Origin of the sequence: Pseudomonas sp. SK, assembly GCF_012975065.1 — a bacterium.
In the GTDB taxonomy this organism is placed as follows: Bacteria; Pseudomonadota; Gammaproteobacteria; order Pseudomonadales; family Pseudomonadaceae; genus Aquipseudomonas; species Aquipseudomonas anuradhapurensis.
Genome location: NZ_CP051857.1, coordinates 970532 through 1084582, shown reverse-complemented (window position 1 = coordinate 1084582; position 114051 = coordinate 970532). Strand labels below are relative to the sequence as shown.

The 114051-nt window shown below is 63.7% G+C and carries 113 protein-coding genes and 1 tRNA gene (2 of these 114 only partly in view); 45 read left to right on the top strand and 69 right to left on the bottom strand.

Annotation, left to right across the window (positions count from 1 at the left end):
• Positions 1-29, top strand: the final stretch of a protein-coding gene (gene yejK, locus HG549_RS05015) for a nucleoid-associated protein YejK (protein WP_170028422.1). Its footprint begins 979 nt before the window's first position; 29 of the gene's 1008 nt are visible here — the last part of the coding sequence; the start codon falls outside the window, past its left edge; the stop codon is at positions 27-29.
• A gap of 183 nt (positions 30-212) precedes the next feature.
• On the opposite strand, the gene HG549_RS05010 is transcribed toward yejK, so the two are convergent.
• The gene (locus tag HG549_RS05010) at positions 213-506 is read right to left on the bottom strand and encodes a GIY-YIG nuclease family protein (protein WP_225931924.1); all 294 of its coding nucleotides are present in this window, start codon (positions 504-506) and stop codon (positions 213-215) included.
• Positions 507-657: 151 nt separating this feature from the next.
• Here HG549_RS05010 and HG549_RS05005 point away from each other — a divergent pair, with 151 nt between their 5' ends.
• Positions 658-1434: a hypothetical protein gene (locus tag HG549_RS05005; protein WP_218576024.1), complete on the top strand. Its 777-nt coding sequence runs from the start codon at positions 658-660 to the stop codon at positions 1432-1434.
• On the opposite strand, the gene HG549_RS05000 is transcribed toward HG549_RS05005, so the two are convergent.
• The 3 genes from HG549_RS05000 to HG549_RS04990 all read right to left on the bottom strand — a co-directional run bounded on the left by HG549_RS05000 (position 1413) and on the right by HG549_RS04990 (position 3940).
• A complete protein-coding gene (locus HG549_RS05000) occupies positions 1413-1898 on the bottom strand; it encodes a nuclear transport factor 2 family protein (RefSeq protein WP_170028420.1) in 486 nt (161 codons plus the stop codon). The genes HG549_RS05005 and HG549_RS05000 overlap by 22 nt on opposite strands.
• Positions 1899-1996: 98 nt before the next feature.
• Positions 1997-3277, bottom strand: coding sequence for an MFS transporter (locus HG549_RS04995; RefSeq protein WP_170028419.1), 1281 nt, complete (start codon positions 3275-3277; stop codon positions 1997-1999).
• 12 nt (positions 3278-3289) lie between these two features.
• Entirely contained in the window at positions 3290-3940 is a 651-nt protein-coding gene (locus HG549_RS04990; protein ID WP_170028418.1) for a FadR/GntR family transcriptional regulator, read from the bottom strand.
• 139 nt (positions 3941-4079) lie between these two features.
• On the opposite strand from HG549_RS04990, the gene HG549_RS04985 reads away from it, so the two are divergent.
• Positions 4080-5276 carry an alkaline phosphatase family protein gene (locus HG549_RS04985; RefSeq protein ID WP_170028417.1) on the top strand — a complete coding sequence of 399 codons (1197 nt, stop codon included), beginning with the start codon at positions 4080-4082 and terminating at the stop codon, positions 5274-5276.
• A gap of 50 nt (positions 5277-5326) precedes the next feature.
• On the opposite strand, the gene hisC is transcribed toward HG549_RS04985, so the two are convergent.
• From hisC to HG549_RS04935, 10 genes are all read right to left on the bottom strand, one after another.
• Positions 5327-6376, bottom strand: a complete 1050-nt coding sequence (gene hisC, locus HG549_RS04980; RefSeq protein WP_170028416.1) for a histidinol-phosphate transaminase — start codon at positions 6374-6376, stop codon at positions 5327-5329.
• 2 nt (positions 6377-6378) lie between these two features.
• Positions 6379-7704 carry a histidinol dehydrogenase gene (hisD, locus tag HG549_RS04975; protein WP_170028415.1) on the bottom strand — a complete coding sequence of 442 codons (1326 nt, stop codon included), beginning with the start codon at positions 7702-7704 and terminating at the stop codon, positions 6379-6381.
• Between the two features lie 126 nt (positions 7705-7830).
• Positions 7831-8466: an ATP phosphoribosyltransferase gene (gene hisG / locus HG549_RS04970; protein ID WP_051096610.1), complete on the bottom strand. Its 636-nt coding sequence runs from the start codon at positions 8464-8466 to the stop codon at positions 7831-7833.
• A gap of 179 nt (positions 8467-8645) precedes the next feature.
• On the bottom strand, positions 8646-9911 hold the full coding sequence (gene murA, locus HG549_RS04965; protein WP_170028414.1) for a UDP-N-acetylglucosamine 1-carboxyvinyltransferase: 1266 nt from the start codon (positions 9909-9911) through the stop codon (positions 8646-8648).
• 23 nt (positions 9912-9934) lie between these two features.
• A complete protein-coding gene (locus tag HG549_RS04960) occupies positions 9935-10174 on the bottom strand; it encodes a BolA family protein (RefSeq protein ID WP_003255121.1) in 240 nt (79 codons plus the stop codon).
• 117 nt (positions 10175-10291) lie between these two features.
• Positions 10292-10594, bottom strand: a complete 303-nt coding sequence (locus tag HG549_RS04955) for a lipid asymmetry maintenance protein MlaB (protein ID WP_170028413.1) — start codon at positions 10592-10594, stop codon at positions 10292-10294.
• Entirely contained in the window at positions 10591-11238 is a 648-nt protein-coding gene (locus tag HG549_RS04950; RefSeq protein ID WP_170028412.1) for a phospholipid-binding protein MlaC, read from the bottom strand. Before HG549_RS04950 ends, HG549_RS04955 begins: the two co-directional genes overlap by 4 nt.
• A 9-nt stretch (positions 11239-11247) precedes the next feature.
• Positions 11248-11733 (bottom strand): outer membrane lipid asymmetry maintenance protein MlaD, encoded by a 486-nt coding sequence (gene mlaD, locus HG549_RS04945; protein ID WP_170028411.1) that lies wholly within the window; start codon positions 11731-11733, stop codon positions 11248-11250.
• A complete protein-coding gene (mlaE, locus tag HG549_RS04940; RefSeq protein WP_170028410.1) occupies positions 11733-12530 on the bottom strand; it encodes a lipid asymmetry maintenance ABC transporter permease subunit MlaE in 798 nt (265 codons plus the stop codon). The genes mlaD and mlaE overlap by 1 nt, the downstream gene beginning before the upstream one ends.
• Positions 12530-13339 (bottom strand): ATP-binding cassette domain-containing protein, encoded by an 810-nt coding sequence (locus tag HG549_RS04935; RefSeq protein ID WP_012270662.1) that lies wholly within the window; start codon positions 13337-13339, stop codon positions 12530-12532. The genes mlaE and HG549_RS04935 overlap by 1 nt, the downstream gene beginning before the upstream one ends.
• A gap of 248 nt (positions 13340-13587) precedes the next feature.
• Between HG549_RS04935 and HG549_RS04930 the strand changes: the two genes are divergently transcribed.
• From HG549_RS04930 to HG549_RS04885, 10 genes are all read left to right on the top strand, one after another.
• Positions 13588-14562, top strand: coding sequence for an SIS domain-containing protein (locus tag HG549_RS04930; protein ID WP_170028409.1), 975 nt, complete (start codon positions 13588-13590; stop codon positions 14560-14562).
• 12 nt (positions 14563-14574) lie between these two features.
• Positions 14575-15099 carry an HAD family hydrolase gene (locus HG549_RS04925; RefSeq protein WP_085623989.1) on the top strand — a complete coding sequence of 175 codons (525 nt, stop codon included), beginning with the start codon at positions 14575-14577 and terminating at the stop codon, positions 15097-15099.
• A gap of 8 nt (positions 15100-15107) precedes the next feature.
• Complete coding sequence (gene lptC / locus HG549_RS04920) at positions 15108-15680, top strand: LPS export ABC transporter periplasmic protein LptC (RefSeq protein ID WP_170028408.1); 573 nt, start codon at positions 15108-15110, stop codon at positions 15678-15680.
• Positions 15667-16191: a lipopolysaccharide transport periplasmic protein LptA gene (lptA, locus tag HG549_RS04915; RefSeq protein WP_170028407.1), complete on the top strand. Its 525-nt coding sequence runs from the start codon at positions 15667-15669 to the stop codon at positions 16189-16191. Before lptC ends, lptA begins: the two co-directional genes overlap by 14 nt.
• Positions 16192-16917, top strand: a complete 726-nt coding sequence (lptB, locus tag HG549_RS04910) for an LPS export ABC transporter ATP-binding protein (RefSeq protein ID WP_012270657.1) — start codon at positions 16192-16194, stop codon at positions 16915-16917.
• 176 nt (positions 16918-17093) lie between these two features.
• Positions 17094-18587: an RNA polymerase factor sigma-54 gene (locus HG549_RS04905; protein ID WP_170028406.1), complete on the top strand. Its 1494-nt coding sequence runs from the start codon at positions 17094-17096 to the stop codon at positions 18585-18587.
• A 79-nt stretch (positions 18588-18666) separates the two neighbouring features.
• Positions 18667-18975 carry a ribosome hibernation-promoting factor, HPF/YfiA family gene (hpf, locus tag HG549_RS04900; RefSeq protein WP_003255135.1) on the top strand — a complete coding sequence of 103 codons (309 nt, stop codon included), beginning with the start codon at positions 18667-18669 and terminating at the stop codon, positions 18973-18975.
• Between the two features lie 12 nt (positions 18976-18987).
• Positions 18988-19452 carry a PTS IIA-like nitrogen regulatory protein PtsN gene (gene ptsN / locus HG549_RS04895; RefSeq protein ID WP_170028405.1) on the top strand — a complete coding sequence of 155 codons (465 nt, stop codon included), beginning with the start codon at positions 18988-18990 and terminating at the stop codon, positions 19450-19452.
• Between the two features lie 2 nt (positions 19453-19454).
• Positions 19455-20309 carry an RNase adapter RapZ gene (gene rapZ / locus HG549_RS04890; protein ID WP_170028404.1) on the top strand — a complete coding sequence of 285 codons (855 nt, stop codon included), beginning with the start codon at positions 19455-19457 and terminating at the stop codon, positions 20307-20309.
• Between the two features lie 19 nt (positions 20310-20328).
• A complete protein-coding gene (locus HG549_RS04885) occupies positions 20329-20601 on the top strand; it encodes an HPr family phosphocarrier protein (RefSeq protein WP_170028403.1) in 273 nt (90 codons plus the stop codon).
• A gap of 84 nt (positions 20602-20685) precedes the next feature.
• On the opposite strand, the gene HG549_RS04880 is transcribed toward HG549_RS04885, so the two are convergent.
• The 3 genes from HG549_RS04880 to pmbA form a co-directional block, all read right to left on the bottom strand.
• Positions 20686-22062 (bottom strand): lyase family protein, encoded by a 1377-nt coding sequence (locus HG549_RS04880; protein WP_170028402.1) that lies wholly within the window; start codon positions 22060-22062, stop codon positions 20686-20688.
• 2 nt (positions 22063-22064) lie between these two features.
• Positions 22065-22457, bottom strand: coding sequence for a FagA protein (locus HG549_RS04875; RefSeq protein WP_170034050.1), 393 nt, complete (start codon positions 22455-22457; stop codon positions 22065-22067).
• Positions 22458-22626: 169 nt separating this feature from the next.
• A complete protein-coding gene (gene pmbA, locus HG549_RS04870; RefSeq protein WP_170028401.1) occupies positions 22627-23973 on the bottom strand; it encodes a metalloprotease PmbA in 1347 nt (448 codons plus the stop codon).
• Between the two features lie 108 nt (positions 23974-24081).
• Between pmbA and yjgA the strand changes: the two genes are divergently transcribed.
• Positions 24082-24603 (top strand): ribosome biogenesis factor YjgA, encoded by a 522-nt coding sequence (gene yjgA / locus HG549_RS04865; RefSeq protein ID WP_003255152.1) that lies wholly within the window; start codon positions 24082-24084, stop codon positions 24601-24603.
• 114 nt (positions 24604-24717) lie between these two features.
• Here yjgA and tldD read toward each other — a convergent pair whose 3' ends face one another.
• From tldD to mreB, 8 genes are all read right to left on the bottom strand, one after another.
• Positions 24718-26157 carry a metalloprotease TldD gene (gene tldD / locus HG549_RS04860; RefSeq protein ID WP_170028400.1) on the bottom strand — a complete coding sequence of 480 codons (1440 nt, stop codon included), beginning with the start codon at positions 26155-26157 and terminating at the stop codon, positions 24718-24720.
• Positions 26158-26159: 2 nt separating this feature from the next.
• Positions 26160-27011: a carbon-nitrogen hydrolase family protein gene (locus HG549_RS04855; RefSeq protein ID WP_170028399.1), complete on the bottom strand. Its 852-nt coding sequence runs from the start codon at positions 27009-27011 to the stop codon at positions 26160-26162.
• 2 nt (positions 27012-27013) lie between these two features.
• A complete protein-coding gene (locus HG549_RS04850) occupies positions 27014-30841 on the bottom strand; it encodes a YhdP family protein (protein ID WP_170028398.1) in 3828 nt (1275 codons plus the stop codon).
• A gap of 82 nt (positions 30842-30923) precedes the next feature.
• A complete protein-coding gene (rng, locus tag HG549_RS04845) occupies positions 30924-32381 on the bottom strand; it encodes a ribonuclease G (protein WP_170028397.1) in 1458 nt (485 codons plus the stop codon).
• Positions 32382-32435: 54 nt separating this feature from the next.
• Entirely contained in the window at positions 32436-33047 is a 612-nt protein-coding gene (locus HG549_RS04840) for a nucleoside triphosphate pyrophosphatase (RefSeq protein ID WP_170028396.1), read from the bottom strand.
• 31 nt (positions 33048-33078) lie between these two features.
• Complete coding sequence (gene mreD / locus HG549_RS04835) at positions 33079-33567, bottom strand: rod shape-determining protein MreD (protein WP_170028395.1); 489 nt, start codon at positions 33565-33567, stop codon at positions 33079-33081.
• Positions 33567-34592, bottom strand: coding sequence for a rod shape-determining protein MreC (gene mreC, locus HG549_RS04830; RefSeq protein ID WP_372241561.1), 1026 nt, complete (start codon positions 34590-34592; stop codon positions 33567-33569). Before mreC ends, mreD begins: the two co-directional genes overlap by 1 nt.
• A gap of 196 nt (positions 34593-34788) precedes the next feature.
• On the bottom strand, positions 34789-35826 hold the full coding sequence (gene mreB, locus HG549_RS04825; RefSeq protein WP_003255163.1) for a rod shape-determining protein MreB: 1038 nt from the start codon (positions 35824-35826) through the stop codon (positions 34789-34791).
• A gap of 205 nt (positions 35827-36031) precedes the next feature.
• Between mreB and gatC the strand changes: the two genes are divergently transcribed.
• The 6 genes from gatC (at position 36032) to HG549_RS04795 (ending at position 41258) form a co-directional block, all read left to right on the top strand.
• The gene (gatC, locus tag HG549_RS04820; RefSeq protein WP_003255165.1) at positions 36032-36319 is read left to right on the top strand and encodes an Asp-tRNA(Asn)/Glu-tRNA(Gln) amidotransferase subunit GatC; all 288 of its coding nucleotides are present in this window, start codon (positions 36032-36034) and stop codon (positions 36317-36319) included.
• Positions 36320-36334: 15 nt separating this feature from the next.
• The gene (gatA, locus tag HG549_RS04815) at positions 36335-37786 is read left to right on the top strand and encodes an Asp-tRNA(Asn)/Glu-tRNA(Gln) amidotransferase subunit GatA (RefSeq protein ID WP_170028394.1); all 1452 of its coding nucleotides are present in this window, start codon (positions 36335-36337) and stop codon (positions 37784-37786) included.
• Positions 37787-37797: 11 nt separating this feature from the next.
• Positions 37798-39243: an Asp-tRNA(Asn)/Glu-tRNA(Gln) amidotransferase subunit GatB gene (gatB, locus tag HG549_RS04810; RefSeq protein ID WP_170028393.1), complete on the top strand. Its 1446-nt coding sequence runs from the start codon at positions 37798-37800 to the stop codon at positions 39241-39243.
• Positions 39244-39397: 154 nt separating this feature from the next.
• Positions 39398-39772, top strand: coding sequence for a septal ring lytic transglycosylase RlpA family protein (locus HG549_RS04805; protein ID WP_170028392.1), 375 nt, complete (start codon positions 39398-39400; stop codon positions 39770-39772).
• A gap of 60 nt (positions 39773-39832) precedes the next feature.
• Positions 39833-40876 (top strand): calcium/sodium antiporter, encoded by a 1044-nt coding sequence (locus tag HG549_RS04800; protein ID WP_170034046.1) that lies wholly within the window; start codon positions 39833-39835, stop codon positions 40874-40876.
• Positions 40877-40886: 10 nt separating this feature from the next.
• The gene (locus HG549_RS04795; RefSeq protein ID WP_170028391.1) at positions 40887-41258 is read left to right on the top strand and encodes a carboxymuconolactone decarboxylase family protein; all 372 of its coding nucleotides are present in this window, start codon (positions 40887-40889) and stop codon (positions 41256-41258) included.
• 118 nt (positions 41259-41376) lie between these two features.
• On the opposite strand, the gene HG549_RS04790 is transcribed toward HG549_RS04795, so the two are convergent.
• From HG549_RS04790 to HG549_RS04775, 4 genes are all read right to left on the bottom strand, one after another.
• Positions 41377-42735, bottom strand: a complete 1359-nt coding sequence (locus HG549_RS04790) for an amino acid permease (RefSeq protein WP_170028390.1) — start codon at positions 42733-42735, stop codon at positions 41377-41379.
• Between the two features lie 55 nt (positions 42736-42790).
• Positions 42791-43732 (bottom strand): AEC family transporter, encoded by a 942-nt coding sequence (locus tag HG549_RS04785; protein WP_170028389.1) that lies wholly within the window; start codon positions 43730-43732, stop codon positions 42791-42793.
• 216 nt (positions 43733-43948) lie between these two features.
• A complete protein-coding gene (locus HG549_RS04780; RefSeq protein WP_170028388.1) occupies positions 43949-44509 on the bottom strand; it encodes a response regulator transcription factor in 561 nt (186 codons plus the stop codon).
• Entirely contained in the window at positions 44509-45765 is a 1257-nt protein-coding gene (locus tag HG549_RS04775; protein WP_170028387.1) for an ATP-binding protein, read from the bottom strand. Before HG549_RS04775 ends, HG549_RS04780 begins: the two co-directional genes overlap by 1 nt.
• Before the next feature lie 203 nt (positions 45766-45968).
• Between HG549_RS04775 and HG549_RS04770 the strand changes: the two genes are divergently transcribed.
• The 13 genes from HG549_RS04770 (at position 45969) to HG549_RS04710 (ending at position 61871) form a co-directional block, all read left to right on the top strand.
• A complete protein-coding gene (locus HG549_RS04770) occupies positions 45969-46685 on the top strand; it encodes an SIMPL domain-containing protein (RefSeq protein WP_170028386.1) in 717 nt (238 codons plus the stop codon).
• Positions 46686-47005: 320 nt separating this feature from the next.
• Positions 47006-48631, top strand: a complete 1626-nt coding sequence (locus HG549_RS04765; RefSeq protein ID WP_170028385.1) for an ABC transporter substrate-binding protein — start codon at positions 47006-47008, stop codon at positions 48629-48631.
• Positions 48632-48779: 148 nt separating this feature from the next.
• On the top strand, positions 48780-50372 hold the full coding sequence (locus HG549_RS04760; protein ID WP_170028384.1) for an ABC transporter substrate-binding protein: 1593 nt from the start codon (positions 48780-48782) through the stop codon (positions 50370-50372).
• 229 nt (positions 50373-50601) lie between these two features.
• Positions 50602-51981 carry an OprD family porin gene (locus HG549_RS04755; protein ID WP_170028383.1) on the top strand — a complete coding sequence of 460 codons (1380 nt, stop codon included), beginning with the start codon at positions 50602-50604 and terminating at the stop codon, positions 51979-51981.
• A 77-nt stretch (positions 51982-52058) separates the two neighbouring features.
• A complete protein-coding gene (locus HG549_RS04750) occupies positions 52059-53669 on the top strand; it encodes an ABC transporter substrate-binding protein (protein WP_170028382.1) in 1611 nt (536 codons plus the stop codon).
• Between the two features lie 91 nt (positions 53670-53760).
• Complete coding sequence (locus HG549_RS04745; protein WP_170028381.1) at positions 53761-54771, top strand: ABC transporter permease subunit; 1011 nt, start codon at positions 53761-53763, stop codon at positions 54769-54771.
• Positions 54772-54781: 10 nt separating this feature from the next.
• Complete coding sequence (locus HG549_RS04740) at positions 54782-55708, top strand: ABC transporter permease subunit (protein WP_170028380.1); 927 nt, start codon at positions 54782-54784, stop codon at positions 55706-55708.
• A 10-nt stretch (positions 55709-55718) separates the two neighbouring features.
• Positions 55719-56687, top strand: coding sequence for an ABC transporter ATP-binding protein (locus tag HG549_RS04735; RefSeq protein ID WP_170028379.1), 969 nt, complete (start codon positions 55719-55721; stop codon positions 56685-56687).
• Positions 56687-57655 carry a peptide ABC transporter ATP-binding protein gene (locus tag HG549_RS04730; protein WP_170028378.1) on the top strand — a complete coding sequence of 323 codons (969 nt, stop codon included), beginning with the start codon at positions 56687-56689 and terminating at the stop codon, positions 57653-57655. The genes HG549_RS04735 and HG549_RS04730 overlap by 1 nt, the downstream gene beginning before the upstream one ends.
• Positions 57656-58084: 429 nt before the next feature.
• Positions 58085-58894 (top strand): nuclear transport factor 2 family protein, encoded by an 810-nt coding sequence (locus HG549_RS04725; RefSeq protein ID WP_170028377.1) that lies wholly within the window; start codon positions 58085-58087, stop codon positions 58892-58894.
• Positions 58895-58958: 64 nt separating this feature from the next.
• On the top strand, positions 58959-60365 hold the full coding sequence (locus HG549_RS04720) for an FAD-binding oxidoreductase (RefSeq protein ID WP_170028376.1): 1407 nt from the start codon (positions 58959-58961) through the stop codon (positions 60363-60365).
• Positions 60366-60397: 32 nt separating this feature from the next.
• Positions 60398-60739, top strand: coding sequence for a cupin domain-containing protein (locus HG549_RS04715; RefSeq protein ID WP_170028375.1), 342 nt, complete (start codon positions 60398-60400; stop codon positions 60737-60739).
• A gap of 52 nt (positions 60740-60791) precedes the next feature.
• Complete coding sequence (locus HG549_RS04710) at positions 60792-61871, top strand: polyamine ABC transporter substrate-binding protein (RefSeq protein ID WP_170028374.1); 1080 nt, start codon at positions 60792-60794, stop codon at positions 61869-61871.
• A 137-nt stretch (positions 61872-62008) separates the two neighbouring features.
• On the opposite strand, the gene HG549_RS04705 is transcribed toward HG549_RS04710, so the two are convergent.
• A complete protein-coding gene (locus tag HG549_RS04705; protein WP_170028373.1) occupies positions 62009-63592 on the bottom strand; it encodes a peptide chain release factor 3 in 1584 nt (527 codons plus the stop codon).
• A gap of 119 nt (positions 63593-63711) precedes the next feature.
• Entirely contained in the window at positions 63712-64284 is a 573-nt protein-coding gene (locus HG549_RS04700) for a hypothetical protein (protein ID WP_170028372.1), read from the bottom strand.
• 363 nt (positions 64285-64647) lie between these two features.
• Here HG549_RS04700 and HG549_RS04695 point away from each other — a divergent pair, with 363 nt between their 5' ends.
• From HG549_RS04695 to HG549_RS04680, 4 genes are read left to right on the top strand one after another with little or no spacing between them, the layout of a single operon-like run.
• Positions 64648-65361, top strand: a complete 714-nt coding sequence (locus HG549_RS04695) for an ABC transporter permease (RefSeq protein WP_170028371.1) — start codon at positions 64648-64650, stop codon at positions 65359-65361.
• Positions 65362-65374: 13 nt separating this feature from the next.
• Positions 65375-66289, top strand: coding sequence for a glycine betaine ABC transporter substrate-binding protein (locus HG549_RS04690; protein WP_170028370.1), 915 nt, complete (start codon positions 65375-65377; stop codon positions 66287-66289).
• Positions 66286-66939, top strand: coding sequence for an ABC transporter permease (locus HG549_RS04685; protein ID WP_170028369.1), 654 nt, complete (start codon positions 66286-66288; stop codon positions 66937-66939). Before HG549_RS04690 ends, HG549_RS04685 begins: the two co-directional genes overlap by 4 nt.
• Positions 66936-68093: a betaine/proline/choline family ABC transporter ATP-binding protein gene (locus HG549_RS04680; RefSeq protein ID WP_170028368.1), complete on the top strand. Its 1158-nt coding sequence runs from the start codon at positions 66936-66938 to the stop codon at positions 68091-68093. Before HG549_RS04685 ends, HG549_RS04680 begins: the two co-directional genes overlap by 4 nt.
• Before the next feature lie 118 nt (positions 68094-68211).
• Here the strand turns inward: HG549_RS04680 and HG549_RS04675 are convergent, their stop codons facing one another.
• From HG549_RS04675 to HG549_RS04665, 3 genes are all read right to left on the bottom strand, one after another.
• Complete coding sequence (locus HG549_RS04675) at positions 68212-70641, bottom strand: TonB-dependent siderophore receptor (RefSeq protein ID WP_170028367.1); 2430 nt, start codon at positions 70639-70641, stop codon at positions 68212-68214.
• A gap of 108 nt (positions 70642-70749) precedes the next feature.
• Positions 70750-71712, bottom strand: coding sequence for a FecR family protein (locus HG549_RS04670; RefSeq protein ID WP_170028366.1), 963 nt, complete (start codon positions 71710-71712; stop codon positions 70750-70752).
• A gap of 20 nt (positions 71713-71732) precedes the next feature.
• Positions 71733-72218: a sigma-70 family RNA polymerase sigma factor gene (locus tag HG549_RS04665; protein WP_170028365.1), complete on the bottom strand. Its 486-nt coding sequence runs from the start codon at positions 72216-72218 to the stop codon at positions 71733-71735.
• A gap of 506 nt (positions 72219-72724) precedes the next feature.
• Here HG549_RS04665 and HG549_RS04660 point away from each other — a divergent pair.
• Positions 72725-73888, top strand: a complete 1164-nt coding sequence (locus HG549_RS04660; protein ID WP_170028364.1) for a type III PLP-dependent enzyme — start codon at positions 72725-72727, stop codon at positions 73886-73888.
• 74 nt (positions 73889-73962) lie between these two features.
• Here the strand turns inward: HG549_RS04660 and HG549_RS04655 are convergent, their stop codons facing one another.
• Together HG549_RS04655 and HG549_RS04650 are read right to left on the bottom strand one after the other, a co-directional pair.
• Positions 73963-74712 carry a tetratricopeptide repeat protein gene (locus HG549_RS04655; RefSeq protein WP_170028363.1) on the bottom strand — a complete coding sequence of 250 codons (750 nt, stop codon included), beginning with the start codon at positions 74710-74712 and terminating at the stop codon, positions 73963-73965.
• Between the two features lie 3 nt (positions 74713-74715).
• Positions 74716-75396 (bottom strand): Fe2+-dependent dioxygenase, encoded by a 681-nt coding sequence (locus HG549_RS04650; protein ID WP_170028362.1) that lies wholly within the window; start codon positions 75394-75396, stop codon positions 74716-74718.
• A 223-nt stretch (positions 75397-75619) separates the two neighbouring features.
• On the opposite strand from HG549_RS04650, the gene HG549_RS04645 reads away from it, so the two are divergent.
• The gene (locus HG549_RS04645) at positions 75620-77902 is read left to right on the top strand and encodes a TonB-dependent siderophore receptor (RefSeq protein ID WP_170028361.1); all 2283 of its coding nucleotides are present in this window, start codon (positions 75620-75622) and stop codon (positions 77900-77902) included.
• Between the two features lie 46 nt (positions 77903-77948).
• Here HG549_RS04645 and HG549_RS04640 read toward each other — a convergent pair whose 3' ends face one another.
• On the bottom strand, positions 77949-78413 hold the full coding sequence (locus HG549_RS04640; protein ID WP_170028360.1) for a hypothetical protein: 465 nt from the start codon (positions 78411-78413) through the stop codon (positions 77949-77951).
• Between the two features lie 93 nt (positions 78414-78506).
• Between HG549_RS04640 and HG549_RS04635 the strand changes: the two genes are divergently transcribed.
• The gene (locus HG549_RS04635; RefSeq protein WP_170028359.1) at positions 78507-81056 is read left to right on the top strand and encodes a sulfite reductase flavoprotein subunit alpha; all 2550 of its coding nucleotides are present in this window, start codon (positions 78507-78509) and stop codon (positions 81054-81056) included.
• A gap of 142 nt (positions 81057-81198) precedes the next feature.
• Here HG549_RS04635 and HG549_RS04630 read toward each other — a convergent pair whose 3' ends face one another.
• The 21 genes from HG549_RS04630 to trmJ form a co-directional block, all read right to left on the bottom strand.
• Entirely contained in the window at positions 81199-81990 is a 792-nt protein-coding gene (locus tag HG549_RS04630; RefSeq protein WP_170028358.1) for an amidohydrolase, read from the bottom strand.
• A complete protein-coding gene (locus HG549_RS04625; protein WP_170028357.1) occupies positions 81978-83126 on the bottom strand; it encodes a pyridoxal phosphate-dependent aminotransferase in 1149 nt (382 codons plus the stop codon). The genes HG549_RS04630 and HG549_RS04625 overlap by 13 nt, the downstream gene beginning before the upstream one ends.
• A gap of 211 nt (positions 83127-83337) precedes the next feature.
• Entirely contained in the window at positions 83338-84804 is a 1467-nt protein-coding gene (gene der / locus HG549_RS04620; protein ID WP_170028356.1) for a ribosome biogenesis GTPase Der, read from the bottom strand.
• A gap of 117 nt (positions 84805-84921) precedes the next feature.
• Positions 84922-86064: an outer membrane protein assembly factor BamB gene (gene bamB / locus HG549_RS04615; RefSeq protein WP_170028355.1), complete on the bottom strand. Its 1143-nt coding sequence runs from the start codon at positions 86062-86064 to the stop codon at positions 84922-84924.
• Complete coding sequence (locus HG549_RS04610) at positions 86065-86703, bottom strand: tetratricopeptide repeat protein (RefSeq protein WP_170028354.1); 639 nt, start codon at positions 86701-86703, stop codon at positions 86065-86067.
• Between the two features lie 39 nt (positions 86704-86742).
• The gene (gene hisS / locus HG549_RS04605; protein ID WP_075043833.1) at positions 86743-88032 is read right to left on the bottom strand and encodes a histidine--tRNA ligase; all 1290 of its coding nucleotides are present in this window, start codon (positions 88030-88032) and stop codon (positions 86743-86745) included.
• 24 nt (positions 88033-88056) lie between these two features.
• Positions 88057-89166, bottom strand: coding sequence for a flavodoxin-dependent (E)-4-hydroxy-3-methylbut-2-enyl-diphosphate synthase (ispG, locus tag HG549_RS04600; RefSeq protein ID WP_038408727.1), 1110 nt, complete (start codon positions 89164-89166; stop codon positions 88057-88059).
• 3 nt (positions 89167-89169) lie between these two features.
• Positions 89170-90228: a RodZ family helix-turn-helix domain-containing protein gene (locus HG549_RS04595; RefSeq protein ID WP_170028353.1), complete on the bottom strand. Its 1059-nt coding sequence runs from the start codon at positions 90226-90228 to the stop codon at positions 89170-89172.
• Entirely contained in the window at positions 90225-90986 is a 762-nt protein-coding gene (pilW, locus tag HG549_RS04590) for a type IV pilus biogenesis/stability protein PilW (protein WP_170028352.1), read from the bottom strand. The genes HG549_RS04595 and pilW overlap by 4 nt, the downstream gene beginning before the upstream one ends.
• A gap of 14 nt (positions 90987-91000) precedes the next feature.
• Complete coding sequence (rlmN, locus tag HG549_RS04585) at positions 91001-92146, bottom strand: 23S rRNA (adenine(2503)-C(2))-methyltransferase RlmN (protein WP_170028351.1); 1146 nt, start codon at positions 92144-92146, stop codon at positions 91001-91003.
• A gap of 24 nt (positions 92147-92170) precedes the next feature.
• Positions 92171-92602 (bottom strand): nucleoside-diphosphate kinase, encoded by a 432-nt coding sequence (gene ndk / locus HG549_RS04580; protein WP_023382208.1) that lies wholly within the window; start codon positions 92600-92602, stop codon positions 92171-92173.
• An 89-nt stretch (positions 92603-92691) separates the two neighbouring features.
• Positions 92692-92892: a Fe-S cluster assembly protein IscX gene (iscX, locus tag HG549_RS04575; protein WP_110699949.1), complete on the bottom strand. Its 201-nt coding sequence runs from the start codon at positions 92890-92892 to the stop codon at positions 92692-92694.
• 10 nt (positions 92893-92902) lie between these two features.
• Entirely contained in the window at positions 92903-93244 is a 342-nt protein-coding gene (gene fdx, locus HG549_RS04570) for an ISC system 2Fe-2S type ferredoxin (protein ID WP_170028350.1), read from the bottom strand.
• Between the two features lie 3 nt (positions 93245-93247).
• Positions 93248-95110, bottom strand: coding sequence for a Fe-S protein assembly chaperone HscA (gene hscA, locus HG549_RS04565; protein ID WP_170028349.1), 1863 nt, complete (start codon positions 95108-95110; stop codon positions 93248-93250).
• Positions 95111-95152: 42 nt separating this feature from the next.
• Positions 95153-95674, bottom strand: a complete 522-nt coding sequence (gene hscB, locus HG549_RS04560) for a co-chaperone HscB (RefSeq protein ID WP_170028348.1) — start codon at positions 95672-95674, stop codon at positions 95153-95155.
• A gap of 8 nt (positions 95675-95682) precedes the next feature.
• Positions 95683-96006, bottom strand: coding sequence for an iron-sulfur cluster assembly protein IscA (gene iscA, locus HG549_RS04555; RefSeq protein ID WP_170028347.1), 324 nt, complete (start codon positions 96004-96006; stop codon positions 95683-95685).
• Between the two features lie 28 nt (positions 96007-96034).
• Entirely contained in the window at positions 96035-96421 is a 387-nt protein-coding gene (gene iscU, locus HG549_RS04550) for a Fe-S cluster assembly scaffold IscU (protein ID WP_003248539.1), read from the bottom strand.
• Between the two features lie 46 nt (positions 96422-96467).
• Entirely contained in the window at positions 96468-97682 is a 1215-nt protein-coding gene (locus HG549_RS04545) for an IscS subfamily cysteine desulfurase (RefSeq protein WP_170028346.1), read from the bottom strand.
• Positions 97683-97728: 46 nt separating this feature from the next.
• Positions 97729-98220: a Fe-S cluster assembly transcriptional regulator IscR gene (gene iscR / locus HG549_RS04540; RefSeq protein ID WP_051099959.1), complete on the bottom strand. Its 492-nt coding sequence runs from the start codon at positions 98218-98220 to the stop codon at positions 97729-97731.
• A 179-nt stretch (positions 98221-98399) separates the two neighbouring features.
• On the bottom strand, positions 98400-99185 hold the full coding sequence (gene cysE, locus HG549_RS04535; protein ID WP_170028345.1) for a serine O-acetyltransferase: 786 nt from the start codon (positions 99183-99185) through the stop codon (positions 98400-98402).
• Between the two features lie 3 nt (positions 99186-99188).
• On the bottom strand, positions 99189-99944 hold the full coding sequence (gene trmJ, locus HG549_RS04530) for a tRNA (cytosine(32)/uridine(32)-2'-O)-methyltransferase TrmJ (RefSeq protein WP_170028344.1): 756 nt from the start codon (positions 99942-99944) through the stop codon (positions 99189-99191).
• A 151-nt stretch (positions 99945-100095) separates the two neighbouring features.
• Here trmJ and suhB point away from each other — a divergent pair, with 151 nt between their 5' ends.
• Positions 100096-100914 carry an inositol-phosphate phosphatase gene (suhB, locus tag HG549_RS04525; protein ID WP_170028343.1) on the top strand — a complete coding sequence of 273 codons (819 nt, stop codon included), beginning with the start codon at positions 100096-100098 and terminating at the stop codon, positions 100912-100914.
• 218 nt (positions 100915-101132) lie between these two features.
• Here the strand turns inward: suhB and HG549_RS04520 are convergent, their stop codons facing one another.
• From HG549_RS04520 to queA, 6 genes are all read right to left on the bottom strand, one after another.
• Positions 101133-101675 (bottom strand): glycine zipper 2TM domain-containing protein, encoded by a 543-nt coding sequence (locus HG549_RS04520; protein WP_170028342.1) that lies wholly within the window; start codon positions 101673-101675, stop codon positions 101133-101135.
• Positions 101676-101793: 118 nt separating this feature from the next.
• Positions 101794-102702 carry a protein translocase subunit SecF gene (secF, locus tag HG549_RS04515; RefSeq protein WP_170028341.1) on the bottom strand — a complete coding sequence of 303 codons (909 nt, stop codon included), beginning with the start codon at positions 102700-102702 and terminating at the stop codon, positions 101794-101796.
• A gap of 11 nt (positions 102703-102713) precedes the next feature.
• Positions 102714-104576, bottom strand: coding sequence for a protein translocase subunit SecD (gene secD / locus HG549_RS04510; protein WP_170028340.1), 1863 nt, complete (start codon positions 104574-104576; stop codon positions 102714-102716).
• A gap of 64 nt (positions 104577-104640) precedes the next feature.
• A complete protein-coding gene (gene yajC, locus HG549_RS04505; protein WP_085623861.1) occupies positions 104641-104976 on the bottom strand; it encodes a preprotein translocase subunit YajC in 336 nt (111 codons plus the stop codon).
• A 42-nt stretch (positions 104977-105018) separates the two neighbouring features.
• Complete coding sequence (tgt, locus tag HG549_RS04500) at positions 105019-106134, bottom strand: tRNA guanosine(34) transglycosylase Tgt (RefSeq protein ID WP_161959640.1); 1116 nt, start codon at positions 106132-106134, stop codon at positions 105019-105021.
• Between the two features lie 14 nt (positions 106135-106148).
• On the bottom strand, positions 106149-107198 hold the full coding sequence (queA, locus tag HG549_RS04495; RefSeq protein ID WP_170028339.1) for a tRNA preQ1(34) S-adenosylmethionine ribosyltransferase-isomerase QueA: 1050 nt from the start codon (positions 107196-107198) through the stop codon (positions 106149-106151).
• A 107-nt stretch (positions 107199-107305) separates the two neighbouring features.
• On the opposite strand from queA, the gene HG549_RS04490 reads away from it, so the two are divergent.
• A tRNA-Leu gene (locus HG549_RS04490) sits at positions 107306-107390 on the top strand.
• Positions 107391-107493: 103 nt separating this feature from the next.
• On the opposite strand, the gene HG549_RS04485 is transcribed toward HG549_RS04490, so the two are convergent.
• Positions 107494-108399, bottom strand: coding sequence for a LysR family transcriptional regulator (locus tag HG549_RS04485; protein ID WP_170028338.1), 906 nt, complete (start codon positions 108397-108399; stop codon positions 107494-107496).
• Positions 108400-108506: 107 nt separating this feature from the next.
• On the opposite strand from HG549_RS04485, the gene HG549_RS04480 reads away from it, so the two are divergent.
• From HG549_RS04480 to HG549_RS04470, 3 genes are read left to right on the top strand one after another with little or no spacing between them, the layout of a single operon-like run.
• Entirely contained in the window at positions 108507-109748 is a 1242-nt protein-coding gene (locus HG549_RS04480) for a D-amino acid dehydrogenase (RefSeq protein WP_170028337.1), read from the top strand.
• A 27-nt stretch (positions 109749-109775) separates the two neighbouring features.
• Positions 109776-110126: a RidA family protein gene (locus HG549_RS04475; protein WP_170028336.1), complete on the top strand. Its 351-nt coding sequence runs from the start codon at positions 109776-109778 to the stop codon at positions 110124-110126.
• 29 nt (positions 110127-110155) lie between these two features.
• Positions 110156-111058: a transporter substrate-binding domain-containing protein gene (locus HG549_RS04470; RefSeq protein ID WP_170028335.1), complete on the top strand. Its 903-nt coding sequence runs from the start codon at positions 110156-110158 to the stop codon at positions 111056-111058.
• Positions 111059-111145: 87 nt separating this feature from the next.
• Here HG549_RS04470 and HG549_RS04465 read toward each other — a convergent pair whose 3' ends face one another.
• The 4 genes in view from HG549_RS04465 to HG549_RS04450 are tightly spaced (at most 4 nt apart) and all read right to left on the bottom strand, a layout consistent with a single transcriptional unit that may run on beyond the window.
• Positions 111146-112573, bottom strand: coding sequence for an amidase (locus HG549_RS04465; protein WP_170028334.1), 1428 nt, complete (start codon positions 112571-112573; stop codon positions 111146-111148).
• A gap of 4 nt (positions 112574-112577) precedes the next feature.
• Positions 112578-113261, bottom strand: coding sequence for an amino acid ABC transporter permease (locus HG549_RS04460; protein ID WP_170028333.1), 684 nt, complete (start codon positions 113259-113261; stop codon positions 112578-112580).
• Positions 113258-113914, bottom strand: a complete 657-nt coding sequence (locus tag HG549_RS04455) for an amino acid ABC transporter permease (protein ID WP_170028332.1) — start codon at positions 113912-113914, stop codon at positions 113258-113260. The genes HG549_RS04460 and HG549_RS04455 overlap by 4 nt, the downstream gene beginning before the upstream one ends.
• Positions 113914-114051 carry the 3' end of an amino acid ABC transporter ATP-binding protein gene (locus tag HG549_RS04450; RefSeq protein WP_170028331.1) on the bottom strand. 651 nt of this gene lie beyond the right edge of the window, so the window shows 138 of its 789 coding nt (coding positions 652-789); the start codon falls outside the window, past its right edge — the gene reads right to left on this strand; it ends in the stop codon at positions 113914-113916. Before HG549_RS04450 ends, HG549_RS04455 begins: the two co-directional genes overlap by 1 nt.

The following is a 114051-nucleotide window of genomic DNA, read 5'->3' as shown; positions in this document are numbered from 1 at the left end:
TGGACCAGCTGAAGCGGCGCAAGGACTGATGGCCCAAGGGGCTGCTGCGCAGCCCCATCGCGAAGCGACCCTAGGCTCTGTACGAAAAGTCTTGAGACGCAGGTCAGGCAAGGCGAAAACAGCCGAGGAAGCGGAGTGTACTGGAGTACATGAGCATTCCGAGGCTGTTTTCAACGCAGCATGAACAAGTATCAAGGCTTTTCGTACAGAGCCTAGGGCGACGAAGCGCTGTCATAGCCGGCCACCAACGCCTCCTTCGCCGACTTGCGCAGGCGCTTCACCAGCCGTTCCTGGCGCAACGCCTCGCCCTTGTCCGGCCATTGCTCCATATACACCAGCGCCTGGGCCGGGCTGGTCTTGAAATAACGTGCGCCCTGCCCTTTCTGATGGGCCAGAAAGCGCCGCTGCGGATCATCGCTGATGCCGCAATACAACGAACCATTGGCAGCCCGTACCAGGTAGACATACCAGGGTTTCACTGCCTGATCCGGCACTTGTTCACTCACGACGCCTGCTCTTTTCATCATTAGTTTGGTGAGCCCACTCATCGAGGGCTTCATCATGCTTGATTCGCTTCCCCACATCGGCTTGGGTGCAGCACTGCTTGTGGCTGCATTCGCCACACAGGCATCGACTGGCGTGGAAACCGCCAGACAGATGCAAGACAACTACGACGCCACCCCTGCCCAGTGCGAGGGCAGAGCCGTACCTGCCCACGCCTGCTCGGGTGTGCTGCTTCGCTCGACCAAGCCGTCACCGCATTACCATACCTGGCATCATAGCCAGAACAGCAAGGACAAGGGCGGCGTATCGTTCTCCTACCTGCGCAGCGATATCCCCACCACCCGGCTGGCTGCCGATGGCCGCAGTGGCTTCACCCTGTACCCGATACTGCAACGCCCGCAAGGCTCCCTACGCTACGAGATGCTGTGCGCCTGGCCCACCGACGGCGACACCTGGGAACGCGACAGTCGGGGTTGCGGCGATAACCGGCAAACGGCCGAAACCGAGGCAGCCTGCCATGAACAGGGGGTGTTCACTGCCGAGCAATGGATGGCGCGCTTCAGGCAGAGCGAGGATTATAAACGCCAATGCGCCTTCGACATCCGCCGCGCGCGGGTGCCGGAACGGGCCGAGGCCTTCCATCAAAGCCTGCGCGCCAAACAACTGTTCGGCCGCGAGCTGCCGTTCCCCTGGAACGAAGTGGTGATTGGCGCCTGGGACGAGGCGAGCGCCAGTCGCCTGCCGATCCAGTCGTTTTTCCACATCGAGGGCGAGTACGCTGCGCTGCAGCAGGCTCAGGCCGACCAAAAGGACTGGCACCCGACGTATGGCAGTTTCATCCCGGTGATTCGTATTCGGCTACCGGACACGGCCAACGGGCGTGCCATATTCAGCTACCACGACAGTGATCAGGCCGTGGCGCTGCCCTGAGCATGCTGATACGCCCGCAAGCCCTTGAACGCTTGCTGGCGTACCTTGTTCTGTACGAGCGGCGACCAGCCAAGCAGCAGCCCCGGAACACCCAGCGCCTGCCGCGACCAGCGCCACAGGTCGAAGGTGTCGTCATGCTGGCAGATCAGCCCATCGCGGATCACGAAACGTGCCTGGATATCGTTGACCACGGTGCGGCCAGTCTGGCTGAACAGGTAGGTGGCGACCCAGTGTGCGCCACCACTGCGCTCATCGGCGCGTACGCCGTCGAACGTCAGGGTGAAATCCTTCGCCCGGGTAGTGAGCATCCGCCACATGTCGCCCACGTCCTTGCCGCGCAAGGTACCGAATACCGGGTCGCTGAAGACGATATCGTCGCTGTAGCAGGCCACCATGGCCTCGGCGTCAAGGCGCTGGAAGGCCTGGTAGAAGCGGGTGATGAGTTCGCGGTTGGCGTCGCTCATGAGGGGTGGTCCGTCCTGGGGTGGAAAGCTGCACGATAATCTGCCCCACAGGCTTATACCAGTACCCGCGAAGAAGCCGGTACTGGCAAGGTTCACCGTCAAACCTTCTCGCTGGTCACCTGCACATGCAAAGCCCGCCCAGCCCCCAGCCCGAACACGATGGCGCCAACCCCCAGCACGGCAAAAATCCAGCCCACGGCGGCCCAGCCACCGCTCAGGTCATGCACCAAGCCCACCGCAAACGGCCCCATCGACGCCAAGGTGTAGCCCACGCCCTGGGCCATGCTCGACAGGTTGGCCGCGACATGGGCGTCTTTCGAACGCAGCACGATCAAGGTCAGCGCCAGGGCGAAGGTACCGCCCTGCCCCAGGCCCAGCAGTACCGCCCAGCCCCACAGCCCGGCAAGCGGCGCATACAGGCAACCGAACAAGCCGGCCAGGGTGGTCAGCATGACCAGCACGATCGCCAGCCGCTGGTCCTTGCCGCGCGTGGCCAGCCACGGCGCACTGAGCGAACTGACCAACTGCACGATCACCGACCCCGACAGCACCAACCCCGCCTCGGTCGGGCTCAGGCCACGACCAATCAGGATTGACGGCAACCAACCGAACACGATGTAGGCCAGCGACGATTGCAGGCCCATGTACAAGGTCACCTGCCAGGCCAAGGGATCACGCCACAGGCCACGCACGCGATAGGCCACCTTGTGCAAGCCATGCCCCTGGCGGGCCTGGGGCAGCCAGACCAGCATGGCCAGCAGCGCCGGTAGCGCCCAGAAGCCCAGCCCCAGCGCCCAGCTGCCGTCGAAGTGCTGCGCCAGAGGGACGGTGGCCCCCGCTGCCATGGCCGCGCCCAGGCATAGCGCCATGGTGTACACGCCGGTCAGCGTGCCGGCGTGCTGCGGGAAGTCGCGCTTGACGATACCCGGCAACAGCACGCCGATGATGCCGATGCTGGCCCCGGCCACCAGGCTGCCGAGGAACACTCCGATAGCACCGAAGCTACTGCGCACCACGATGCCCAGCGCCAGGCTGGCGAGGATGCCGAGGATCACCCGCTCACTGCCGAAGCGACGCGCCAGCACTGGCGCCAACGGGGCGAACAAACCCAGGCACAACACTGGCAAGGTGGTCAGCAAGCCAGCCAGCGAGGCGTTCAGCCCCAGGCCCGCGGACACCTGCCCAAGCACTGGCGCCATGCTCGACAACGCCGGGCGCAGGTTCAGCGCCACCAGCACCAGGCCGAGCAACAGCAGCCACGGCCGCCGCAGCAGCACGGGCTGCTGCTGGACCTGCTCGTCGTCAGCCTCGGCATCGATCAGCAGCTCATCGAGTTCCCGCTCAGGTGGCGGGGTGTTACGGGTGATGGATTCAGCCATGGCGTTCTCGGGTCAGGATTCGATGAGGGTACGGCTCAGGCGCTTGGCCCGCTCCGCGTCGCGTTGCTCGATGGCCTCGAGAATCTGCCCGTGCAGGTCGAACGTGGCCTGGCAGCGCGGAACGGTGGTCATGTTGTGCTGCAGCGCGGCAGCCACCACCCCGGAAAAGTAGCGGTACAACTCGCTGAGTGCCGGGTTGTGGGCGGCATCGACCAGCCGTTGGTGAAACACCAGGTCGCAGGCCACGTAGGCTGCAACATCGCCATGAAAATGCCCGGCACTGACCGCCAGGGCATCACGCAACGCCTGCAGGTCGGCATCGGTACGCCGCAGCGCGGCCAGGCCGATAGCCTCTGCTTCCAGAATGTGCCGGGTTTCACGGGCATGTTCAGGTGAGCAGCGTGACATCGCCTGCACGGCCTGCAGCGGATCCTGGGCGGTGCGCAGGTAACTGCCATCGCCCTGGCGAATTTCCACCAGGCCGCTGAATGCCAGCACGCGCATGGCCTCGCGCACGGTATTACGGCTGATGCCCAGCTCCACGGCCAACACCGGTTCGGTGGGCAGACGTTGGCCGATTTGCCAGTCGCCCTGGAGGATGCGTTCGCGCATGCGCTCGACGGCAAGTTCGACCAGTGAGCGCCTGGTCAATTCGCTGCTCATTTCACTCAACCAATCATCCGATGAATTCGTGGAGCTTAATGGAAAGACTTGCGCGCGGCAATTCAACTGGCATTTCTACCAGTTGTCAGCGCGCGGGGTTGTTGCAACGCTTGAGCCCGACCTCATCAAGGCATGACTTATGTCGATCATTAGAGCCCTACGCTGGACCGCCCTGCTGCTGGCTGCGCTGCTGGTCAATGGCTGCGACGTCAAACCGCTGCAAACGCAACCGAAGACGCTGATCATCGGCATGGACGGCGTCCAACTTCAGCACTACGAACAGCTGGGCGCCGATACCAACCTGCACAAGCGCCTGTTCTATGGCAAGGCCTATGCCGGCGGCATAACCGGGCGGGCCAGCGAGCAGGCCACGGTCAGCGGCCCGGGGTGGATCACCCTGTTGTCAGGTGTCTGGGCCAACAAGCACAAGGTGATTTCCAATTCCGAAACCTTGCGCATCGCTCCCGAGTTCCCCAGCCTGTTCAAGCGGCTACGCGATGCGCGGCCAAACGCCTACATTGCCAGCATCGTCAACTGGTCGCCGATCAACACTGCCTATCTGCTGGTGGACGCGCAGGGCAACAACCTGCGCGAAAGCGGCCTGAATGATGAACAGGTCACCGCGCGAACCCTGGAGATACTGGGCAATACCCCGGCCGACTTCACCTTCATTCAGCTCGACGAACCCGACCAGGCCGGCCACGCCAGTGGCTTCGGGCCGGCCTACCAGGCAGCCCTGCGCGAAGCTGACGGGCGCCTGGGGCGCCTGCTGGACAAGGTGGAACAGCGCATGACCCAGAACCCGCAGGAGGATTGGCTGGTGATTGTCTGCACTGACCACGGTCGGGATTACTGGGGCATTGGCCATGGCGGTGTGACCGAGCAGGAAAAGACGGTGTTCATTGCCAGCAACAAGCCGTTGAATGAAGAGCTGACCCAACCCAGCATTCCCGGAGACAACCCGGGCCCCAACAACTTGTATGGCTACGCAGCGCAGACATCGGTGGCCCCGACCGTGCTCAGGCACATGGGGCTCGACCTGCTGCCGGAATGGCTGCTCGACGGTACGCCGCTGCTGGGCGCTACAGGGGTACGCAAGGCACGGGCCATCGAAGCCGAAGGCAAATTGTTGTGGAACAGCGACTCGCCAGGGACCGTGATCATTCACAAGAATGGCCAGGTCGTCGCCAATGCGCAGGCTTACCTGCAGCAGTGGACCGATCCCGAAGGCATGCGCCAGGCCAACGACTACGTGCTCGAACTTGATGGCACGCCGGTCGCAGTGCGCACCCGGCCAGCCAGCGCGCTATTGAATATCGAGGAAATCAGGTACTGATCGGGCCGGCCCTGCAGGAGCGGATGTCTCCACTCCTGCAGGGCCCCGGTTCAGTTCAACGCATCGAGCAACGCCTGGTTCATTTCCGGCGTGCCAATGGTGATACGCAGGAACTGGGCAATGCGTTCCTGCTTGAAGTGACGCACGATCACGCCCTGCTCACGCAGGCGCGCCGACAGCTGTGCGGCATCCTGCTCGGGGTGGCGAGCGAAGATGAAGTTGGCCGCCGATGGCAATACCTCGAAGCCCTTGCCGACCAACTGTTCCACCAGCGCTTCACGGCTGTCGATCACCTTGCGGCAGGTGGCCTGGAAGTAGGCCTTGTCCTCGAAGGCAGCCGCAGCGCCCACGATCGCCATACGGTCAAGCGGGTAGGAGTTGAAGCTGTTCTTGATCCGCTCCAGCGCCTCGATGAGGTCCGGGTGGCCGACTGCCAGGCCCACACGCAAACCGGCGAGCGAGCGGGACTTCGACAGCGTCTGGGTCACCAGCAGGTTGTCGTAGCGATCCACCAGGCTGATGGCCGTCTCACCGCCGAAGTCGATGTAGGCTTCGTCCACCACCACCACCGAGTCGCGGTTGGCCTGCAGCAACTGCTCGATCGCCTGCAACGGCAGCAGGCAGCCGGTCGGCGCGTTAGGGTTGGGGAAAACGATCCCGGCGTTGGGTTTGTGGTAGTCAGCAATGCGGATCTGGAACTGCTCATCCAGCGCCACCTGCTCGAACGCAATGCCATACAAGCCGCAGTACACCGGGTAGAAGCTGTAGCTGACGTCGGGGAACAGCAACGGGCCGCGAGCGTGCTGGAACAGGCCGTGGAAGATGTGTGCCAGCACCTCGTCGGAGCCGTTGCCGACGAACACCTGCGCCGGGGTCACGCCGTAATACTCGGCCACCGCCTGCTTCAGGCGGTCGCTGTTCGGGTCCGGGTACAGGCGCAGGTTGTCGTTCAGCTCGCCACGCATGGCCTCCAGCGCCTTCGGCGATGGGCCATAGGGGTTCTCGTTGGTGTTCAGCTTGACCAGGCGGGCCAGCTTGGGTTGCTCGCCCGGCACGTAAGGCACCAGGTCCTTGACGAAGGGGCTCCAGAATCGACTCATGCTCAGTTCCCCTTCTGTTGGGTCAGGATACGGTATTCAGCGCTACGGGCGTGGGCGGTCAGCGATTCGCCACGGGCCAGGACCGAAGCGGTGTGGCCCAGTTCGGACGCGCCCTGTTCGGAGCAGAAGATGATCGACGAACGCTTCTGGAAGTCATACACCCCCAGCGGCGAGGAAAACCGCGCGGTGCCGGAAGTGGGCAGCACGTGGTTGGGGCCGGCGCAGTAGTCACCCAGCGCTTCGCTGGTGTGGCGGCCCATGAAGATCGCGCCCGCGTGGCGGATCTGCGGCAGCCAGGCCTGCGGGTCGGCCACCGACAGTTCGAGGTGCTCCGGCGCGATACGGTTGGCCACTTCAATGGCTTGCTGCATGTCACGCACCTGGATCAACGCGCCACGGCCATTGATCGATTTCTCGATGATCGCGGCACGCTCCATGGTCGGCAGCAACTTGTCGATGCTGGCGGCAACGCGGTCAAGGAAAGCGGCGTCCGGGCTGACCAGGATCGCCTGGGCGTCTTCGTCGTGCTCGGCCTGGGAAAACAGGTCCATGGCGATCCAGTCCGGGTCGGTCTGGCCGTCACACACCACGAGGATTTCCGATGGGCCGGCGATCATGTCGATGCCTACCTGGCCGAACACGTGGCGCTTGGCCGTGGCGACGTAGATGTTGCCCGGGCCGACGATCTTGTCGACCTGCGGCACGCTCTCGGTACCGTAGGCCAGCGCCGCAACGGCCTGGGCGCCACCGACGGTGAACACCCGGTCGACCCCGGCGATGCAGGCCGCCGCCAGCACCAGCTCATTGACCTCCCCACGCGGGGTGGGCACCACCATGACCACTTCGGCCACGCCGGCAACCTTGGCCGGGATGGCATTCATCAGCACCGACGACGGGTACGACGCCTTGCCGCCCGGCACGTACAGGCCGGCGCGGTCCAGCGGGGTGACCTTCTGGCCGAGCACGGTGCCGTCGGCTTCGGTGTATTGCCAGGAGTCCTGCTTCTGCCGCTCGTGGTACAGGCGCACACGGTTGGCGGCTTTTTCCAGGGCTTCGCGCTGGGCCGGGGTGATGCGGGTCAGGGCCAGTTCCAGGCGGTCGCGCTTGAGGATCAGGTCGTCGATCGACTTGGCATCAACACCATCGAAACGCTGGGTGAACTCCACCAGCGCCGCATCGCCGCGCTCGCGCACAGCCTTGATGATGTCGAGCACGCGCTGGTTGACCGCGTCATCGGACACACTTTCCCAGCTCAGCAGATGATCCAGATGTCGGGCGAAATCCGGATCAGCAGCGTTGAGACGGGCAATTGCAGTGGACACGGTCATGGCGAGGGCCTCGATTATTGGCGAATGCTCAGGCGCCCTAGGCTACCAGTCGATCCGCGCGGGCACCCGAGAAAAAAGGCTATGAAGCGGATAGACGGGCGCGACAGCGAAGGTCGCGCGCAGGAGTCAACCGCGGTGTCGCGACTCGACTGCTTGGCGCAGCGTGTCGATCAGGCTCTGGATACGGGCGTGCTGCATTTTCATGGAGGCCTTGTTGACCACCAGGCGCGAGCTGATCGTGGCGATCAGTTCCTGGGGCTCCAGGCCGTTGGCACGCAGGGTATTGCCGGTGTCGACCACGTCGATGATCTTGTCGGCGAGGTTGATCAGCGGTGCCAGCTCCATCGAGCCGTACAGCTTGATGATGTCGACCTGACGGCCCTGTTCGGCGTAATAGCGCTTGGCTACGTTGACGAATTTGGTAGCCACGCGCAGACGGCCCTTGGGCTCGGCTGCACCGACCACGCCGGCAGTCATTAGCTTGCAACGGGCAATCTGCAGGTCCAGGGGCTCGTACAGGCCCTGGCCGCCATACTCCATCAGCACGTCCTTGCCGGCCACACCCAGGTCGGCGGCACCATGCTCGACATAGGTCGGCACGTCGGTGGCACGCACGATCAGCAGGCGCACGTCGTCCTGCGTGGTGGGGATGATCAGTTTGCGGCTCTTGTCCGGGTTCTCGGTCGGCACGATGCCGGCTTCCGCCAGCAGCGGCAGGGTATCGTCGAGAATACGGCCTTTGGAAAGCGCGATGGTCAACATTGGAACGTCGGTCCTCAAGCGGCTACTGCCGGCCGGGCCATGGGCCCGACCGCATTCAATTCATCAGGCCCAGCCTGTGGGAGCGGGCTAGCCCGCGAACACCGGCATAGCCGGTGCCATGCACCGCGGAGGCTTCTTCGCGGGCATGCCCCCTCCCACAGGATGTGCCAGGCAGATAATTAGCCCGGTACGCGACGGATTTTCGCGCCGAGCATCTGCAGTTTCTCTTCGATGCACTCGTAACCACGGTCGATGTGGTAGATGCGATCGATCAGGGTATCGCCTTCGGCAACCAGTGCCGACAGCACCAGGCTGGCCGACGCACGCAGGTCGGTGGCCATGACCGGGGCGCCCTTGAGCGTATTCACGCCAGTGACGATTGCGGTGTTGCCTTCGACCTGGATCTGCGCGCCCATGCGGTGCATTTCATAGACGTGCATGAAGCGGTTTTCAAAGATCGTCTCGATCACCGCGCCAGTGCCTTCGGCAATGGCGTTGAGCGAGATGAACTGCGCCTGCATGTCGGTCGGGAATGCCGGGTACGGGGCGGTACGCAGGTTGACGGCTTTCGGCCGCTTGCCATGCATGTCCAGCTCGATCCAGTCTTCGCCGGTGTTGATGTCGGCGCCGGCTTCCTTGAGTTTTTCCAAAACAGCTTCAAGGATGGTCGGGTCGGTGTCCTTGACCTTGACGCGGCCACCGGTCACGGCAGCGGCAACCAGGTAGGTACCGGTCTCGATACGGTCTGGCATCACGCGGTAGTTGGCCGAGGCCAGGCGCTCGACGCCATCGATGACGATGGTGTCGGTACCCGCGCCCTGGATCTTGCCGCCCATGGCGTTGATGAAGTTGGCCAGGTCGACCACTTCCGGCTCGCGCGCGGCGTTCTGCAACACACTGCGGCCCTTGGCCAGGGCTGCGGCCATCATGATGTTCTCGGTACCGGTCACGCTGACGGTGTCGAAGAAGAAGTGCGCACCGCGCAGGCCACCTTCAGGCGCCTTGGCCTTGATGTAGCCGCCCTCGACTTCGATCTTGGCGCCCATGGCTTCGAGGCCACGGATGTGCAGGTCGACCGGGCGCGAGCCAATGGCGCAACCGCCAGGCAGGGCCACCTCGGCCTCGCCGAAGCGGGCGACCATCGGGCCCAGGACCAGGATCGAGGCGCGCATGGTCTTCACCAGCTCGTACGGCGCGACCAGGGTCTTGATGGTGCGCGGGTCGATCTCCACCGCCAGCTTTTCGTCGATCACAGGCTCGATGCCCATGCGCCCGAACAGCTCGATCATGGTGGTGATGTCGTGCAGGTGCGGCAGGTTGCCTACGGTGACCGGGCCGTCGGCCAACAGGGTCGCCGCCAGGATCGGCAGGGCTGCGTTCTTCGCGCCCGAAATGCGGATCTCGCCATCAAGGCGAGCGCCGCCAGTAATAATCAGTTTGTCCATTGGAATCTCGCCGCCACGTTGGCTCAGGTGCGCTCAGCCCAGGCTGCGCTGCTGAAAAATTTCATGGTTACCGCATGGATGCTGCCATTGGCGATCCACGGATTCAGGTGAGCATAGATCGCCTGCTGGCGTTTGACCGGGCTCAGGCCAGCCAACTCGTCGCTGATCACGTTCAACTGGAAGTTGCAGCCTTCGCCTTCAACTTCGACCCGGGAACCCGGCAATTTCTCTTCAAGGAAGCTTTTAACTTCTACGGCCTGCATGCTCAACCTCAATCGGCGCCCGATGCGCACGGGTCGGCCATCATACAAAAAAGCCCCTCGCCTGCGAAGCCCAACGAGGGCTTCACTGACCGAGGGGCCATCATTCCTGTCACGCCATCAGGTTGCCAGCACTTCGTCGAGGTCATAGACCTCGGCAATTTCGCGCATGTCGTCGGGCATGTTGCGCACCTGACAACCCTTGCCAGCGGCCTGGGCATCACGCATGAAGGCCAGCAGCAGTGACAGGCCGACACTGGTGGAGCGCTGCACCGCCGCGCAATCGAGCACTACCTGCGCCTCGCCGCAGGCGCCGATCAGCGCCTTGCCCTGCTTGCGCAGGAGCGGCCCGCTGCGGTAGTCCAGCACGCCGGCCAGGCGCAGCACGCCCGGCTCGGCCATGCTTACGGCAGCCTCACTCATTTGACGGTCTTCTCCGGGGAGTTGTCGGCGGCCTGCTTGGCTTTGGCCACTTCACCGGCCCAGCCGTCGATGGTCTTGTCCAGGTCGCCACCGTTGCGCTGCATGGCGTCGGCGAACTGGTCGCGGAACAGCTTGCCGATGTTGATGCCGTTGACGATCACGTTACGCACCTTCCACTCGCCAGCCAGGTTTTCCAGGGTGTACTGCACCGGGTAGACGGCACCGTTGTTGCCGGTGACCTTCATGCCGACGCTGGCGCGCTTGCCGTCATCGGCCTTGGCCGGGTCTACGACGATACCCTGGTTGTTGTACTCCAGCAGCGCGTTACCGTAGAACTGGAACAGGCTGCGCTTGAAGTTTTCCTGGAAGCGCTGCATCTGCTCGGGCGTGGCCTTGCGCGAGTACTTGACGGTCATGATGCTTCTGGAAATGCCGTCGGCATCGACCACGGGCGCAAGGATCCGGTCAAGGGTGTCGTAGAAAGCTTGCGGGTTGGTCTTGTACTGCTCCTTGTTGGCCTTGAGCTCGCCCAGCAGCTCGGTGGTGGTGCTCTGCACCACGTCGTGCGGCGACTGCGCGGCCATTGCCATCAGGGGGAAGGCCGCCAGCAGGACCAGCAGGCCACGTCGCAGGATCGAAATCATGGAAACTCCTTAATTAGCCGGTTGCGCTTCTTTCGGTTCCTTGCCAACGGAGTTGAGCAGGAACTTGCCAATCAGATCTTCCAGCACCAGGGCCGACTGGGTGTCATGGATGGTCGCGCCATCCTTGAGCACCTGCTCTTCACCGCCCACGCTGATGCCGATGTACTTCTCGCCCAGCAACCCAGCGGTCAGGATCGAGGCAGTGGAGTCGACCGGCAGGTTATCCACCGACTTGTCCAGCTGCAGCGTCACCCGACCGGTATAGGAATCACGGTCCAGGTCGATGGCGGTAACCTTGCCGATGGTCACACCGGCCATGGTCACTTTAGCTCTGACCGTCAAACCGGCGATATTGTCGAAGTACGCATAAACTTTATAGGTATCGCTGCTCGGGCTGGCCGACAGGCCGCTGACACGCAGGGCCAGCAGCAGCAGCGCCAGGATCCCGGCCAGGAGGAACAGGCCGACACCGATTTCCAGGGTGCGGTTTTGCATCAGAAATCTCCAAACATCAAGGCGGTCAGAATAAAGTCCAGACCCAGCACAGCCAACGAGGCATAGACCACGGTCTTGGTGGTGGCACGGCTGATCCCTTCTGAGGTGGGCTCACAGTCGTACCCCTGGAATACGGCGATCCAGGTCGTGACGAAGGCGAATACCAGGCTCTTGACCAGCCCGTTGAGCACGTCGTCGGTGAACGAAACACTGTTCTGCATGTTGGCCCAGAACGAGCCCTCGTAGACGCCCAGCCAGTCCACGGCGACCCACGAGCCACCCCAGATGCCCACCACGCTGAAGATCAGCGCCAGCAACGGCAGCGAGATGAAACCGGCCCACAGGCGCGGTGCGACAATGTACTTGAGCGGGTCGACGCCGATCATTTCCAGGCTCGACAGCTGCTCGGTGGACTTCATGTTGCCGATTTCAGCGGTCAGCGCGGAGCCGGCGCGGCCGGCGAACAGCAAGGCGGTCACCACCGGGCCCAGTTCACGCAGCAAGGTCAGGGCCACCATCTGCCCCACGGCCTGCTCCGAGCCGTACTTGGTCAGGATGCTGTAGCCCTGCAGCGCCAGCACCATGCCGATGAACACCCCGGACACGACGATGATCGCCAGCGACAGCACACCCACCGAGTACAGCTGCTTGGTCAGCAGCTGGAATCCGCCACCGATACCGCCACGGCCGATCAGGGCATGGAACAGGAACAGGCAGGAACGCCCCAGCACCGCCAGCACGTCGATTGCCGAACGCCCGAGCAGGCGCACACGTTCGAGTAAGGATTTTCTGCGCATCAACGCGCCCCCAGCAGGTCGGCGCGGTAGTCAGGCGCGGGAAAATGGAAAGGTACCGGACCGTCCGGGTCGCCTTTCATGAACTGGCGAATGCGCGGGTTGTCCGACCCCATCAGCTCGTCAGGGGTCCCCTGGCCAAGTACCTGGCCGTCACCCACCACATAGATGTAGTCGGCGATGCTGGCGGTTTCCGCCAGGTCATGGGAGACCACGATGCTGGTGATACCCAGCGCATCGTTGAGCAGGCGGATCAGGCGCACCAGCACCCCCATGGCGATCGGGTCCTGGCCGACGAACGGTTCGTCGTACATGAGGATCTGCGGGTCCAGGGCAATCGCCCGGGCCAGCGCCACGCGGCGCTTCATGCCGCCGGACAGTTCGTCCGGCATCAGGTCGATGGCGCCACGCAGGCCCACGGCCTGCAGTTTCATCAGCACGATGTCACGGATCATTTCGTCCGACAGCTGGGTGTGCACGCGCAGCGGGAACGCGACGTTCTCGAACACATCGAGGTCGGTGAACAGCGCGCCGCTCTGGAACAGCACCCCCATTTGCTTGCGGGCGTCGAACAGGTCGCTGCGCGACAGCGTCGGCAGGTTCTGCCCGGCAACCCAGACCTCACCGCTGGAAGGGCGCAACTGCGCGCCCATCAGACGGAGCAACGTGGTCTTGCCGCACCCCGATGGCCCCATGATACCGGTGACCTTGCCGCGCGGGATGCGAATGTCGACGTTGCTGAAAATGCTGCGCGAACCGCGTTTGAAGGTAACCCCCTTCAACTCGACCGCGTAGGCGCTATCCACACTCATCTAGACTCCTTGCTGATGCAGCCTCGTCCTAATGGACGCCGGCCTCCATCTGGAAGGCACACGCGCCCCTGGCAGGCCGAATAGCGGCGAACTATAGCACCGCTGACCGCGCCGCCCCAAGGTCGGCTAACGAGTCGTTCAGCCCGGTGACAGGCTGGCGCGAGATTCGCCAGGGCAATCGAAAGCGTGAGGGTTTCTTTCATTGCAGCTATAATCGCCGCCTTTTCATCAGGCATTGCTTTTTCGACATGAGCCAATCCAGCGAGCTGATCCAATCCGCCCAACGCACCCTGCGCCTGGAAGTCGAGGCCGTAGAGGCCCTGCTGGCGCGCATCGACGACAATTTCGTCAAGGCCTGCGAACTGATCCTGGCCAGCAAGGGCCGGGTCGTCGTGGTCGGCATGGGCAAGTCCGGGCACATCGGCAACAAGATCGCCGCCACCCTCGCCAGCACCGGTACGCCGGCGTTTTTCGTGCACCCCGCCGAAGCCAGCCATGGCGACATGGGCATGATTACCCGCGATGATGTCATCCTGGCCCTGTCGAATTCCGGCAGCACCGCCGAAATCGTCACCCTGCTGCCGCTGATCAAGCGCCTGGGCATCAAGCTGATCAGCCTGACCGGCAATCCGGATTCGCCCCTGGCCCAGGCTGCCGAGGTCAACCTCGACGCGCGCGTCGAGCAAGAGGCCTGCCCGCTCAACCTGGCCCCCACCTCTTCCACCACCGCTTCGCTGGTACTTGGCGACGCCCTGGCCATCGCCCTGCTCGAGGCCCGTGGCTTCACCGCCGAGGACTTTGCCTTCTCGCACCCGGGTGGGGCACTGGGCCGCCGCCTGCTGCTGAAGGTCGAGAACGTGATGCACGCCGGTGACGACCTGCCCCAGGTGCCGCGCGGCACCCTGCTCAAGGACGCCCTGCTGGAAATGTCCCGCAAGGGCCTGGGCATGACCGTGATCGTCGAAGCCGACGGCAAGCTGGCCGGGATCTTCACCGACGGCGACCTGCGCCGCAGCCTGGACCGCAACATCGACGTCCACACCACCCTGATCGACCAGGTCATGACTGTGCACGGCAAGACGGCCCGCGCCGACATGCTCGCGGCCGAGGCACTGAAAATCATGGAAGACCACAAGATCGGCGCCCTGGTAGTGGTAGACCGCGAGGACCGCCCGACCGGCGCCCTGAACATGCACGACCTGCTGCGCGCCGGCGTAATGTAAAGGAACGATGGAATGAACCAGGACCTCATGCAACGCGGCAAGCACATCAAGCTGGCAGTGTTCGACGTGGACGGCGTGCTCACCGACGGGCGCCTGTACTTCCTCGAGGACGGCAGCGAATTCAAGACCTTCAATACCCTCGACGGCCAGGGCATCAAGATGCTCATGGCCTCGGGCGTGACCACCGCGATCATCAGCGGGCGCAAGACCCCGGTGGTCGAGCGCCGGGCGAAGAACCTCGGCATCCCGCACCTTTATCAGGGCCGCGAGGACAAGCTGGTGGTGCTTGACGGCCTGCTCGCCGAACTGGGCCTGAGCTATGCTCAAGTGGCCTACCTCGGCGACGACCTGCCGGACCTGCCGGTGATTCGCCGGGTCGCCCTGGGCATGGCGGTGGCCAACGCCGCCCCCTTCGTTCGCCAGCACGCCCATGGCGTGACCCAGGCACGTGGCGGCGAAGGCGCGGCCCGTGAATTCTGCGAACTGATCATGCAGGCCCAGGGCACCCTGGACGCTGCCAACGCCAACTACCTGTAAGGCTGCCCATGTTCAGCAAGAAAGCCCGCAACATTGCGCTGCTCGCGGTGATCGCCGCCCTGCTGGTGGCGATCGGCTACTGGAATGTCAGCCCGGAAAGCTTCCTCGACAAGCCGGTAGCGCAGGTCGACAAGAGCGCCATCGACTACTACGCAGTCAACGCCCACAGCGTGCAGTTCCTGCCCGACGGCAAGCTGCAGTACGAAATGACCGCCGACAAGGTCGAGCACCTCAAGGCCAGCGAAATCACCCTGCTGACCACGCCGGACCTGCACCTGTACCGCGGCACCGCGTTCCCGTGGCACGTGCAGAGCACCCGCGCCGAGGTCAACCCGGACGGCAGCGAGGTTGAACTGATCGACAACGTGCGGGTTGCCCGCACCGACGAAAAACAGCGCGAAACCATCATTACCAGCTCACGCATGACCGTGTTCCCGCAGAAGCAATATGCGCAGACCGAGCAAGCCGTTAGAATCGACGGCGCCGGTGGCACGACTACGGGCAAAGGAATGAAAGCGTATTTGAAAGAAGGCAAGATGGACTTGCTCTCTAACGTAAGAGGACAGTATGAGGCTCGTTAAAACCCTCCCCCTTTTGCTCAGCCTGAGCGCAGCACTGGGAAGCGCGAGCGCCCTCGCCCTGCCGAATGACCGTGACCAGCCTATCCGCATCCAGGCCGACAACGCCCACCTGGACGACAAGCAGGGCGTGGCCACCTACACCGGCGACGTGATCATCACCCAGGGTTCGATGATGATCAAAGGCAACACCGTGACCATCACCCGTTCCGCCTCCGGCGACATCGACGTGGTGACCTCGGTGGGCAACCTGGCCTACTTCGAGCAGCAGCAGAGCGCAGCCAAGCCGGACAAGATGAAAGGCTGGGCAGTTACCATCCAGTACCAGGCGCAAAAGGACATGGTGGTCCTCACCGATCGCGCCAAGGTCGAGAACGAAGGCAACACCACCGAAGGCGAGAAGATCGTCTACAACACCAAGACCCAGGTGGCGACCGCCGGTCGTGGTGGCAACGTGACTTCGCCGCGTCAGCGTATCGACATGGTGATCCAGCCCAAGAAGAAGGCCGAGTAAATGGCAACCCTCAAAGCCCAGCACCTGGCCAAGAGCTACAAGGGGCGGCAAGTCGTACGTGACGTCAGCCTGTCGATCGACAGCGGCCAGATCGTCGGCCTGCTCGGCCCCAACGGCGCCGGCAAGACCACCTGCTTCTACATGATCGTCGGCCTGGTCCAGGCTGAGCAGGGCCGCGTGCTGATCGACAACCTCGATGTCAGCCACCAGCCCATGCACGGTCGCGCCCGCGCCGGTATCGGCTACCTGCCGCAGGAAGCCTCGATCTTCCGCAAACTGTCGGTGGCCGACAACATCATGGCCATTCTCGAGACCCGCAAGGACCTCGACCGCGAAGGCCGCCGCAAGGAACTGGAAAGCCTGCTGCAGGAATTCCACATCAGCCACATTCGCGACAACCTCGGCATGAGCCTGTCCGGTGGCGAGCGCCGTCGCGTCGAGATCGCCCGTGCGCTGGCGACCGCCCCCAAGTTCATCCTGCTGGACGAACCGTTTGCCGGTGTCGACCCGATCTCCGTCGGCGACATCAAGCAGATCATCCACCACCTCAAGGCCAAGGGCATCGGTGTGCTGATCACCGACCACAACGTCCGCGAAACCCTGGATATCTGCGAAACCGCCTATATCGTCAATGATGGTCGGCTCATCGCCGAAGGCGATGCCGAGACCATCCTGGCCAACGACCTGGTCAAAGAGGTTTACCTGGGCCACGAGTTCCGGCTCTGAACCCAGTGCGCGCCTGGAGTGCCGGCAATTCACCCTGCAATCGCGGGTAAAGTTGTTACGGTACTCTAGGCAAACGCTACAATTTAAGGCATAAAACTTGCTTGATCTGGCGCCCTGGCGCCCTCGTGTAGTGGATGGCGCATGCGCGCCGGCGAACAAGGTATTAAGCCCCAGCCATGAAACCATCGCTCGTCCTAAAAATGGGCCAGCAACTGACGATGACGCCGCAGTTGCAACAGGCCATCCGCCTGCTCCAGCTCTCCACCCTGGACCTCCAACAGGAAATCCAGGAAGCGCTGGAGTCGAACCCGATGCTCGAACGTCAGGAAGACGGCGACGACTTCGACAACAGCGACCCGATGGCGGACAACGCCGAGAACAAACCGGCCGCCGAAGTCCAGGACAACAGCTTCCAGGAAAGCACCACCAGTGCCGACAACCTTGAAGACGGTGAGTGGAGCGAGCGCATTCCCAACGAGCTGCCAGTGGACACCGCCTGGGAAGACATCTACCAGACCAGCGCCAGCAGCCTGCCCAGCAACGACGATGACGAATGGGACTTCACCACGCGGACATCGGCCGGCGAAAGCCTGCAAAGCCACCTGCTGTGGCAGTTGAACCTGGCACCGATGTCAGATACCGACCGGCTGATTGCGGTCACCTTGATCGACAGCATCAACGGCCAGGGTTACCTGGAAGACACCCTCGAGGAGATCTGTGCCGGTTTCGACCCCGAGCTGGATATCGAGCTGGACGAGGTCGAAGCGGTGCTGCACCGCATCCAGCAGTTCGAACCGGCCGGCGTCGGTGCCCGCAACCTGGGTGAATGCCTGCTGCTGCAACTGCGCCAACTGCCAGCCAATACCCCGTGGATGACCGAAGCCAAGCGCCTGGTCACCGATTTCATCGACCTGCTCGGCAGCCGCGACTACAGCCAGCTGATGCGGCGCATGAAAATCAAGGAAGACGAGCTGCGCCAGGTCATCGAGCTGGTGCAGAGCCTGAACCCGCGCCCCGGTTCGCAGATCGAGTCCAGCGAACCTGAATACGTGGTGCCCGACGTCATCGTGCGCAAGGACAATGACCGCTGGCTGGTGGAGCTGAACCAGGAAGCCATCCCGCGCCTGCGCGTCAACCCGCAGTACGCCGGCTTCGTGCGCCGGGCCGATACCAGTGCCGATAACACCTTCATGCGCAACCAGCTGCAGGAAGCGCGCTGGTTCATCAAGAGCCTGCAAAGCCGCAACGAGACGCTGATGAAGGTGGCCACGCAGATCGTCGAGCACCAGCGCGGCTTCCTCGACCACGGCGACGAAGCGATGAAACCCCTGGTGCTGCATGACATCGCCGAGGCGGTCGGCATGCACGAATCGACCATTTCGCGGGTTACCACGCAGAAATACATGCACACGCCACGTGGCATCTACGAACTGAAATACTTTTTCTCCAGCCACGTCAGCACCTCCGAAGGCGGAGAATGCTCGTCCACGGCGATCCGCGCGATCATCAAGAAACTGGTTGCGGCGGAAAATCAGAAAAAGCCATTGAGTGACAGCAAGATCGCTGGTTTACTGGAGGCACAAGGCATCCAGGTAGCCCGTCGCACCGTCGCCAAGTACCGCGAGTCTCTCGGCATCGCACCGTCGAGCGAACGCAAGCGACTGATGTAGCCCCTGAGATGCGCCACAGCGTTTGTGGGGCAGGTGCAAGACCTGCCTCTTTATGCACGGGCAACAAAGGAGAAGCTGTATGCAAGTCAATATCAGTGGACAGCATGTAGAAGTCACCCAGCCACTGCGCGATTACGTGCTTGAAAAACTCGCTCGGGTGGAAAGTCACTTCGACAAGATCACCAACGTGCAGGTCATCATGAAGGTCGAGAAGCTGCAACAGAAGGTCGAGGCGACCTTGCAGATTCCCGGCGGCGAAGTGGTTGCCAACGCCGAACACGAAGACATGTATGCAGCGATCGATGCCTTGGCCGACAAGCTCGACCGCCAACTGAAAAAACACAAGGAAAAACAGCAAAGCCTGCTGCAAGGTGCAGCTGCCCGCTGATCCCCCTCATCCATGATCCGACTTGAAACCATCCTGACCCCCGGCCGTTCCCTGGTGAACGTGCCGGGCGGCAGTAAGAAGCGCGCCCTGGAAAAGGTCGCCACCGTCATCGCCGACCAAGTACCAGAACTGGAGATGCAGGACGTCTTCGAAAAACTGGTCGCCCGGGAGAAACTCGGCTCGACCGGTTTCGGTAATGGCATTGCCATCCCGCACTGCCGGCTCCCAGGATGCTCCGCTCCGGTCAGCGCCCTGCTGCACCTGGAAGCCCCCATCGACTACGACGCGATCGATGGCGCTCCGGTGGACCTGCTGTTCGTCCTGCTGGTGCCGGAAGCCGCGACCGATGCTCACCTGGAATTACTGCGGCAGATTGCCAGCATGCTTGATCGCAAGGAAGTGCGTGACCGCCTGCGTGCGGCCACCAGCAGCGAGGCCCTGTTCCAGGTTGTCCTGGACGTACAGAACGAGCACTGAACATGCGCCTGATCATCGTCAGCGGCCGGTCCGGCTCCGGCAAGAGCACCGCCCTCGATGTCCTGGAAGACAACGGTTTCTACTGCATTGACAACCTGCCCGCCGGGCTGCTGCCGCAACTGGCGGAAAACGCGCTGATCAACACCGAGCTGCTGCAACCCAAGGTTGCCGTGTCGATCGACGCACGCAACCTGCCCAGCCACCTGAGCCGTTTCCCTCAATTGCTCGAAGAAGCCCGTGCCCGGCATATCCAGTGCGACGTACTGTTCCTGGATGCCGACGAAGACACGCTGCTCAAGCGCTTTTCGGAAACCCGCCGGCGCCACCCGCTGACCAATGCCGACCGTTCGCTGGCCGAGGCAATCCGCGTTGAGAGTGAGCTGCTGGGGCCGATTTCCGACCTGGCCGACCTGAAGATCGACACCACCAGCCTGAACCTGTACCAGCTGCGCGACTCCATCAAGCTGCGCCTGCTCAACCAGCCCGAGCCTGGCACTGCGTTCCTGGTCGAGTCGTTCGGTTTCAAGCGCGGCATGCCGGTCGATGCCGACCTGGTGTTCGACGTACGCTGCCTGCCCAACCCCTACTGGAAGCCCGAGTTGCGTGAACACTCCGGCCTCGAGCAACCGGTGATCGACTACCTGGCCGCACAGCCGGACGTCGAAGAAATGTTCAATGACATCTCCAGCTACCTGCTGAAGTGGCTGCCCCGCTTCGCCGCCAGCAACCGTGCCTACGTCACCATCGCCATCGGCTGCACCGGTGGCCATCACCGTTCGGTATACATCACCGAGCGCCTCGGCCAGTTGCTGCAGCAATCCCTGAAAAACGTCCAGGTCCGCCACCGCGACCTCTAGCCCAAGGATCCGCCCCACGATGCCCGCCCGTGAAATCACCATCATCAACAAGCTGGGGCTGCACGCCCGGGCGGCAGCCAAGTTCGTTGGCGTGGCCGGCCGCTTCCCCTGCCAGGTCAGGGTGGGCCGCGCGCCAGACAAGCTGGTGGATGGCAAAAGCATCATGGCGGTGATGATGCTGGCGGCTGGCAAAGGCACCCAGGTGCACCTGCATACCGAAGGGGACCAAGACAACGAAGCCATGGAGGCGCTGGTCGAACTGATCAACAACTACTTCGACGAAGGCGAATAGGCCCGCGCGGGACGACCTGGAAGCACGGTATAGCCGCCCAGGGCAGCCGCTCGGCGCCGGCCAACCATGGGCGGTGACCCAGGATCAGATACCGCCAGCGGTGAGTTTCTCCGGGTCCAGCAGCGCCTCCAGCTGCTCACGTGACAGGTCGGTGTGCTCCAGGGCCACGTCGATGATCGGTCGCCCCTGCTTATAGGCAGTCTTGGCAATTTCAGCGGCCTTCAGGTAACCGATGATCGGGTTCAGCGCCGTGACCAGGATCGGGTTGCGTGCCAAGGCTTCCTTGAGCTTGCTCTGGTTGACCTTGAAGCCGGCGATGGCCTTGTCAGCCAGCAGGCGGCTGGCGTTGGCCATCAGCTCGATGCTTTCCAGCAGGTTGCGGGCGATCACCGGCAGCATCACGTTCAGCTCGAAGTTACCGGACTGGCCAGCAATGGCGATGGTGGCGTCATTGCCGATCACCTGGGCGGCGACCATGGCGGTGGCTTCCGGAATGACCGGGTTGACCTTGCCCGGCATGATCGAAGAGCCCGGTTGCAGGCCTTGCAGCTCGATCTCACCCAGGCCGGCCAATGGCCCGGAGTTCATCCAGCGCAGGTCGTTGGCGATTTTCATCAGCGCCACCGCGGTGGTCTTGAGCTGGCCGGACAGGGCCACGGCGGTGTCCTGCGAGCCGATCAAGGCGAACAGGTTCTGCCCGGGGGTGAACTCGACCCGGGTCAGGCTGCTGAGTTGGCGGGCGAAGCCGACAGCGAATTGCGGGTGGGCGTTGATGCCGGTACCCACCGCAGTGCCGCCCTGGGCCAGCGCCTGCAGGCTCGGCAGGGTAGCTTCGATATGCGCCTTGGCGCCGTTGAGCTGCGCGGCCCAGCCATCCAGCACCTGGCTCATGCGCACCGGCATGGCATCCATCAGGTGGGTACGGCCGGTCTTGACGTACTGATGCACTTGCTGCGACTTGGCCTGGATGACCTCCACCAGATGCGCCAGGGCCGGCAGCAGTTGCTCATGCAGGGCCAACGCCGCGCTGACATGAATGGTGGTAGGGATGATGTCGTTGCTGCTCTGGCCGCAGTTGACGTGGTCGTTGGCGCTGACAGCATCACCCAGGACACGGCTGGCCAAGGTGGCAATCACCTCGTTGGCGTTCATGTTCGAGCTGGTACCAGAGCCGGTCTGGAACACATCCACCGGGAAATGCTGGATGAACTCCCCCGCCAACAGTTGTTCGACGGCCGTGACGATCGCCTGGCCCTGCGCTGCAGACAGCTGTTGCAGCTCGACGTTGGTCTTGGCCGCCGCGGCCTTGGCCAACAACAGCGCCCGAATGAACTGGGCCGGCATGCGCTGGCCGCTGATCGGGAAATTGTCGACCGCGCGCTGGGTCTGGGCACCGTACAGGGCCTGGGCCGGCACCTGCAGTTCGCCCATGCTGTCGCGCTCGATACGGGTATCACTCATGTTCACAATCCTTGCATCGGTTCATCGGGGGAATGCGACGGCAGCAGGCGGCAATTGGCCAACTGCAGGGCATAGGGTTGCCAGCGCTGGTTGTGCGCCTGGCGATCGAGGTTGCGCAGGTCCAGCAGCGGGCGCCAGGCCTGGTCCAGGCACTGGCAGCGCCAATGCCAGGGCAACATGCGATCGCAGGCGGTATCCAGCAGCAGGCGGAACGAGGTCAGGGCCACGGTCCATGGCGAGGTTTCGGTGCAGCGCACCAGGTAGCGGCCTTCGGCCAGGTAATGCTCGATCAGCCGCGGCTCGTCAGGGTCGAGCGCGCAGCGTATGCGTCGACTGAGCCAGCGCCAGTTGTCCAGGTAGGGCAGTTCGCGGAGAGCGGGTTTCATGAACATCATCGCCGGGTTGCCAGATAATGACATTCATTATTAATTGAGAATCTGTATCACTTCAAGGGGCAGGGGCGGAAACAAAAATCCCGGCGTGAGCGCCGGGATCGGATTGTCTTCCGTCTGGACTGGGCCTCTGCGCAGATTCACCCGCCAAGAGGCCGCCACCCGCAGCGAATCAGCTACCCGCCACAGTCATCCGCTCGATCAGCACCGAACCGGTGTGGATATTGCTGCGGGTTTCAAGATCGCTGCCAATCGCCACAATCTGCTGGAACATGTCCTTCATGTTGCCGGCGATAGTCACTTCCTGCACCGCATGCTGGATCTCGCCATTCTCGACCCAGAAGCCCGCCGCACCACGCGAATAATCGCCCGTTACCATGTTCAGGCCGTGCCCCATCAGTTCGGTCACCAGCAGCCCGCGGCCCATGCGCCGGATCAGCGCCGCCTGGTCTTCGATGCCATGGCTGACGAACAGGTTGTGCACGCCGCCGGCATTGGCCGTGCTTGGCAGCCCCAACTTGCGCCCGGAATAGGTACCCAGCAGGTAGGAGACCAGCTCGCCCTTGTCGACGAACGGCTTGGCATAGGTAGCCAGGCCGTCGCCATCGAACGCGGCACTGCCCAGCGCACGCGGAATGTGCGGGCGCTCGTCGAGGGTCAGCCAGGTGGGGAACAGGCGCTGGCCGATGGTGCCCTCGAGGAACGACGACTTACGGTACAGGTTGCCGCCGGAAATGGCCGACAGGAAGCTGCCGAACAGGCCACCCGCCAGCTCGGCGGAAAACAGCACCGGCACTTCACAGGTCGGTACTGGCCGTGCGCCCAGGCGGCTGGCGGCACGCTGGGCAGCGCGCACACCGATGCTACGCGGGTCGGCCAACAGCTGGCCCTGGCGGTTCACGTCGTACCAGTAGTCGCGCTGCATCTGCCCGTCGCCTTCGGCGATCATCACACAGCTCAGGCTGTGCCGGGTCGAGGCGTAGCCACCGATGAAGCCATGGCTGTTGCCATACACGCGGCACCCCTGATGGGTATTGAGGGTGGTGCCGTCAGCGTTGAGGATGCGTGGGTCGGCGTCGAATGCCGCCGCCTCGCAGGCCAGCGCCATCTCGATGGCCTTCTCGGGCTCCAGATCCCAGTCATGGTACAGGTCAAGGTCCGGGATCTCGCGGGCCATCAGGGCCGCATCGGCCAGGCCGGCACAGGCATCCTCGGACGTATGTCTGGCAATCGCCAGGGCAGCGGCAACGGTTTCGCGAATCGCCTCCGGGCCACTGGCCGAGGTGCTGGCCGAGCCTTTGCGCTGGCCGACATAGAGGGTGATGCCAAAGCCCTGGTCGCGATTGAACTCGACCGTTTCGACCTCGCGCTGGCGTACCGTGGTGGACAGGCCCTGCTCCAGCGACACCGCCACTTCGCAGGCACTGGCCCCCTGGCGGTGCGCCTCGGCGATGATCGCCTCGACCTGCTCCTGCAATGCTGGCAGGTCCTTCGGACCTACGCTCTGGACTGCACTCATGGTTCTCTCCACTCAAATTCTGCGTTCGGCAAGGATCATTCTACGACCGGGCCGGACAAGCGGCCCCCGACTGGTTATCATGGCGGCGATTTCTAGCGGACTGCCACCATGGTTGATTCAAACGACGACGCCTTCGACGGCGAAAAAAGCAAAACCCAGATCAAGCGTGAACTGCATGCGCTGGTCGAACTCGGCGAGCGCCTTACCACGCTCAAGGCCGATACCCTGGCCCGCCTGCCGTTGACCGACGAGTTGCGCAAGGCCCTGGCCGAGGCCAGCAAGCACACTGCTCACGGCGCGCGCAAACGGCACATGTCGTTCGTCGGCAAGCTGATGCGTGTGCAGGACCTGGATGCCATCCACGCCTTGCTCGAACAGATGGACAGCTCCACGCGCCAGTACAACGAGCGTTTCCACAGCCTGGAGCGCTGGCGCGACCGGCTGATCGACGGTAACGACGAAGACCTCGAACGCTTCGTCAACGAGTACCCCGATACCGACCGCCAGCAGTTGCGCTCGCTGGTGCGCCATGCCCAGCACGAAAAAGCGCGGAACAAGCCGCCTGCCGCTGCGCGCAAGGTGTTCAAGTACATCCGCGACCTCGACGAATTGCAGCGCGGCTTGCGCTGACAGCCCGGGCTCCTGTGGGAGCGGGCAAGCCGGCGAACACCGGCGAAGCCGGTGCCATGCGCCGCGTCGCCTGCTTCGCGGGCACGCCCGCTCCCACAACGGTCCCCGAAGCCATCACGCCCCGGTGCCGCCAACCGTGATCGCATCCAGCTTCAAGGTCGGCTGACCGACCCCGACCGGCACCGACTGCCCGTCCTTGCCGCAGGTCCCTACCCCGCTGTCCAACGCCAGGTCGTTACCAACCATCGACACCCGGCTCATCGCCTCCGGGCCATTGCCGATCAGGGTCGCCCCTTTTACTGGCGCGGTGATCTTGCCGTCTTCGATCAGGTAGGCCTCACTGGTCGAGAACACGAACTTGCCACTGGTGATATCCACCTGACCACCGCCCAGGTTGGCGCAGTAGATGCCTTTTTTCACCGAGGCGATGATTTCCTGTGGGTCGCTTTCGCCAGCCCGCATGTAGGTGTTGGTCATGCGTGGCATCGGCAGGTGGGCGTAGGATTCGCGGCGGCCGTTGCCGGTCACCGCCATGCCCATCAGGCGGGCGTTCAGCTTGTCCTGCATGTAGCCTTTGAGCACGCCATTTTCGATCAGCGTGGTGCACTCGGTCGGTGTGCCTTCATCATCCACGCTCAGCGAACCACGGCGGCCTTCCAGGGTGCCGTCGTCGACGATGGTGCACAGGCTCGACGCCACTTTTTCGCCGATACGGCCACTGAACGCCGAACTGCCCTTGCGGTTGAAGTCGCCTTCCAGGCCATGGCCGACAGCCTCGTGCAGCAGCACGCCCGACCAGCCCGACCCGAGCACCACCGGCAGGGTACCGGCCGGCGCCGGGATAGCCTCGAGGTTGACCAGGGCCTGGCGCAGCGCCTCGCGGGCATAGCCCATTACCCGTTCTTCGGTGAAGAAACGGTAGTCGGTACGCCCGCCGCCGCCCTGCCCGCCGCGCTCGCGACGGCCGTTCTGCTCGACGATGACGCTGACGTTGAAACGCACCAGCGGGCGCACATCAGCGGCCAGGCTGCCATCGGCGGCGGCGATGAGGATGCGCTCCCAGACCCCGGCCATGCTCACGCTCACCTGCTGGATGCGCGGATCGAGGGCGCGGGTGGCGGCGTCGACACGCTTGAGCAACTCGACCTTCTCGGCGCGGCTCAGCACATCCAGCGGGTTGTCCGCCGGGTAAAGGGCGGCCACATCCTGGCTATGGAACACCTGCACCTTGCCATTCTGCCAGGCGCGCGAAATCGAACGGGCGGCACGGGCCGCCGAGGTCAGTGCCTCGAGGTTGATCGCGTTGCTATAGGCAAAGCCGGTCTTTTCGCCGGACTGGGCACGCACGCCCACGCCCTGGTCCAGGTTGAAGCTGCCTTCTTTGACGATGCCGTCTTCCAGCGCCCAGGTTTCCGAGATCTGACCCTGGAAATACAGGTCGGCGGCATCGATGCCGGGGCCGGCCAACTCACCCAGCACGCTCTGCAGGCTGTCCACGGTCAAGCCGCCTGGGGCCAGGAGATGTTCGCTGACGGTGGATAACATCTGGCTCATAGTCACTCCGAGGTGTGCGCAGGCCGCAATGCGTCCTGCGAGAAGAAGCGCCGGTGCGACAGCACCGGCATGCGCGCCCGGATGGACGCTTGTTCATCGATGTCGCGCTCGGCCAGCAGTACTGCTTCGCCTTGCGCCTGTTCCGCGACGATGCGCCCCCAGGGGTCGACGATCGCCGCATGGCCATGGGTTTCCCGTGGCCCCGGGTGGGTCCCGCCCTGCGCTGCTGCCAGCAGGTAGCACTGGGTTTCGATGGCACGGGCGCGCACCAGCACTTCCCAGTGCGCCGCCCCGGTTACCGCGGTGAAGGCGGCCGGCGCTGTGATCAGCTCGGCACCTGCGGCACGCAGTGCACTGTAAAGCTCGGGAAAGCGCAGGTCGTAGCATACGCTCAGCCCCACTCGCCCTACCGGCGTATCGGCTACCACCACCTGGCCGCCATGGGCGTAGTCGTCAGACTCCCGGTAACGGCCACGGTTGTCGGCAACGTCCACATCGAACAGGTGCAGCTTGTCATAGCGTGCCGCCACCTCGCCGTGTTCGTCGATCAGCAGCGAGCAGGCATGGGCCTTGGCGTCGGGCTGCCCGACCGGCGGCAATGGCAAGGTACCGGCGACAATCCATAACCTGAGGTCGCGGGCGGTGCGTTTCAACCATGGCAGGATGGGCCCTTCGCCCAATGCTTCGGCGCGGCCGATGGCAGCGGCATCCTGGCGCCCCATGGCGGCGAAGTTTTCTGGCAGCACGGCCAGACGCGCGCCGCCGAATGCCGCCTGCTCCAGCAGGGCACCGGCGCGTTGCAGGTTGGCCAGCACATCGTCCTGGCTGACCATCTGGATGACCGCTGCCTTCATGGTTACTCCTGGCGGGATTTCTCGAAAGGTTTCACAAATGTGATTCTAGGCTCTTTCCATGGCCCTTCGACACGGTAGTGGACACTGGCAAAACGCGACACCCGGTCACCAATCAGCCGGTCGACCAGGAATAGCGCCCCGCCTACCGCTGGCGCGCCGACAATCAGCGCCGCCAGGGGCAGGTTGTTGGTCACTGGCAGGCTCACTTGCAGGTTGGCATCGACCCGGTCGTTCACCATGTCCAGCGTGCCATCCAGCTCGAAATTGCTCGACGGCCCGGTCACCGCGATCGGCTCGCGGGTCACGTAGACACCATCGCTGGCCACCAGCAGGCCTTTGACCCGGTCGTAGGCCAGGCCCTTGTCGAACAGGTCGGAGAAGTCCAGGCGCAGGCGTCGGCCGATCGAGTTGAAATTGAGCAGGCCGAATACCCGCAGCGCCTGGGCGCTGCCCTCGACCTCGACGAACTGGCCGGTGCGCAGCGCCGCGTCCATGCTGCCGGAGAAGCGCTTGAGGCCGACGGCTGCCGGCGAACCTGGCCAGCGGCCATCCACATCCAGGCGGAATTCGCGGCTGGTCACGGTAGGGGCAAAGCCCCAGGCCTTGAGCACGTCTGCCAGGTTCTTGCCGTCCAGACGCCCCTTGTACCAGCTGCCGGTGCTGCCCGGTTCGCCTTCCCAGCCGCCACCACCGTTGATATGCAGGCCTTTGAAGGCCAGGTCGATATCACTGGCGGTCACGCCACGCGCGGTCGGCCGCAACTTGAGCGATGCGCTGCCGAACAGGTCGTCACCGCGGTATAGCTTGTCGATGCTCAGGTCCAGCGCCGGGACCTTGCGTGGGTCGAAGGCAGCCAGCGGGTCCACGCCGTCTTCGGCCTGCTGCTCGGCAGCGCTGGCAGCCGGCAGGCGCAAGGTCTGCAGGCGTACGACCAACGGCGCACCCTTGGCATCCGCAAGCCGGGCGTTGCCGATGACTTCCTTGCTGTCCAGACGCAGGTCCCAGGCTGGGCCGCCACGGGCCAGGCGCACCACGGCCTGGTTGAGGTCCATGCCGAACGCCTTCAACTGGCCGATGCTCAAGTCGACGCCCTGCAGATTCTGCCGCGCGCTGCCGCCCGGGTCGTCGCCGCCCAGACGTGCAGCCTGATCTTGCCAGGGCGCCAGGTCCAGCGTGTCCAGGCGACCGCGCACACGCAGGCCTTGGCCGCCAGGCAGCTGCGCATCGCCGCCGCCCAGCACGAGCTCGCCACGCCCCTGGGCCAACTTGTCGGCCGGCGCCGCATAGGCAAAGCGGGCAAGGTCGGCGTATGCCGCATCGAAGCGCCGCTCCGGACCTTGCAGCGTCATGCTGAACCGACCGTCACGGGTTTCCGCCGCTGCCTTGCCGAACGGTGCCGGCAGGTCGATGGCGAGGCCCTTGAGGCTGGAGTTGACGCTCAGCCGGTTGTCGCGCCCCCCCAGGCTAAGCTGCAAGCGGTACGGCAGCTCGCCGGAGGCTGGCAAAGCCTGCTTGAACTGCAGCCAGTCGGTCAGCGCCTTGAGCGACACCCGGCCATTGGCATTGATGCGCGACTGTATCTGCCCTGGCTGGCCTTCGGCGGTGATCTGCGCCGTCACCGGTTTGCCGAAAGCCTGCAGGCTGATGCCCTTGCCACTGAGGCCCTTGTCGAAATCGAAGCTGAAGTCGCCCTTCAGGTTGCTCAGCTCCAGGCTTGGTGGCGCCACTTTCAGCTGTGCATCGTGGGTGGCGAAGTCCACCTGCACTTTCGGCCGCTGCCCATGCGCCAGCGGGATGTCGAGCCTGACCTTGCCCTGGAGTGGCCCCTCGCCCTCCCAGCCGGCAAAAATTTCGCCCGTGCCGATAGGCGCTTCCTTGAGAATCTTCAGGCCATCGCCGAGGCTGCCGTCGAAGGCGCCATCGAGGTACAGGTGGCTGGGCTGGCCCGCCTCGGCATGCGGGATATCGACGCTCACATCACTGACTTTGGTATCGAGCAGTACGCCACGCTGGGCCTTGATCCGTACCCCGCTGTCCTCGATCAGCACATCGCCATCCACGTGCTGCACCTGCGGCCAGCCGGGCTGGAAGTCCAGCGCCGCATCACGCACCTTGAAGAACAGGCTGATGCTGCGCGCTTCCGGCGCCGCGCCATGGTTCAGCGAGCCCTGGTACTGGAAGTAGCCTTCGTCCACCGTGCCTTTGACGATTGCACTGCGCAACCATTCATCGAGGGCCGGGCTGAGCACCTCGGGCAGGTACTTGGCGGTATAGCGGCCATCGCCTTCGGTCAGGCCGACCCGCAGGTCCATGTAGTCCTCACGCCCTTCTTCGAACAGCAGGCGGATCAGGAAGTCGCCGGCGATCTTGCCTTCTTCGCCCAGTACCTTGAGGTACGGCGCGACCAGGGTGAAACCTTGCTGGTCCAGGGTCCAGGTCAGGCGTGCATTGGCCTTCTGGTAGTGCCAGGGTTTGGCGAAGATCGGGTACAGATGCAGCATGAACGCGTCGGTGTCCAGGCGCAGCTCGCCATGGCCGAGGTCACCGCTGATGCTGCCGCTGACGTTACCGGCAGCCGGCGCATTGTGATAGGCGTCGAAGCCGACCTTCTCCAGGTTGGCTGCGAACTGCAGGCGCTGGTCGCCCTCGGCCTTGGGCCTGGCTTCCAACCGCACGTTGCGCAATGCGCCAGTCACCTTGAGGCCATCGACCACCGCCATGACCTTGTCCGGCAACGGCGCCAGGGCGTCGATCAAGGGGGTCAGCGGCGTCAGGTCGAGGCGGTCGGCCTGCAACTGCCAGCGCTCATCGGCAGCGCTCTCGCCAGGACGCTGCTGCAACTGCAGGTGCGACTCCCAACGGGTCTTGCCGATATCCATGGCCAGCGAATCGAGCACCACGTCGAAGCCTTGCTCGCGCCGCTGGAACCAGGCCCCCAAGGCAAGGTTGTGCAGTTTGGCCGCCTTGCGCCCGGCATAGGCGCCCTGCAGCTCGGGGGCATTGAGGCGCACCACGGCCTGCTGCAACTGCCCTTGCTGCCAGTCGACCCAGAACTCGCCCCCCGCCCGCAAGCTGTCGGCATGCCACTGGCCGAGCAGGCGTGGCGGCAGCCAACGTGCCCAGTCGCTCTGCGGCAAGCTAAGGTAGGCTTCGACCTGGCCGTCGCGCCAGGCACTGGCCGAGGCGCGGCTGCGCAGGTTCAGCGCCAGGGGCTGGCCATCAGGCAAGGTCGCACGCAGCTCCAGGGACTGCCGCGAAGCGCCGGCCTGCAGGCCGGCACTGACATAGGTGAGGGTCAATGGGTCGCGCTGCCAGGGGTGCAAGGTGACCTGGCTGTCGAACACATCGATGCGGCCCAGCTGGCGCAGGCGCTGCAGCAGTTCGGCGGGGTCGAGCGGCGCATCGTCCTTCTTCGGCAGGCCTTCGAGAGCCCAGTTGCCTTGCTCGTTCTCGCGCAGGATCAGTTGCAGGCCGCCCAGCTGTATGCGGGCCAGGCGTACTTCGCCTGTCGTCAGGCTGGCCCAGATGTCAGGCACCACCTTGACGTCATCCAGGCGCAGGGCCGTGGCGCCCTCGCCCAGTTGCAGGTCGCGCACCTGCAACACCGGCGCCAGGCCGCTCCAACGGCCCTCGAGGGCACCGACGTGCACGGGCAAGCCCAGGGCTTTTTCGGCCTTGCTTTGCACATCGGCACGGTACTCGGCCACCAACGGCACCAGCTCGCGGCCGAGGCTGACATACAGCGCCACCAGCACTGCCAGCAGGGCGCAAATGCCTAGCCCCCAGCGGGTCAAGGCGACAAGAACGCGGTTCAGACGTCCCATGGCCATGGCCCTCCAGGTCGTTTATCCATGATCGGCGGTAGCACCGGTTCTGCCAGCCCGGCCCACCCGCAGTGCATTTCAGAAGGTGTCAGAGCAGCACCACATCGTATTGTTCCTGCGAATACATCGACTCGACCTGGAAGCGAATGGTTCGGCCGATGAAAGCCTCCAGCTCGGCCACGTTACCGGACTCTTCGTCCAGCAACCGGTCGACCACCTTCTGGTTGGCCAGCACCCGGTAGCCTTCGGCCTGGTAGGCACGGGCCTCGCGCAGGATCTCGCGGAAAATCTCGTAGCAGATGGTTTCGGCGGTCTTCAGCTTGCCGCGCCCCTGGCAAGCCAGGCAGGGCTCGCACAGCACCTGCTCCAGGCTCTCGCGGGTGCGCTTGCGGGTCATCTGCACCAGGCCCAGCTCGGTGATACCGATGATGTTGGTCTTGGCATGGTCGCGTTCGAGTTGCTTTTCCAGGGTGCGCAGCACCTGGCGCTGGTGCTCCTCGTCTTCCATGTCGATGAAGTCGATGATGATGATGCCGCCGATGTTGCGCAGGCGCAGCTGCCGGGCGATGGCGGTGGCAGCCTCGAGGTTGGTCTTGAAGATGGTCTCTTCAAGGTTGCGATGGCCAACGAAGGCGCCGGTGTTGACGTCGATGGTGGTCATCGCTTCGGCCGGATCGACCACCAGGTAACCACCGGACTTGAGTGGCACCTTGCGTTCCAGGGCGCGCTGGATTTCATCCTCGACCCCGTACAGGTCGAAGATCGGCCGCTCGCCCGGATAGTGTTCGAGGCGATCGGCGATTTCCGGCATCAGCTCGCCGACGAACTGCGTGGTCTTCTGGAACGTTTCCCGCGAATCGATGCGGATCTTCTCGATCTTCGGGTTGACCAGGTCGCGCAAGGTCCGCAGGGCCAGGCCCAGGTCCTCGTAGATGACCATGGGCGCACCACAGGTCTTGATCTGCGTGCCAATCTGCTCCCACAGGCGCCGCAGGTAGCGGATGTCCTGCAGGATCTCTTCAGCGCGCGCACCTTCGGCAGCGGTGCGCAGGATGAAGCCGCCGGCGTCCTTGATGTTCTCGCTTTCCATGCAGTCGCTGACCACCTGCTTGAGGCGCTCACGCTCGGCTTCGTCTTCGATCTTCAGCGAAATACCGACATGGCTGCTGCGCGGCATGTATACCAGGTAGCGCGACGGGATCGACAGCTGGGTGGTCAGGCGCGCGCCCTTGGTACCGATCGGGTCCTTGGTAACCTGCACCACCAGCGCCTGGCCTTCGTGCACCAGGGCGGTGATGTTCTCCACCGCCGAGCCTTCGCGCTGGGAGAGTTCCGAGGCGTGGATGAACGCCGCGCGCTCCAGGCCAATGTCGACGAACGCCGCCTGCATGCCTGGCAGCACGCGCACCACCTTGCCCTTGTAGATATTGCCGACGATGCCCCGGCGCTGGGTACGCTCGACGTGTACTTCCTGCAGTACCCCGTTTTCCACCACCGCCACGCGTGACTCCATCGGGGTGATGTTGATCAGGATCTCTTCACTCATGGCAGGCTCTCGTCAAAGGTATCTGGTAATGATGGACGGCGTATGCAGTGCTGGCTACCGCTGGTTTGTTACCTCTGGCGTATGCGCGGGGGATTGCCAGCAGGCGATGCCGAATAGGCCAAGCAGTTGGGCCGTTTCACTGAGCGGCAGGCCGACCACCGCCGAGTAGCTGCCGGAAAGGCCGGTGACGAATACCGCACCCAGGCCCTGGATGGCATAGCCGCCGGCCTTGTCCAAGGGTTCGCCGCTGGCCCAGTAGCGTTGCGCTTCATCGGCGCTGATCGGGCGGAAACGCACCGTGCTGGTGACGCACACGCTGTGCATGCGCTGGCCATCGCCGACGGCGACTGCGGTCAGTACCTGGTGCTCGCGGCCCGACAGGCCGGCGAGCATGGCCAGGGCCTGTTCGCGATCTTCTGGCTTGCCGAGGATGCGACCATCGAGCACCACGGCGGTGTCCGCCCCCAGCACCACGGCCGGGCCTGCGATGCTGGCCAGGCCGGCGCCAGCCTTGGCCCTGGCCAGGCGCTCGACATAGGCCGGGGCGCCTTCGGCGGGTAGCGGGGTTTCATCGATCGGGGCATTGACGACGCTGAACGGCACGCCGATCTGGGTCAGCAGTTCACGACGGCGGGGCGAGCCGGAGGCCAGGAATAGCGGGGTCATGCAGACATCTCCCTGTCAGGCGTGGCGGCCGTCAGTTGATATGCAGGCGTCGGCGCAGGTCGCGCAGGGCAAAGCTGATCCACGGCCAGAGCAAGGCACTGATCACCGCCGACCAGACCAGCGCCAGGGTGGGCAGGCGATTGCCGGTCAGCGCGCTGAGCCACAGCTGGATCAACTGGGCAATACCAAAGATCACCAGGATCACCAGGCTCTGTTGCCACATCGGGAACATGCGCAGGCGCTGCTGCAAGGACAGCACCAGGAAGGTGATGAGGGTGAGGATCAGCGCGTTCTGCCCAAGCAGGGTGCCATACAGCACGTCCTCGGCCAGGCCCAGTACGAACGCCGTGGTCATGCCGACCTTGCCCGGTACGGCGAGGGTCCAGAACGACACCAGCAAGGCCAGCCACATGGGCCGGAACACTTCCATGAACTGAGGCATGGGCGAGACGCTGAGCAGCAGGCCGAGGGCGAAAGTCAGCCAGATGACCCAGCCATTGTTGCGGCGTGATACAGCCATCATTGCCTCCGGGGGTGAGCAGGTGCGGCAGGCGCTGCGGCAGGCGTGGCAGGCGCGGCCGCCGGCGCTGCAGGCTGTGCTGCCGGGGTCGCCGGGGTCGCCGGGTTGGCCGGCACGCTACCGGCGGCTGCCCCCGGCGCACCCGCGCTGGCCGGCTGGCCAGGCGCCGCAGAGCCCTTGCGGTCGGCTTCTTCCTGGGCGATGGCAGCTTCGGTGGCACGCTGCTCCGGGCTGCGCCGGTCACTGAACACCAGCAGCATGTAGCGGCTGCGGTTGAGCGCGGCAGTCGGGATGGCACGCACGATGGCGAACGGCTGGCCAGAATCGTGGATCACTTCGTTGACCGTGGCGACCGGATAGCCGGCGGGGAACCGTTGGCCCATGCCGGAACTGACCAGCAGGTCGCCTTCCTTGATGTCGGCGGTGTCGGCCACATGGCGCAGCTCCAGGCGCTCCGGGTTACCGGTGCCACTGGCGATCGCACGCAGGCCGTTGCGGTTGACCTGCACCGGGATGCTGTGGGTGGTATCGGTCAGCAACAGCACCCGCGAGGTATAGGGCATCAACTCGACCACCTGGCCCATCAGGCCGCGCGCATCGAGCACCGGCTGGCCAAGGAACACGCCATCGCGCTCGCCCTTGTTGATCAGGATGCGGTGGGTGAAGGGGTTGGGGTCGACCCCGATCAGCTCGGCCACTTCGACCTTTTCGTTGACCAGCGCCGACGAGTTGAGCAACTCGCGCAGGCGCACGTTCTGCTCGGTCAGGGCGGCCAGCTTCTGCAGGCGCCCCTGCAGCAGCAGGGCTTCGGTCTTGAGCTTTTCGTTTTCCGCGATCAGTTCGGTGCGGCTGCCGAACTGGCCGGCCACACCTTGCCAGGCACGCTGCGGCAGGTCGGTGATCCAGTACGACTCCATGAGTACCAGGCCCATCTGGCTGCGCACCGGCTTGAGCACGTCGAAGCGCGCGTCGACCACCATCAACGCGACCGACAGCACCACCAGAACGAGCAGGCGAACGCCCAGCGAAGGGCCCTTGGAGAAAAGCGGTTTAATGGGCCGTTCCTCGTGGACGACTCAGGAGGTCATTGGACATGGGACAACGCACCAGCCTGGTTGCGGGTTGATGGATACGGCGCCGCGAACAGGCGCCAGCCCAGCACATACAGGTAGCACTGTGCGTGCTACCTGTAAACCGGGCGCTCGTGAACAGCGAGCTGAATCACTCGCTGGAGAGCAGGTCCATCGCGTGCTTGTCCATCATTTCCAGGGCGCGACCGCCGCCACGGGCAACACAGGTCAGCGGGTCCTCGGCGACGATCACCGGCAGGCCGGTTTCCTGGGCCAGCAGCTTGTCCAGGTCGCGCAGCAGCGCGCCACCACCGGTCAGCACCAGGCCACGCTCGGCGATGTCCGAGGCCAGCTCGGGCGGCGATTGCTCCAGGGCACTCTTGACCGCCTGGACGATGGTCGCCAGGGATTCCTGCAGCGCTTCGAGCACTTCGTTGGAATTCAGGGTGAAGGCACGCGGGACGCCTTCGGCCAGGTTGCGGCCACGGACATCGACTTCGCGGACTTCGCCGCCCGGGTAGGCGGTACCGATTTCCTGCTTGATGCGCTCGGCGGTGGATTCGCCGATCAGGCTGCCGTAGTTGCGGCGCACGTAGGTGACGATGGCTTCGTCGAAGCGGTCGCCGCCAACGCGCACGGATTCGGCATAGACCACGCCATTCAGCGAGATCAGCGCGATTTCGGTGGTACCGCCACCGATATCGACAACCATCGAGCCGCGGGCTTCTTCAACCGGCAGCCCGGCACCGATGGCAGCAGCCATCGGCTCTTCGATCAGGAACACTTCACGGGCACCGGCACCCAGGGCCGACTCGCGGATGGCGCGGCGCTCTACCTGGGTCGACTTGCACGGCACGCAGATCAGCACGCGCGGGCTCGGCTGCAGGAAGCTGTTCTCGTGAACCTTGTTGATGAAATACTGCAACATTTTTTCGCAAACGCTGAAGTCGGCGATCACGCCGTCCTTCATCGGACGAATGGCAGCGATGTTGCCAGGCGTGCGGCCCAGCATGCGCTTGGCTTCGGTACCGACGGCGACGACGCTTTTCTGGTTGCCATGGGTACGGATGGCAACAACCGAGGGCTCATTCAGGACGATACCGCGCTCACGCACGTAAATAAGGGTGTTGGCAGTACCCAGGTCGATGGACAGATCGCTGGAAAACATGCCACGCAGTTTCTTGAACATGGGAAAGTGACCCTGGGGAAAGCGTGGGTAAAAAAGTGCGGCAAACTCTAACAATGGCAGGGATTTTGGGCAAGGAGCCAATATGTTAAATTGGCTGTTTTTCCGAGCAAGCCAGCAGATGATCGCGGCCGTTAGACCGTCAGAAAGCTGACATGTTCCTCACTGCGGACCCAAATTCCGTTCTTTGTTTCCCCTGGAGATCCCCATGGCGCTTGAACGCTGCGACGTGGAAAAGATCGCCCATCTGGCCCGTCTGGGGCTGAATGATGGCGAACTGCCACGAATTACCGACGCCCTCAACAGCATTCTCGGGCTGGTCGACCAGATGCAAGCGGTCGATACCACGGGCATCGAGCCCCTCGCCCACCCCCTGGAGGCCAGCCAGCGCCTGCGCCCCGACCAGGTCACCGAGAGCAACCAGCGCGACGCCTACCAGGCCATCGCGCCATCGACCGAAAGCGGTCTGTACCTGGTACCCAAAGTCATCGAGTAAGGGATAGAGCCTGCCATGCATCAATTGACCCTGGCCGAGATCGCCCGCGGACTCGCCGACAAGTCGTTTTCCTCCGAAGAGCTGACCGGCGCCCTGCTGGCGCGCATCAAGCAGCTCGACCCGCAGATCAACAGCTTCATCAGCGTCACCGAAGACCTGGCCCTGGGCCAGGCGCGGGCTGCCGACGCCCGTCGCGCCGCTGGCGAAACCGGCGCGCTGCTGGGTGCCCCGATCGCCCACAAGGACCTGTTCTGCACCAACGGCGTACGCACCAGTTGCGGCTCGAAGATGCTCGACAACTTCAAGGCGCCGTATGACGCCACCGTAGTGGCCAAGCTGGCCGAAGCCGGCATGGTCACCCTGGGCAAGACCAACATGGACGAATTCGCCATGGGTTCGGCCAACGAGTCCAGCCACTACGGCGCGGTGAAGAACCCGTGGAACCTCGAGCACGTCCCGGGCGGCTCGTCGGGCGGTTCGGCCGCAGCCGTGGCCGCGCGCCTGCTGCCCGCCACCACCGGCACCGACACCGGCGGTTCGATCCGCCAGCCGGCGGCCCTGACCAACCTCACCGGCCTCAAGCCGACCTATGGTCGCGTGTCGCGCTGGGGCATGATCGCCTATGCCTCCAGCCTCGACCAGGGTGGCCCGCTGGCGCGTACCGCCGAAGACTGTGCCCTGCTGCTGCAAGGCATGGCCGGCTTCGACGCCAAGGACTCCACCAGCATCGAGGAGCCGGTGCCGGACTACAGTGCCAGCCTCAACGCCTCGCTGCAGGGCCTGCGTATCGGCCTGCCGAAGGAATACTTCGGTGCCGGCCTCGACCCGCGCATTGCCGACCTGGTCCAGGCCAGCGTCAAGGAGCTGGAAAAGCTCGGCGCGGTGGTCAAGGAAATCAGCCTGCCGAACATGCAGCACGCCATTCCGGCCTACTACGTGATCGCCCCGGCGGAAGCCTCGTCCAACCTGTCGCGTTTCGACGGCGTGCGCTTCGGCTACCGCTGCGAAAACCCGAAAGACCTGACCGACATGTACAAGCGTTCCCGTGGCGAAGGCTTCGGCATCGAAGTGCAGCGGCGCATCATGGTCGGTACCTATGCCCTGTCGGCTGGCTACTACGACGCCTACTACGTGAAGGCGCAGCAGATTCGCCGGCTGATCAAGAACGACTTCATGGCCGCGTTCAACGACGTCGACCTGATCCTCGGCCCGACCACGCCGAACCCGGCCTGGAAACTCGGCGCCAAGGGCAGCGACCCGGTCGCCGCGTACCTGGAAGACGTCTACACCATCACCGCCAACCTGGCAGGCCTGCCGGGCCTGTCGATGCCAGCCGGCTTCGTCGATGGCCTGCCGGTCGGCGTGCAACTGCTGGCGCCGTACTTCCAGGAAGGCCGCCTGCTCAATGTCGCGCACCGCTACCAGCAAGTGACCGACTGGCACACCCGCGCCCCCAACGGCTTCTGAGGAATTCACACATGCAATGGGAAGTTGTGATCGGGCTGGAAATCCACACTCAGCTCGCCACCCAGTCGAAGATCTTCTCCGGCAGCGCCACCACCTTCGGTTCCGAGCCGAACACCCAGGCCAGCCTGATTGACCTGGGCATGCCCGGCGTTCTGCCGGTGCTGAACCAGGAAGCCGTGCGCATGGCGTGCATGTTCGGCCTGGCCATCGACGCCGAAATCGGCAAGCGCAACGTGTTCGCGCGCAAGAACTACTTCTACCCCGACCTGCCCAAGGGCTACCAGATCAGTCAGATGGACCTGCCGATCGTCGGCAAGGGCCACCTCGACATCGCCTTGGAAGACGGCACCATCAAGCGCATCGGGGTAACCCGTGCGCACCTCGAAGAAGATGCCGGCAAGAGCCTGCACGAAGACTTCAGCGGCTCCACCGGCATCGACCTCAACCGTGCCGGCACCCCGCTGCTGGAGATCGTTTCCGAGCCGGACATGCGCAGCGCCAAGGAAGCCGTGGCTTACGTCAAGGCAATTCATGCGCTGGTGCGTTACCTGGGCATCTGCGATGGCAACATGGCCGAAGGCTCGCTGCGTTGCGACTGCAACGTATCGATCCGGCCAAAAGGCCAGGCCGAGTTCGGCACCCGCTGCGAGATCAAGAACGTCAACTCGTTCCGCTTCATCGAGCGCGCGATCAACAGCGAGATCCAGCGCCAGATCGACCTGATCGAAGACGGCGGCAAGGTGGTCCAGGAAACCCGCCTGTACGACCCGAACAAGGACGAGACCCGCTCCATGCGCAGCAAGGAGGAAGCCAACGACTACCGTTACTTCCCCGACCCGGACCTGCTGCCGGTGGTGATCGAGGACAGCTTCCTGGAAACCGTCCGCGCCAGCCTGCCCGAGCTGCCGACACAAAAGGTCGAGCGCTTCCAGCAGCAGTACGGCCTGTCGGCCTACGATGCCAACGTGCTGGCATCCAGCCGCGAACAGGCTGATTACTTCGAAGAAGTGGTGAAGATCGGTGGCGATGCCAAGCTGGCCGCCAACTGGGTCATGGTCGAGCTGGGCAGCCTGCTGAACAAGCTGGGCATCGAGATCGACCAGGCCCCGGTCAGCGCCGCGCAACTGGGTGGCATGCTGCTGCGTATCCGCGACAACACCATCAGCGGCAAGATCGCCAAGACCGTGTTCGAGGCCATGGCTGCCGGTGAAGGTGATGCTGACAGCATCATCGACAGCAAAGGCCTCAAGCAGGTCACCGATACCGGCGCGATCGACAAGATGCTCGACGAAGTGCTGGCGGCCAACGCCGAGCAGGTCGAACAGTACCGCGCAGCCGACGAGGCCAAGCGTGGCAAGATGTTCGGCTTCTTCGTCGGCCAGGCGATGAAAGCTTCCAAAGGCAAGGCCAACCCCGGGCAGGTGAACCAATTGCTCAAGGCCAAGCTCGAAGGGTGATTTGAAAATGCGGCGAGGGCTCCGCCCTCGATCGCCGGCAAGCCAGCTGTCACAGGTACAGCACCGCTCTCAAGGGCTGCGGGTTCCCTGTGGAAGTCGGCTTGCCGGCGATGGGCCGCACAGCGGCCCCAACTGCAGCAGCGGAGCACCTGACTTGCTAAAACGATCCCTGAGCACCCTCGCCCTCTATTCCCTGTTGGCCGGCTGCGCCAGCCATGACATCGACCCGCGCGGCTACGACCAGACGGGCACCGCTTCCTACTACGGCTCGCGCCACCACGGCAAACGCACCGCCAGCGGCGAACCGTTCAACCAGAACGGCCTCACTGCCGCCCACCGCAGCCTGCCCTTCGGCACTCGCGTGCTGGTTACCAACACCGCCAACCAGCGCAGCGTGGTAGTGCGTATCAATGACCGTGGGCCGCATACCCGCGGCCGCCTCATCGACCTGTCACGTGCTGCGGCGGAAAAAATCGGCATGATCCGTAGCGGAACCGCGCGGGTGCGAGTACAAGGGCTTAGCGACTGACGCGACAGGAGTCCGACCATTTTCGACTTGGCCACCCTTGCTACCTTCAGCCTTCTGCAACTGGGCATTGCCCTGCTGTTGCTGGTGGCTGGCGCCGAACTGCTGGTACGCGCAGCCTTGCGCCTGGCCCAGCGCCTGCACGTACGCCCACTGATCATCGGCCTGAGCCTGGTCGCCTTCGGCAGCACCGCGCCGCAACTGACGGTGAGCCTGCAGGCCGCCTACCAGGGGGCGCCGGACGTGGCAGTGGGCAGCGTGGTCGGCAGCAATATCTTCAACGTGCTGGTCATCCTCGGCCTGGCCGCGCTGATCATTCCGCTGCGCGTGTCACGGCAACTGGTGCGCCTGGACATTCCGCTGATGATCGCCGCCAGCGGGCTGGTCTTCGGGCTAGCCGCCAACGGCCACCTGGGCCGCATCGAAGGGGCATTGCTGCTGCTTGGCCTGGCCGGCTACCTGGCCACGCTGTGGCATCAGTCCCGCCACTATGCACGCACCTACCCTGCACCGGCCACGCTCGTCACCAGCGCCGGACGCTTCTGGTCGGGCACGCTGTTGCAGGTGCTGGCCGGCCTGGGCCTGCTGAGCCTGGCCGGCCACCTGCTGCTGGAAGCCGCGGTGGAAGTGGCCACCGACCTCGGCCTGTCCGAGCGCATCATCGGCCTGACCGTGGTCGCCATCTGCACCTCCCTGCCGGAACTGGCCGCCGCGCTGATCGCCGCACTGCGCGGGGAACGGGAAATCGCCGTGGGTACGGTGATCGGCAGCAACCTGTTCAATCTGCTGGCCGTACTGGGCCTGACCGCACTGGTCACCCCACAACCGCTGTCGATTTCACCCAACGCCCTGGCCTTCGACCTGCCAGTGATGCTTGGCGTTGCTGCGCTGAGCCTGCCAGTGTTCTATTCCGGCTACCGCATTACCCGCGCCGAAGGCCTGGTGTTCCTCTGCCTGTATCTGGCCTATGGGCTGCACGTGGCGGCGTTTACCATGGGCCTGCCGCTGGCCGGCCGCCTGGAGCGGCTGATGCTGTTCTACGTACTGCCAGTGCTCGCCGTGGTGTTGCTGTACACCACCGTGCGTGCCTGGCGCCGCCAACACTAAGGAAAACAACATGGCTGATAGCAACAAGACCGGCGAGCAGATTCGCCGCCAGGTAATGGGCGACGCGTTCGTCGACCGCGCCCTGGGCAATGCCACCGACTTTACCCAGCCGCTGCAGGACTTCGTCAACGAACATGCCTGGGGCAGCGTGTGGGCGCGCGACGGCCTGCCGTTGAAAACCCGCAGCCTGATTACTCTGGCGACGCTGACGGCACTCAAGTGCCCGCAGGAACTCAAGGGGCATGTACGCGGGGCGTTGAACAATGGCTGTACGGTGGAGGAGATTCGTGAAGCGCTGTTGCATTGCGCAGTCTATGCGGGGGTGCCGGCGGCGATCGATGCGTTCCGCGCGGCGCAGGAAGTGATCGACAGCTATCAGTAGGTAGCCTGTACCGGCCTCTTCGCGGGTAAACCCGCTCCCACAGGTATCGCACAGCTTTCGTAGCCTGCGTAACCCTGTGGGAGCGGGTTTACCCGCGAAGAGGCCGGTACTGTGTTACCTACCTGGCCTGGCGAGCCTTCTTCATCTTGAAGGCCACCCATAGCACCAGGATCCACCCCGGAATCAGCATCACCGAAATGCGAATCGGCGGGGTCAGGTACATCACCACGAGGATCAGCACGATGAACGCCAGGCACAGGTAGTTGGTCAACGGGTGCCCCCAGCTCTTGTAGAACGGGATGATCCCGGCTGCCAGCTTGGCCTTGCGGAATTTCAGGTGGGTAATGCTGATGCTCGCCCAGTTGATCACCAGCGCCGAGACCGCCAGCGCCATCAGCAACCCGAACGCTTCACCTGGCATCAGGTAGTTGATCAGCACGCACAGCCCGGTCGCCAGCGCCGACACGCCCAGCGCGGTCAGCGGCACGCCGCTGCGGCTGACCTTCAGCAACTGCCGCGGCGCGTCGCCCTGGCTGGCCAGGCCGAACAGCATGCGGCTGTTGGCGTATACACAGCTGTTGTACACCGACAGCGCGGCTGTCAGCACCACGATGTTGAGGATGGTCGCCACCAGGTCGCTGTCCAGTTCGTGGAAGATCATCACGAACGGGCTGCCGCCCTGCACCACCTTCTGCCACGGGTACAGCGACAGCAGCACCGCCAGGGCACCGATGTAGAAGATGAGGATGCGGTACACCACCTGGTTGGTGGCCTTGGGGATGCTCTGGCGCGGGTTGTCGGCCTCGGCAGCAGTGATGCCCACCAGTTCCAGGCCGCCGAACGAGAACATGATCACCGCCAATGCCATCACCAGGCCGGTGACACCGTTGGGGAAGAAGCCGCCGTACTGCCACAGGTTGGCCACGCTGGCATCCGGGCCACCATGGCCACTGGTCAGCAGCCAGGCGCCGAAACCGATCATGCTGACGATGGCTACCACCTTGACCAGGGCGAACCAGAATTCCATCTCGCCATAGACCTTCACCTGGGTCAGGTTGATCAGATTGATCACCACGAAGAAGATCGCTGCCGTCGCCCAGGTGGGGAAGCCCGGCCACCAGTACTGCACATAGATACCCACCGCGGTGAGTTCGGCCATGCCGACCAGCACGTACACCACCCAGTAGTTCCAGCCCGAGACGAAACCGGCGAACTCGCTCCAGTACTGGTGCGCGAAGTGGCTGAAGCTGCCGGCCACTGGCTCTTCCACCACCATTTCGCCGAGTTGGCGCATGATCAGGAAGGCCATCAGACCGGCGATGGCATAGCCCAGCAGGACGGAGGGGCCGGCCAGCTGGATGGTTTGGGCGATACCCAGGAACAAACCGGTGCCGATAGCCCCACCCAGCGCAATCAGCTGGATATGGCGATTCTTCAGCCCGCGCTGCAACCGCTCGGGCGTGCTCTGGTCTTGCATGAAGTGTCCTTTAGCTCAGTGAGGCAGTGTTGTTGTGTTATTTGCAGTGAAGGATCTAGATCCATCCGCCCCACTGCAAGATGAAAATACCAATATTGGTGGTAATTGCCGCCATCAGCGTGGTAACTACGATGATCGACGCCGCCAGCTCATGGTTACCGTTGGCTGCCCGCGCCATCACGTAGCTGGCTGCTGCGGTCGGGCTACCGATGTACAGGAACAGGATGCCCAGTTCGGCACCGCGAAAGCCGCAGAGCCAGGCACCCAGGGTGCCGACCAGCGGCAGCCAGACCATCTTCACCAGGCTGGCGTCGATGGCCAGCCTGCCGCTGTCACGCAACGCCGCCAGCGACAGGGTGCCGCCGATGCAGATCAACGCCAGCGGCAGGGTCATCTGCGCCAGGTAGTCGCCTGAAGTGAGCAGCCAGTTGGGCAGCGGCACCTGGCCGTAGGCCATCGGCGTGGCTACCAGTACGCTGATGATCAACGGGTTGCTGAAAATGCTCTTGCAGATGCTCCATGGGTCGGACTTCAGGTCCGGGCTGTACACCGCCAGCACCACCGCCGACAGCGAGTTGTACAGCAGGATCACCAGGCCAGCGAGCACCGCGCCCAGGGAAATACCGTAGTCGCCGTACAGGCTGGCGGCCAGGGCCAGGCCGATCACACCGTTGTTGCCACGGAATGCGCCTTGGGCGTAGATGCCCCGGTCCGCTTCGGGGCAACGCCAGATGGCCAGCCCCCAGGCGATGGCGAAGCCGACCAGGGTGGCGGCGGTGAAATACAGCAGGACCCCGGGTTTGACCGCAGCGCCCAGGTCGGCGTGGTAGATGCCGAGGAACAGCAGCGCTGGCATGCATACGTTGAATACCAGCTGCGAGGCGACGCGGTTGAAATTGTCATCGATCAGACGGATGCGTTTGAGCAGCACGCCCATGAACAGCATGGCGAAGACCGGTGCCGTGATGTTCAGCGTCTGGATAAGAAGGGCGAGCATGCGCAAGCGATCCTGGAGGGGTTGCCGTTAGGCGGCTAATGATACGCCAACGGCCGGGACTTGCGGGGATCGCGGGGTAATACAGAGAAATCTCTGTCAGTACCAGCCTCTTCGCGGGCTTGCCCGCTCCCACAGGTATTCCACAAGCCCAAGACCTGTGCAGTACCTGTGGGAGCGGGCGAGCCCGCGAAAGGGCCGGTACAAGCCCGGCAGGAATCAGCGCCGGACCGGGCGCTTCTGCAGTTTGCGCTGCAAGGTCCGGCGGTGCATGCCCAGGGCCCGCGCAGTGGCCGAGATATTGCCTTCGTGCTCGTTCAGCACGCGCTGGATGTGCTCCCACTGCAGGCGGTCGACCGACATCGGGTTTTCCGGCACCAGGGTATCCAGGTCGGTGTGTTCCGACAGCAGCGCCGCCAGCACGTCATCGGCATCGGCCGGTTTGCACAGGTAGTTGCAGGCGCCACGCTTGACCGCCTCCACGGCGGTGGCAATGCTCGAATAGCCAGTCAGGATCACCACGCGCATTTCCGGGTCCAGCTCCAGCAGCTTGGGCAGCAGCACCAGGCCGGAGTCGCCGTCCATCTTGAGGTCCAGCGTGGCGTAGTCCGGCAGGTCCTGCTGGGCCAGCAGCAAGCCTTCCTCGGCCGAGCTGGCGGTGCTTACGCGGAACCCGCGGCGGCTCATGGCACGGGCCATGACCCGGGTGAAGGTGGCATCGTCATCCACCAGCAGCAGGTGCGGAAGCTCTTCGCCTTCGACCTGGTTTTCTTCGCTCATCATTCATCTCCTCGCTTGCCATGGGGCAGGCGCAGTTCGGTCAGGGTGCCACCCTGTTCATGACTATAGAGTTTCACCGAACCGCCCGCACGGGTCACGCTGGCCTTGCTCAAGAACAGGCCCAGGCCGAAGCCTTTGCCTTTGGTGGTAATGAAGGGCTTGCCGATGGCTTCGGCAATGGCCGGCGGCACGCCGGGGCCATGGTCGCGGATACTGATGACGATGTCGTGGGCATCCCAGTCCAGGCGCACTTCAAGGTCATCGGGGCAGGCATCGGCAGCATTGTTCAACAGGTTCAGCAGCGCCTGGGTCAGGTCGGGTGGCGGGGTCAGGCGCGGTACCTGGCCGTCGCGCAGGCGCTGGAAGCGGTAGCTGGCCTCCGGACGCATCAGGTGCCAGCGGTTGAGCGCTTCGTCGAGCCAGGCAGTCACGTCCTGCTCCACCACCGCCAGGCGGCGATTGGCCTCGGCGGCGCGGACCAGTTGCTGCAGGGTCTCCTTGCACAGCTTCACCTGGTCCTGGAGGATCTGCAGGTCTTCCTGCAGCAGCGGGTCGGCGTGGTCCTGGCGCATTTCGTTGAGCAACACGCTCATGGTCGCCAACGGCGTGCCCAGCTCATGGGCTGCGCCGGCAGCCTGGGTGGCCACGGCCAGCAGCTGCTCGTCGCGCAGGCTTTCTTCGCGCCGCTCGGAGCGCAACTGCTCCTGGCGACGCAGCTCTTCAGCCATGCGCGCCGCAAAGAAGGTGATCACGGCAGCGGCCAGGGCGATGCTCAGCCACATGCCATAGACCTGCATCTTGTCCCGCGCCATCGGCAAGCCTTCGAGCGGGTAGAACTGCACCAGCAGCAAGCTGTAGGCGGTCAGCGCGATGCCGGAAAGAATCAGCGAATACAGCCACGGCAAGGTCACCGCAGCAATCGCCAGCGGCACCAGATAATACGAGACGAACGGGTTGGTCGAACCGCCGGAGTAGTACAGCAAGGCACTGTGGATCAGCAGGTCGCAGGCCAGCTGCAGGGCGTATTCCAGCTCGGTGACCGGCAACGACAGGCGCAGGCGCAGGGCCGTGAAAGCACACAGCAGCGATGACAAGGCCAAGGTGCCAGCCAGCGACAGCCAGGGCAGCGGCAGCAGTTCGGTCCAGTAGGCGACGCCTACGGAGCCGGCCTGGGCAGCCAGGACCAGGACCCGAATGACGGTCAGGCGCCAGAGGTTCTGGCGGGTAGCGGACAGCGGTTGTACGGCGGCGAGCATGAGCTCTCCTGATGAGTGCTCCAGAAAATCGGCTGGAGTATACCGAAGCCTGGCGCCGCGCTGCAGTGATGCGGCAAAGCGCCACACTTTGTCACAAGTCCATGATGGCACTTTTGAACCCACTACACTGTTGCCGGTCTGATGGCCCATGCGTGGAATGGATGGCCAAAGCCCACGCCTTTTATTGCCAAGGAGTATCCCACATGCAAAACCCTCGTCGCGGCGCCGCGCTGATCCTGTCCTGCGGCCTGCTCGCCAGCCTGCCGGTGCTGGCTGCCGATGAACCGCGCTACAACCAGGTATCGCTGCGTGCTGAAGTCAGCAAGGAAGTGGCGCGCGACCTGATGGTGGTGACCCTCTACAGCGAAGCGCAGAACACCGACCCGGGCAAGCTCGCCCAGCAGATCACCGAAACCATGAACAAGGCCGTCAAGCAGGCGCGCCAGGTCAAGGACGTGAAGATCAGCCAGGGCAGCCGCAACAGCTACCCGGTGTATGACAGCAAGGGGCAGAAGATCACCGGCTGGCGCGAGCGCGCCGAGCTGCGCCTGGAAAGCGCCAACTTCCCGGCCCTGTCGCAGTTGACCGCCGACCTGCTGCAGGAGCTGAAGATGGGCGGCATGGACTTCTCCATTGCCCCGGCCACGCGCAAGGCCAGTGAGGATGCGCTGCTCAAGGATGCGGTGGATGCCTTCAAGGCACGCGCGCAACTGGCCACCGAGGCACTGGGCGGCAAAGGCTACAAGGTGGTCAGCCTGAACCTCAACAGCAGTGGTTACCCCCACCCCTACATGCGCAGCGCGCCGATGCCGATGAAGGCGATGGCAGCCGATGAAGCGGCGCCGGCACCGGATATCGAAGCTGGCACCAGCGAAGTCAGCATGAATGCCGATGGCCTGATCGAAGTGCAAATGCCTTGATCCAACCGATGGGAGCGGGCGAGCCCGCTCCTTGAGGATCGCGTCAACTTCAAGCTTTTCAGAACACTCCTACGCACCATTCAGGTGCTTCCTACAGCTTTCCCCGCCCCGAAATATCCCGCAAAAAGCCATCATTCTGCCCGCGCAAACGTTCAACTTCGCGAAAAGTTACACCAATGCGACATCCATGTACGGCCGTACCACTTTTCTGGCGCCAAGGAACCCTTCCCGTATTGCATTGGGTACACCCCCTGCATAAGTATCCGCAGGTCGGCTCACGAGGCCACCTCAAATCGAAAAATGACAACAATGAGGCCACCATGCTCAAACACGCAGTCATTCCGTTCCTGCTAGGCGCAGGCTTGCTCTCCGGCGCACCGTCGGCCCTCGCCGCGTCCAACCTGGTGTTCTGCTCCGAAGGCAGCCCGGCCGGCTTCGACCCGGGGCAATACACCACGGGGACCGATTTCGACGCCTCGGCCGAGACCGTGTTCAACCGCCTGACCCAGTTCGAACGCGGCGGCACCGCCGTGATCCCGGGCCTGGCGACCAAGTGGGAAGTGTCCGACGACGGCAAGACCTACACCTTCCACCTGCGCGAAGGGGTCAAGTTCCACAGCACCGACTACTTCAAGCCCACCCGCGCATTCAACGCCGACGACGTGCTGTTCACCTTCGACCGCATGCTCGACAAGGACCACCCGTTCCGCAAGGCCTACCCCACCGAGTTTCCGTACTTCACCGACATGGGCATGGACAAGAACATCGCCAAGGTGGAGAAGCTCGACGACCACACGGTGAGGTTCACCCTCAACGAGGTCGACGCCGCATTCATCCAGAACCTGGCCATGAGCTTTGCCTCGATCCAGTCCGCCGAATACGCCGACCAGTTGCTCAAGGAGGGCAAGGCTGCCGATATCAACCAGAAGCCGATCGGCACCGGCCCGTTCGTGTTCAGCAAGTACCAGAAGGACGCGCAGATCCGCTTCAAGGGCAACAAGGATTACTGGCAACCGGATGACGTGAAGATCGACAACCTGATCTTCGCCATCACCACCGACGCCTCGGTGCGCATGCAGAAACTGAAGAAGAACGAATGCCAGGTCACCCTGTTCCCGCGCCCGGCCGACATCCAGCCGCTGAAGCGGGACCCCAAGCTGCAGATGCCTGACCAGGCCGGCTTCAACCTCGGCTACATCGCCTATAACGTGATGGACAAGGTCAAGGGCAGCAACGAAGCCAACCCGCTGGCCCAGCTGAAAGTCCGCCAGGCGCTGGACATGGCCGTGGACAAGAAAAAGATCATCGAGTCGGTCTACCAGGGCGCCGGCCAGCTGGCGGTCAATGGCATGCCGCCCACCCAGTGGTCCTACGACGACAGCATCAAGGACGCCCCGTACGACCCGGAGAAAGCCCGGCAGCTGCTCAAGGAAGCCGGCATCAAGGAAGGCACCGAGATCTCCCTGTGGGCCATGCCGGTGCAGCGCCCGTACAACCCCAATGCCAAGCTGATGGCCGAAATGCTGCAATCGGACTGGGCCAAGGTGGGCATCAAGGCGAAGATCGTCAGCTATGAATGGGGTGAATACATCAAACGTTCCAAGGGTGGCGAACAGGGCGCCATGCTGATCGGCTGGAGCGGTGACAATGGTGACCCGGACAACTGGCTGGGCACCCTGTACGGCTGCGATGCCATGAACGGCAACAACTTCTCCAAGTGGTGCTACAAACCCTACGACGACCTGATCAAGCAGGCCAAGGCCACTCCCGACCAGGCCAAGCGCACCGAGCTGTACAAGCAGGCGCAGCACATCCTCAAGGAGCAGGTGCCGATCACCCCGATCGCCCACTCCACCGTGTACCAGCCCATGAGCGCCAAGGTGAAGGACTTCAAGATCAGCCCGTTCGGCCTGAACTCCTTCTACGGCGTCAGCGTGGACAAATAGGCTAGCTGTGGCACCCGCTGAAGTGCGGGTGCCCCTGCCAACCTCGCCTCCCCCTTCATGTCGCCCCGCCGCCAGCACTGCGGGGGCGGCGCGCTGTTGCCGGCATTTTTGCACGCGGCGGCGCAAACAGACGTAAAAGGACTTGTTCATGCGCTACACCACCCGCCTTTCCGCCCTGCTGGCCCTCGGCCTGGTCAGCCAGACCCCGGCCGTGCTGGCCAACAACCTGGTGTTCTGCTCCGAAGGCAGCCCGGCCGGCTTCGACACCGCGCAATACACCAGCGCCACCGACAACGATGCCGCCGAGCCCATCTACAACCGCCTGGTCGAGTTCGAGCGCGGTGGCACCGCCGTGCAACCTGCACTGGCAACCCGCTGGGAAGTATCTGACGATGGCCTGCGCTACACCTTTCACCTGCGCGAGGGAGTGAAGTTCCACAGCAACAAGGCCTTTACACCCAGCCGCGAGTTCAACGCCGACGACGTGCTGTTCACCTTCAACCGCATGCTCGACAAGGGCCACCCGTTCCGCCAGGCCTACCCGACCGAGTTCCCCTATTTCGTCAGCATGGGCCTGGACAAGAACATCGCCCGTGTCGAGAAAACCGGCCCCATGACCGTAGTGTTCACCTTGAACGCAGTCGATGCCGCCTTCATCCAGAACCTGGCCATGAGCTTTGCCTCCATTCTCTCTGCCGAATACGCCGGGCAGTTGCTGGCCAGCGGGCGCCCCAGCGACATCAACCAGCAACCGATCGGCACCGGGCCGTTCGTGTTCCAGCGCTACCAGAAGGATTCGCAGATTCGCTACAAGGGCAACCAGGCTTACTGGGCAGCAGACGAGGTGAAGATCGACAACTTGGTGTTCTCGATCAACACCGACCCGTCGGTGCGCATCCAGAAGCTGCGCCGCAACGAATGCCAGGTCACCCTGCACCCGCGCCCGGCCGACCTGCCGGCGCTGAAGGCCGACAGCAAGCTGCAGGTGCTGCAGCAACCGGGCTTCAACCTCGGCTACATCGCCTACAACACCAAGCACCCGCCATTCGACCGCCTGGAAGTGCGCCAGGCGATGGACATGGCGGTGAACAAACAGGCGATCCTCCAGGCGGTGTACCAGGACTCCGGCCAGCTGGCCGTCAACGCCATGCCGCCGACCCAGTGGTCCTATGACAGCAGCATCAAGGACGCGCCCTATGACCCGGAAAAGGCCCGGCAATTGCTGCAGCAGGCCGGCGTGAAGCCCGGCAGCGAAATCACCCTGTGGGCCATGCCGGTACAGCGTCCGTACAACCCCAACGCCAAGCTGATGGCGGAAATGCTCCAGGCCGACTGGAGCAAGCTCGGCTTCAAGGTGCGCATCGTCAGCTACGAATGGGGTGAATACCTCAAGCGCATGAAAAGCGGTGAACACGATATCGCCCTGATCGGCTGGACCGGCGACAACGGCGACCCGGACAACTGGTTGGGCACCCTCTACAACTGCGACGCGATTGGTAGCAACAACTATTCGCTGTGGTGCGACCCGGAATACGACCGCCTGGTCAAGCAGGCCAAGCAGGTCACCGACCGCAGCCAACGCACGGCGCTGTACCAGCAGGCCCAGCAACGCCTCAAGCAACAGGTGCCGATTACCCCGGTGGCGCATTCCACGGTGAACCAGCCGCTCAGCGTCAAGGTTTCCGAGTTCAAGGTCAGCCCGTTCGGGCGCAATGATTTTTCCGGTGTGAGTGTTGATTGATTTCCAGCCTGCAGCGCTCTCGCGCGCTCGCCGGTTGCCACAGGATCAGCAAGGTTGCGGAGTTTGCGCCGTACCTGTGGGAGCTGGCTTGCCGGCGATAGGGCCAGTAGCGGCAGCACAACGCCCCGATTCAGCCCGGTGACCCCGGGCAACCCTGGCAATACCGCAGCAAGAGCCCCGGCCCACAAGGCCAGGGAATAACTAGAAGAACAGAAAGGGAGCTTTAACCTTGAGACTATTCACCTTGACCGCACTGGCGTTATCCATCAGTGCCTTATCCACCGTGACCCTGGCCGACCCGCAAAGCCAGGACTATGTCCCCGTCACCCTCAAAGGCAGCAGCGAGCAGGAGCAGGCCAGCGGCTTCATCGACGGCCAGAGCCTGTCGGGCAGCACCCGCAACTGGTATGCCCACGAACGTGCCGCCCGCGCACCGCTGTGGAAGTACTACAAGAGCGACGGCACCCGTCACGACACCCACAGCCGCGAGAACTGGGTGCAGGGCACCATCCTCAACTACAGTTCCGGCTTCACCCAGGGCACCGTCGGCTTCGCCGTCGAAGCCGCTGGCTACAATGCCATCGCCCTGCAGCAAAGCCGCGAGGCGGTCGCCGGCCCCAACAACCGCACCCTGACCCACAGTGATGGCGACCCGGTCGGCCAGTGGAGCAAGATGGGCCTGGCCAACGTCAAGGCACGCGTGTCCAACACCACCCTGACCGTCGGCCGCCAATCGGTGGACACACCGATGATCGCCTACATCGGCAACCGCGCCCTGCCCTCGAGCTTCCAGGGGGCATTCCTGCACAGCGCCGAATTCGACAACCTGAGCTTCGACCTGGGCACCTTCGACCGCGTCTCGCCACGCACCGAGCAGAGCCTCAGCAAGTTCCGCAGCGAGTACAGCGCCACTGGCGTTGAAACCGACCGCGCCAGCACCGCCGGCATCAACTACCAGCCGTTCAAGAGCCTGACCACCAGCCTGTACGCCACCAAGGTCGACGACTTCTGGAACCAGTACTATTTCGGCGCCAACCACGTGCTCGGCGACAGCGCAGTGCTGAGCCTGAGCACCGGCCTGAACTACTACAAGACCGTCGACGCCGGCAGCCAGAAGATGGGCGAAATCGACAACGACACCTACAGCCTGTCATTCGGCCTGACCCACCAGGCCCACACCGTCAGCGCCTCGTGGCAGCAGGTCAACGGCAACGAGTACTTCGACTACCTGCACGAAACCAATGGCATCTACCTGGCCAACTCGCTGCTGTCGGACTTCAACGGCCCCAACGAGAAATCGCTGCAGCTTTCCTACGTGCTGAACATGGCGCCGTATGGCGTGCCGGGGCTGAAATTCAACCTGTACAACGCCCGCGGCTGGGGTATCGACGGCACCCATTACCGTGGTACCGCCTATGACGTCAACGGCCTGGATGGCGAAACCCACTACGAGTGGGGCATCGGCACCAGCTACGCGGTGCAGAGCGGGCCGCTGAAGGACACCAGCATCCGCGCCACCTACACCGCGCACCGCGCCAGCAAGGCCCAGGGCGATGGCAGCCTGGACGAGTTCCGGGTGGTCACCACCATTCCGTTCAACATCCTCTGACCGTCGGCGCCCCGGCCTGCTTCGCTGCGGGCCGGGGCGGCTACGCTGGAACCAATGCAAGCAGGGAGTTTCACCCCATGCAGAGAACGTTCACCAAATCGCGACCACTGCGCCTGGCCCTGGCCGCGCTGCTTCTGGGCGGCGCCACGCAATTGGCGGCCAAACCGCTGGTGGTGTGCACCGAAGCCAGCCCGGAAGGGTTCGACATCGTCCAGTACACCACTGCGGTCACCGCCGATGCCTCGGCCGAGACAGTGTTCAACCGCCTGGTCGACTTCAAGCCCGGTACTACCGAAATCCAGCCGGCCCTGGCCGAGCGCTGGGACATTTCCGACGACGGCCTGACCTACACCTTCCACCTGCGCCAGGGGGTGAAGTTCCACACCACCGACTACTTCAAGCCGACCCGCGACTTCAACGCCGATGACGTGCTGTGGAGCCTCAATCGCCAGCTCGACCCGAACCATCCCTGGCATGACAAGACCAGCGTTGGCTACCCGTACTTCGAGAGCATGGGGTTCAAGGACCTGCTCAAGTCGGTCAGCAAGGCTGACGAGCACACCGTGGTGATTACCCTCACCCGACCGGAAGCGCCGTTCCTGCGCGACATGGCCATGGGCTTTACCTCGATCTACTCCGCCGAGTACGGCGACCAGTTGCTCAAGGCTGGCAAGACCGCCGAGCTGAACAGCAAGCCGATCGGCACCGGCCCGTTCATCTTCCAGCGTTACAACAAGGACGCCCAGGTTCGCTTCAAGCCCAACCCGGACTATTTCCGTGGCAAGCCGCCGGCCGATGCGCTGGTGTTCGCCATCGCCACCGACAGCAACGTGCGCCTGCAGAAACTGCGCGCCAACGAGTGCCAGGTGGCGCTCTATCCCAAGCCCGATGATGTGCCGTCGATCAAGCAGGACCCGAAACTCAAGGTCGAGGAAATCGAGGCCCTGGTCACCGGTTACATCTCGATGAACACCGAACACAAATACCTGAGCGACGTGCGGGTACGCAAAGCCATCAACATGGCCTTCGACCGCCAGACCCACGTCGACCAGCTGTTCGGCAAGGGCAATGCGCTGGTGGGCGTGAACCCTTATCCGCCGACCATGATCGGCTACAACAACGAGAACAGGAACCCGCCCCGCGACCTGGCCAAGGCACGCCAACTGCTCAACGAAGCTGGCGTACCGCCGGGCACTACGTTCACCCTGTTCACCCGCAACGGTGGTGGCCCGACCAACCCCAACCCGCGGCTGTCCGCCGAGATGCTGCAGGGCGACCTCAAACAGATCGGCCTCAAGCTGGATATCCGCGTCATGGAGTGGGCCGAGATGCTGCGCCGGGCCAAGAAGGGCGAAGCCGACCTGGTGTCCGCCGGCTGGGCCGGCGACAACGGCGACCCGGACAACTTCCTCACGCCGATGCTCAGTTGTGATGCCGTCAAGAGCGGCGAGAACTATGCGCGCTGGTGCAACCCTAAGTTCCAGGAGCTGATCAGCCGCGCCCGCGAAGTGATCGACAACGACGAGCGTGCAAGGCTCTATAACGAGGCATTGAAAGTGTACGATGACGAACAACCCTGGATCAGCATGGCCCATCCGAAGATGTTCACCGCCATGCGGGACAACGTGGAGGGCTACGTGATCAACCCTCTGACCAACAACAACTTCGCCACTACCAAGGTGAAGTAGAACAACAACGACCGCCGGCCGCCCACACGGGGCCCGGCGGCCCCGCCGTAACGGGCTGATCGCCCCACGGCCTGATGAGGTAACCCCGACAATGTTGAGTTTTATTGCCCGGCGCCTTGGCCTGTTGATACCGACGTTCTTCGGCATCACCTTGCTGACCTTCGCGCTCATACGCCTGATCCCCGGCGACCCGGTGGAAGTGATGATGGGCGAGCGCAGGGTCGACCCCGAAATGCATGCCCAGGCCATGGAGCGTCTGGGGCTGAACAAGCCGCTGCCGGTCCAGTACCTGGACTACGTTGGCAAGCTGGCCCAGGGCGACCTGGGTGAATCGTTGCGCACCCGCGAGAGTGTCTGGCACGAGTTTCTCACCTTGTTCCCGGCTACCCTCGAACTGGCCTTCGCCGCCCTGCTGTTCGCCGGCATCGTCGGCCTGCTGGCCGGGGTGATCGCCGCGCTCAAGCGCGGTTCGCTGTTCGACCATGGGGTGATGGGGATTTCCCTGGCGGGCTACTCCATGCCGATCTTCTGGTGGGGCCTGATCCTGATCATGTTCTTCTCGGTAAGCCTGGGCTGGACCCCGGTATCCGGGCGCATCGACCTGCTCTACGACATTGAGCCGAAAACCGGCTTCATGCTCATCGACACCCTGCTCAGCGACGAGGAAGGCGCGTTCAAGGACGCGCTGATGCACCTGATCCTGCCCGCCATCGTGCTCGGCACCATCCCGTTGGCGGTGATCGCCCGCATGACCCGCTCGTCGATGCTCGAAGTGCTGCGCGAGGACTACATCCGTACCGCCCGCGCCAAAGGCCTGTCGCCAGCCCGCGTGGTGTTCGTGCACGGCCTGCGCAATGCCTTGATCCCGGTGCTGACCGTGTTCGGCCTGCAGGTCGGCACGCTGCTGGCCGGTGCGGTGCTGACCGAAACCATCTTTTCCTGGCCGGGCATCGGCAAATGGCTGATCGAAGCCATCGGTGCCCGTGACTACCCCGTGGTCCAGAACGGCATCCTGTTGATCGCCTGCCTGGTGATCCTGGTCAACTTCGTCGTGGACATCCTCTACGGCCTGGCCAACCCACGCATCCGTCATCAGCGCTGAGGCCTTCGCCATGACTAGCCCGATTCCGAAATCCGTCACACCGGCCAGCCCGGTGGACCAGAGCCTGCTCTACCCTTCGCCGTACAAAGAATTCTGGCAAGCCTTCGCGCGCAACAAAGGCGCGGTGATGGGCCTGGCCTTCATGTGCCTGGTGGTGTTCTGCGCGCTGTTCGCGCCGTGGGTCGCCCCGCACGACCCGAGCGAGCAGTACCGCGACTTCCTGCTGACCCCGCCGGTATGGCTCGAAGGCGGCAACTGGCAGTTCATCCTCGGCACCGACGAACTGGGCCGCGACCTGCTTTCGCGGCTGATCCAGGGCGCGCGGCTGTCGCTGCTGATCGGCCTGTCGTCGGTGGTGATGTCGCTGATCCCGGGCATCCTGCTGGGCCTGCTGGCAGGGTTCTTCCCGCAACTGCTCGGGCCGTCGATCATGCGCCTGATGGACGTGATGCTGGCCCTGCCCTCGCTGCTGCTGGCAGTGGCCATCGTTGCCATCCTCGGCCCTGGCCTGATCAACACGGTGATCGCCATCGCCATCGTTTCATTGCCCTCCTATGTGCGCCTGACCCGCGCCGCCGTGATGGGCGAGCTGAACCGCGACTATGTCACCGCCGCGCGCCTGGCCGGTGCCGGCCTGCCCCGGCTGATGTTCGTCACCGTGCTGCCCAACTGCATGGCACCGCTGATCGTGCAGGCCACCCTGAGTTTCTCTTCGGCCATTCTCGACGCCGCCGCCCTGGGCTTCCTCGGCCTCGGTGTACAACCACCGACCCCCGAGTGGGGCACCATGCTGGCATCGGCCCGTGACTACATCGAGCGCGCCTGGTGGGTGGTGAGCCTGCCCGGCCTGACCATTCTGCTCAGTGTGCTGGCAATCAACCTGATGGGCGACGGCCTGCGCGATGCGCTGGACCCGAAACTCAAGAACGCCGCCTGAGGAGAACGCCATGTCACTGTTGCAGATCAACAACCTGAACGTGCGCTTCGGCGACGCCAATGCCGTACCGGTGGTCGATGGCCTGGACCTGACGGTGGAGGCCGGCGAAATCCTGGCCATCGTCGGTGAATCCGGCTCGGGCAAGTCGGTCACCATGATGGCCCTGATGGGCCTGGTCGACGCCCCTGGGCGCATCACCGCCGACGCACTGACCTTCGATGGCACCGACATGCTCAAGCTCAGCGGGCGCCAGCGGCGCAAGGTGGTGGGCAAGGACATCGCCATGGTCTTCCAGGACCCGATGACCGCGCTCAACCCCAGCTACACCGTGGGCTACCAGATCGAGGAAGTGCTGCGCCAGCACCTGGGCCTGAAGGGCAAGGCCGCGCGCCAGCGGGCCCTGGAGCTGTTGAAGAAAGTCGAGATCCCGGCGGCGGAAAGCCGCCTGGACGCCTACCCGCATCAATTGTCCGGCGGCATGAGCCAGCGTGTGGCGATCGCCATGGCCATCGCTGGCGAACCCAAGCTGCTGATCGCCGACGAACCGACTACGGCGCTGGACGTGACCATCCAGGCACAGATCATGGAACTGCTGGTCAACCTGCAGAAGGAGCGCAACATGGCGCTCATCCTGATTACCCATGACCTCGCCGTGGTAGCCGAAACCGCCAGGCGGGTGTGCGTGATGTACGCCGGCCAGGCTGTGGAAGTCGGCCAGGTGCCAGAGCTGTTCGACGTGCCCGCCCACCCCTACAGCGAAGCGCTGCTGGCGGCGATCCCCGAGCACAGCATCGGTGCCGAACGCCTGGCTACCCTGCCCGGCATCGTCCCCGGTCGCTACGACCGCCCGGCGGGATGCCTGCTGTCGCCGCGCTGCCCCTACGTGCAGGACAACTGCCGGCACCAGCGTCCCCCCCTCGATCCCCAGGCCAACAGCCTGGCACGTTGCTTCTACCCGCTGAACCAGGAGGTGGCGTAATGGCCGTCGTTCTCTCCGCCCGGGAGCTTACCCGGCATTACGAAGTCTCCCGCGGGCTGTTCAAGGGCCATGCCCTGGTGCGTGCATTGAATGGCGTGTCGTTCGAGCTGGAGGCGGGCAAGACCCTGGCCGTGGTCGGCGAGTCCGGCTGTGGCAAGTCGACCCTGGCCCGCGCCCTGACCCTGATCGAAGAGCCGTCGTCCGGCTCGCTGCAAATTGCTGGCACCGAAGTGAAAGGCGCCAGCAAAACCGAACGCAAGCAACTGCGCCGCGACGTGCAGATGGTGTTCCAGAGCCCCTACGCCTCGCTCAACCCGCGGCAGAAGATCGGCGACCAGCTGGCCGAGCCGCTGCTGATCAACACCTCGCTGAGCAAGGCCGAGCGGCGCGAAAAGGTGCAGAAGATGATGGAACAGGTTGGCCTGCGCCCCGAGCATTACCAGCGCTACCCGCATATGTTCTCGGGTGGCCAGCGCCAGCGTATCGCCCTGGCCCGGGCGATGATGCTGCAACCCAAGGTGCTGGTCGCCGACGAACCGACCTCCGCGCTGGACGTGTCGATCCAGGCCCAGGTGCTGAACCTGTTCATGGACCTGCAGAAGGAGTTCAACACCGCCTATGTGTTCATCTCGCACAACCTGGCGGTGGTGCGGCATGTGGCCGATCAGGTGCTGGTGATGTACCTGGGCCGACCGGCGGAAATGGGGCCCAAGGAGGACATCTACGAGAAGCCGCTGCATCCGTATACCCAGGCGCTGCTGTCGGCGACACCGGCGATCCATCCTGATCCGCTGAAGCCGAAGATCCGCATTGCCGGGGAGCTGCCCAACCCGCTCAATCCACCGGACGGGTGCGCGTTCCACAAGCGCTGCCCGTATGCGACCGAGCGCTGTGCCAAGGAAGTGCCGGCGTTCAGGCAGGTGGGTACGCGGCAGGTGGCTTGTCACTATGCCGAGCAGTTTCTTTAGCCTTTAGATAGCCGGGGCTGCTTTGCAGCCCTTTCGCGACACAAGGCCGCTCCTACAAGGGACCGCGAACTCCTGAACTGCGCCCCTAGGTTGGATTTTTTGTCTAACAAATGGGGCGCACCTCATCCTGTAGGAGCGGCCTTGTGTCGCGAAAGGGCCGCAAAGCGGCCCCCTGAATTCTCAATTCATGAAGAACCAGATCAGGATAATTACCGGAATCGGCACCCCAATCATCCAGAGCAGTATCGAGCGCATGGCCTTTCTCCTTGTTAGATGTTGAACAGACCGGTGCACTCGCCATGCCATCCTGGTCAAAAAATCACCCTTAACCGAATCAATGGCTTACTCCACAAGCCGCTTGCCAGAACCATGCAATATGCCGGATCCCCACCCTTGCACCTGGGTGTTCTGCAATGCACTATCGGCCTCATGACCGCCACCTCCCTCCACGACGGCCCCGAGCAGACCCCGCTCACAGCCGACACCGTGCTGCGCTACCACCTGTGCTGGAAGCACCGCGACCTCGACGGCGTCATCGCGCTTTACCACCCCGACATCCAGTACCACGATTTCTTCCAGAACCGCGTGCTCCGCTACCAGGAACTGCGCGACTACGTGCGCGCCTGCCTGCCCCATGAAGCCGGCGAAGACATCGTCCACAGCGACCGCATCCGCGTCGACGGCAACACGGCGTTCATCCAGTACCAGGTCACGGTGCAGGGCGGAGACGGCCTGGTGGCGTTCCAGTCCAGCGAGGCGATTACCGTCAAGGACGGCCTGATCTGGCAGGTCAACGAGTACGCCACCCTGGTGCGCCAGAACGGCAACGGCCTGGCCAGCAGCGGCCCGCGCCCGGCCACCAGCCGCCTGGGCCTGTCACCGCGGCAGCTGTCGACCATGGCCCAGGACCTGGAGCACTACTTCCAGCGCCAGCGCCCCTACCTCGACCCGGAACTGGACTTGCAGCAAGTGGCCGACGCCAGCGGCTATAGCCGCAACCAGATTTCCTACCTGCTCAACCAGGTGCTCGGGCAAAGCTTCTACCGCTACGTCAACCAGGCCCGCCTGCAACACCTGATGGCCAGCCTCGACCACGACAGCGTCGAGGCGACGATCGATGACCTGGCGTTCAACGCCGGCTTCAACTCGCTCTCGGCGTTCTACAAGTGCTTCCGTGAACACACCGGCCTGACTCCCAAGGCCTATCTGAAGCAAAATTCCCTGCGTGCACGCACGTAAGACAGGCGCCGACCGACACGACTAGCATCGCCCACAGACCTCGACGGATGTGGAGCAAAACCCGATGCAACCCCTGCGCACGCTCAGCCTGTGGATGGACCAGCTCGACGAGCCACTGTGCGCGCGCCCGGCCCTGCGCCAGGACCTCGAAGTCGATGTGTGCATCCTCGGCGCCGGCTACACCGGGCTGTGGACTGCCTACTACCTCAAGCGCCTGGCACCACAGCTGAACATCGCGGTGATCGAGGCCAACATCGCCGGCTTCGGCGCCTCGGGGCGCAATGGCGGCTGGTTGATGGGCAACCTGCTCGGTGAAGACCGCCTGCTGGCCAGCCTGTCGCCGCAGCAGCGCCGGGCCAGCATCGACCTGCTGCACGGCATCCCTGATGAAGTGCACCGCGTATTGCAACGCGAAGGCATCGATTGCGACTACCGCAAGGGCGGCGTGCTGTATTGCGCCGCGCGTTACCCGGAACAGGAACGCAGCCTGCGCGCTTACCTGGACGACCTGTACCGCCAGGGCATGACCGAAGACGACTACCGCTGGCTGCGCCCCGAGCAACTGGACACCCAGCTGCGGGTCAGCAACGCCTATGGCGCCATCTACAGCCCGCACACCGCCACCATCCAGCCGGCCAAGCTGGCGCGTGGCCTGGCTCGGGCGGTGGAAGCGCTGGGCGTACCGCTTTACGAGAACACCCCGGCCATCGACTGGCAGCCCGGTGAGGTGCGTACCCCGCTGGCACGTATCCGCTGCCAATGGACCGTACCTGCCGTGGAAGGCTATGCCGTCACCCTGCCGCCACTGGGCAAACACCAGCTACCGGTGCAAAGCCTGCTGGTGGCAACCGAACCGCTACCAGAGGCCACCTGGGCACAGATCGGCCTGAGCCAGGGCCAGGCCTTCAGCGAGAGCAGCCGCCAGGTCACCTACGGCCAACGCACGGCCGACAACCGCCTGGTGTTCGGTGCGCGTGGCGGCTACCGCTTCGGCGGCCGCCTGCGGGAAAATTTCACCCTTGGCGAACACGAAGTCGAACTGCGCCGCTACCTGTTCAGCGAGCTGTTCCCGCAGCTGAAGCATGTGCGCATCACCCACACCTGGGGCGGCAACCTGGGCATGGCCCGGCGTTTTCGTCCGCACATGCTCTGCGACCGCCAGCGTGGCATCGCCCTGGCCGGTGGCTACGGTGGCGAAGGCGTCGGCGCCAGCAACCTCGGCGGGCGCACCCTGGCGGCGCTGATCCTCAACCAGCACAACGAACTGACCGGGCAACCCTGGGTGCTCGACAACCGCCCGCTGTCGAGCCTGGCCAGTTGGCCCGCCGAGCCCTGCCGCTGGCTGGGCTACAACGCGATCATCCAGAGCTTCGTCCACGAGGACCGCACCCTCGCCAACCCCGCCAGCGCGCCCTGGCGGCGGCGTCTGGCCGGCGTGCTGGCGGACTTCATGGAAGGCTTCATGCACTGATTTCCCATCACCCGACACAGGATCAACCGGTCATGAGCATCACCCAGTTCAAGAACACCGACCTCGCCGTGCTCGACAGCTCCAGCCCGGTCGCAGTCCCCCTCGGCGACCCCGTGGCAGTCACTTCGGTCACCTGTGTGGCCCGCAGCGACGGCGTCGAGACCGGCATCTGGGAGTGCTCCCCCGGGCGCTGGCGTCGGCAGATCGTGCAGCAGGAGTTCTGCCATTTCATCAAGGGCCGCTGCACCTTCACCCCCGACGACGGCGAGCCGCTGCATATAGAAGCCGGAGACGCACTGATGCTACCGGCCAACAGCACCGGCACCTGGGACATCCAGGAGACGGTGCGCAAGACCTACGTCCTTATCTTCTGATCCGCTGATCGCCTGCCTTCGATAACAACAGACAAAGCAAGGTAAACCCGACATGCGCACGCACCTTCTCGCCCCCCTGATGCTGGCCGCCAGCGTGGCCAGCGCCGCCGAAACGGTGAAGATCTACAACTGGTCCAGCTATGTCGCCCCCGACACGCTGAAGAACTTCCAGCAGGCCAGCGGCATCGTACCCACCTATGACGTGTACGACAGCAACGAAACCCTCGATGGCAAGCTGATGACCGGCAACTCCGGCTACGACGTGGTGTTCCCTTCCAACCACTTCATGGCCCGGCAGATCCAGGGCAAGGCCCTCAAGCGCCTGGACAAGGCGCAACTGCCCGGCTGGCACAACCTCAACCCGGTGCTGCTGAAGGCACTGCAAGTCAACGACCCGGGCAACCAGTACGGCTTCCCCTACCTGTGGGGCAGTACCGGCATCGGCTACAACATCGACAAGGTCAAGGCCGTGCTTGGCGACAACGCGCCGGTGGATTCCTGGGACCTGATCTTCAAGCCCGAGTACATCAGCAAGCTGAAAAGCTGCGGCGTCGCGGTGCTGGACAACGGCCCCGAACTACTGCCGATCGCCCTGCACTACCTCGGCCTGCCGCACCACAGCCAGGACCCGGCGGATTACGACAAGGCCAAGGCGCTGCTGATGCAGGTGCGCCCGTACATCAGCTACTTCCACTCCTCGAAGTACACTGGTGACCTGGCCAACGGCGACATCTGCGTGGTGGTGGGCTTCTCGGGGGATGTACTGCAGGCGAAGAACCGTGCCGAAGAAGCGAACAACGGGGTGAAAGTGGGCTACTCGATCCCCAGGGAAGGTGCGCCGATGTGGTTCGACATGGTCGCCATGCCGGCCGATGCACCGGACGAGAAGGCTGCGTATGCCTACATGAACTATCTGCTGCAGCCAGAGGTGATGGCCAACATCAGCAATCACGTGCAGTACGCCAACGGCAACCGCGAGGCGGACGCCCTGGTGAACCCGGCGCTGAAGAGCAACACGATGATCTACCCGAGCGACTACGTGATGGGCAAGCTGTATGCGCTGGAGGCGATGCCGGCGAGGATCGACCGCATTCGCACGCGGATCTGGACCAGTATCAAGGCCGGGAATTGATTTCGGCCTTAACACGGTCCCTGTGGGAGCGGGTTCACCCGCGAATGCGATGTTGAGTTTACCGACGCATTCGCGGGTAAACCCGCTCCCACAAGGGTCAGGAGCAGGCCCTGAAAATCAGGAGCAAGCTCTCGAAATCAGTGATGCTCGCGGGTAGCGCGGAACTTGATGTCCGGCCAGCGCTCTTCCATCAGCGACAGGTTGACCCGGGTCGGCGCCAGGTAGGTCAGGTGCCCGCCACCGTCGATGGCCAGGTTTTCCATGGCCTTGTTCTGGAATTCCTCGAGCTTCTTCTTGTCGTCGCAGGTGATCCAGCGAGCCGACCACACGGTGATCGGCTCGTAGGCGCACTCGACCTTGTACTCTTCCTTCAGGCGGCTGGCGACCACGTCGAACTGCAGCACACCGACCGCACCGAGAATGATGTCGTTGCTGCGCTCGGGGAAGAACACCTGGGTCGCCCCCTCTTCGGCCAGCTGCTGCAGGCCCTGGCGCAGCTGCTTGGATTTCAGCGGGTCCTTCAGGCGCACACGGCGGAACAGTTCCGGGGCGAAGTGCGGGATGCCGGTGAAGCCCAGCGCCTCGCCTTCGGTGAAGGTGTCGCCGATCTGGATGGTGCCGTGGTTGTGCAGGCCGATGATGTCGCCGGCGTAGGCCTCTTCCAGCTGCTCACGCTCGGAGGAGAAGAAGGTCAGCGCATCGCCGATGCGCAGGTCCTTGTTGATACGCACGTGGCGCATCTTCATGCCCTTCTCGTACTTGCCGGAGCAGATGCGCATAAAGGCGATGCGGTCGCGGTGTTTCGGGTCCATGTTCGCCTGGATCTTGAACACGAAGCCGCTGAACTTCTCTTCCACAGGCTCCACGGTGCGCTCGTGGGCGACCCGGCTCAGCGGGCGCGGCGCCCAGTCGACCACCGCGTCGAGCACATGGTCGACACCGAAGTTGCCCAGCGCGGTACCGAAGAACACCGGGGTCAGCTGGCCGTTGATGAACTCGTCCTGGTTGAACTCGTGGCAGGCACCCTGCACCAGCTCCAGCTGCTCGACGAACGCGTCGTACTGGTCGCCGAGGTGGGCGCGGGCTTCGTCCGAGTCCAGCTTCTGGATGATCTTGGCCTCGGTACGCTCGTGGCCGTGGCCCGGGGTGTAGACCACGATGTAGTCGCCAGTCAGGTGGTACACGCCCTTGAAGTCGCGGTAGCACCCGATTGGCCAGGTGATCGGCGCGGCCTTGATCTTCAGTACCGCTTCGATCTCGTCGAGCAGTTCGATCGGGTCACGGATGTCACGGTCGAGCTTGTTGATGAAGCTGACGATCGGCGTGTCGCGCAGGCGGCACACGTCCATCAGGGCGATGGTACGCGGCTCTACACCCTTACCGCCGTCGAGCACCATCAACGCCGAGTCCACCGCGGTCAGGGTGCGGTAGGTGTCTTCCGAGAAGTCTTCGTGGCCGGGGGTGTCGAGCAGGTTGATCATGTGCTCGCGGTAGGGGAACTGCATCACCGAGGTGGTGATGGAGATGCCGCGCTGCTTCTCCATCTCCATCCAGTCGGAAGTGGCGTGGCGGTCGGACTTGCGCGACTTCACGGTACCGGCGACGGCAATGGCCTTGCCCATCAGCAGCAGCTTCTCGGTGATGGTGGTCTTACCGGCGTCGGGGTGGGAAATGATTGCGAAAGTGCGGCGCTTCGCGACTTCGGCGGCCTGGTTGGTCATGGGAAATCGCCTGACTGGAGATCAAAAAAGGGCCAAGATTATACTCCAATACACCGGCAGACCCAAATAGGCGCCAGGGTAGGCATCCCGCCCCCGCGGGACAGGATGCTCACAGCCGATCACTGGTCGTCCATCAACTCCTCGCCGACATCGAGTATTTCCAGACGCAGGTCCAGAGCCTGGCCGCCGCCAGTGGCCACATAGGCAAACCAGTGATCACATACCTCCTGCCGATCGACAGCCTGCAAGGTGAGGTTCGAGCGGGTGCGAATCCGCATGTCGATATGCTGCCCCACCTCAGCGATCGACGTCATGCTCGAGTACTTTCCGTCTTGCAGGGTCATCACCTTCCAAAGCGACTCATCATCGGGACGCTGGGCGTACAGCCCGGCGTAACCGTTGTGGCTGCAGGCCAGGTGGCGGTTGGAAGACTGGAAGTCGCGGCCGCTGCGACGGCTCCAGCTTTGAATGTCGTAGTACGGCCGCCCTATCGTCTCGTCGAACAAGCACCTGAACCAGATGCGATGTGGTTCGCGATGCTTGAACGACGAAACGATCATCCAGTCGTCCGCAACGCGGCCAGCTTCTCCGCCCTTGTCTGCCAGCTTGGCAAAATCCAGATACCCTTCGAAGCCTGGGGTGGTGCAGGCAACATAGGCGATGAATGAGCGATCGTAGTTGTGATTGAACATTTTCAGTACTCCGCCAAAGTTTGAACAACCGGGAAAACGACCTCATCGGTTTCCCTTGAAGCCCAGTATTCGAGGCCTGCAGCGAAGCTGGACAGAGGGAAATGCAGCAACACCCGGAAACCCGCGCTGGCCAAATGCCGCCTCAGATGGGAACCTTTACCACTTCGGAGACGTCCACTCCCCCGCCAACCCGTTTCGTTCGGGGACTGGTTTCATCAGCATTTCGGACCCGACGGGGTTCGGCTCATGGCGTGATCGCTGCCTTGCGCATGCGCCACGCTGCTACTCGCGACCACACTGCCTGCCGTCAGGAATGCCGGCCGCCACGGGAGTGTGCTCGCCGACTACACAAGGAGTCCGCCTGTGGCTGAACGCTACGGAAAAGGGCTGTTGGGATGGGCCGCCGTGCTCGTCATCCTGGCCCTGCTGGTCCACTGGATCGGCATCGACACGATCGCCCGTTATCGCGACGATCTCGGGTTCTACCTGCAAGCGCACCTGGTACTGGTGCTGGCTTCGATGGCGGCGGCGCTGGCCGTGGGCATCCCCGCCGGCATTGCCTTGAGTCGACCGCAACGGGTCGACAAAGCCGAACGCTTCATGCAGTTGTTCAACGTTAGCAACACCATCCCTCCCCTGGCCGTTCTGGCCATCGCCCTGAGTATCCTGGGCATCGGCGCCGGGCCTGCGATCTTCGCCCTGTTCCTCGCCTCGCTCCTGCCCATCGTGCGCAACACCTACGAGGGCCTGAAAAACGTCCCCGCCGCACTCAAGGAAGCCGCCACCGGCATCGGCATGACCCCGCGCCAGCAACTCTGGCAGGTGGAACTGCCCAATGCGGTACCGATCATCGTCGGCGGTGTGCGCGTGGCCCTGGCGTTGAACGTGGGCACCGCACCGCTGGCCTTCCTGATCGGCGCCAACAGCCTGGGCAGCCTGATCTTCCCCGGCATCGCCCTGAACAACCAGCCGCAGCTGCTGCTGGGTGCCGCCTGCACCGCGCTGCTGGCACTGGTGCTGGACGCTGCGGTGAGCTTCGCCAGCAAGCGCTGGCTGGAACGCGGCCTGGCCGGATAACGAGAGGGAACCAATGAACAAGAAAATCGCCTTGCTGCTGGGCGCGGCCCTGCTGTTCGCAGGATTTGCCCAAGCGGCAGAAAAACCACTGATCCGCATCGGCGCGCGGGTGTTCACCGAACAGACCGTACTCGCCGAAATCACTGCGCAATACCTGCGCGCCAATGGCTTTGACGTGCGTGTCACCGGCGGCCTGGGCAGCAATATCGCGCGCCAGGCCCAGGAAACCGGCCAGCTCGACCTGATGTGGGAATACACCGGCGTGTCATTGGTGTCGTACAACCACGTCGAGCAACGCATGCCCAGTGCTGCCGCGACCTATGCCAAGGTCAAGCAACTGGATGCGCAGAAGGGGCTGATCTGGCTGACCCCATCGAAGTTCAGCAACACCTACGCGCTTGGCCTGCCCAGCCAGGTCGCCGAGGCCTACCCGCAGATCAACTCGATCAGCGACCTCAACCAGGTGCTGCGCAGCGAACGTAGCAGCCAGCACCTGGTGGCACTGGACACCGAGTTCGCCAACCGCCCGGATGGCCTGGTCGGCCTGAAGGCGATGTACGACCTGCAAGTGGATCGCGCCAACATTCGCCAGATGGACGCTGGCCTGGTCTACACCGCCATGCACAACAACCAGGTGTTCGCCGGCCTGGTGTACACCACCGACGGCCGCCTGAACGCGTTCAAGCTCAAGCTGCTGGAAGACGACAAGCACTACTTCCCCGACTACACCGCCGCCCCGGTGGTGCGCAAGGCCGTGCTCGACGCCAACCCGCAACTGGCCGGCCTGCTCAAGCCACTGGCCGAGCAACTGGACGATGAAACCATGCGTCAGCTCAACGCCAAGGTCGATGTCGAACACCAGAACCCCTCCTCCGTGGCGGCGGCCTTCCTGCGTGAGCACCCACTGAACAGCGAGGGCCAGCCATGAGCCTGATCGATACCTTCAGCCACCTGGACTGGGCCCAGGTGCTGCAACTCACCTGGCAGCACATCATGCTGGTGGGCGTCGCCGTGGGCCTGGCCATCCTCGTCGGCGTACCACTGGGCATCCTGATGACCCGCTTCCCCGCCGTCGCCGGGCCGTTGCAAGCCAGCGCCACGGTGCTGCTGACCATCCCCTCGATCGCCCTGTTCGGTCTGCTGCTGCCGTTCTACTCGAAGTTCGGCCAGGGCCTGGGGCCGCTGCCGGCAATCACCGCCGTGTTCCTCTATTCGCTGCTGCCCATCCTGCGCAACACCTACCTCGCCCTGACCAACGTCGAACCCGGCATTCGCGAGGCCGCGCGCGGTATCGGCATGACCTTCGGCCAGCGCCTGCGCATGGTCGAGCTGCCCATCGCGGTGCCGGTGATCCTCGCCGGCGTGCGCACCGCCGTGGTGATGAACATCGGCGTCATGACCATTGCCGCCACCATCGGCGCTGGCGGCCTGGGCGTGCTCATCCTCACCTCCATCAGCCGCAGCGACATGTCGATGCTGCTGGTCGGTGCGGTATTGGTCAGCCTGCTGGCGATCGTCGCCGACCTGCTCCTGCAAACCCTGCAACGTGCCCTGACTCCAGAAGGACTGCGCCCATGATCGAATTGAAGAACCTCAGCAAAACCTTCAACGTCAACGGCAAGGACGTCAAAGCCGTCGACTCGGTAAGCCTCACCGTCAACGAAGGCGAGATCTGCGTGTTCCTCGGCCCCTCGGGCTGCGGCAAAAGTACCACGCTGAAAATGATCAACCGCCTGATCACGCCCACCTCTGGCCAGGTGTTCATCAATGGCGAAGACACCACCGGGCTGGACGAAGTGACCCTGCGTCGGCACATCGGCTACGTGATCCAGCAGATCGGCCTGTTCCCGAACATGACCATCGAGGAAAACATCACCGTGGTCCCGCGCCTGCTCGGCTGGGACCGGCAAAAGTGCCACGAACGCGCCCGCGAGCTGATGCACATGATCAACCTGGAGCCCAAGCAGTACCTGCAGCGCTATCCGCGCGAGCTGTCCGGCGGCCAGCAGCAGCGTATCGGCGTGATCCGTGCCTTGGCTGCCGAAGCGCCGGTGCTGTTGATGGACGAGCCATTCGGTGCGGTCGACCCGATCAACCGCGAGCTGATCCAGAACGAATTCTTCGAGATGCAGCGGGCCTTGAACAAGACCGTGATCATGGTCAGCCACGATATCGACGAAGCGATCAAGCTGGGCGACAAGATCGCCATCTTCCGTGCCGGCAAGCTGTTGCAGCTGGACCACCCGGACACTTTGCTGGCCCATCCTGCGGATGAGTTCGTGAGCAATTTCGTCGGCCAGGACAGCACCCTCAAGCGCCTGCTGCTGGTGCGGGCCGAGGATGCGGCGGACAACGCGCCATCGGTGAGCCCGGAAACCCCGGTGGGCGAGGCGCTGGAACTGCTCGACGAGCACGACCGCCGTTATGTGGTGGTGACCGACGGGCAGAACAAGGCGCTGGGCTATGTGCGCCGGCGCGACATGCATCGCCAGCAAGGCAGCTGTGGCGACTTCCTGCGGCCCTTCAATGCCACGGCGTCACATGACGAGCACCTGCGTATCCTGTTGTCGCGGATGTACGAGTACAACCGGGCATGGTTGCCGGTGCTGGATGCCGGGCAGGTGTTCCTGGGTGAGGTGACCCAGGAGTCGATTGCGGCTTACCTGAGTTCGGGGCGCTCGCGCGGGGCCAAGACCAGCATTGTCTCGCCGGCTGAGGTGGTGACTTCCTGAAGGCTGGGGGCGCTTTGCGCCCCATCGCGACACAAGGCCGCGCCTACAGCGGAATGCGATCTCCTGTCGGCGCGGCCTTGTGTCGCGGTGGGCCGCAAAGCGGCCCCGGCAATGCCGATCAGAACCCTACACTGGCCTGCACGTAGAAGGTCCGCGGCTCACCCACATAGAGGCCGGCATTGTTGTCGCTGGAGCGGGTGAAGTACTGCTTGTCGAACAGGTTCTTTACCCCCGCCGCCAGCTTCAGGTTGGACAGCTGTGGCCCGAACTCGTAGCCGCCACGGGCATGCCAGGTCACATAGCCGGGAATGTCGCCATACTGCCCATCGGCACTCGGCTCGGTGATGTAGTCACCATTGAAGCTGCCATCGGCATTGATCCCGGTTCCCGGCGCGCGCTGCCTGGATTGCGCATAGGCATCCAGGTTCCAGGTCCAGCGGTTGACGGCATAGCGCACCCCGGCGGTGGCCACCTGGCGTGAATAGAACGGCAGGTCACGGCCTTTGAAGCCGGGAATGTCCCCTTCATAAGTCGCGCGGGTATAGGTGTAGCCACCGCTCACCGACAGCCCGTCCAGGCGCGGGTCCAGCCCGGCCAGGTCATAGCGCACCGAGGCCTCGATACCCTGGTGCTTGGTCGCGCCCAGGTTGGTCCAGCCCACGTCGTTGCTGATGTACTGCAGCTCATCGTCGAAGTCGATGTAGAACGCCGTCAGCTCACCGGCAAAACCACCATTGTCATAGCGCGTACCGATTTCATAGGTCTTGGCCTTTTCCGGCTCCAGGCCATTGGCCGTGCTGTTGCCGGTACCACCCTGGCCCAGCTGGAAGTACTGCAGGCTGCCGAACGAGGTCTCGTAGTTGGCGAACAGCTTCCACGCATCGGAGAGGTGGTACATCACGCTCAGCGCCGGCAGCGGTTCGTTGCTAGTAATGCTGCGGTTCTTCTCCGCCACCGGCTTGCCGTTGGCACCGAGCACCGGGCGGTCGCGCCAGTCGGTATTGATGTGCTCGAAGCGCAGGCCGGGGGTGATGGTCCAGTTACCCACGTCGATCTTGTCGTCGATGTAGTAGGCGCTGGCCTCGGTGCCGCCGCTGCGGTCCTGGAACACATGGCCGTCGGAGCCCGGCACGGGGGTCGGCACGTTGTCGACCAGGCCCAGGCGCGTCGACTGTTCGCGCATCGCTTCCTTCAGGTAACGGTAACCCACGCTGACTTCCTGGGTGGTCGGCCCGGCGAAGAATATGCGTGACAGCCGCGGCTCGATGGCGAAGGTGTGGTAGTTGCGCGGGTAGGTCGACAGGGTCTTCATGTCCCGCGAGGCAATGGCGCTGCCGCGGAAGCTGTCGGTGTAGTAGGTCAGCACTTCGAACTGAGTGGCCTCGTCGAGCTGGCGTTGCCACTTGAACGAGACATCCTTGCGCCGGCCAGCGAAGTAGTCGTAGTCGCGCAGCGACTGGTACGGGTTGCTGTCGTACTGGGCCTGGGTCAGGCCGCCCGGCATGTCGGCACGGCCGTCGTAGTAGTGGAAATTGAGCCAGAACTCGTCGACCTCGGTGGGCGCCCAGTGCGTCTTGAGGATGACGTCATCGATGTCATTGCCATTGTTGCTTTCCCGGTAGCCGTTGCCATTTACCCCGGTGTACAGCAGCGCCAAGCCCATGCCGTTGTCCGCCGTACCGCCGACGAATGCCGACTCGGTGTGCTTCCAGCCGCCATGCTGGGAGGTTTCCAGGGTGGTGGCCAGCTCTGCCGAAGGCTTTTCCGGGATCGCCCGGGTCACGAAGTTGATCACCCCGCCGACGTTCTGCGGGCCATAACGCACCGAACCGGCACCACGCACCACGTCGATACTGTCGAGGTTGCCCGAGGAAATCGGGGCCATCGACAGCTGCGGCTGGCCGTACGGCGCGAAAGCGGCCGGGATGCCATCGATCAGTACCGTGGAGCGCGGCGACAGCCGCGAAGTCAGGCCACGCACGCCAACGTTCAGCGACAGGTCGCTGCCGCCGGTGCCATTGGAGTCCTGCACCTGTACCCCCGGGATGCCGCGCAGCACATCGCGCACGTTCATCGCACCCTTCTCCACCATCGCTTCGCGGCGCACCACGGTCCGCGCACCGGGGTGGTTCTGCACCACGCTCTGCTGGGCATCGCCCAGCCAGTCACCCACCACCTTGATGTCGGTGGGCGCCAGCTCCAGGCTGCCAGGCGTGGCAGTGCCATCGGCCTGGGCCGCCTTGAGCACCACGGTGCCCTGGGACATTTCATAGGTCAGGCCACTGCCTTGCAACAACTGTTGCAGCGCCTGCTCGGGCGTCAGCTGGCCGGACACCGCCGGGGCCTGCTTGCCGGTCACCAGCTCGGGGCTGAAGAACAGCTGCAGGTTGCTCTGCTGACCCAGCTGGTTCAGTGCCGAAGCCAACGGTTGTGCCTGGATCTGGATGGTGTTGCCAGTTTCTGCGGCCTGGCTGCCGGCGGCCACGGCACTGACCGCCAGGGTCAGGGCCAGGGCGCGCAAGCGTGGGAAGGGCTTGTTGTTGTTCACGTCGTCGAAACTTCCTGGAATACCGAATAAACGCCAACTGCATGCAAATGGAAATGCTTGGCAGTTGCAGCTGGCGGGGAAGACGAACGAGCGGAAAAAAACCTGAATCTATTTCGCGATTATTTCGCTGGAGCCATCGGCATGGGCCTTGATGGCCACCGGCAGGATGCTCGGCAAGGCACGCAGCAAGGCGTCGCTGTCGTCGGTGCGGAACGTGCTGGACAGGCGCAGCTGGGCAACCCTGCCGGGGGCGACCCGCAGCGGCTGGCTGCGGTAGCGGGAGACTTCCGCCACCACCTCGGCCAGGGTGGCGTTGTCGAACACCAGCTTGCCCTGGCGCCAGGCCGTCAGCGCGGCGGCATTCACCGCATAGGGCGCAGCCACCTGGCCCTGGGCGTCGATGTGCGAGCCCTGGCCAGCGGTAAGCTGTGCCAGCGAAGTGCCCTTGCCCTGCACGCGCACCGAACCCTGCTCCACCGCCACGCGGGTGCTGGCCGAGTCCTGACGGACGTCGAAACGGGTACCGGTGACCGTCACGCGGCCTTGGGCAGTGTCGACCACGAACGGCCTGCCGCTGTCGTGGGCGACGGTGAACATCACCTCGCCCGCCATCAGCCGGACATGACGCTGGCCGGCGTTGAACGCGACCTGCACATGGCTGCTGCCGTTGAGTTCAAGGTAGGAACCATCCGGCAATTCGACCTGGCGGCGTTCGTTGAAGGCGGTTTGCAGGCTGCCTTGGTGATTGAGCTGCTGGTACTGCCAGCCGCCCCAGCCCAGCCCCACCGCCACGGCGCCCAGCGTGGCGGCCAACGCCATGCGCACCAGGCGCCGCCGTGGCAACCGGGGTACCGGGGCTGGCCGGGCCAGCGCTTCCAGGCGCTGGCGGGGGATGAAATCGGCGGCCTGCCACAGGCGGGCGAGTTGCTCGTACTCGTCACGGTGTTGCCTGTCAGCCTCCAGCCAGGCCCGCAACTGCACCTGCAGCCCGGCATCCCGAGGCGCATCCTGCACGCGGGCGAACCATGCGGCCGCCTGCTCGCGGACGGTTTCGCTACCGTGCTGTTCCATCGAAAAGGTCTCCTGACTCATCATGCCGACACATCCAGGTGCTCACGCAGATGCCGGAGCGTGCGGATCATATACTTTTCGACCATGTTCTTGCTCAGCCCCATGCGCGCGGCGATCTCCGCCTGGGTGCGGCCTTCGAGCTTCTGCCAGATGAACACCTGGCGGCAGTTGAGCGGCAGCTCAGCCAGCGCCCGCTCGACGCTGTCGGCCAGTTCCAGGGCGTGCACGTAGGCCTCGGGGTCGCCACAGCCGGCCGGGCTTTCGTCGCAGGCCTGCAGCTCCAGGGCCTGGCGCCGGTCCTCGCGACGGAAACCATCCACGGCAATGTTGCGTGCGGTCTGGTGCAGGTAGGCGCGTGGCTGCTCGACCTGCTCGCCCGGGCTTTCCAGGACCCGGACGAAGGCATCGTGGGCGAGGTCCTCGGCCTGCTGACGACTGCGCAGCTTGCGCGTCCAGGTGCCGATCAGCTCATGGTAGTGGTCGAGGAAGCCTTTGGGTCCGGACACGGTCGGTGGTCGTCAGGGAGGCGGATGAGGGTGCGAATAGTAATGTTTCTCATCAAAACCGGCAAATCCGCCAGTCGGTAACAAAAAATTTATCGTCTTTTTCCGGCACGGGCGTGCCAGGGACATGTGGCCATAAATATGAACACCTGAGGCCCAAGGCAGGCACACCCGCTGCTGCCTGAAGCGCCCGATGCCTGTGACAGCGGGCATGGCCGCCAAGGGGCCAACGCGGCCTATTCCACTATTTTTTACGCTTGAAACACGCTGGGGAACATCAGCCGGTCACACGAGTCGGTTATTCAAATGGCTGGTCGTCGATCCGCGTCGATCACGCCCGGATTGCCTGTTGATTCTGCATTCTTCACGCCCTAAAGTGCGCGCCGAACGTCCATGCTGGAAACGATCCATCCGGCTCAAGTACTGAGTAGGCGAACCAAAGTGGGGATACGGAGGACGTTCAGTTTGCAGCCACTTAATCTTTCAGTTTGCCCATGGAGTCCCTGAGCATGTCGATCCAGGTCGAAGACTATTTCGCGCGTGACACCTTCCAGAAGATGAAGGCGTTCGCCGACAAGCAGGAAACCCCGTTCGTACTCATCGATACCCAGATGATCAGCCAGGCCTATGACGACCTGCGCGCCGGCTTCGAGTTCGCCAAGGTGTACTACGCGGTCAAGGCCAACCCGGCCGTCGAGATCATCGACCTGCTCAAGGATAAAGGTTCGAGCTTCGACATCGCCTCGATCTACGAGCTGGACAAGGTAATGGGCCGCGGTGTCAGCGCCGACCGCATCAGCTACGGCAACACCATCAAGAAGTCCAAGGACATCCGCTACTTCTACGAGAAGGGCGTGCGCCTGTATGCCACCGACTCGGAAGCCGACCTGCGCAACATCGCCAAGGCCGCACCGGGTTCGAAAGTGTACGTGCGCATCCTTACCGAAGGCTCCACCACTGCCGACTGGCCGCTGTCGCGCAAGTTCGGCTGCCAGACCGACATGGCCATGGACCTGCTGATCCTCGCCCGCGACCTGGGCCTGGTGCCATACGGCATCTCCTTCCACGTGGGCTCGCAGCAGCGCGATATCAGCGTGTGGGACGCCGCCATCGCCAAGGTCAAGGTGATCTTCGAACGCCTGAAGGACGAAGACGGCATCGAGCTGAAGCTGATCAACATGGGTGGCGGTTTCCCGGCCAACTACATCACCCGTACCAACAGCCTGGAAACCTACGCCGAAGAAATCATCCGCTTCCTCAAGGAAGACTTCGGTGACGACCTGCCGGAAATCATCCTCGAGCCGGGCCGTTCGCTGATTGCCAACGCCGGGATCCTGGTCAGCGAAGTGGTGCTGGTGGCGCGCAAGTCGCGCACCGCCGTCGAGCGCTGGATCTACACCGACGTGGGCAAGTTCTCCGGCCTGATCGAAACCATGGACGAGTCGATCAAGTTCCCGATCTGGACCGAGAAGAAAGGCGAAACCGAAGAAGTGGTCATCGCCGGCCCGACCTGCGACAGCGCCGACATCATGTACGAGCACTACAAGTACGGCCTGCCGCTGAACCTGGCAATCGGTGACCGCCTGTACTGGCTGTCGACCGGCGCCTACACCACCAGCTACAGCGCAGTGGAATTCAACGGCTTCCCGCCGCTGAAGGCTTACTACCTGTAATGCACGACGGGGCCCGAGGCCCCGTTTTCATTTGTGCAGTGCGGCGCCGGCGATCCGGCCAGCACAGCCAAACCTCATTTCCCGCGCCGTTCGATCTCTTCGGCATAGCGCGCCGCAACAGCCATCAGCACCGGCCCCGCGCCCTGCAAGGTCGCCAGCGCACTGCGCAGGAAGTTCATGTTGCCCTCGAGCCGAGCCTGCTCCAGCCAACGCCCGGCCTCGACCATCTGCCCGCGTTCGACCAGCACCAGGCCCAGGCTGAACATGCCGCGGAAATCCCCCGCCTCGGCCGAACGCCGATACCAGCGTACCGCCCGCGCCGGGCTGGGCGCGGTGGCAATGCCCTGTTCAAGGTAACGCCCATACAGGTTCATCGACTTGGCATGCCCCATGTGTGCGGCCTTCTCGTAGCACAGCAGTGCCTGCGCCTGGTTGGCCGGTACGCCACGGCCGGTGGCCAACAGGTTGCCCAGGTTGTAGAGCCCCCAGTCCAACCCCGCATCGGCTGCCCGGGCATAGTGGATGGCAGCCTGCGCAAGGTCTACGCTGCCGCCCCAGCCATGCTCCAGGCACCGCCCCAGCATGTTGTGCGCCATGGCGCTGCCGCCTTGGGCAGCAATGCCGAACCAGCGCCGGGCCACGCCGGCATCCGTTTCGATACCCCGCCCGTCGAGCAGGATCTGCCCCAGCAGCAACTGGGCCTCGACCACACCCTGCCCCGCCGCCGCCAGGATCGCCTGGGCGGCCTTGCCAGGACGCTCTTCGAGCATGGCCTGCAACCCGGCCACATCCAGTACTTCCTCACGTCGCAACGGGTAGGACACGTTTCAGACCTCCGCCCAGCGGCGCAGCAGGTTGTGGTAGGTGCCGGTCAGCTGCAGCAACGCAGGATGGTCCGGCACATCGGCAGTCAGTTGCTGGATGGCATTGTCCATCTCGAACAGCAAGGCGCGCTGGCTGTCCTCGCGGACCAGGCTCTGGGTCCAGAAGAACGCGGCGTAACGCTGGCCACGAGTGACCGGGTTGACCTTGTGCAGGCTGGTGCCCGGGTACAGCACCAGGTCACCGGCGGCCAGCTTGACCTGCTGCTCGCCAAAGGTGTCCTGAATCACCAGCTCGCCGCCGTCGTAGCTTTCCGGGTCGCTGAGGAACAAGGTCGAGGACAGGTCGGTGCGCACCCGCTCCGGGCTGCCCTTGGGCTGGCGCAGGGCATTATCGATGTGGAAGCCGAAGTTGCCGCCCTCGCGGTAACAGTTGATCAGTGGCGGGAACACCTTGTGCGGCAAGGCCGCCGACATGAAGCGCGGGGTTTTCCACAGGCGCTCGATCAGCGCACTGCCGATCTCCTTGGCCAGCGGGTGGCCTTCCGGCAGCTGCAGGTTGTGCTTGGCCTTGGCCGACTGATAGCCAGCGGTGATCTTGCCATCAGCCCAGTCGGCCTGTTCCAGCGCCTCGCGGATACGGGCCAGTTCATCGGCGTCGAACAGGCCGGGGATGTGAAGCAGCATGGCGTCAGCACCATTGGCAACAGAAAGGGGGACCAATGATATTGATTCCCTTTTGCGCTTCACAAGCCCTATCCATCCGGCAAGACGCTACAGGCGGATGAAACCGTAAAGGCAAATTGTAAAGTTTGTAAATTATTCGCGAATGGTAACCGATCTCAATTGAGACTCTTAATTGCTTACATTAAGATCCGCGGCCTTGAAACCTTGGGGAAGGTCCTGAGCAATGCGCCAATCCGTACCAACTGCAGTGAGTTCACCACGCCTGATCGCCTCCGCCATCGGCGTTGCCCTCAGCGCCTCGACGGCCTACGCCGCCGACCCGGCCGCCAGCAACGCGATCACCCTGGATGCCACCAGCGTCCAGGGCAAGGCCGAACAGGCCAGCACCGACTACAAGGTCGAGAAGGCTTCCTCGCAGAAGTACACCGCGCCATTGGTGGACACCCCGCGCTCGGTCACCGTGATCCCGCAGCAAGTGATCAAGGACACCACCGCCCTGACCCTGCAGGACGCCCTGCGCACCGTGCCGGGCATCACCTTCGGTGCTGGCGAAGGTGGCAACCCGCAAGGCGACCGCCCGTTCATCCGCGGCTTCGATGCCCAGGGCGACACTTACCTGGATGGTGTACGTGATACCGGCGCGCAAACCCGCGAGATCTTCGCCATCGAATCGGTGGAAGTGGCCAAGGGCCCGAACTCTGCCATCGGTGGCCGCGGCGCCGCGGGTGGCACCATCAACCTGGTGAGCAAGCGCGCGCACCTGGGCAACTCGCTGGACGGCGCCTGGACCTGGGGCAGCGACCAGACCCAGCGCTACACCTTCGATGGCAACTACCAGTTCAGCGACAGCGCGGCCGGGCGCCTGAACCTGATGACCCACGAAAGCAACGTCGCCGGCCGTGACAAGGTCAACTACGACCGTTGGGGTATCGCCCCGTCGCTGGCCTTCGGCCTGGGCACGCCGACCCGCGTCAACCTCGACTACTACCACCTGGAAAGCGACGACCTGCCGGATTCCGGCATCCCCTACAGCATCCCGGCTGGTGGCAGTAACGCGCGTACTTCGGCCCATCCGAGCAAGCCGATCGACGGCGGTGACAGCGACAACTTCTACGGCCTGACCGGCCGCGACTTCCGCAAGACCCGCACCGATATCGCGACCATCGCCATCGAGCATGACCTCAGCGATTCGCTGACCATCAAGAACACCCTGCGTCACGGCAACAGCATGCAGGACTATGTGCTGACCCAGCCGGACGACAGTGCCGGCAACGTGAACAACAACGGTGTATGGCGTCGCGCCAACAGCCGTGTGGGCAATACCGCTACCACCACCAACCAGACCGACCTGTTCGGCGAGTTCTTCGTGGCAGGTTTCAAGAACAGCTTTTCCACCGGTATCGAGCTCAGCAAGGAAGACTCCGACCGCCAGAGCTACACCGTCACGCCCAACAGCAAGCTCACCTGCAGCGGGCCCGGCAATGGCGGTAGCTGCACCTCGCTGAGCGACCCGAACCCGGACGACGCCTGGGACGGCACCGTCACGCGCAACTACGCCGGTACCAAGACCAGCGGCAAGACCCGGGCGATCTATGCGTTCGACACATTGGAGCTGACGCCCCAGTGGCTGTTGAACATGGGCCTGCGTTACGACCACTTCGATACCCGCTTCCGCACCTACAACGCCAATGGCGCAACCAGCGTGAACAAGAATGGCGTCCCTCTCAAAGGCCGCGACAAGAGCGAATTCTTCACCGGCCAGCTGGGTCTGGTCTGGAAGCCGGCCGAGAACGGCAGCATCTATGTTTCCTACGCCACATCCGCGACTCCGCCTGGCGCCATGCTCGGCGAAGGTACCGAGACCAACCCACAGTCAGGCACCACTGACCGCGGCGGCAACATTCTCAGCAGCGACCTGGAACCGGAAGAAACCAGCAACTACGAAATCGGTACCAAGTGGGACTTGCTGGACGAACGCCTGTCGCTGGCGGCCGCGATCTTCCGCACCGAGAAGGAAAACGCCCGTGTGCAGGTGGACACTACCAGTTACGAAAACGTCGGCGAAACCCGGGTCCAAGGCATCGAGCTGTCGGCCAGCGGCAAGTTGACCGACAAGTGGCAGGTGTTCGCCGGCTACACCTACCTGCAAGCCCGCCAGATCGACGGCGGGCCGATGGGCAAGGCCAACGATGGCAACCAGCTGCCGAATACGCCGAACAACAGTGCCAGCGTGTGGACCACTTACGCCATTACGCCCAAGCTGACCGTCGGCGGTGGCGCGTTCTACGTGGATGACGTATATGGCAACGTAGCCAACACCACCATGGTCGACAGCTACGTGCGCTACGACGCCATGGCCGCCTACAAGCTGACCAAGAATGTCGACCTGCAGCTGAACGTGCAGAACTTGACCAACGAGGTGTACTACGACAAGGCGTTCTCGACCCACTTCGCCAACCAGGCGGCCGGGCGGACTGCGCTGTTGACCACCAGCGTGCACTTCTGATCGTGAGAAACTCCTGGGCCCTGGCCCAGGAGTGATGTGGCAGCTGTCAGTAACCTATAACCTTGGCTTTGAATACGACGACATTTCCTTCGCACGCATTGAGCAATCCGTCGTGGGTTCTACCCAGGCGTTCACCACTGGCCGTGCGCAGGTGAAATTGCAGATCGGACTCATCGTTCCAGGCATTGAGCGGCTCGACTTTCCAGCGGGTGTCTTCGGCGTCCACCCGATACAACCCTGCATAACCATTGCGGCTGAGATTGAGCTGCGTTTGCCAGTAACCTCCCGCGCGCGTGACACTGGTAATCCTGTAATGCAGGCGCGCGTCAGACTCGCGATGGATGAAATCGAACCTGAAATCAATCGGCAGGCTACGTTCATCGCCCTCAACTGTCGTCAGCCAACCACTCTGGGCAGGCACAGATGAAAGTGTTACACCCAATCGTTTCTGGTGTTCTTCGCCAAGTACGGAAATCTGCGCGGTAAAGCTCCTGGATAACATGTATGACATTGGCCTATTCCGAGATTGATATGTAAGGCGACTCAATTTACTGTCGCTCGCCGCCCGCCCCACAGGCCGAACCGTTTCCAAGGACCGCATTACGTGAAAAAGACGCTGTTCCAGTTGCACTGGTTGTTCGGCATCAGCGCTGGCCTGGTGCTGGCCTTGATGGGCATTACCGGGGCCTTGTATTCGTTTCAGGACGAACTGCTGCGTGCCTTCAATGCCGATGTCCTCAAGGTAGAAGTGCGCACCGAAGGCGTGCTGCCGCCGGCCGAGCTGGTACGGCGGGTGGAGGCCCAGCAACACGACAAGGTGGCAATGCTGTGGGTTGACGTGCGCGACGGCAATGCCGCACGTATCTTCTTCACGCCGCCACCGGGCGAGCGCCGTGGCCAGCTGCGCTATGCCGACCCCTACACCGGCGAACTCAAGGGTGAAGCAGCCGGCCAAGGCTTCTTCAACCTCATGCTCAACCTGCACCGTTTTCTGGCCATGGGCGACACTGGCCGGCAGATTACCGGTGCCTGCACCTTGATGCTGGTATTCTTCTGCCTGTCCGGCCTGTACCTGCGCTGGCCGCGCAATGCGCTGGACTGGCGCGCCTGGCTGACCCTCGACTGGGCCAAGACGGGCCGTGCGTTCAACTGGGACCTGCACGCCGTGGCCGGCACCTGGTGCCTGCTGTTCTACCTGCTGTTCGCCCTGACCGGGCTGTTCTGGTCCTACGAGTGGTACCGCGAAGGCCTGAACCGGCTGCTGGCCGACGCCCCAGCCAGCGGCCAGCAGCAACGTGGCGAAGGCCGTGGCCGCCACGGGCCGCAGCACAGCGACAAGAACGCCCCGCCGCTGGTGGTCGACTATGACGCGATCTGGGCCAACCTGAAGGACGCTGCGGGCCCGGGCCTGGCCATGTACAACCTGCGCCTGCCACCGGTGGGCGGCCAACCGGCCAACCTGTTCTACCTGCTGGAAAACGCCGACCATCCGCGTGCCTTCAACACCCTGGTGCTGGACCCAGCCACCGGCCAGGTAAAAAAGCATGACCGCTACAGCGAAAAATCCTTCAAGGCGCAACTGCTGCAGAGCGTCTACGCCCTGCATGTCGGCGAATACTTCGGCCTGCCGGGGCGCATCATCGTCACCCTCGCCAGCCTGAGCATGCCGCTGTTCTTCGTCACCGGCTGGCTGCTGTACCTCGACCGCCGCCGCAAGAAGCGCCAGGTGCGCGCCGCACGTGGCAAGGTCGCCGACAGCCATGGCAGCGGCGACAGCTGGCTGATCGGGTTTGCCAGCCAGAGTGGCCTGGCCGAGCAGCTTGCCTGGCAGAGCGCCGGTCAGTTGCAGGCTGCCGGCCTGGCGGTACAGGTGCGCGCCCTGGCCGAACTAGGGGAAAGCGACCTGCGCCAGGCCCGCCGTGCGCTGTTCGTGGTCAGCACCTTCGGCGACGGCCAAGCCCCGGACAGCGCCCGCGTGTTCGAGCGCAAGGTGCTCGGCCAGCCTTGGGCGCTGAACAACCTCAGCTATGCCCTGCTCGCCCTCGGCGACCGCCAGTACCCGCACTTCTGCGGCTTCGCCCGGCGCCTGCAGGCGTGGCTGGGTGAGCGCGGTGCCAGCAGCGCATTCAGCCCGGTGGAAGTGGACAACGCCGACCAGGCCGCCCTGCAGCAGTGGCAGCAGCAACTGGCGCAACTGACTGGCGCCCAGCCAGTGGCGGCCTGGCAGCCGCCGAGCTTCGGCAACTGGTCACTGGTGCGCCGGGTACTGCTCAACCCGGGCAGCCAGGGCCAACCGGTGTACCTGCTCGGCCTGCAGCCGCAACAGCCCGCCAGCTGGGAAGCCGGCGACCTGGTCGAGATCCTGCCACTCAATGGCCAGCCGCGGATCGACGCCTTCCTCGCTGGCATGGCGCTGGATGCCGGGGCCCAGGTGCAGGTGAACGGCCTGGCTGAAACCCTCGCCCAAGCCTTGGCCGGCCGGCAGTTGCCGGCCCGTCGCGAGCATCTGGTCGGCTTGCAGCCGCAAGCGCTGGCCGATGCACTGGTGCCGATCGGCAGCCGCGAATACTCGATCGCCTCGATCGCCAGCGATGGCGTGCTGGAACTGATCGTGCGCCAGGAACGCCACGCCGATGGCCACCTGGGCCTGGGCTCCGGCTGGCTGACCGAGTACCTGCCGCTGAACGGCACGCTGAGCCTGCGGGTGCGGCGTAACAGCAGCTTCCACCTGCCGGAAACGGCGGCACCGCTGGTGCTGATCGGTAACGGCACCGGCCTGGCCGGCCTGCGCAGCCTGATCCGCGCGCGGGTGAATGCAGGTGAGCAGCGCAACTGGCTGCTGTTTGGCGAGCGCAACCGGGCGCACGACCTGTTGTGTGGCGACGAACTGCAAGGCTGGCTGGCCAGCGGCGACCTGGCGCGCCTGGACCTGGCGTTTTCGCGGGACCAGGCCGAGAAGGTGTATGTGCAGGATGTGTTGTGGCAACAGGCCGATGAGTTCAAGCGCTGGATGCACGACGGCGCCTGTGTATATGTCTGCGGTAGCCTGCAAGGGATGGCGGCGGGTGTCGACACGGCGCTCAATGGCATCCTGGGCGAAGCAGTAGTGCAGCAACTGATCGAGGATGGACGCTACCGACGGGATGTGTACTGATAACGCAACCTCTGTAGGAGCGCCCTTGTGTCGCTAAGGGCCGCAAAGCGGCCCCGGCAATCTTCGCATCGCCACCAGAACCCTGGGGCCGCTCTGCGGCCCTTCGCGACACAAGGCCGCTCCTACAGGGGCCAGTGGCAGCTCAATGGAGTTCGAAGGTATCGGCATCCAGGTTGGCCGGGAACTTGGCACGGTACGCCGCCAGTTCCGCCGCGCTCAATACGGCGGTGAACACCCCGTCCGCCTCCCCGGCACTGAGCAGGCTCTCGCCCTGGAAGTCCAGCACCTGGCTGTCGCCAGAATAGGCGAAGCCCTTGCCATCGGTGCCCACCCGGTTCACCGCCGCCACATAGCACAGGTTCTCGATGCCCCGGGCCGGCAACAGGCGGTTCCAGTGCTGGCGCCGCGCAGCCGGCCAGTTGGCGGTGTACAGCAGCAGGTCGGTGTCCTGGGCATCGCGGCTCCACACCGGGAAACGCAGGTCGTAGCAGATCAGCGGGCGAATCCGCCAGCCTTTGAGCTCGAACTGCACCTGGCGCTCGCCCGGGGTGTAGTGCTTGTGCTCACCAGCCATGCGGAACAGGTGGCGCTTGTCGTAGTGCAGGATCTCGCCATCCGGCCGTGCCCACAGCAGGCGGTTACGGTGGCTGCCATCGGCGGCCTGGATGATCACGCTGCCGGTGACAACCGCGTTGCACTTCTTCGCCTGGGCCCTCAACCATTTGTAGGTCGGGCCATTCTCAGGCTCGCACAGGCTCTGCGACTGCATCGAGAAACCGGTGGTGAACATTTCCGGCAGAATCACCAGGTCCACCTCGCCGACCTGCGCCAGCAGCTCCTCGAAGTGCGCGTAGTTGGCCTCGCGGTCGTGCCAGGCCAGGGTGGTTTGCACCAGGGCGACTTTCAGGTTGGGCAGTGTGCTCAGATCGCGCATAGTCTTTCCGCTGCCTGACGCAGCGTCTCCTCTCGTTTGGCAAAGCACAGGCGGACCAGGCGTTGCTCGGGGATGGGCTGCTGGTAGAACACCGACACCGGGATGCTCGCCACACCGTGCTCACGGGTCAGCCACAGTGCCATGTCGACATCGTTCAGGTCCGGGCGGATCTGCGAATAGTCCACCAGCTGGAAATAGGTACCCGCCGTGCGGGTGAAACGAAACCGCGAGCTGTCCAGCAAACCGCAGAACAGGTCGCGCTTGGCCTGGTAGAAGGCCGGCAATTGATCGATATGCTCGGGGTGCTCGGCCATGAACTCGGCCAAGGCGCACTGCAGCGGCGTCACCCCGCAGAAGTTGACGTACTGGTGCACCTTGCGCAGCTCGGCACTCAGCGCCGGCGGCGCGATCACATAACCGGTCTTCCAGCCGGTAACGTGATAGGTCTTGCCGAACGAGCTGACCACGAAAGCGCGCGAGTACAGCTGCTCATGGGCCAGTACGCTGGCATGGCGCACCCCGTCATAGACCAGATGTTCGTACACTTCATCGCTGATCAGGTAGATATCGCGGCCGGCGATCAGCTGCGCCAGCTGGTCCAGGTCTGCACGGCTGATCAGCGCACCGCTGGGGTTGTGCGGCGAGTTGAGGATGACCAGGCGCGTGCGCGGGCTGAGCGCATCGGCGAACTGCTGCCAGTCGATACGGAAGTCGCCATCGCTCAGGCGCACATGCACGCAACGGCCACCGGCCAGTTCCACGGACGGTTCGTAGCTGTCATAGCACGGGTCGAAGACGATCACTTCGTCGCCAGTATGGACCAGCGCCTGGATGGCACAGAAAATCGCCTCGGTGGCACCGGGCGTGATGGTCACTTCCTGGTCGGCATCCACCTGTGCGCCGTATAGCCGCGCGACCTTGGCCGCCACCTGCTGGCGCAACGCCGGCAAGCCGGTCATCGGTGAATACTGGTTATGCCCGGCAGCCACATGCCGGCCCACTGCATCGAGCAGCGCCTGCGGGCCGTTGAAGTCGGGGAAGCCTTGCGACAGGTTGAGCGCACCGGTCTGCGCGGCGAGCTGGGACATGCTGGTGAAGATGGTCGTGCCGACGTTCGGCAGTTTGCTGCGGATCATGAAGCCCTCTTTCCTGGGGTGTATCCGGCACGGGTTGAGAGTCCGAGCATAGCGGATCGAGCGGTCAGGAAAAAGGTTGAAACGCTGGGGGCATTGCGCTGGGTCAAAGGGCGATTCGCGGGCTTGCCCGCTCCCACAGGTACTGCACGTAGCTCAAGGGTCGTACCGTATCTGTGGGAGCGGGCAAGCCCGCGAAGAAGCTGACGCGAAATCAGCGTTTCTTGTCGCGACGCTTCTTCTCGGCCTTCTTGTGGTGCGACATCAGGCGGCGTTTCTTGTTGACCTGACGATCGGTGAGGGTGTTCTTCTTGCCCTCGTACGGGTTCTCACCGCCCTTGTATTCGATGCGAATCGGCGTACCGACCAGTTTCAGCACACGGCGGTAGGTGTTTTCCAGGTAACGCGAGTACGACTTCGGAATCTTGTCGGTCTGGTTACCGTGGATCACGATCAGCGGCGGGTTGGCACCACCGAGGTGGGCATAGCGCAGCTTGATGCGGCGGCCATTGACCAGCGGCGGCTGGTGCTCGCTCACGGCATCTTCGAGGATCTGCGTCAGGCGGCTGGTCGGCCAACGGGTCACGGCCGACTTGAACGCGGCCTGCACCGACTTGTACAGGTGGCCTACGCCGGTGCCGTGCAGGGCGGAGATGAAGTGAATGTCGGCGAAGTCGACGAAGAACAGCCGGCGCTCCAGCTCGGTCTTCACGTAGTCGCGTTCGCCAGGCTCCATGCCGTCCCACTTGTTCAGGGCGATGACAATGGCGCGGCCGGCTTCCAGGGCGAAGCCCAGCAGGTTCAGGTCATGGTCCACCACGCCTTCGCGGGCGTCCATGACGAAGATCACCACGTTGGCGTCCTTGATCGCCTGCAGCGTCTTCACCACCGAGAACTTCTCGACTTCCTCGTGGATCTTGCCACGCTTGCGCACGCCGGCGGTGTCGATGAAGGTGTACTTCTCGTCATCGCGCTCGAACGGGATGTAGATGCTGTCGCGGGTGGTGCCCGGCTGGTCGTACACCACCACGCGCTCTTCGCCGAGCATGCGGTTGACCAGGGTCGACTTGCCAACGTTGGGGCGGCCGATGATGGCGATCTTGATGCCGTCCTTCTCGCTCGGGCCAGGGATGCGCACCGCTTCTTCGCCTTCGGCGACTTCGGCGTCCAGCGCTTCCTCGACCTGGTCGCGCGGCAGGTGGCCGAGCACGGCCTCCATCAACGCATTGATGCCACGGCCCTGGGAGCCCGCCACCGGAATGGCATTGCCCATGCCCAGCGGCGAGAACTCGGCGCGGGCGACATCGGCGTCGATGTTGTCGATCTTGTTGGCAACCAGGATCGCTTCCTTGTTCCGCTTGCGCAGGTGCTCGGCGATCATCTGGTCAGCAGCGGTCATGCCGGCACGGGCATCGACCAGGAACAGCACATAGTCGGCTTCTTCGATGGCCATGAGCGACTGCTCGGCCATTTTCTCGTCCATGCCCACTTCGTCACCGGTGATACCACCGGTGTCGATCAGGATGAAGGAACGACCCTGCCAGCTGGCATCACCGTACTGGCGGTCACGGGTCAGGCCCGAGAGGTCACCAACGATGGCATCGCGGGTCTTGGTCAGGCGGTTGAACATGGTGGATTTGCCGACGTTCGGGCGGCCCACCAGGGCGATTACGGGAACCATTCGGCTCTCCACTCTTGAATTCTTGAAAATGCAAAGGCCGCTGCAAGGCAGCGGCCGGAGTTCGGGCGGCGCGTCCAGCGCCGCGGCTTGAAGCCCGCCAAGGCTTCAAGCATAGCTTCAGCGGATGGTCAGTGCCTCGAGCTTGCCGCTGTTGCCGAAGACGTAGATGGTGTCGCCGACCACAAGTGGGCGGGCACGCAGGCCATCGCTGTCGATACGCTCACGGCCGACGAAGCGGCCATCGACCTGGCTCAGCAGGTGCAGGTAGCCCTCGAAGTCACCCACAGCCACGTAGCTGGAGAACACTTCCGGCGCGGTCAGCTGGCGACGCGCCATGGTGTCGTTGCTCCACAGCGCGCTGGAAGAGCGTTCATCGACGCTTTCGACAGTGCCGGAAGCTTCGCTGACGTAGACGTTGCCGAAGCCCTGGGCGACACCCACGTAGCTGGAGGCATCACGCTGCCACAGCACCCGGCCGCTTTCCAGGTCCAGGCCCGCGACGCGGCCCTGGTAGGTGCTGACGTACAGGGTACCACCCGACAGCAGCAGGCCGCCGTCGATATCGACCACACGGTCCAGCTCGGAACGGCCTTGCGGAATCGCCACACGGCTTTCCCACACCGGCACACCGTTGTTGATGTCTACCGCCACCACCTTGCCGGTGGACAGGCCGGCGACGGCCAGGCGGTTGGTGACGATCGGCGCGCCGGTGCCACGCAGGGTCAGCACGGCCGGGCTGTTCTCGTAGATCCAGCGGCGGTCACCGGTAGCGGCATCCAGGCCGATCAGGCGATCGTCCTGGGTCTGCACGACTACTACATCACCATTGTTGGCAGGCGGGGCCAGCACTTCGCTGGTCACCCGGGAGCGCCAGCGCTCCTCGCCAGTGCTGGAGTCCAGGGCAATCACTTCACCCTTGAGGGTACCCAGCATGACCAGGCCATAGCCGACGCCGACAGCACCGGAAACCGGCAGCTCGAGGTCCTTCTTCCACACCACGTCGCCGGTGATGCGGTCGAGGGCGAAGACTTCGCCATTGACGTCGGAGGCATAGATGCGGTCGTTTTCGATGGCCGGCACCAGGGTGTTGTAGGTTTCGCCCTGGCCGTCACCGATCGAACGGCTCCACTGCTTCTTCAGCACCACTTCCTCGGTGAACTTGGTCAGCTCGGCCGGGGGCAGTTCCTTCTTGCTGTTGCTGCTGCAACCCGCGGCCAGTACGGCCAGGGTCAGCACTGCTGCATGTTTCCAACCGATCACTTACGCGTCCCCTTTGGCCAAGTCATCCAGCTTCAATTGCAGGCCACCGACCGCTGCCTCATCGGACAACGCAGCCTTGGCTTTCTCGTAAGCACTGTGCGCGTCATCGGCACGACCCAGTTGCACCAGCAGGTCACCCTTCAATTCTTCACGGCTGGCCAGGAAGGCCTGGTCGGCATCCCCGTCGAGCAGCTTGAGGGCGTCCTCGGCCTTGTTCTGGGCAGCCAGTACGCGAGCCAGGCGCTGCCGTGCAATTTCGCCCAGGGTGGTATCGGCCGGCTTGTCCAGCACGCTTTTCAGCTCGGCAGCGGCGTCATCGAGCTTGCCGCTCTCGACTGCGACCTTGGCCACGAACAGGCTGCCGTACTGGGCGTAGGCGGTACCGCCGAACTCGCTCTTGAGCTTGCCGGCCAGTTCCGCGACCTTGGTCGCGTCAGGCTGGCCAGTGGGCGTCAGGCTGGTTTCCAGCAAGGCCTGGTACAGCTGCGAGGCACCTTGCGACTGATTGTTCTGGTACTTGTGCCAGGTATTCCAGCCCAACACCACCACGCCAGCCAGCAGGGCACCGGTCAGCAGCGGCTTGCCGTTGCGGTTCCACCAGTCCTTGACCCCTGCCAGTTCATCATCGGTACTCGACACCCCAATACTCCTTTTCGCCTATTCGCTTGTTGAACCGCGTTACGCCTGCGCGATCGCGGTTTCCAGGTGCTCAGCCAGAGCATCCCAGGCAATGTTCTGTTGTTCGCCCTGACCACGCAGGGGCTTGAAGCCGATCTCTTGCTTGGCCAGCTCGTCATCACCGAGGATCAGCGCGAACAGCGCGCCACTCTTGTCGGCTTTCTTGAACTGGCTCTTGAAGCTGCCGCCCCCGGCGTTGACGGCCAGGCGCAGGCCCGGCAGGCGGTCACGCAGGCCTTCGGACAAGCGCAGGCCAGCCAGTTCGGCCTGTTCACCGAAGGCACAGAGGTAGACGTCGATCTGCCGGCTGATGGACTCGGGCACCTTGCCCAGGGTTTCCAGCAGCAGGATCAGGCGCTCGATGCCCATGGCGAAACCGACGCCCGGGGTCGGTTTGCCGCCCATCTGCTCGACCAGGCCGTCGTAGCGGCCACCAGCGCAGACCGTACCCTGGGCGCCGAGCTTGTCGGTCACCCACTCGAACACGGTCTTGCTGTAGTAGTCCAGGCCACGCACCAGCTTGGTGTTGATCACGAACGGGATACCGGCAGCGTCCAGGCGGGCCTTGAGGCCCTCGAAGTGCACGCGCGATTCTTCGTCCAGGTAGTCTTCCAGCTTCGGCGCACCGACCAGCACCGCCTGGGTGTTCTGGTCCTTGCTGTCGAGGATGCGCAGCGGGTTGCTCTTGAGCCGGCGCTGGCTGTCTTCATCCAGCTGCTCCAGGCGTGCCGAGAGGAACTCGACCAGCGCATCGCGGTAGCGCGCACGGGCCTCGCTGGTGCCCAGGCTGTTGAGCTCCAGCTTGACCGCGTCCTGGATGCCCAGCAGGCCCCACAGGCGCCAGGTCAGCATGATCAGCTCGGCGTCGATGTCCGGGCCATCCAGGTTGAACACTTCCACGCCAATCTGGTGGAACTGGCGGTAGCGGCCTTTCTGCGGGCGCTCGTGGCGGAACATCTGGCCGATGTACCACAGTTTCTGTACCTGGCCGTTGCCGGTGATGCCATGCTCGAGCACCGCACGCACACAGGCGGCAGTGCCTTCCGGGCGCAGGGTCAGCGAATCGCCGTTGCGGTCCTCGAAGGTGTACATCTCTTTTTCGACGATGTCGGTCACTTCACCGATGGAGCGCTTGAACAGCTCGGTGAACTCGACGATCGGCGTGCGGATCTGGCTGTACCCGTAGGTATCCAGCAGGCCGGCCACGGTGCCTTCGAAGTAGCGCCACAGCGGCGACTGTTCAGGCAGGATGTCGTTCATGCCACGGATGGCTTGCAGCGATTTGCTCACGAAAAGTCCTTACGAATTCGGGTGTCAGCCACGGACGATCAACGCCGCGTCGGCTTCGGCCTTTTCGGCCGCTTTCTGGCGGATGAGCTTTTCCAGCTCGTCGACCAGGTTGTCGTTGGTCAGCTTCTGCGCCGGCTTGCCGTCGATATAGACCAGGTTCGGCGTACCGCCGGTCAGCCCCACATGGGACTCCTTGGCTTCGCCCGGGCCGTTGACCACGCAACCGATCACCGCCACGTCCAGCGGTACCAGCAGGTCTTCCAGGCGCCCTTCCAGCTCGTTCATGGTCTTGACCACATCGAAGTTCTGCCGCGAGCAGCTCGGGCAGGCGATGAAGTTGATGCCACGCGAGCGCAGGTGCAGCGACTTGAGGATGTCGTAGCCGACCTTCACTTCTTCGACCGGGTCGGCCGCCAGCGAGATACGGATGGTATCGCCAATGCCTTCGGCCAGCAGCATACCGAGGCCGACAGCGGATTTCACCGTGCCGGAACGCAGGCCACCGGCTTCGGTGATGCCCAGGTGCAGCGGCTGCACGATCTGCTTGGCCAGCAGGCGGTAGGCTTCGACGGCCATGAACACGTCGGAGGCCTTGACGCTGACCTTGAAGTCCTGGAAGTCCAGGCGGTCGAGGTGCTCGACGTGGCGCAGCGCCGACTCGACCAGCGCAGCCGGGGTCGGTTCGCCATACTTCTTCTGCAGGTCCTTCTCCAGGGAGCCGGCGTTGACGCCGATACGGATCGGGATGCCACGGTCGCGGGCCGCATCGACCACCGCGCGCACGCGGTCTTCACGGCCGATGTTGCCCGGGTTGATACGCAGGCAGTCGACGCCCAGTTCGGCTACGCGCAGGGCGATCTTGTAGTCGAAGTGAATGTCGGCAACCAGCGGCACGCTGACCTGCTGCTTGATGCGGCCGAACGCCTCGGCGGCGTCCATGTCCGGCACCGAGACCCGCACGATGTCCACGCCGGCATCGACCAGGCGCTGGATCTGCGCCACGGTGGCGGCCACATCGTTGGTGTCGGTGTTGGTCATGCTCTGCACCGCGATGGGCGCATCACCACCCACAGGCACATTGCCGACCCAGATTTTGCGGGATTCGCGACGTTTGATCGGAGATTCGCCGTGCATGACTTACTGTCCCAACTTCAGGCGAGCGGTTTCGCCACTGGTGAACGGGGCAACATCGACGGCCTGGCCGTTGTAGCTGACCTGGGCGCCACGGGCAAAGCCCAGGCGTACCGCGAACGGCGGCTTGCCGGTCAGCTCGAGGTTGTCCCCCTTGCGCTTGATGGCGCTGAACAGCACCTTGCCATTGCCATCGCTGACCTGGGTCCAGCAATCGGCGCTGAACTGGATGGCCACCTTGCCACTGCCGGCCGGCACTTCGGCGGGCACGGCGGGCGTGGCAGGCTCGGCGGCGGCTACGGTCGCCGCCGGGGCGCTCGGAGCAGCCGCCGGGGCCGGAGCGACCGGCGCAGCCGGCGCAGGCGCCACCACCGGTGCACTGACCGCTGGCTGCGCCGGAGCCGGCTGCGCAGGCGCCGGGGCAGGTGCTGCGGCAACGGCGGCGGCGGCGCTTGCCGGGGCCTGTTCGGTGACAGCGGCGGGTTGCCCGCTGGTGCCCTGCTCCAGCGGCAGCGGCGCGCTCTCGGGCTGCTGGCCAGCCGAAACGGCCTGGTCTTCAGGCTCATCGAGCGGGTGAATCTGGGTGGTACCGTCGGCGCTTTCGACTTCGACGTGCTCCAGGGCGATCTTGGCCAGGTCCTTGCCACGCAGGCTGCCCTGGTCCTGCCACCAGACGAAGCCGCCACCGACCACGGCCACCAGCAACAGCAGGCTGACGCCACGCAGGATGTTGTGCGACAGGCGCACCGGCTCCTCGATACGGCCCAGCGAGTGCACGTCGCTGCCTTTGGCGTGAGTACCGGTGTAGCGGTCGAAGGCATCTACCAGGGCCGCCTGGTCCAGGTCCATCAGCTTGGCATAGGCGCGGATGTAGCCACGGGCAAACGTATGCCCGGGCAGCTTGTCGAAGGCGCCGGTTTCCACGTGGTTCAACGAACTGACAGTGAGGTTGAGCTTGCGGGCCACCTCGGCTTGTGACCAGTCCCGGTTCTCACGGGCCTGACGCAAAAGCTCACCGGGGTTCTGGCCAGGCGCTACTGCTACTTCGGGATGCGCGGCTTTCATCGTTGCTCCGACAGGTATTGCTGATATTCCGGCGTACCGGGATAAAGTCGTTGTAATTGCTGACCCAGCTCGGCCAGTTTGCCCTGCTCGTCGAACACCCTGGCAAGGCGGCTGCCCAGCAGCAGGCTACGGGCATCGTGTTCGCTCAGTTGGCTGAAACGATCGTAGTAGTCCCGGGCCGGCACATAATGCCTGTTTTCGTAGGACAACTCAGCCATTTCCAACAACGCTTTCGGTTGCCGCTGGTTGAGTTGCAAAGCTTTCAGCAAATAGGCGTGCGCCTGGTCGCGGCGCTCGAGCTTCAGGGCGGTCAGGCCCAGGTTCTCGTAAACGCGTGAACGCTCAGGATACAGGGTATCGGCGCTGGCCAGGCGAAACATCTGCTCGGCCTCGGCAAATCGCCCCTGAGCATAAAGGAAACTGCCGTAATTGTTGCGAATTCGCGTGTCGCCAGGGCGCGCCTGCAGTGCCTTGCGGTAGTGGCTTTCGGCCATTTCGGCCTCGCCTTCGGCCTGCAGCACCAGCGCCAGGGCGGCATGCGCATCGGCGTCGTCGTTGTTCAGGGCCAAGGCCTTGCCCAGCGGCGCCTTGGCCTGCTCGGTCAAACCTTGTTGCAAATAGCCCAGGCCAAGCTGCACATAAGCCCGCCCTGCCTCTGCCCTGCCCTGGCGGCTGGCCAGGGGGTCGCCCGCGCCGCCCGACACGCAGCCGGCCAGCAGCGAAAGCGCAAGGATCGACAGCGCGGCGCGCAGGCTCATGGGCAAGGTCCCGGTCAGTGCTGCGCAGCGCTGTCTTGCAGGTCGGCGTCCGCAGAAAGCTGGCGCACAGCGATATAGCGCTCGCTGCGGCGGGTGCGGTCGTTGACCTGGCCAACCAGCTGGCCGCAGGCGGCGTCGATGTCATCACCACGGGTAGTACGGGTGGTGACGTTGAAGCCACCGTGGTGCAACAGGTCCTGGAAGCGGCGGATAGCGTTGTTGCTCGGCCGCTCGTAGCCCGAATGCGGGAACGGGTTGAACGGGATCAGGTTGATCTTGCACGGCACGTCGCGCAGCAGCTCGATCATTTGCGCAGCGTGCTCGGGCTGGTCGTTGACGTCCTTGAGCAGGGTGTACTCGATGGTCAGCACGCGCTTGCCACCCAGGGTGGACATATAGCCCATGCACGATTCCAGCAGCATCTTCAGCGGGTACTTCTTGTTGATCGGTACCAGCTTGTTGCGCAGTTCGTCGTTCGGCGCGTGCAGCGACAGGGCCAGCGACACGTCGATGTGCTTGGCCAACTCGTCGATCATCGGCACCACGCCTGATGTCGAGAGGGTGACGCGACGCTTGGAAATGCCATAGCCGAGATCTTCCATCATGATCTTCATGGCGGCGATGACATTGTCGAAATTCAGCAGGGGTTCGCCCATGCCCATCATGACCACGTTGGTAATGGCGCGGTCGATCTTGGCCGGAACGGTCCCGAAGGATTTGTTGGCAAGCCACACCTGGCCGATCACTTCGGCGGCGGTGAGGTTGCTGTTGAAGCCTTGCTTGCCGGTGGAGCAGAAGCTGCAATCCAGGGCACAGCCGGCTTGCGACGAGACACACAGGGTGCCGCGGTCGTCGGTGGGGATGTAGACGGTTTCGACGCAGCTGCCGGAAGCAACGCGCACCACCCACTTGCGGGTGCCGTCGGCGGAAATGTCTTCACTGACCACTTCCGGGCCCCGAATCTCGGCAACGGCCTCGAGCTTTTCGCGCAAGGCCTTGCCGACATTGGTCATGGCGGCGAAATCGTCGACGCCATAGTGGTGAATCCATTTCATGACCTGACCGGCACGAAAACGCTTCTCTCCGATCGACTCGAAGAATTTTTCCATTTCCTGCAGGGTCAGGCCCAACAGGTTGATCTTGCCAGTCATGTCACTCATGGAATCACCCAAGACCTGCTTCGCTTAGCGAATGCGGTCGCACAGCTCGGTAGCGGAGAAGAAGTAAGCGATTTCGCGGGCAGCCGAAGCTTCCGAGTCGGAACCGTGAACGGCGTTCTCGTCGATGGAAACGGCGAAGTCAGCACGGATGGTGCCGGCAGCAGCTTCTTTCGGGTTGGTGGCGCCCATCAGCTCGCGGTTGGCCAGAACGGCGTTTTCGCCTTCCAGAACTTGAACGATGACCGGGCCGGAAGTCATGAAGGCAACCAGGTCAGCGAAGAAGCCGCGCTCTTTGTGCTCGGCGTAGAAGCCTTCGGCTTCGGCTTTGGACAGTTGCTTCATTTTCGAAGCGACGACGCGCAGGCCGGCTTTCTCGAAACGAGTGGTGATCTCGCCGATGACGTTCTTGGCGACGGCGTCAGGCTTGATGATGGAGAAAGTACGTTGAACAGCCATGGAAAACTCCAGAAAAATGAGTGTTGCGAAAAATTAAACCCGCGAATTATACGCGGGTTCCAGGGGATTGCCTAACCTGCAGGACGCGTTCAGTCGGCTTCATCGATCCAGGCCGCCTGGATGGCCTCGAGCACCTTCTCACCGCCGCGTGACGGATCGTCGCTGAATTCTGGCAAGGCCAGCACCCAACGGTGCAGATCGACGAAATTCACATAACGAGGATCGACGTCAGGCTTGCTTTCTGCAAGCTGGATGGCGATCTCAAGTACATCAATCCATTTCAGGCTCATGGAACAAACCTCAGTGCGGCGCTTCGGCGGCGTGGTTGAGCGAATACTTGGGGATTTCGATGACCAGGTCCTGGTCAGCGACGACCACCTGGCAGCCGAGGCGCGATTGAGCCTCCAGGCCCCAGGCCTTGTCCAGCATGTCCTCTTCCAGCTCGTCGGCTTCTTGCAGCGAGTCGAAGCCCTTGCGCACGATGCAATGGCAGGTGGTGCAGGCCTTGACGCCGCCGCAGGCGCTTTCCATCTCGATGTGATGGTCGTGGGCCAGCTCCAGGATGTTGGTCCCGGGCTCAACCTCCACAGTCAGCCCTTCCGGGCAGAATTTCTCGTGCGGCAGGAATGTCACCAGCGGCATCGGTTACTCCTCGATCTCATTCAGGTTGCGCCCGGCCAGTGCGGCTTTGACCGTCGAATCAAGGCGACGGGCGGCAAATGCGTCGGTCACCTGCGACAGACGCTTGGTCTGTTGCTCGATAGCAGCGCCATCGGTGCCGGCCAGCAAATCACGTAGTTCTTGCATCTGGAATTCGATGGCTTCGCGTTCGTCACTGCTGAGCAGGCGTTCGCCATCGGCGTCCAGGGCGCCCTGTACCGCTTCGAGCAGGCGTTCACCGTCCACCTGGTGCTCGCGCAACTGGCGGGCCTGCTTGTCGGAACCTGCGTGTTCGAAGGAATCCTTGAGCATGCGGGCAATTTCGCCGTCGGTCAGGCCGTAGGACGGCTTGACCTGGATGCTGGCTTCCACGCCCGAACCCAGCTCGCGGGCAGCGACACTGAGCAGGCCGTCGGCGTCGACCTGGAAGGTGACGCGGATCTTTGCCGCACCGGCGACCATGGCCGGAATGCCGCGCAGCTCGAAACGCGCCAGCGAGCGGCAGTCGCTGATCAGCTCGCGCTCACCTTGCAGCACATGGATCATCATGGCCGTCTGGCCATCCTTGTAGGTGGTGAACTCCTGGGCCCGCGCCACCGGAATGGTGGTGTTGCGCGGGATCACCTTCTCCATCAGCCCGCCCATGGTCTCGAGGCCAAGCGACAGCGGGATGACATCGAGCAGCAGCAGTTCGCCACCCTCACGGCGGTTGCCGGCCAGGGTATCGGCCTGGATCGCGGCACCGATGGCCACTACCTGGTCAGGGTCGATCGAGGTCAGCGGGGTGCGCCCGAACAACGCGCCCACCGCTTCGCGCACACGCGGCACGCGGGTCGAGCCACCGACCATGACCACGGCACTGACTTCCTCCAGCTCGATACCGCTGTCGCGCACGGCGCGGCGACAGGCCTTGAGGCTGCGGGCGACCAGCGGTTCGATCATGGCCTCGAAAGCGGCACGGCTGAGTTCGCCCTGCCAGGCGCCATGGCGGACACTGACCACGTCAGCGTCGGTCAGGGCTTCCTTGGCGGCACAGGCGGTTTGCAGCAATGCGCGCTGGGTGGCGGGATCCAGGTCGGACGACAGGCCGGCCTGCTCGATGATCCAGCCGGCAATCGCGTGATCGAAGTCGTCACCACCCAGGGCGGTATCGCCACCGGTGGCCAGCACTTCGAACACGCCGGCGGTCAGGCGCAGAATGGAAATATCGAAGGTGCCACCGCCCAGGTCATAGATGGCCACCACGCCCTCGGCGTTCTGGTCCAGGCCATAGGCCACGGCGGCCGCGGTCGGCTCGTTGAGCAGGCGCAGCACATTGAGGCCGGCCAGGCGCGCAGCGTCCTTGGTGGCCTGGCGCTGGGCGTCGTCGAAATAGGCCGGCACGGTGATCACCGCGCCTACCAGCTCACCGCCCAGGGTGGCTTCGGCACGCTCGCGCAGCACCTTGAGGATGTCGGCGGACACTTCAACCGGGCTCTTCGGCCCCTGTACGGTATCGATGAACGGCATGTGCGACTCACCGCCAACGAAGCGATAGGGCAACTGCTCGCCCAGTTGCTTGACGTCGGCCAGGCCGCGCCCCATCAGGCGCTTGACCGACAGCACGGTGTTCAGCGGGTCGCTGGAGGCAGCATCACGCGCAGCCTGCCCCACTTCGTTGCGCCCTTCGAGGTAGCGCACCGCGGACGGCAGAATGACGTTGCCCTGCGCGTCGGGCAGGGGCTCGCTACGGCCGCTGCGCAGAGCGGCGACCAGGGAGTTGGTGGTACCCAGGTCGATCCCCACCGCCAGGCGGCGCTGATGCGGCTGAGGGCTTTGACCGGGTTCGGCAATCTGCAGTAGGGCCATGCTTATCTGAATACCTTAGGTGCCATCACGGGCAGCACCGGGTTAGTCGTCGAGGCGCTCTTCCAGTTGGCGCACTTCTTGGGCGAGCTTGTCGAGGAATTGCATGCGGCGCATCAGGCGCTCGGCCTTGTCGCGCTCGCCCGGGGCGTCCCAGCAGGCGGCAAAATCCTCGTTCAGCGTGTCCTGGGCGACCTTCAGGCGCTTCTTGAACACACCGACACCATCAAGGTCGGCTTCGTCCTGCAGCTCTTCGAGCTCCTCGCGCCACTGCATCTGCTGCAACAGGAAGTCCGGGTCGTGGACCGTGACTTCCTGGGGCACTTCGTGGCCGCTGATGGCCAGCAGGTAGCGGGCGCGACGCGGCGCACTGCGCAGGGTCTGGTAGGCGTCGTTGAGGGCTGCGGACTTTTCCAGGGCTACGCGTTGCTCGCGCTCGGAGGCATCGGCAAAGCGGTCGGGATGGACTTCGCGGGCCAACTCGCGATAGCGAGTGGCCAGCTTGTCGAGATCCAGACGGAAGCTTGGCTGGAGGTCAAACAATGCGAAATGACAAGGAGTACCCACAGCCAGCCTCAAACGTTGAAGCTTTCGCCGCAGCCACACTCACCGCGCACGTTGGGGTTGTTGAACTTGAAGCCTTCGTTCAACCCTTCCTTGACGAAGTCCAGTTCGGTGCCGTCGAGGTAGACCAGGCTCTTGGGATCGATGATCACCTTGACGCCATGGTTCTCGAACACCTGGTCTTCCTCCGCCAGTTCGTCGACGAACTCCAGCACGTAGGCCAGGCCCGAGCAACCGGTGGTGCGCACGCCCAGGCGAATGCCTTCACCCTTGCCGCGCCCTTCCAGGGAACGCCGCACGTGGTTGGCGGCGGCTTCTGTCATGCTGATAGCCATCTGCACTCCTTACCTCGCAACAGGCGACTTAGATCAAGCCTTTCTTCTGCTTGTAATCGCGTACCGCTGCCTTGATGGCATCTTCGGCGAGTACCGAGCAGTGGATCTTGACCGGCGGCAACGCCAGTTCTTCGGCCAGCTGGGTGTTCTTGATGGTTTCGGCTTCGTCCAGGGTCTTGCCCTTCATCCACTCGGTGGCGAGGGAGCTGGAAGCGATGGCCGAACCGCAGCCATAGGTCTTGAACTTGGCGTCTTCGATCACGCCCTGTTCGTTGACCTTGATCTGCAGGCGCATCACGTCACCGCAGGCCGGGGCGCCGACCATGCCGGTGCCGACGTCCGGGTCTTCGGCATTCATCTTGCCGACGTTGCGCGGGTTTTCGTAGTGGTCGATGACCTTTTCACTGTATGCCATGGTGCAATTCCTTCCTCATCAGGGAGCCGCTCTTGCCGGCGACTGCTTAGTGGGCGGCCCACTCGATCTTGGAGATGTCAACGCCGTCTTTGTACATGTCCCACAGCGGCGACAGCTCACGCAGTTTGTTCACTGCCTCGCAGACCTTCTGCGCGGCGTAGTCGACTTCTTCTTCGGTGGTGAAACGGCCGAAGGAGAAGCGGATCGAGCTGTGCGCCAGCTCGTCGTTGCGGCCCAGGGCGCGCAGTACGTACGACGGCTCGAGCGACGCGGAGGTGCATGCCGAACCGGACGATACGGCGATGTCCTTCAGCGACATCAGCAGCGATTCGCCTTCGACGTAGTTGAAGCTCAGGTTCAGGTTGTGCGGTACGCGGGCGGTCTGGCTGCCGTTGACGTACAGCTCTTCCAGGTTGGAAACCTGCTTGAAGAAGCGCTCGCTCAGGCCCTTGATGCGCGCGTTTTCAGCGGCCATTTCCTGCTTGGCGATGGCGAAGGCCTCGCCCATGCCGACGATCTGGTGGGTCGGCAGGGTGCCCGAACGCATGCCGCGCTCATGGCCACCGCCGTGGATGATGGCTTCCAGGCGCACACGCGGCTTGCGGCTGACGTACAGCGCGCCGATACCCTTGGGGCCGTAGACCTTGTGCGCCGAGAACGACATCAGGTCGACCTTCAGCTTCTGCAGGTCGATTTCGACCTTGCCGGCCGACTGCGCGGCATCGACGTGGAACAGCACGCCGCGCGAGCGGGTCAGTTCACCGATGGCGGCGATGTCGTTGATCGAGCCGACTTCGTTGTTCACGTGCATCAGCGAGACCAGGATGGTGTCGTCACGCAGCGCCGCCTCGACCATGGCCGGGGTGACGATGCCGTCTTCGCCCGGCTCCAGGTAGGTGACTTCGAACCCTTCACGCTCCAGCTGGCGAGCAGTGTCCAGCACCGCCTTGTGCTCGATCTTGGAGGTGATGATGTGCTTGCCCTTGGTCTGATAGAAGTGCGCGACACCTTTCAGTGCGAGGTTGTCGGACTCGGTGGCACCGCTGGTCCAGACGATTTCGCGCGGATCGGCATTGATCAGTTCGGCAACCTGACGGCGACCGTTCTCGACCGCTTCCTCGGCCTTCCAGCCGAAGACATGGGAGCGCGAAGCCGGGTTACCGAAGTTCCCGTCAACCAGCAGGCACTCGGCCATCTTCTGGGCCACACGTGGGTCGACCGGGGTGGTCGCGGAGTAATCGAGGTAGATCGGCAACTTCATTTGTCTCTCCTATCAGGCGGTGGCGTCGCTCGTCGTCCCAAGGGGATCAATCGACGGCGGACGTCTCAATCTTGTCCAGCTGGGCGGCTCGGCCTGCGACACGACGCAGGTCCTGGCGCTGGGCGACTTCCTGCACCTCACGGCGCATGACGAGGTCGGCCAGGCTGATGCCGCTGAGGAATTCATGGATCTGCTGGCTGAGGTCGCACCACAGGTGGTGGGTCAGGCAGGTATCACCGGCATGGCAGTCCCCGAGGCCCTGGCAGCGGGTGGCATCGACCGATTCGTTGACCGCATCGATGACCTGGGCCACCTGGATGGTTTCCATGCCCCGCGACAGCTGGTAGCCACCGCCTGGACCGCGCACGCTGGAAACCAGGCTGCTGCGGCGCAGCTTGGCGAACAGCTGCTCCAGATAAGAGAGGGAAATGCCCTGGCGCTCGGAAATGTCGGCCAAAGACACCGGCCCATGCTGCGCGTGCAACGCCAGGTCGAGCATGGCGGTCACGGCGTATCGGCCTTTGGTAGTCAGTCGCATGGCTATTGGGTACCACGGGAGTTTCGGGATGTGTGCGAGTATGCGATTCCCGAGCATTTAAGTCAACTATTAGACCTAGTGCTTTAGTCGGGTTTGCATCGGGGAGGCGGGCGCGATTGTAGCAGACCAGGGGCGTGAGCACACGCCCCGTATGTCACGGCACCGCGGGCACGGCGCAATCAATGCGGCTGAGTGTCGCGCTGGGCCACCTCAGCGACATCCTTGAAGTCATCTTCCGGCAGGGCCGGCAGCTCCTTGGCGCAATAATCGCTGCCCATCTTGGTCAGAGCGCCGCACATCCCCTCAAGCCGCTCGTCGACCGCTTGCAGGTGATCGAGCATCTGGCCGATGGCACGGGCCACCGGATCGGGCATGTCACCGCTGACCCCGTAGGCATCGAAGCCGATCTTCTCGGCCATGGCCTTGCGCTTGGCCTCGACTTCAGTGTCTTCGCTCTTGACGATGATTCGCCCCGGAATACCCACCGCCGTGGCGCCCGCCGGCACCGCCTTGGTCACCACCGCATTGGAGCCGATCTTGGCCCCGGCGCCGACGGTGAACGGGCCCAGCACCTTGGCCCCCGCCCCTACCACCACGCCGTTTTCCAGGGTGGGGTGGCGCTTGCCCTTGTTCCAGCTGGTGCCGCCCAGGGTCACCCCCTGGTACAGGGTGACATCATCGCCGATCTCGGCGGTTTCACCGATGACGATGCCCATGCCATGGTCAATGAAGAAGCGCCGGCCGATGGTGGCACCGGGGTGGATCTCGATGCCGGTCAGCCAGCGCCCGAAGTTCGACACCAGGCGGGCCAGCCATTTGAAATCACGCTTCCACAGGGCATGACCCAGGCGGTGCAGCCAGATGGCGTGCATGCCGGGGTAGCAGGTGAGCACCTCGAAGGCATTGCGCGCGGCCGGGTCGCGGTGGAATACGCTTTGAATATCTTCACGCAGGCGTTCGAACATCTGTCAGTCCTTCCGTTTATGCGGCTCGCCGCGGACCACTTTCTGGGTCTCGGTGAGGATGCCGCGCAAAATGCTCATTTCCGAACGTTCGACCGCGACCCGCCCATACAGCCGGCGCAGGCGCGGCATCAGGTGCTTGGGCTTTTCGGGGTCGAGGAAGCCGATACCGACCAGGGTCTTCTCCAGGTGGTCGTAGAACAGCTCCATTTCGTCCATGGTCGCCAGTTCGCTGGCGTCAACCTTGTCGACCTTGCCCGGCGCTTCGCCGGCCGCCAGCCAGGCCATGCGCACCTCGTAGGCGAGCACCTGGACAGCCGCAGCCAGGTTCAGCGAGCTGAAGTCGGGGTTGGAGGGAATGTGCACGTGGAAGTGACATCGCTGCAGTTCTTCGTTGGTCAGGCCGGCGTGCTCGCGCCCGAACACCAGGGCGATCTCCTCGCCGCCATTGGCATGTTCCACTGCCTTGGCTCCGCATTCACGCGGGCCGATCAGTGGCCAGGGGATGCTCCGCTCGCGGGCGCTGGTGCCCATCACCAGGTTGCAGCCGACCAGCGCCTGCTCCAGGCTGTCGACCACCTGGGCGCTGTCCAGCACATCGTCGGCCCCGGAGGCTCGGGCGCTTGCATCCACGGCGGGAAATTCTTTCGGCTGCACCAGCACCAGACGCGACAAGCCCATGTTTTTCATGGCTCGTGCAGCGCCGCCGATGTTGCCGGGGTGGCTGGTATTGACCAGAACAACACGAATATTTTGCAGCAAGGTGTTGTGCTCACAGATGCAGGAATCAGGGCTTCCGATCTTACAGAACCGACAGACGTAACGCCACGAAAGCAAATGTGACACTTCTGCCGCCAAAGTTTTCTGCTAGAATGATCGGCTTTCTTCTTTAACATCTCCAGGTGACCCGCCCATGCAGCCTATGCTGAATATCGCCCTGCGCGCCGCTCGCAGCGCCAGTGAACTGATTTTCCGCTCCATCGAACGCCTGGATAGCATCAAGGTCGATGAGAAAGAGGCCAAGGACTACGTTTCCGAAGTCGATCGCGCCGCCGAGCAGAGCATCGTCAACGCCCTGCGCAAGGCCTACCCGAACCACTCCATCCAGGGCGAGGAAACCGGCCTGCACGCGGGTAGTGGCGAAGAAGGCAAGGACTACCTGTGGATCATCGACCCGCTGGACGGCACCACCAACTTCCTGCGTGGCATCCCGCACTTCGCGGTCAGCATCGCCTGCAAATACCGTGGCCGCCTTGAGCACGCCGTGATCGTCGACCCGGTTCGCCAGGAAGAATTCACCGCCAGCCGTGGCCGTGGCGCCCAGCTCAATGGCCGCCGCCTGCGCGTCAGCTCGCGTACCAGCCTCGAAGGCGCCCTGCTGGGCACCGGCTTCCCGTTCCGTGACAGCCAGATGGCCGAGCTGGACAACTACCTGGGTATGTTCCGCGCGCTGACCGGCCAGACCGCCGGCATCCGCCGCGCCGGCTCCGCCAGCCTGGACCTGGCCTACGTTGCCGCTGGCCGTTTCGACGCCTTCTGGGAGTCGGGCCTGTCCGAGTGGGACATGGCGGCCGGCGTGCTGCTGATCCAGGAAGCGGGCGGCCTGGTCAGCGACTTCAACGGTGGCCATGACTTCCTCGAGAAAGGCCATATCGTTGCTGGCAACATCAAGTGCTTCAAGGCGGTGCTGACCGCCATCCAGCCGCACCTGCCAGAAAGCATGAAGCGCTAAGCGCGAATTGCAGATACGAAAAAGCACCCCGCGGGGTGCTTTTTTTGTGCCTGTACCCATATCCCAGGGCTTTCGCGATCCGTGTAGGAGCGGCCTTGTGTCGCGAAAGGGGTGCGAAGCGCCCCCACGATCTGTGCCATATCAGAGATTGTCGGGGCTGCTTCGCCCCCCTTTCGCGACACCAGGCCGCTCCTACAAAGAGCAGACCGCTCCGGGACTTATTGCCCGGCTTCGCTGAGGATCAGCTTGCCATTCTTGTCCACCGGAATGGTCGAACCAGGCTCGTGATCCATCTTCACCTGCCCTACCTGATCGCCGATGGTGTACTTGACGTTGTAGCCCACCACCTTCTCGCTGATGTCATTGACCGTGTTGCAGCGGGTTTGCGTGGTCGTGTAGGTGTCACGCTCCTGCATGCCTTCCTGCACCTTGTTACCGGCATAACCGCCACCGACCGCACCGGCCACGGTGGCAATCTTCTTGCCGGTACCACCGCCGATCTGGTTACCCAGCAGGCCACCGGCAATGGCACCCACCACGGTACCGGCGATCTGGTGCTGGTCCTTGACCGGCGCCTGACGCGTCACGGTGACGTCCTTGCAGACCTCACGCGGGGTTTTTACCTGTTGTTTGATCGGTTGCACGTCGGTGACCTGCGCATACTCAGGCCCCTTGTTGACCAAGCTGTAGGTCGCGACAGCACCTCCGGCAGTCACACCGACAGCACCCAGTACCGCACCCACCAGCATTGATTTGTTCACATGAACCTCCTGATCATACCCGCGGGTCCGACCCGCCTTCTCCCAGCCTTGGAGCGAAAAAAAAGGCGCAAGTTCAACACTTGCGCCTTTTGGGCCGCCGGGCGGCATGCAGCATGCCTTATGGACGGTCGTCGACACCGTCGGTCTTGGCCGGCGGGATCAGGTCTTCACTGTTCAGGTTCAGCCAGATCAGCACCACGTTGGCGATGTAGATCGACGAGTAGGTACCGGCCATGACGCCAATGAACAGCGCCAGCGAGAAGCCGAACAGGTTGTCACCACCGAAGAACAGCAGCGCGGCAATCGCCAGCAAGGTCGAAACCGAGGTGGCAACGGTGCGCAGCAGGGTCTGCGTGGTGGAAACGTTGATGTTCTCGATCAGCGAGGCCTTGCGCATGACCCGGAAGTTCTCGCGCACCCGGTCGAACACGACGATGGTGTCGTTCAGCGAGTAGCCGATGATCGCCAGCACCGCTGCCAGCACGGTCAGGTCGAAGGTGATCTGGAAGAACGACAGGATACCCAGGGTCACCACCACGTCGTGGATCAGCGAGACGATCGCGCCCACGGCGAACTTCCACTGGAAGCGGAAGGCCAGGTAGATGAGGATGCCACCGAGGGCCAGCAGCATGCCCAGGCCACCCTGGTCGCGCAGCTCTTCACCCACTTGCGGGCCGACGAACTCGACCCGCTTGACCGTGGCCGGGTTGTCGCCGCCAGCCTTCTGCAAGGCCTCGGCGACCTTGGTGCCCAACTGCGGGTCATCGCCCGGCATGCGCACCAGCAGGTCGGTGGTGGCGCCGAAGCTCTGCACCACTGCCTCGTGGAAGCCGGAACCGACCAGCTCGGTGCGCACCGCCTCAAGGTCGGCCGGGCGCTCGTAGGTCAGCTCGATCAGCGTACCGCCGGTGAAGTCCAGGCCGAAGTTCAGGCCTTTGTGCCACCAGCTGAACAGCGCCAGCACAGTGAGGAGCAAGGTAATGGCGAACGCGACATTGCGCACGCCCATGAAGTTGATGGTTTTCATCGCAGCTCCCCTCAAACCCACAGCTTCTTGATGTCACGCCCGCCGCAGGTCAGGTTGACCAGCGCACGGGTCACCATCACGGCAGTGAACATCGATGTGAAAATCCCGAGGGACATGGTGACCGCAAAGCCCTTCACCGGCCCGGTGCCCATGGCGAACAGGATGCCACCTACAAGCAAGGTGGTCAGGTTGGCGTCGACGATGGCCGAGTAGGCGCGGTTGAAACCTTCATGGATGGCACGCTGCACCGACATGCCTGCCGCCAGCTCCTCACGGATACGCGAGAAGATCAGCACGTTGGCGTCTACCGCCATACCCATGGTCAGTACGATACCGGCGATACCCGGCAGGGTCAGGGTGGCACCCAGCAAGGACATCAACGCCAGCAGCAATACCATGTTGCCAGCCAGGGCGATGGTCGCCAGCACGCCGAAGCCGCGGTAGATGGCGATGATGAACAGCGAGACGAACAGCATGCCCCACAGCGACGCATCGATACCTTTGGTGATGTTGTCGGCACCCAGGCTTGGGCCGATGGTCCGCTCTTCAGCGAAGTACATCGGCGCGGCCAGGCCACCGGCACGCAGCAGCAGGGCCAGTTCGGACGATTCGCCCTGGCCGTTCAGGCCGGTGATGCGGAACTGGCTGCCCAGCGGCGACTGGATGGTCGCCAGGCTGATGATCTTCTTCTCTTCCTGGAAGCTCTGTACGGCAACGTCCTTCTCGACGCCGTCGACGGTCTGCTTGACGTAGCGGGTAACCGGCTTCTGCTCGATGAAGATCACCGCCATGCTGCGGCCGACATTGCTGCGGGTAGCGCGGCTCATGAGCTCGCCACCATGGCCATCGAGGCGGATGTTCACCTGCGGGCGGCCGTGCTCGTCGAAGCTGGCCTGGGCGTCGGTGACCTGGTCACCGGTGATGATCAGGCCGCGCTCGACCGCGGCGGAGCGGCCGCCTTCACGGAACTCGAACACTTCGGTGGTGGCCTTGGATGCACCCGGCTCGGCACCGAAGCGGAACTCCAGGTTGGCGGTCTTGCCGAGGATGCGCTTGGCTTCGGCAGTATCCTGCACGCCTGGCAGCTCGACCACGATGCGGTTGGCGCCCTGGCGCTGTACCAGCGGCTCGGCCACGCCCAGCTCGTTGACCCGGTTGCGCACGGTGGTGAGGTTCTGCTTGATCGAGTACTCGCGGATCTCGGCGACTTTCGCCTGGGTCAGCGCCAGACGCAGCACGGCGAGCTCGTTGCGCTCGGTGGTGGTCAGGTCGAAATCATTGAAATTCTTGCGAATCAGGGCACGTGCCTGCTCGCGGGTGGCATCGTCAGCGAAGCCCAGCATGATGCCGCCATCCTGCTGAGGCAGGCTGCGGTAGCGGACGCGCTCTTTGCGCAGCAAGGTCTTGACCTCGCCTTCGTAGACTTTCATGCGCGCGCTCATGGCCTTGTCCATGTCCACTTCCAGCAGGAAGTGCACACCACCGGACAGGTCCAGGCCCAGCTTCATCGGGCTGGCGCCCAGGTTGCGCAGCCATTGCGGGGTGGTCTGGGCCAGGTTCAGGGCCACGACGTAATCATCGCCCAGTGCCTTGCGCACGACATCCTTGGCTGGCAGCTGGTCTTCCTGACTGGTCAGGCGGATCAGCCCGCTGCCCTTTTCACCCAGGCTCGCGCCCTTGACGGCGATCTTGGCATCGACCAGCGCCTTGCTGACGCGATCGAGGTCGGCCTGGCTCACGTGCAGCGCCGAGCTGGCACCGCTGATCTGTACCGCCGGATCATCCGGGTAGAGGTTGGGAGCGGAATAAATAAAACCGATCGCCAGTACCAGCACGATCAGTGCGTATTTCCACAGAGGGTATTTGTTCAGCATCACGCCGCCCGTTCAAGACGCGGGGCGCTTTGCGCGCCCCGACTGGAAAAATGAAACTGGTAACTCAGATAGCCTTGAGCGTACCTTTTGGCAGGGTGGCCGCAATGGCACCCTTCTGGAACTTCAGCTCGACGCTGTCGGAAACTTCCAGGACCACGAAGTCATCGGAAACCTTGACGATCTTGCCGGCGATGCCGCCGTTGGTGACAACTTCGTCACCCTTTTGCAAGTTGCTCAGCAGGTTCTTCTGCTCTTTGGCGCGCTTGGCCTGCGGGCGCCAGATCATCAGGTAGAAGATGACCAGGAAACCGACCAGGAAAATCCACTCGAAGCCGGTACCGGCTGGGCCGGCGGCAGGTGCTGCGGCGTCCGCGTATGCGGCGGGGATCAAGAAGCTCATTGGGCACTCCTAATGTAATTTTCTAATAATGGATGCGGACAGTCAGTCCAAGGGCGGTACCGGAAGCCCGCGCTTGGCGTAGAAGGCGTCGACAAAGGCGGCCAATTTACCTTGTTGAATAGCCTCGCGTAAACCGGCCATCAAGCGCTGGTAATGGCGCAAGTTGTGGATGGTATTCAGCATGCTGCTCAGCATTTCGCCGCACTTGTCCAGGTGATGCAGATAGGCGCGGGAGAAGTTGCTGCAGGTATAGCAATCACAGGTCGGATCCAGCGGCGAATCATCGTGGCGATGGAACGCGTTGCGGATCTTGATCACCCCGGTATCGACGAACAGATGGCCGTTGCGCGCGTTACGCGTTGGCATCACGCAGTCGAACATGTCGACGCCGCGGCGCACACCCTCAACGAGATCTTCCGGTTTGCCTACCCCCATAAGGTAACGAGGTTTGTCAGCAGGCATCTGGCCCGGCAGGTAATCCAGCACCTTGATCATTTCGTGCTTGGGTTCGCCGACCGACAGGCCGCCGATGGCCAGGCCATCGAAACCGATGTTTTCCAGGCCTTCCAGCGAGCGCATGCGCAGGTCCTGGTACATGCCGCCCTGGACGATACCGAACAGCGCCGCGGTGTTGTCGGCATGGGCGTTCTTCGAGCGCTGGGCCCAGCGCAGCGACAGCTCCATCGAGGCGCGCGCCACATCGTGCTCGGCCGGGTACGGGGTGCACTCGTCGAAGATCATCACCACATCCGAGCCCAGGTCGCGCTGCACCTGCATCGACTCCTCCGGGCCCATGAACACCTTGGCGCCATCGACCGGCGAGGCGAAGGTCACGCCCTCTTCCTTGATCTTGCGCATGGCGCCCAGGCTGAACACCTGGAAGCCACCGGAGTCGGTGAGGATCGGGCCTTTCCACTGCATGAAATCGTGCAGGCCGTTGTGCTTCTTGATCACCTCGGTGCCCGGGCGCAGCCACAGGTGGAAGGTGTTGCCCAGGATCATCTCGGCGCCGATGGCCTCGATATCGCGCGGCAGCATGCCCTTGACCGTGCCATAGGTACCGACCGGCATGAAGGCCGGGGTTTCCACGGTGCCACGTGGGAAGGTGATGCGGCCACGACGGGCCTTGCCGTCGGTGGCCAGCAGTTCGAAGGACATTCGACAAGTGCGACTCATGCTTGATCCTCGGGCCCGCGTGGCGCCGGATTGCGGGTGATGAACATGGCATCACCGTAACTGAAGAAGCGGTACCCCTGCGCCACCGCCGCCGCATAGGCGGCCATGGTCTCGGGGTAGCCGGCGAAGGCCGAGACCAGCATCAGCAGCGTGGACTCCGGCAGGTGGAAGTTGGTGACCAGGGCGTCGACCACATGGAACGGCCGGCCCGGGTAGATAAAGATGTCGGTGTCGCCGCTGAAGGCCTTGAGCACGCCATCGCGCGCTGCGCTTTCCAGCGAACGCACGCTGGTGGTGCCAACCGCGATCACCCGGCCGCCACGGGCGCGGCAGGCGTCGATGGCATCCACCACATCCTGGCTCACTTCAAGCCACTCTTTATGCATGTGGTGGTCTTCGATCTTGTCGACCCGCACCGGCTGGAAGGTACCTGCGCCCACGTGCAGGGTGACGAAGGCGCGCTCGACGCCCTTGGCGGCGATCTTCTCCAGCAGCGCCTCGTCGAAGTGCAGGCCCGCCGTCGGCGCGGCGACCGCACCGGCGCGTTCGGCGTACACGGTCTGGTAGCGCTCGCGGTCGGCGCCCTCGTCCGGGCGGTCGATATAGGGCGGCAGCGGCATGTGGCCAACGCGGTCGAGCAGCGGCAGCACCTCTTCGCTGAAGCGCAGCTCGAACAAGGTGTCATGGCGCGCGACCATTTCCGCCTCGCCACCACCGTCGATGAGGATGACCGCACCCTCCTTGGGCGCCTTGCTGGCACGCACGTGGGCCAGCACCCGGTGGCTGTCGAGCACGCGCTCGACCAGCACTTCCAGCTTGCCGCCGGAAGCCTTCTGGCCGAACAGGCGCGCCGGGATCACCCGGGTGTTGTTGAACACCATCAGGTCGCCCGGGCGCAGGTACTCGAGCAGGTCGGGGAATTGCCGGTGCGCCAGCGCGCCGGTTGGCCCATCGAGCACCAGCAGACGGCTGCCATGGCGCTCGGCCAACGGGTGGCGGGCGATCAGGGAATCAGGAAGTTCGAAGGAAAAATCGGCGACGCGCATGATGATGTTCGGTTCGGCAGGGCCGGGAAGTTTAGCCCAATGTGTGAAAATTGACCATGAAAGCCGATTGACCGACCAGCGGAGCCTCTCTATACTGCGCGCCACAAGCCCTGATGGCGGAATTGGTAGACGCGGCGGATTCAAAATCCGTTTTCGAAAGGAGTGGGAGTTCGAGTCTCCCTCGGGGCACCATCACATCGTTCCAAGCGGTCCCTAGCGGACCCGGAACAGCAGAGAAACCGGCCACTGAGCCGGTTTTTTTGTGTCTATCGGTTTTCACTCGCCCGGTTTTCCATCAGCGCCAACGGTCCAGCTGCCCTTGGGCACGGCTGCTGAAGATGGCCAGCAGCTCGCTCAGGGTATGCGCTGACGGCTCGGCAGCGCGGGTCACCGCATACAAGGTGATCGGCAATGCCGGGGCCAGCGGACGAATCGTGGTCGCCCCAGGCGCTGCGCCAAGCGCGGTGAACGGGTCGATGACTGCCAGCCCGGCACCGGATTCGACCATCGCCCTGGCCAGCGAATAGGTCTGCACCGCGATGCTCACCCGCGGCGGTGGCTCGACTGCCTTCAGGTAGCTGTCGAGGCGGGCCGACAGCGGGTCGGCACTGCTCAGGCCGATCAACGGCGCATCGGCCAGGGCCGTCAATGGCAGCGGCTTGCCTTCATCCGCAGGCGGCCAATAGCCGGCCGGTGCCAACGCCACCAGCACCCCACTGGCCAGTGCCTGCGCCTTCAGCGCAGGGTGATCGGGCTGTTGCAGGGTCAGGGCGACATCGATCTCGCGCATCAGCAGGTTCTGCACCAGTTCGCGGCTGTGGGCGCTGGACAGTTCACAGGCGATGTCCGGATAACGCTGGGTCCACTCGTGAATCGCCGGCGGCAACAGCGACAGGGCCAGCGCCGGGGTGGCACCGATGCGCAGGCTGTGGCCCGGCTCACGACGCAGGCTTTGCGCCAGGCGGCGCACCCCTTGCAGGCTCTCCGTGACCTTGTCGACCTCACGCTCCAGCTCCAGCGCTTCGGGCGTCGGCTGCAGCTTGCCGCGCACTCGCAGAAACAACGGGAAGCCCAACTGCTGCTCGGCGTGTTGCAGCACCTTGGTCACGGCAGGCTGGGACACGTGCAGCAACTGCGCGGCACCGCTGACCGAGCCGGTCTGGCGGATGGCCTGGAAAATCTCGATATGGCGAAGGCGCATGGCAAGCCTATAACCTTTGTTTATGGCTCAGTGATCTTTATTCATTTTTCGCCGCCTGTCACCTGACCCTAACCTCAGGCTTGTTCCAACCACGAACAAGGACTGACATGGCAAAGCATGTATGCATCATCGGCGGTGGCGTGATTGGCCTGGCAACGGCTTACGCACTGGTGCGCGACGGCGTTGAGGTGACGCTGGTCGAGGCTCGCGATTCGCTGGGCAGTGAAACCAGCTTCGCCAACGGCGGCCAGTTGTCCTATCGCTACGTGGCGCCGCTGGCCGATGCCGGCGTGCCGTTTCAGGCCATTGGCTGGATGCTGCGCGGTGACTCACCGCTGAGATTGCGCCCACGCTTCGATCCTGCACAGTGGCGTTGGATGGCCGCGTTCCTCGCTGCTTGCCGCTCCTCGGTCAACCGCGCCAATGCAGGCCATCTGTTGCGCCTGGCGCTGTTGAGCCAGTCGACCTTGCAGGCCTGGCGTGAAGAGGATGGCCTGAGTGGTTTCAACTGGCGGCGCAACGGCAAGCTGGTCACCTTCCGCCAGGCCAGCAGCTTCGCACACGCACGCAACAACCTTGCCGCGCCCCAGCAACAACAGGTGCTGTCGCACGCCGACTGCGCCCGCCTGGACCCGGCGCTGGCGGAGGCGCCCTTTGTCGGCGCCGTCTATACCCCGGATGAAGAAGTCGGTGATTGCCACGCGTTCTGCCAGCAACTGGCGGCGCGCTTGCGGGCGTCGGGACGTTGCCAGTTCCGCCTGGGCCAGGCCGTCTCCGGCATTCGCCATGCACATGGTGCGGTAAGTGCGATCGAACTGGGTGACGAAGTGCTGCCGGTGGCGCACCTGGTGGTTGCTGCCGGCCATCGCAGTGCATTGCTGGCACTGCCGGGTGTCGACCTGCCGCTGTACCCGCTCAAGGGTTACAGCCTGACCGTACCGATCGGCAGCCAGCACCGGGCGCCAGACCTGAGCATCACCGATTACGACCGCAAGATCGTCTACGCGCGGATTGGCGAGCAGTTGCGGGTGGCGGCGATGGTCGACATCGTTGGTTTCGACCCGTCGGTGGACCCCAAGCGCCTGGCCCTGCTCAAACGCCAGGCCCGCGAAACCTTCGCCAATGCCGGCGACTACGACTATGCCATCGAATGGGCCGGCATGCGTCCGGCGACCCCTAGCGGCGTACCGCTGCTGGGCGCAACGGCGTATCGCAACCTGTGGCTGAACCTTGGCCATGGTGCGCTGGGCTTCACCCTGGCCTGCGCCAGCGCACGCCTGCTCAGCGAACTGATCGGCCAGCGCCGCCCCGCCATCGACCTGCACGGCTTTACGCCCCGTGCGGCCTGAACCCCAACCCTCTGAAGGACTACCGCAATGATCATTGAGCGCATCCAGCCCAACCCACGCTTGTCCGCCGCCGTCACCTATGGCGACCTGGTGTTTCTCTCCGGCCAGGTGCCGGGTGACGCCAGCGATGCCACCGGCCAGACTGCCCAGGTACTGGAAAAAATCGACGCATTGCTGGCCGAGGCTGGCAGCGACAAAGACCATCTGCTCAGCGCGACCATCTACCTGAAGGACATTGGCAGGGATTTCGCCGCGATGAATGACGTCTGGTCCGCCTGGTTGTCGCCCGGCCAGGCGCCCAGCCGCACCACCTTGCAGGCCGAACTGGCACGCCCGCAGGTGCTGGTGGAAATATCCGTGGTCGCGGCACGCCGCTGACCACCCCTTACCCACAACGGAGAATAACAATGCAAAAAAACACGTTGATCGGCTGCACCCTTGCCCTGTTGCTCGGTGCCCAGGCCCATGCCGATGAAGCAGCGCTGGGGCCCACGTTAAGCAAGATTGCCAAAGCCAACAGCATCACCCTGGGCTATCGCGATGCTTCAGTGCCGTTCTCCTACGTGGGCGATCACTCGGGCCAACCCATGGGCTACTCGGTCGACCTGGCGAACAAGATCGTCGAGCGGGTGCGGCAGAAGCTGGCGTTGCCCGAACTCAAGGTGAAGTACAACCTGGTGACCTCGCAAAGCCGTATTCCGCTGGTGCAGAACGGTACCGTGGACCTGGAATGCGGCTCGACTGGCGTCACCGCAGAGCGGCAGAAACAGGTGGCGTTTTCCTATGGCTTCATCTACGTCAAGGGCCAGTTGCTGACGGCCAAGGACAGCGGGATCAAGAGCTTCGCCGACCTGCGTGGCAAGAATGTGGTGACCACCGCCGGTACCACCAACGAACGCTACCTGAAAAGCTATAACGTCGATAACAAGATGGACATGTTCGTGATCAGCGCCAAGGACCATGGCGAAGCCTTCCAGATGTTGCAGTCCGGTCGGGCGGCGGCGTTCTACATGGACGATGCGCTGCTCTACGGCGAACGCGCCAAGGCGCGCGACCCGCACCACTGGGTGGTGGTCGGGGAAGAACAGTCGCGGGAAATCTACAGCTGCATGGTACGCAAGGATGACCCGCAGTTCCTCGCCCTGGTGAACGCGTCGCTGGGCGAGCTGTACAGCTCAGGGGAAATCAACGGGATCTACCAACGCTGGTTCCAGCAGCCAATTCCGCCTAAAGGCTTGAACCTGGAGTTCCCGATGACCAGCGAACTCAAGGCCATCTTTGCCAAGCCAGTGAGCGATCCGGTGCAGTAGCCTCAGCCCGCCTCCATTCCGGCAAACGGCAGTGGCCTGCGAAGGTCACTGCCAGGAAGTCCTTGCCGAGCCAGCGTTACCCCTCCATCACGCCGGCGCGTGGTCCGCCAGCGCCCAACCCTCAGGCCGTAGCGTGTGCCAGTCGCTGACCTGCTGATAGGCATGGCCGATGCGCAGAACCAGCGCTTCGGCGAAGGCCGGCCCCACAATCTGCATCGAGACAGGCATGCGCTTTTCATCGAAGCCGATGGGCAGCGCCACCGAGCACAGGTTCAACAAGTTGGCGAAGCGCCCCAGCAAGGCCAGTGGCGTGCCATATTCGTCGACCTCTTCCAACGGCACACTGCCAATAGCATTGGTCGGGAAGACGCAGGCGTCTATGTTGCTCATCGCCTCCTGCATGGCTTGCCGGGCGGCGCGGCGATGCTGCTGCAGCTGGATATAAGCCGCCGCGTCGATGGCGCGACCACTGAGTATGCGCCGTTGCACATGAGGGTCGAAGCGCAGGTCGTCGCGCTCGAACAAGCGCCCGAGGTTGGCGTAACCCTCGGCGCTCATCAGCCCGCCAGCGATGCGCATGCTCTGCTCCAGCGACGTGGGTAGCGGTTGCTCGATCAATTGCATGCCCAGCGCGGCCAACTGCTTGAGCCCCTGGTCGTATGCCTTCAGTACGCCGGGAGCGATATGCGCGCGTTCAGCCTCCGGCAACACCCAGATGCGCAAGCCGGCGACCGGCCGCTCGAGGCCGGCAGCGGCGCTGAACACCGGTGCGCGGGCCGAAACCGGGTCCAGCGGGTCTGGCCCCAGCAGGGCATCCAGCATCCACGCCGCATCTTCCACCGTGTGCGTGATAGGCCCTACCGAGTCCAGCGAAGGGCACAGTTCGAGCAAGCCATGGCGGCTGACCAGGCCACGCGTGGTCTTCAGCCCAACCAGGCCGCACATCCCCGCCGGAATCCGCACCGAACCGCCGGTATCGGTACCCAACGCCGCACTCGCCAGGCCGCTGGCCACGGCCACTGCCGAACCACTGCTGGAACCACCCGGAGCGTGATGTATGTTACGGTCCCACGGGTTCCACGGCGTGCCCATGACCGCGTTGGTGCCCCAGCCACCAAAAGCGAATTCGACGGTGTGGGTCTTGCCGAGAATGATCGCACCGGCCCGCTCCAGGCGTTGCACTGCAGTGGCGGTCAACGTCGAAACACGCGGTTGCTGCGCCAATGAGCCACCGGTGATGGCCTGGCCTTGGATCTCGAACAAATCCTTGATCGCCAGCGGAATGCCATGCAGCGGCCCCAGGTGAATGCCGGAAGCACGCTGGCGATCTGCGGCGATGGCCGCGTTCAACGCACGCGAGGGATAGGCTTCGACATAGGCATTCAGCTGCTCGTCGAAGCGCTCGATGCGCGCCAGTTGCGCACGCACCAGCGCTTCGCTGGTCAGCGAGCCGGCCTGCAGCGCCTGCTGCAACTGGCCGATGCTGTGGAAAGCTACCTGATCCATGGTGTCCATAGGTTCAACCTCGCACGGTTTTGCGGCCGCGTGAAACGTGCTTTTCAAGCACCCGCGACAGCATTGAAAGAGGGAAGGCGATAACGAAATAGAACAGCCCCACCAGCAGGAACACATGCATTGGCAGGAAGGTTTCCGAAGCGATGGCTCGCGCTGCCAGCATCAATTCATCGGTGGCAATCAGGGCGCACAACGAGCTGTCCTTGAGGATCGACACGTAGGCGTTGAGCAGGGGCGGCAAGATGACCCGAAACACTTGCGGCAGGATGACCGAGGTAAACGCCTTCAGCGGCGTCAGGCCGATGGCGATAGCGGCTTCGCGCTGGCCGCGATGCAGCGCATCCAGGCCGCCACGAAGGATTTCCGCAACGTACGCGGCACCCTGCAAACCCAGGCCGATGGCCCCTGCCCAATAACCGGACAAGGTCAACCCCAGGCTGGGCAGCGCGAAATACAGGGCCAGCAGCAATGCCAGAAGCGGTACTGCCCGCATGCTCTGGATGAACAACGCTGCCAGGCGCTTGAGGATGCCGTTGGGGCTTCGTAGCGCCCAGACCAACAACGCGCCCAGGACGATCGCCAGGGCGAACCCGATCAGCGACAGTTCGGCAGTGATCCGTGCACCGAGCAACAGGCGAGCGCTCCAGTCGCTCCAGTACTCCGGGTATTGCTGGAAGAAACCGATCATCGCGCGCTCCCCAAATGACGTTCGAGGCGAATGAATCCCACACCGATCGGCAGGATCATCGCCGCGTAGATGCACATCACCGCCAGGTAGATCAGTGACGTCTGGAAGGTTGAGGTCACCAGATTGCGCGCCAGGAACATGATCTCCGGCACGGCGATGGCCGAGGCGATGGAGGTGTCCTTGATCAATTGGGTGACGTAGTTGGCGAACGCTGGCAAGGTCACGCGCAAGGCCTGGGGCAACAGAATGCAACGCAGAATCTGCATCCGGCTCAGGCCGACAGCCAACCCGGCTTCATGCTGGCCGTCATGCAGCGACTGCAAGCCGCTACGGAAAATATCGGCCAACACCGCACTGCCGACCAGGCTCAGGCCAACGATGGCGGCCAGCCACGCGGGCAGGTTGATGCCAAGGTAGGAGAGACCGAAATAGATCAGGAACAGATGCGCCAGCGCCGGCACATTGCGCATCCACTCGATGAAGCAGCCAATCACCCCATGCAACAGCCGTGACCGACTGAACGTCAGCAACACAGCCAATACCACGCCGCCGGCGCTCGCCAGCAGCAAGGTGCATAGTGCGATTTCCAGGGCGGTGAGCGCGCCTTTGAGCAACAGGGGCAACAGCCCGAGAAACACCTCGAAGTTCGCCATCAAGCGCCCTCCATGGCCATGCGCCCAAGAAAACTGCGGGTACGCTCATGACGCGGGCTGTCGATTACCTGCGCCGAGGGCCCTTGCTCGACAATGTGGCCACCGTCCATGAAGATCACCCGGTCCGCCACGTCCCG

Coding starts and splice junctions, on each gene's coding strand:
- HG549_RS05005 (WP_218576024.1), top strand. CDS start 658: ATGCAAGACAACTACGACGCCACCCCTGCCCAGTGCGAGGGCAGAGCC.
- HG549_RS05000 (WP_170028420.1), bottom strand. CDS start 1,898: ATGAGCGACGCCAACCGCGAACTCATCACCCGCTTCTACCAGGCCTTC.
- HG549_RS04995 (WP_170028419.1), bottom strand. CDS start 3,277: ATGGCTGAATCCATCACCCGTAACACCCCGCCACCTGAGCGGGAACTC.
- HG549_RS04990 (WP_170028418.1), bottom strand. CDS start 3,940: ATGAGCAGCGAATTGACCAGGCGCTCACTGGTCGAACTTGCCGTCGAG.
- HG549_RS04985 (WP_170028417.1), top strand. CDS start 4,080: ATGTCGATCATTAGAGCCCTACGCTGGACCGCCCTGCTGCTGGCTGCG.
- hisC (WP_170028416.1), bottom strand. CDS start 6,376: ATGAGTCGATTCTGGAGCCCCTTCGTCAAGGACCTGGTGCCTTACGTG.
- hisD (WP_170028415.1), bottom strand. CDS start 7,704: ATGACCGTGTCCACTGCAATTGCCCGTCTCAACGCTGCTGATCCGGAT.
- hisG (WP_051096610.1), bottom strand. CDS start 8,466: ATGTTGACCATCGCGCTTTCCAAAGGCCGTATTCTCGACGATACCCTG.
- murA (WP_170028414.1), bottom strand. CDS start 9,911: ATGGACAAACTGATTATTACTGGCGGCGCTCGCCTTGATGGCGAGATC.
- HG549_RS04960 (WP_003255121.1), bottom strand. CDS start 10,174: ATGCAGGCCGTAGAAGTTAAAAGCTTCCTTGAAGAGAAATTGCCGGGT.
- HG549_RS04955 (WP_170028413.1), bottom strand. CDS start 10,594: ATGAGTGAGGCTGCCGTAAGCATGGCCGAGCCGGGCGTGCTGCGCCTG.
- HG549_RS04950 (WP_170028412.1), bottom strand. CDS start 11,238: ATGATTTCGATCCTGCGACGTGGCCTGCTGGTCCTGCTGGCGGCCTTC.
- mlaD (WP_170028411.1), bottom strand. CDS start 11,733: ATGCAAAACCGCACCCTGGAAATCGGTGTCGGCCTGTTCCTCCTGGCC.
- mlaE (WP_170028410.1), bottom strand. CDS start 12,530: ATGCGCAGAAAATCCTTACTCGAACGTGTGCGCCTGCTCGGGCGTTCG.
- HG549_RS04935 (WP_012270662.1), bottom strand. CDS start 13,339: ATGAGTGTGGATAGCGCCTACGCGGTCGAGTTGAAGGGGGTTACCTTC.
- HG549_RS04930 (WP_170028409.1), top strand. CDS start 13,588: ATGAGCCAATCCAGCGAGCTGATCCAATCCGCCCAACGCACCCTGCGC.
- HG549_RS04925 (WP_085623989.1), top strand. CDS start 14,575: ATGAACCAGGACCTCATGCAACGCGGCAAGCACATCAAGCTGGCAGTG.
- lptC (WP_170028408.1), top strand. CDS start 15,108: ATGTTCAGCAAGAAAGCCCGCAACATTGCGCTGCTCGCGGTGATCGCC.
- lptA (WP_170028407.1), top strand. CDS start 15,667: ATGAGGCTCGTTAAAACCCTCCCCCTTTTGCTCAGCCTGAGCGCAGCA.
- lptB (WP_012270657.1), top strand. CDS start 16,192: ATGGCAACCCTCAAAGCCCAGCACCTGGCCAAGAGCTACAAGGGGCGG.
- HG549_RS04905 (WP_170028406.1), top strand. CDS start 17,094: ATGAAACCATCGCTCGTCCTAAAAATGGGCCAGCAACTGACGATGACG.
- hpf (WP_003255135.1), top strand. CDS start 18,667: ATGCAAGTCAATATCAGTGGACAGCATGTAGAAGTCACCCAGCCACTG.
- ptsN (WP_170028405.1), top strand. CDS start 18,988: ATGATCCGACTTGAAACCATCCTGACCCCCGGCCGTTCCCTGGTGAAC.
- rapZ (WP_170028404.1), top strand. CDS start 19,455: ATGCGCCTGATCATCGTCAGCGGCCGGTCCGGCTCCGGCAAGAGCACC.
- HG549_RS04885 (WP_170028403.1), top strand. CDS start 20,329: ATGCCCGCCCGTGAAATCACCATCATCAACAAGCTGGGGCTGCACGCC.
- HG549_RS04880 (WP_170028402.1), bottom strand. CDS start 22,062: ATGAGTGATACCCGTATCGAGCGCGACAGCATGGGCGAACTGCAGGTG.
- HG549_RS04875 (WP_170034050.1), bottom strand. CDS start 22,457: ATGATGTTCATGAAACCCGCTCTCCGCGAACTGCCCTACCTGGACAAC.
- pmbA (WP_170028401.1), bottom strand. CDS start 23,973: ATGAGTGCAGTCCAGAGCGTAGGTCCGAAGGACCTGCCAGCATTGCAG.
- yjgA (WP_003255152.1), top strand. CDS start 24,082: ATGGTTGATTCAAACGACGACGCCTTCGACGGCGAAAAAAGCAAAACC.
- tldD (WP_170028400.1), bottom strand. CDS start 26,157: ATGAGCCAGATGTTATCCACCGTCAGCGAACATCTCCTGGCCCCAGGC.
- HG549_RS04855 (WP_170028399.1), bottom strand. CDS start 27,011: ATGAAGGCAGCGGTCATCCAGATGGTCAGCCAGGACGATGTGCTGGCC.
- HG549_RS04850 (WP_170028398.1), bottom strand. CDS start 30,841: ATGGCCATGGGACGTCTGAACCGCGTTCTTGTCGCCTTGACCCGCTGG.
- rng (WP_170028397.1), bottom strand. CDS start 32,381: ATGAGTGAAGAGATCCTGATCAACATCACCCCGATGGAGTCACGCGTG.
- HG549_RS04840 (WP_170028396.1), bottom strand. CDS start 33,047: ATGACCCCGCTATTCCTGGCCTCCGGCTCGCCCCGCCGTCGTGAACTG.
- mreD (WP_170028395.1), bottom strand. CDS start 33,567: ATGGCTGTATCACGCCGCAACAATGGCTGGGTCATCTGGCTGACTTTC.
- mreB (WP_003255163.1), bottom strand. CDS start 35,826: ATGTTCAAGAAACTGCGTGGCATGTTTTCCAGCGATCTGTCCATCGAC.
- gatC (WP_003255165.1), top strand. CDS start 36,032: ATGGCGCTTGAACGCTGCGACGTGGAAAAGATCGCCCATCTGGCCCGT.
- gatA (WP_170028394.1), top strand. CDS start 36,335: ATGCATCAATTGACCCTGGCCGAGATCGCCCGCGGACTCGCCGACAAG.
- gatB (WP_170028393.1), top strand. CDS start 37,798: ATGCAATGGGAAGTTGTGATCGGGCTGGAAATCCACACTCAGCTCGCC.
- HG549_RS04795 (WP_170028391.1), top strand. CDS start 40,887: ATGGCTGATAGCAACAAGACCGGCGAGCAGATTCGCCGCCAGGTAATG.
- HG549_RS04790 (WP_170028390.1), bottom strand. CDS start 42,735: ATGCAAGACCAGAGCACGCCCGAGCGGTTGCAGCGCGGGCTGAAGAAT.
- HG549_RS04785 (WP_170028389.1), bottom strand. CDS start 43,732: ATGCTCGCCCTTCTTATCCAGACGCTGAACATCACGGCACCGGTCTTC.
- HG549_RS04780 (WP_170028388.1), bottom strand. CDS start 44,509: ATGAGCGAAGAAAACCAGGTCGAAGGCGAAGAGCTTCCGCACCTGCTG.
- HG549_RS04775 (WP_170028387.1), bottom strand. CDS start 45,765: ATGCTCGCCGCCGTACAACCGCTGTCCGCTACCCGCCAGAACCTCTGG.
- HG549_RS04770 (WP_170028386.1), top strand. CDS start 45,969: ATGCAAAACCCTCGTCGCGGCGCCGCGCTGATCCTGTCCTGCGGCCTG.
- HG549_RS04765 (WP_170028385.1), top strand. CDS start 47,006: ATGCTCAAACACGCAGTCATTCCGTTCCTGCTAGGCGCAGGCTTGCTC.
- HG549_RS04760 (WP_170028384.1), top strand. CDS start 48,780: ATGCGCTACACCACCCGCCTTTCCGCCCTGCTGGCCCTCGGCCTGGTC.
- HG549_RS04750 (WP_170028382.1), top strand. CDS start 52,059: ATGCAGAGAACGTTCACCAAATCGCGACCACTGCGCCTGGCCCTGGCC.
- HG549_RS04745 (WP_170028381.1), top strand. CDS start 53,761: ATGTTGAGTTTTATTGCCCGGCGCCTTGGCCTGTTGATACCGACGTTC.
- HG549_RS04740 (WP_170028380.1), top strand. CDS start 54,782: ATGACTAGCCCGATTCCGAAATCCGTCACACCGGCCAGCCCGGTGGAC.
- HG549_RS04735 (WP_170028379.1), top strand. CDS start 55,719: ATGTCACTGTTGCAGATCAACAACCTGAACGTGCGCTTCGGCGACGCC.
- HG549_RS04730 (WP_170028378.1), top strand. CDS start 56,687: ATGGCCGTCGTTCTCTCCGCCCGGGAGCTTACCCGGCATTACGAAGTC.
- HG549_RS04725 (WP_170028377.1), top strand. CDS start 58,085: ATGACCGCCACCTCCCTCCACGACGGCCCCGAGCAGACCCCGCTCACA.
- HG549_RS04720 (WP_170028376.1), top strand. CDS start 58,959: ATGCAACCCCTGCGCACGCTCAGCCTGTGGATGGACCAGCTCGACGAG.
- HG549_RS04715 (WP_170028375.1), top strand. CDS start 60,398: ATGAGCATCACCCAGTTCAAGAACACCGACCTCGCCGTGCTCGACAGC.
- HG549_RS04710 (WP_170028374.1), top strand. CDS start 60,792: ATGCGCACGCACCTTCTCGCCCCCCTGATGCTGGCCGCCAGCGTGGCC.
- HG549_RS04705 (WP_170028373.1), bottom strand. CDS start 63,592: ATGACCAACCAGGCCGCCGAAGTCGCGAAGCGCCGCACTTTCGCAATC.
- HG549_RS04700 (WP_170028372.1), bottom strand. CDS start 64,284: ATGTTCAATCACAACTACGATCGCTCATTCATCGCCTATGTTGCCTGC.
- HG549_RS04690 (WP_170028370.1), top strand. CDS start 65,375: ATGAACAAGAAAATCGCCTTGCTGCTGGGCGCGGCCCTGCTGTTCGCA.
- HG549_RS04685 (WP_170028369.1), top strand. CDS start 66,286: ATGAGCCTGATCGATACCTTCAGCCACCTGGACTGGGCCCAGGTGCTG.
- HG549_RS04680 (WP_170028368.1), top strand. CDS start 66,936: ATGATCGAATTGAAGAACCTCAGCAAAACCTTCAACGTCAACGGCAAG.
- HG549_RS04670 (WP_170028366.1), bottom strand. CDS start 71,712: ATGGAACAGCACGGTAGCGAAACCGTCCGCGAGCAGGCGGCCGCATGG.
- HG549_RS04660 (WP_170028364.1), top strand. CDS start 72,725: ATGTCGATCCAGGTCGAAGACTATTTCGCGCGTGACACCTTCCAGAAG.
- HG549_RS04650 (WP_170028362.1), bottom strand. CDS start 75,396: ATGCTGCTTCACATCCCCGGCCTGTTCGACGCCGATGAACTGGCCCGT.
- HG549_RS04645 (WP_170028361.1), top strand. CDS start 75,620: ATGCGCCAATCCGTACCAACTGCAGTGAGTTCACCACGCCTGATCGCC.
- HG549_RS04640 (WP_170028360.1), bottom strand. CDS start 78,413: ATGTCATACATGTTATCCAGGAGCTTTACCGCGCAGATTTCCGTACTT.
- HG549_RS04630 (WP_170028358.1), bottom strand. CDS start 81,990: ATGCGCGATCTGAGCACACTGCCCAACCTGAAAGTCGCCCTGGTGCAA.
- HG549_RS04625 (WP_170028357.1), bottom strand. CDS start 83,126: ATGATCCGCAGCAAACTGCCGAACGTCGGCACGACCATCTTCACCAGC.
- der (WP_170028356.1), bottom strand. CDS start 84,804: ATGGTTCCCGTAATCGCCCTGGTGGGCCGCCCGAACGTCGGCAAATCC.
- ispG (WP_038408727.1), bottom strand. CDS start 89,166: ATGCACGGCGAATCTCCGATCAAACGTCGCGAATCCCGCAAAATCTGG.
- HG549_RS04595 (WP_170028353.1), bottom strand. CDS start 90,228: ATGAAAGCCGCGCATCCCGAAGTAGCAGTAGCGCCTGGCCAGAACCCC.
- pilW (WP_170028352.1), bottom strand. CDS start 90,986: ATGAGCCTGCGCGCCGCGCTGTCGATCCTTGCGCTTTCGCTGCTGGCC.
- rlmN (WP_170028351.1), bottom strand. CDS start 92,146: ATGAGTGACATGACTGGCAAGATCAACCTGTTGGGCCTGACCCTGCAG.
- ndk (WP_023382208.1), bottom strand. CDS start 92,602: ATGGCTGTTCAACGTACTTTCTCCATCATCAAGCCTGACGCCGTCGCC.
- iscX (WP_110699949.1), bottom strand. CDS start 92,892: ATGAGCCTGAAATGGATTGATGTACTTGAGATCGCCATCCAGCTTGCA.
- fdx (WP_170028350.1), bottom strand. CDS start 93,244: ATGCCGCTGGTGACATTCCTGCCGCACGAGAAATTCTGCCCGGAAGGG.
- hscA (WP_170028349.1), bottom strand. CDS start 95,110: ATGGCCCTACTGCAGATTGCCGAACCCGGTCAAAGCCCTCAGCCGCAT.
- iscA (WP_170028347.1), bottom strand. CDS start 96,006: ATGGCTATCAGCATGACAGAAGCCGCCGCCAACCACGTGCGGCGTTCC.
- iscU (WP_003248539.1), bottom strand. CDS start 96,421: ATGGCATACAGTGAAAAGGTCATCGACCACTACGAAAACCCGCGCAAC.
- HG549_RS04545 (WP_170028346.1), bottom strand. CDS start 97,682: ATGAAGTTGCCGATCTACCTCGATTACTCCGCGACCACCCCGGTCGAC.
- iscR (WP_051099959.1), bottom strand. CDS start 98,220: ATGCGACTGACTACCAAAGGCCGATACGCCGTGACCGCCATGCTCGAC.
- cysE (WP_170028345.1), bottom strand. CDS start 99,185: ATGTTCGAACGCCTGCGTGAAGATATTCAAAGCGTATTCCACCGCGAC.
- suhB (WP_170028343.1), top strand. CDS start 100,096: ATGCAGCCTATGCTGAATATCGCCCTGCGCGCCGCTCGCAGCGCCAGT.
- secF (WP_170028341.1), bottom strand. CDS start 102,702: ATGAAAACCATCAACTTCATGGGCGTGCGCAATGTCGCGTTCGCCATT.
- secD (WP_170028340.1), bottom strand. CDS start 104,576: ATGCTGAACAAATACCCTCTGTGGAAATACGCACTGATCGTGCTGGTA.
- yajC (WP_085623861.1), bottom strand. CDS start 104,976: ATGAGCTTCTTGATCCCCGCCGCATACGCGGACGCCGCAGCACCTGCC.
- tgt (WP_161959640.1), bottom strand. CDS start 106,134: ATGTCCTTCGAACTGCTGGCCACCGACGGCAAGGCCCGTCGTGGCCGC.
- queA (WP_170028339.1), bottom strand. CDS start 107,198: ATGCGCGTCGCCGATTTTTCCTTCGAACTTCCTGATTCCCTGATCGCC.
- HG549_RS04485 (WP_170028338.1), bottom strand. CDS start 108,399: ATGCGCCTTCGCCATATCGAGATTTTCCAGGCCATCCGCCAGACCGGC.
- HG549_RS04480 (WP_170028337.1), top strand. CDS start 108,507: ATGGCAAAGCATGTATGCATCATCGGCGGTGGCGTGATTGGCCTGGCA.
- HG549_RS04475 (WP_170028336.1), top strand. CDS start 109,776: ATGATCATTGAGCGCATCCAGCCCAACCCACGCTTGTCCGCCGCCGTC.
- HG549_RS04470 (WP_170028335.1), top strand. CDS start 110,156: ATGCAAAAAAACACGTTGATCGGCTGCACCCTTGCCCTGTTGCTCGGT.
- HG549_RS04465 (WP_170028334.1), bottom strand. CDS start 112,573: ATGGACACCATGGATCAGGTAGCTTTCCACAGCATCGGCCAGTTGCAG.
- HG549_RS04460 (WP_170028333.1), bottom strand. CDS start 113,261: ATGATCGGTTTCTTCCAGCAATACCCGGAGTACTGGAGCGACTGGAGC.
- HG549_RS04455 (WP_170028332.1), bottom strand. CDS start 113,914: ATGGCGAACTTCGAGGTGTTTCTCGGGCTGTTGCCCCTGTTGCTCAAA.